The following is a 115,343-nucleotide window of genomic DNA, read 5'->3' on the forward strand; positions in this document are numbered from 1 at the left end:
CATGGTGCGCGGCACCACGCAGCTCAAAGGTCATGTGATGAACGCGCTGGCGGATGGTATCTATGCCCAGGTCGCAGTCTATTCCGACCATTTCGCCCACGTGTCGGTAATGCGTAAAGTACTGCTGCGCATGACCAGTTGGATGCATTACCTTTATTTGGATCATTGAGACCGTCATCACCTGCCATTTTCAGTGACCTGAGCCATACTAAACGGTGCCCCACTATCATTGGGCACCGCTTTTTTGTTGGCAAAAAGGACCCGGCATGAAACTCATTGGCAGCTATACCAGCCCTTTTGTGCGTAAAATTTCGATTCTGTTACTGGAAAAGGGCATCACTTTCGAATTTGTGAATGAACTTCCCTACAACGCGGATAGCGGGGTGGCGCGCTATAACCCGTTAGGTAAAGTACCCGCGTTGGTCACCGATGCGGGCGAGTATTGGTTCGATTCGCCGATCATCGCGGAATATATTGAACTGCTGGATATCGCGCCAGCGATGGTCCCGCGTGACCCGATGGCAGCGCTTAAAGTTCGCCAGCTTGAAGCGTTGGCAGACGGCATTATGGATGCTGCGTTGGTTTCTGTGCGCGAACAGGTGCGTCCGGCGGCGCAACAATCGGAAACGGAACTGCTGCGCCAGCGGGAAAAAATCAACCGCAGCCTGGATATGCTCGAAAGTTATCTGAGCGACGGGACGCTAAAAACGGATACGGTCAATCTGGCGACTATCGCGATTGCCTGTGCGGTAGGCTATCTCAACTTCCGCCGGGTCGCGCCCGGCTGGTGCGTTGGCCGCCCCCACCTGGTCAAACTGGTCGAAACGCTTTTTCAACGCGAAAGCTTTGCCCGCACCGAAGCGCCAAAGGCTTGACGCGCATTATGTCCGCCTGAGCAAACTCACGTTACAATCCCCCTTATGTCGATATCCCTCTCCCGCCAGGAGAGGGCCACCAACAGCCAGGCATTTTCATGACAAGCGAAACGCGTACACTCTACAGCCAGCTTCCTGCTATCGATCGCTTATTGCACGATAGCGCTTTTCTTTCTCTGCGCGATCGGTATGGTCATACCCAGGTGGTTGATCTGCTTAGGCGGATGCTTGACGACGCGCGCGACGTCATCCGGAATACGCAAACGCTTCCCGACTGGTACGCAGACTGGGCGCAAGAGGCGAAACTCCGGCTGGAAAATGCGGCGCAAAGCGCGCTGCGCCCGGTGATTAACCTGACGGGGACGGTGCTGCACACCAATCTTGGCCGCGCATTGCAGGCGCAAGAAGCGATTGAGGCGGTAACGCAGGCGATGCGCGCGCCGGTGACGCTGGAATACGATTTGGATGGCGCCGGGCGGGGGCATCGCGACCGGGCGCTGGCGACGCTGTTATGCCGTATCACCGGGGCGGAGGACGCCTGTATCGTCAATAACAATGCGGCGGCGGTATTGCTGATGCTGGCGGCGACCGCCAGCGGCAAAGAGGTAGTGGTTTCGCGTGGCGAACTGGTCGAAATCGGCGGCGCGTTTCGTATTCCGGATGTTATGCGCCAGGCGGGCTGTACGCTGCATGAAGTGGGCACCACCAACCGGACGCATGCGAAAGATTACCGTCAGGCGGTAAATGAAAATACCGGGCTGTTGATGAAGGTGCATACCAGTAATTACAGCATTGAGGGCTTTACCAAAACGGTAGAGGAAGCGGAACTGACGGAAATCGGGCGAGAGCTGGATATTCCGGTGGTGGCGGATCTGGGCAGCGGTTCGCTGGTGGATTTAAGTCAATATGGCTTACCCAAAGAGCCGATGCCGCAGCAGCTCATTGCCGCAGGCGTCAGCCTGGTAAGCTTCTCCGGCGATAAGTTGCTGGGCGGGCCGCAGGCCGGGATCATCGTCGGCAAAAAAGCGATGATTGCCCAACTGCAAAGCCATCCGCTGAAACGCGCTCTGCGCGCGGATAAAATGACGCTGGCGGCGCTGGAGGCAACGTTACGTCTGTATCTGCACCCGGAAGCGTTGGCGGAGAAATTACCCACGCTGCGTCTGTTAACCCGCAGTGAAGCGTCGATTCGCGAACAAGCGCAGCGGTTACGGGCGCGGCTGGCGGCACGTTACGGCGATGAATTTACGCTGGAGGTTAAGCCCTGCCTGTCGCAAATCGGCAGCGGTTCATTACCGGTAGACCGCCTTCCCAGCGCCGCCATGACCTTTACCCCGCACGACGGGCGCGGTAGTCGGCTGGAGGCGCTGGCGGCCCACTGGCGCACGCTGCCTGTACCGGTCATTGGCCGAATTTATGATGGCCGTTTATGGCTGGATATGCGCTGTCTTGAAGACGAAAGCCGGTTTATGGAGATGATGCTGAAATGATTATTGCAACTGCCGGACACGTAGACCACGGTAAAACGACGTTGCTCCAGGCGATTACCGGCATTAATGCCGACCGTCTGCCGGAAGAGAAAAAACGCGGGATGACTATCGATCTGGGCTACGCCTATTGGCCGCAGCCGGATGGTCGTGTGCTGGGCTTTATCGATGTGCCTGGGCATGAAAAATTCCTCTCTAACATGCTGGCGGGCGTAGGCGGTATCGATCACGCTTTGCTGGTGGTCGCCTGTGATGACGGCGTTATGGCGCAAACGCGCGAGCATTTACAGATCCTGCAACTGACGGGCAATCTCCAGCTCACCGTCGCGCTGACCAAAGCCGATCGCGTGGACGAGGCGCGTATCGGTGAAGTACGAGAAGAGGTACTGGCGGCGCTCGACAACTATGGCTTCGCCGATACCGTTTTATTTGTCACCGCTGCCAATGAAGGACGCGGTATTGCAGAACTTCGCGCTCATTTACAGCAGCTTCCTGCACGTTTGCACGCCGCGCAGCATCGCTTCCGTCTGGCTATCGACCGTGCGTTTACGGTGAAAGGGGCGGGACTGGTGGTGACCGGAACGGCGCTGAGCGGAGAGGTGAAGGTAGGTGATACGCTGTGGTTAACCGGAGTAAATAAACCGATGCGGGTGCGTAGCCTGCACGCACAAAATCAGCCTACCGACCATGCGCACGCCGGGCAACGTATTGCGCTCAATATTGCGGGCGATGCGGAGAAGGAACAGCTTAACCGCGGCGACTGGCTGCTTTCCGATGCGCCGGTGGGGGAAGCTTTTTCCCGGGTGATCGTTTCTCTGGCGCTTCATGCGCCGCTTTCCCAATGGCAGCCGCTACATATTCACCATGCCGCCAGCCATGTGACCGGTCGCGTCTCTTTGTTGGAAGGCGGGCTGGCCGAGCTGATCTTCGATACGCCGTTGTGGCTGGCCGATAATGACAGACTGGTGCTGCGTGATATTTCCGCACGCGCCACCCTTGCCGGCGCACGCGTGGTGACGCTTAAGGCGCCGCGTCGCGGTAAACGTAAGCCTGATTATTTGCACTGGCTTTCAACGCTTGCCGCCGCGCAGGACGATAGCGCGGCGTTGGCCATTCATCTGGAACGCGGCGCCGTCAACCTGCCGGATTTCGGTTGGGCGCGTCAGCTTAATCCTCTCGGTATGCGTCAGCTTATTGAGCAACATGGTTTTATCCGGGCCGGAGACAATCTGTTAAGTGCGCCCGTCGCCGCCCGCTGGCAGCGTAAGATTCTTGATACGCTGGCGACCTACCACGAACAGCACCGCGATGAACCGGGGCCGGGACGCGAGCGTTTACGCCGCATGGCCCTGCCAATGGAAGATGAAGCGCTGGTCCTGATGCTGATCGAGCGGATGCGCGACGACGGCCTGATTCATAGCCATCACGGTTGGTTGCATCTGCCGGATCATAAAGCAGGATTTAGCGATGAGCATCAGGCCGTCTGGCACAAAGTCGAACCGCTATTTGGCGATGAGCCCTGGTGGGTACGCGATCTGGCGAAAGAGACCGGAACGGAAGAACAATTGATGCGGCTGGTGCTGCGGCAGGCGGCACAGCAAGGCATCATTACCGCGATCGTAAAAGATCGGTACTATCGTAACGATCGGATAGTCGCTTTCGCCAATATGATCCGCGAGCTGGATCAAGAGAGAGGATCAACGTGTGCGGCGGATTTTCGCGACAGGTTGAATGTAGGGCGGAAGCTGGCCATTCAGATCCTTGAATATTTTGACCGGATTGGATTTACACGACGTCGTGGGAATGATCATTTATTACGTGATGCGTTATTATTTCCGCAAAAGGAATGAAATGGTTAAATTAAATCAGAAATGAATCAATACAATTATTGAGTTGATTTATAAAAGCACATCAGGAAATTAACCTAATGTGCTTTTTATTTTTCTGACTTCTTAAAATAGTCATCGTGATCATATTATTAGGATAATTTCACCCGTATTCTTCGCACCTTATTCTGGTAATTAAGGACAGTATAATGGCAGCTTCAACGTTTTTTATTCCTTCCGTGAATGTAATTGGTGTCGATTCATTAAAGAACGCAATGAATACGATGGCGGAATATGGTTTTCGCCGTACATTAATTGTTACGGATGCTATGCTGACAAAATTAGGGATGGCGGGTGATATTCAAAAAGCGCTACAGGAACGTGATATTTTTAGCGTGATTTATGATGGTACGCAGCCTAACCCTACCACCAGCAATGTGGCTGCTGGGTTGAAGCTTCTGAAAGAAAATGGCTGCGACAGCGTTATCTCGCTGGGCGGCGGTTCCCCGCACGACTGTGCGAAAGGTATCGCGCTGGTGGCGGCGAATGGCGGCGATATTCGTGACTATGAAGGCGTTGACCGCTCCGCGAAACCGCAGTTGCCGATGATTGCGATTAATACGACCGCCGGCACCGCGTCTGAAATGACCCGTTTTTGTATCATCACCGACGAAGAGCGTCATATTAAAATGGCTATCGTCGATAAACACGTTACGCCGCTGCTCTCCGTCAACGACTCCTCTTTAATGGTTGGTATGCCGAAATCCCTGACGGCGGCAACCGGTATGGATGCGTTAACCCACGCGATTGAAGCTTATGTTTCCGTTGCGGCAACGCCTATTACCGATGCCTGCGCGCTGAAAGCGGTAACGATGATTGCGGAAAATCTGGTTGTTGCGGTTGAAGAGGGGAGCAATGTCCAGGCGCGTGAAGCGATGGCTTATGCTCAGTTCCTGGCGGGAATGGCGTTTAACAATGCGTCGCTGGGCTACGTTCATGCTATGGCGCATCAACTTGGCGGTTTCTACAACCTACCGCACGGCGTATGTAACGCGGTTCTGCTGCCGCATGTGCAGGTATTCAACAGCCAGGTAGCGGCGGCTCGCCTGCGTGATTGCGCAGCGGCGATGGGCGTCGATGTATCAGGCATGAGCGAGGCGGAAGGTGCGCAGGCGTGTGTGGCGGCCATTCGCCAACTGTCGCAGAAAGTCAACATTCCGGCGGGACTGCGCGAGCTAAACGTGAAGGAAGAAGATATCCCGGTTCTGGCGACCAATGCTCTTAAAGATGCCTGTGGTCTGACGAACCCGATTCAGGCGACTCACGACGAGATTGTGGAAATTTATCGCGCGGCGATGTAACGCCTTTGCCCGGTGGCGCGGACGCTTACCGGGCCTGCGTAGACGATGCAGGCCGGATAAGGCGTAACACGTTAGCTTCGATCGAGCTTTTGCTGCGCCAGCCAGACGGCACCCAGCCTGCCCGCCTGATTTCCCAGTTGGCAGGGCTGAATCGGCACCTGGAGCGCCTCCCACATTTCACACGTTTCAAGATGCCGCGTCAGGAGCGGGTAGAGCTTTTCCTGTTCGCTTATTCCTCCGCCGATCAGCACCACGCCCGGATCAAACATAGAGATCACGCTGTAAACGCCGCGTGACAGATAACGCGCCCAGTCATTGACCGCCTCACGCAGATGAACATCGGTCGCCATTCGTTCGAAGATCACATCCGCAGGCGGCATCTCTTCGGCAGGCAGCGCCAGCGCCTGGCGGCACGACGCCATTAATCCGCTGGTTGACGCGATTTTGTGCATACTTTCGCCATTATTCCCGACCGGCATGACGCCGAATTCACCGGCATGGAAATGTGCGCCGCGATACAGTTCTCGTCCGACGATAATACCGCCGCCAATGCCTGTTCCAATGGTGATACAGACCAGATTGTCATAATGCTGCCCGGCGCCTCGCCACATTTCGCCCAGCGCCGCGCAGTTCGCGTCGTTCTCCACGACCAGCGGCAGATCGGTCAGCCCGCTGAACAACTCCATCAGGTTGACGTCATCCAGATAAGCCAGCGCGCCCGCTTTTGCCGCATGACCGTTATGGGGATTAATATGGCCGGGGAAACTGACCCCGATTGCCGCAATGTCATAGTCCTGTTGGCAACGCGCCACCACATCCTGCCATTTGCGGGTAAACGTGGAGGCGTCCTCTGGCGTATCGAATTGATGATGGGTTAATTCTTCGCCGTCACTGTTAATCACGCCATATTTGACGTGAGTTCCTCCCACATCAATACCGATATATTGCTGCATAGTGTTCTCCGTACGTTAAACAGGCACCTGTTTAGTATGGCTAAAACCAGACGGAGAAACGTAAAGGAAAGTAATTCGTGATTGCTGTCGTAAAGCGGAAAACCATTGGCGAAAAATTCACCAGTACCGTCTACCCTTGTGGAGTACCTTTACAATAAGGAGTTGGTCATGACGAACAATCCCCCTTCAACACGTATTCAGCCAGGTGAATACGGGTACCCACTGAAGTTAAAAGCCCGCTATGACAATTTTATTGGCGGTGACTGGGTTGCGCCCGCCGACGGCGAATATTATCAAAACCTGACGCCAGTGACCGGCCAGCCGCTATGTGAAGTCGCTTCCTCCGGTAAAAAAGATATCGATTTAGCGCTCGACGCCGCGCATAAGGCGAAAGATAAGTGGGCGCATACGTCAGTACAAGACCGTGCCGCTATCTTGTTTAAGATCGCCGATCGGATGGAACAAAACCTCGAACTGTTGGCGACAGCGGAAACCTGGGATAACGGTAAACCGATTCGTGAAACCAGCGCCGCCGACGTACCGCTGGCGATCGATCATTTCCGCTATTTCGCCTCCTGTATACGTGCGCAGGAGGGCGGGATCAGCGAAGTTGATAGCGAAACCGTGGCCTACCATTTTCACGAACCGCTTGGCGTCGTGGGGCAGATAATCCCGTGGAACTTTCCGTTGTTGATGGCAAGCTGGAAAATGGCGCCAGCGCTGGCGGCGGGTAACTGCGTGGTGCTTAAACCGGCACGCCTGACGCCGCTTTCCGTTCTGCTGTTAATGGAAGTCATTGGCGATCTGTTACCGCCGGGCGTCGTCAACGTCGTGAACGGCGCGGGCGGCGAGATCGGCGAATATCTGGCGACCTCGAAACGTATCGCGAAGGTGGCGTTTACCGGTTCGACGGAAGTGGGTCAACAGATCATGCAGTACGCCACGCAGAATATTATTCCGGTGACGCTGGAGTTAGGCGGCAAGTCGCCCAATATCTTCTTCGCCGACGTGATGGATGAGGAAGATGCGTTCTTTGATAAAGCGCTGGAGGGATTTGCCCTGTTTGCCTTTAACCAGGGCGAGGTGTGTACCTGTCCAAGCCGTGCGCTGGTCCAGGAGTCCATCTATGAGCGCTTTATGGAGCGCGCTATTCGCCGGGTAGAGAGCATTCGCAGCGGGAACCCGCTAGATAGCGGTACACAGATGGGGGCGCAGGTCTCCCACGGCCAGCTTGAGACTATCCTCAATTATATCGATATCGGTAAAAAAGAGGGGGCCGATATTCTGACCGGTGGGCGACGCAAGGAGCTGGATGGCGAACTTAAAGAGGGCTATTACCTTGAGCCTACCATTCTGTTTGGTAAGAATAATATGCGCGTCTTTCAGGAGGAGATCTTTGGCCCGGTGCTGGCGGTAACCACCTTTAAAACCATGGAGGAGGCGCTGGAAATCGCTAACGATACGCAGTATGGCCTCGGCGCAGGCGTCTGGAGCCGCAACGGCAATCTGGCTTATAAGATGGGTCGCGGCATTCAGGCCGGGCGCGTATGGACCAACTGCTATCACGCTTATCCGGCACATGCGGCGTTCGGCGGCTATAAGCAGTCGGGCATCGGGCGCGAAACTCATAAGATGATGCTGGAACACTACCAGCAAACCAAGTGCCTGCTGGTGAGCTATTCCGATAAGCCGCTGGGGCTGTTCTGACGCAAGAGGTAATGCCCGATGGCGCTGCGCTTATCGGGCCTACCGCGTTGATATTAGCCTGGTGGTAATGTCTGATGGCGCTTCGCTTATCAGGCCTACAAAAATTCATCGCAATTTACTGATATTGCAAATCTTGTAGGCCGGATAAGGCGCAGCCGCCATCCGGCACAGTATTACCGCTCGTTAACCCAAATCCGCATTTCGCCCTCGCCACGGTTGGCCCAGCTAAACCACGGAATGAATGTTAGCGTCTGCGGCTGGCGCGATGACGGCGCGTTATCGTAGTGCCACAACGCCTGATGCTGCGCATCTGGGGCGCTTTGCTTCTCGCCTTCAGCCTGAATCAGCATCTTATGCGCAAAAAGCCCTTTGCCCTCAAAGACCCGGAACTCACTCTCTTTCGGTAGCCACAGATTATGCAGTTCTTCGCCGTTATCGGCCTGCTCAAGGCAATAGACCAGCGGCCCGCGCTGAATGGCGACCTTACCGGCGACGTGACGCGCCAGCGGATTGCCATACACGCGGCGAACCGGCATCGGCAGCGTCAGGGTTATCGTATCGCCCTCCTGCCAGGTTCGACGGATATGCAGATAACCTTTGCGAATATCCTGCTCCACTTCCAGCCCGTTGAGCGTCACTTTGGCCTCAGGGCACCAGTCCGGCAGACGTAGCGCCAGCGTGTGACGTACCGGCTGCACAGAGTCGATGGCGATCTTCACCTGCTCATGCCACGGGTAGTTCCCGCTGATTCGCAGTTTTAGCGCGCCATTTTCAACGGGTACTTCCAGGCTGTTACCCACGTACATATTGATGTACAGCGCATCCGCACGCGGCGTGTAGATGTAGTGACCAAGGGAGGTGAGCACGCGGGCGATATTCGGTGGGCAGCAGGCGCAGCCAAACCAGCGCTGGCGGATGGGCTTAACGTGATCGTAAATATGGTTGAATTTTAACGATTTTGGATGCACTTCCAGCGGGTTGACGTAGAAGAAATGCTTGCCATCCAGCGCCATACCGCCGAGGACGGTGTTGTACAGCGCGCGCTCCATCACGTCGACGTACTGGCTATCGGCTTCCATTTCCAGCATCCGGCGGGCGAACATCATCAGGCCGATTGAAGCGCAGCTTTCCGCATAGACCGAATCATTCGGTAAATCGTAATCGCTGCTAAAGGCTTCGCCGCTGCTCTGCGAGCCAATCCCGCCGGTGATATACAGCTGACGCTGCGCCATATTTTTCCACAGGCGCAGGCAGTCCTGGCGTTTGCCTTCATCGTTGCTCAGGCGAGCGAGATGCGCCACGCCAGTCATCAGATAGACAAAACGTACCGCGTGGCCGATTGCCGTCTGCTGCTGTGAAATTGGCAGATGCGCCTGACTGTAGGCTTTGTCTTTGACCATCCACGCCGGGCCGTAGGTATGCCAGTAAGAGGTTTGGCCGCGTTTTTCGTACTCTTCGTCGTAGAAGTGCGGTTGGGCGCCGCGCTGCCCGATAAAGTAGCTTGCCAGCGTCATATAGCGCGGCTGCTCTGTTACCTCATACAGACGCATCAGCGCCAGCTCAATTTCCGGGTGGCCCGGATAGCCGTGCAACTGATTTTCGCCAGGGCCGAAAGTGCTGTCGATATGATCGGCCAGGCGACAAACGACGTCTAGCAGCCGACGCTTGCCGGTGGCCTGAAAGAAGGCGACGCCCGCTTCAATCAGGTGTCCGGCGCAATAAAGCTCGTGGCACTCCGCCAGGTTGCTCCAGCGTTCTTGCGGGGCTTTTGCCGTAAAGTACGTATTGAGATAGCCATCGTCACACTGTGCGGCGGCCACCAGTTCAATCACCTCATCGGCGGTTTTCTCAAGCGCGGGATCGGGCTTCTGGCACAGTGACCAGGCAACCGCTTCCAGCCATTTGGCAACGTCGCTGTCCTGAAAGACCATGCCGTAAAAGTCGCCCGTCTGCTGACCTGCGGCAATGCGGAAATTTTCAATGGCATGGCTGGGTTCAGCCTCTGGAATACGATCGTTTAACGCATCCCACTGGTAAGGAATAACCACATCGCGAACCAGTTGTTGATACTGTCCGAGGAACGGATCGCTGATCGTCAGTTTATGCAGATCGACTTCCAGTACGTTCATTTCGTGCTCCTTAAGGCTGTAGAGGTCATAGATATTCCTCGCTGACGGGGTATTTTATGGCAGTAATTTTTATTTTCGCGTTATGACCTGATTCATTTTGCCCAGATAGCGGTGAGCGACAAGGCGATAAAAGAGTAAAAAAAGATGACGATTCCGACCCGTATTTAAAAATGTGAGATGGATCGAGTGAAATGACTATTTTTAGTTAATAATCAAAAGGTAATATGAAATACGGTGCTGAATGAGCGGGAAATGATATATTAATGCTCGAATTATCCATAACATTACCGATTAAAGTCCAAAACGGCGGATTATTTATTTCTCGCGGCATTGGGCGTCATCCTGCCAGGCGTCTGCAATCGTGGGAAATTATATTTGTGGAAAAAGGCTGCCTGAAAATTCAGGAAGAAGAATGTATTTTCTGTGTCGAAGCCGGGGAAAGCCTGTTGCTTTGGCCGCATCGCCGCCATATTGGCGTTGAGGAGTTTCCCGCCGATCTTAAATTTTACTGGCTCCATTTTGAGGTCAAAGCGCCGGACAGCGACCCGCGCTGGCTGACGCATCTTTCCGTGCCGCAGCATACCCAGGTTGCCGATCCGCAGGCGCTGATTGCGCTTTTTCGCCAGTTTATGAACGAGCAGGAAAAGCACCAGCGCAGCCCGGCGCTGGAGTTCATCGTGCTGCTGATTTTGCAGCAGCTCACCGTTGACGCCCGGCAGAATGAAAACGCCGAGGCCGCTGGCGTGTCGCTGGCCTGGAAAGTACAGCAGCTGATTCGAACGCACTATCACCAGCCGCTTTCCAGCTCGGTTCTGGCGAAAGAACTGCATTGCAATGTGGATTATCTGGGACGCGTTTATCGGCGGGTATTTCACCTTACGCTAACGGAAGCCATCCACCGCCAGCGGGTGCGCGAGGCGGAAAAGTTGCTGATTAGCGACGCGCGTTCGTTAAAAGAGGTGGCGGAGCGGTGCGGTTTTAATGATGTTGGTTACTTTCGCCAGATCTTCCGCAAGCACACCGGCCTGACGCCTACCGCCTGGAAGCGGCGCTACAGTAAGGAACACGTTAATTCTTGAGTATAATCTTTGGCCCTCTGACAACGCGGTTGCAAACTGAATGCCCGATGGCGCTTTGCTTATCGGGCCTACAAGAGTTCATCGCAACGTATTGATATTGCAAATCTTGTAGGTCGGATAAGGCGCAGCCGCCATCCGACACAGACTGTGACTGCCGGCATTACTGCCCGTAATAGGCATTCGCGCCGTGTTTACGCAGATAATGTTTATCGAGCAGTTCAGGCTGCATATCCGGCAACTGCGGGGCCAGCTGGCGCGAGAACAGCCCCATATAGGCGCACTCCTCAAGCACCACGGCGTTGTGGACGGCATCGACGGCATTTTTACCCCAGGCAAACGGGCCGTGCGAATGAACCAATACCGCCGGGATTTGTGCCGGATCCAGACCGCGCTCTTCAAAGGTTTTAATAATCACCTCGCCGGTCTGATACTCGTACTCGCCATTCGTCGCACCTTGAAGCGCTACATATCGCGACCGGCGAGACCATTAACTTCTCCAGTCGCTGACTCGCAACACCATTACCGGTTTACCCGCAATGTACGATGAGCTGGTGCAAATTCGTGAAACCGCACAGGCTATCTCTAATGAGCTGGGATTTACCGTTCGCGAATAAGACAGCTCGCCAGGTTTTATCAGGCATCTGACAAAATTTGTCCGTTTGCGTAGTGGGATCAACGCGGTGGGGAATGGCTCTCTGGCATTCTGGCGTTTTAACGCAGGGGGAGAACAATGAACCGGTTTATTATGGCGGATGAGTCGGCGTGTATCGGGTGTCGTACCTGCGAGGTCGCCTGCGTGGTGTCGCACCAGGAACAGCAGAATAGCGCGGCGGTGACGACGGCGGACTTTGTGCCGCGTATCCGGGTGATAAAAGAAGATAGTTTCACCACGGCCACGGTCTGCCATCAGTGTGAGGACGCGCCGTGCGCGAATGTCTGCCCGGTACAGGCGATTCGCCGTGATCGGGGGCATATCTTCGTGACGCCATCGCGCTGCATTGGTTGTAAAAGCTGTATGCTGGCTTGCCCGTTTGGTGCGATGACCGTGGTGGCGTCCGCGTCAGGCGCGCAGGCGATTAAATGCGATCTTTGCTGGCATCGGGAAGCGGGGCCGGCGTGCGTGGAAGCCTGCCCGACCAGTGCGTTACAGTGCGTTGACGCAGCACACGTGCAGCGCCAGCGCCTCTATTCTCAACCTTTCTGAACGTCGTTCCGGCCTGCATGATGGCCGGAATAGCCGTCAGCCTTCACGCCAGGCGCGTTCTATCTCTTCTGCCAGAATTTTTACGCCCGCCTCAATTTTGTCCGGCTCAGGCACGTAGTTCATCCGCATACATTGGTGTGTGTGCGGCCAGGGTTTATCCAGTCCGGGAAAGAAATAGTGGCCCGGCACCATCAGCACGCCACGCGCTTTCAAGCGTTGATAGAGTAGCTCGGTGGTAATCGGCAGATCTTTAAACCACAGCCACAGAAATATTGCGCCCTCCGGTTTATGAATCAGGCAGCGTTCTTCGGATAAATAGCGACGAATGATCGCGATCGTCTGTTGAACGCGCTGGTAGTAGAAAGGTTTGATAACCGTTTCCGACAGCCGCAGCAGATCGTTACGCTTAATCATTTCGCACATCATCGCCGGACCCATGCCGCCGGGCGCAAGGCTGATAATGCCGTTCATGTTGGCAATGGCGGAAATCGTCTTATCATTGGCGATGATAATCCCGCAGCGGGAGCCGGGCAGCCCCAGCTTTGAGAGGCTCATGCATAGGATAATATTGGGGTTCCACAGCGGGCGCGCCTCGCTAAAGATAATGCCAGGAAACGGTACGCCGTAAGCGTTATCAATCACCAGTGGGATGTTGTGCTGATTCGCCAGTCTGTCCAGCTTCATCAGCTCTTCATCGGTGATAACGTTACCGGTTGGGTTGGTCGGGCGCGAGACGCAAATCATCCCCGTTTCTTCGCCGATGTGCAGATGCTCAAAATCGACGTGATACTTAAACTGGCCTTCCGGCAGCAGCTCAATATTCGGGCGCGCCGAAACGAAGAGGTCGTCTTCCAGACCGGAATCCGCATAGCCGATGTATTCCGGCGCAAGCGGGAATAGTACCTTTTTCGTACTGCCGTCGGCGCGACGGCCGGCGAAGAGATTAAATAAGTAGAAAAACGCGCTCTGACTGCCATTTGTCAGCGCAATATTCTGTGGTTCGATATCCCATCCCAGCGTTTCACGTAGCAGTACGGCCAGTGCATTCAGTAGCGCCGTTTTTCCCTGGGGACCGTCATAATTACAAAGCGCATCAGCGGCTTTGCCGCTTTCTACCATCTCTGTCAGTAGCGTCTGGAAATAATCCTGCATTGCAGGGATGTGTGCCGGGTTACCGCCGCCAAGCATGATGGCGCCTGGCGTGCGTAAGCCGTCGTTGAGATCCTCCATCAGGCGGGTAATGCCTGAATGGCGGGTAAATTTATCGCCGAAAAGTGAAAATGTCATAACGGGTGATCTATCGAACTGTCTGTCAAAGTGGATAACCATAACGCTACAAATAGCGGGGCGCAAATGGGGGTAAGGCGGTGGTGTTGATGTTTTATGCTACAAATTTTTATCAGGTTAGTTTTTTATTTTGAAGGGGCTACCGGTACGCGAGGGGACCGATAGCGTCACGATTAGCGGCGGCCCGCCCAGACGACCATCACCGTATCGTCGCCGTACTGGCGTACAAAACCATATCCGTGTTTTAGCGTCAGCGTGGTTTGTTGGCCTGCGCCGATGGCGGGATGTCTGGCGCGGAACTGGCCAATACGCTGCCAGTGCGCGACGGCTGCGGCTGATTTTCCGCTCACGTCCTGCCAGTTCATATCTGAACGGGTGCCTTGCAGCGGGTCGGAGCCGGTGGGGCCGAAGGGACGAGCGGATTCATCGCCGTAAAAGATCTGCACCGCGCCTGGCGAAAGCAGCAGCAGTTCCGCCGCCTTATCACCGCCCTCACGGAAAAGGCGCGTATCATGCGAGGAGAGGTAACTTAATACGTTGAAATCCTGCATTTTATCCGCCATCTGCTGCCAGACTGGCCCCATTTCCGCCAGGCAATCGACCGCTTTCGCGGCCTGCTCCTGATAATCAAAATTGATCATCGCGTCGAAACCATAGCGATAATAGTCACTTTTCATGACGCCGTGGCCCCACACTTCGCCAGTCATCCAGAACGGGCTATCATCCAGCGCTTTGTCCGGATTGGCCTGCTTCCATTCACGTAACGCCGCGCTGGCCTGGGTTTTTAGCTGTTGCCAGGCAGGAAGCTCAACGTGTTTGGCAGTATCGACCCGGAACCCGTCAATGCCGTAATCATGTACCCACTGGCTTAACCAGTGAGTCAGATAATCCCGTGGCGTATAGCCCTCAATGAACTTTGCTTTAGTACCGGGTTTGTTGGCATAGAACGCGGGTAGACCGGAAGGCGTGGTAGATTCCGTTTTTATATCCGGCAGGAAGGCCAGCGACAGGGTTAAATCGTCAAATCCCGGACTGTCGTAGTCGCCAATATCGGTACGAATCCACTTTTTCCCCCACCATTTTTCCCAGGTGGCGCTGTCGCTGAAGTTGATGTAGTCGTTAAAGCTGTGCCAGCTTTGTCCGGCGGCGGGTCGCCAGTTTGTCCAGCGATCGCCGAGAATTTTTTGCCGTTCCGCGCCGGATAAATAGAGCGCGCCGAACTGATACTCCTGCATATCCGCCAGCGTGGCGTAACCGGCATGATTCATTACTACGTCAAATAAAATACGGATGCCGCGCTGGTGCGCGCCGTCGACCAGCGCGCGGAGATCGGCTTCGCTGCCCATATTGGCGTCCAGCGTCGTCCAGTCCTGAGTGTAATAGCCGTGATAGGCGTAATGAGGAAAATCGCCTTTTGTTCCGCCGCCGACCCAGCCGTGGATCTGTTCAAACGGCGAGCTTATCCACAAGGCGTTCACGCCTAATTGCTGTAGATAGTCCAGTTGACTCGTCAACCCGCGTAAATCGCCGCCGTGGAAAGTGCCAATCTCTTGCATACCATCCTTATGGCGACCATAGCTGTGGTCGTTGGTTGGCTCGCCATTGCGAAAGCGATCCGTAAGCACAAAATAAACGGTGGCGTTGCGCCAGTTAAAAGGCGCTGATGCATGGGTTTCCGCGCGTTCCAGCAATAAAAGCCCGTGGCTGTCGGCAGGTTGCAGCGTGATTTGCCCGTTTTGGACGGTATCGGTTTGACCACTGTAATAATCGCGCACTACCGTCCCTTCCGGAAAGGTCTGGCGAACATCCAGCGTGAGCGGCGAACCATCCCAGACGGGACACTGGTAGGCGAGCTGCGCGGTGCGTTCAGGTTCAGTTTTTATCGATAACAACAGGGTCGGCGTACCGGAGCGGGTATCTACCGTTATTGTATAGTCGCCATCTTTAAACAAACGCCATTGCGGCGGCGCGCCTTCGCAGGGTTTTAACGACAACATCTGGTTGAGTTTTATGGCGCCGGAGGGCTGCCAGCACTGCTGGTCAATATGGAGCGTTAACGTGCGTGTACCTTTTGTTAATGCAGCATGGCTGGTAAAGCGTCCGGTTTCCTGCGTCGAGAACGTTGGAAAACCGGGCGAGGTCCATGATGAGGCGATCGCGATACCGGGTATCAGCGTCAGAGCGAAGGCGGCAAGTTTCATCACGCTATCCTTTGTGGGCAATATTCATCAGCTTGCCTGGTTTTTAGGCGAATGAACTCCTCCTCAGTAGAGAGTCGCGCAGGAGGAGGCGCGAGGGTGAGCGACGAGGCGCAAAAAAACGCCTCTATTTGCGATAACCACCACATTTTATTGAGATTATTGCTGCCTGTTATCGTTAATGCGTGACATAGTTTCGGATTAAGACTATTCCCTGAGGTGCTTTTTAAGCCTATTTTTGCTAAAATTTGGGGTTAGAACCTTAACTTCGTGAAAAATAGAAGGTGTTGGAATGTATCAATCCGACCAGGAGACCTAATGATATTGACTCCCATGCGACGATATGGGGCAATGATTCTTATGTTACTCACCATCGCATTTTCGGGTGAGGTGCTGGCAAAGACGCACGCAACACAAACGAGTCAAAAGTCCCACATAACCGAGACAAGTTATAAACAGGTTAGCAGTAAACAAGAGTATTCTCGCAATAGTGCAAAGAGTAGTTCACTTCCTGATTTGCGAAAATACCCTTCCGGAACCCCCAGAAAAAAAGCGTTTCTCCGGACCGTTATGCCTTACATCACCAGCCAAAATGCCGCGATTACTGCGGACCGTAATTGGCTGATCTCAAAACAGTACCAGAACCGCTGGTCGCCGTCTGAACGCGCGCGTATGAAAGATATCGCGAAGCGCTATAAAGTGAGCTGGTCCGGCAACACGCGTCGTATTCCGTGGAATACGTTGCTGGAGCGCGTCGACATTATTCCCACCAGCATGGTGGCGACGATGGCGGCGGCGGAAAGCGGCTGGGGAACCTCTAAACTGGCGCGTAGCAACAACAACCTGTTCGGCATGAAGTGTACGAAAGGGCGTTGTACCAATACGCCGGGTAAGGTGAAAGGTTACTCGCAATTCGCGTCGGTTGAGGAGTCGGTGAGCGCGTATGTCGCCAACCTGAACACGCATCCGGCTTATTCTTCTTTCCGCAAGTCGCGCGCCCAACTGCGTAAGGCGGATCAGGAAGTCACCGCCACGGCGATGATTCATAAGCTGAAGGGTTACTCTACCCAGGGGTCGCGCTATAACAACTACTTGTTCGCGATGTACCAGGACAACCAGCGTCTGATCGCCGCGCATATGTAATTCTGTGTGCCGGATGGCGTTACGCTATCCGGCTTACAAGGCGTCTGTAGGCTGGATAAACTACAACAACGCTTCACTATGCTGGTCGCGATACTCCTTAGGCGTAGTGACGTATTCCTTTTTAAACACCGAATAGAAATATTGCAGTGACGGGTAGCCGCACATTTGCGAAATTTCGTTTATCGCCAACGTGGTGGAAATCAACAAACTACGCGCTTTTTCCAGCTTTTCGGCGTGGATCAGCGCATGTATCGTCTCGCCAACTTCTTCCTTAAAACGTTTTTCCAGGTTTGAACGTGAAATCCCAACCGCGTCCAGCACCTGCTCGACTTTAATGCCCTTACAGGCATGGTTACGAATAAAGTGCATCGCCTGGATAACCGCCGGATCGGTCAGGGAGCGATAGTCTGTCGAGCGGCGCGCAATGACGCGCACCGGCGGCACCAGAATGCGCTGTAACGGCATCTCTTCGCGCGCCAGCAAACGGTGCAGCAGTTTCGCCGCCTGATAACCCATTTGCCGCGCCCCCTGCGCGACGGAGGAAAGCGCGACGCGCGACAGGTAACGGGTTAACTCTTCGTTATCAATACCGATAACGCAAAGTTTTTCCGGCACCGGAATATGCAGGTGTTCACAGGCCTGCAATACGTGACGGGCGCGGGCATCCGTTACGGCAATGATGCCGGTTTGCGGCGGCAGCGTCTGAAGCCAGTCGGCGAGGCGATTTTGCGCGTGCTGCCAGTTTTCCGGCGCGGTTTCCAGTCCCTGATAGACTACGCCGCGGTATTTTTCCTCGGCGACCAGCTGGCGAAAGGCGTATTCCCGTTCCGCCGCCCAATGTTTGCGGCTGGAGTCGGGCAAACCGTAAAACGCGAAGCGGTTAACGCCTTTTTCTTTTAAATGCAGGAAAGCGCTTTCAACGAGCGCATGATTATCGGTGGCGATGTAATGAACGGCGGGATAATTTTCAGCAAGATGGTAAGAACCGCCGACCCCGACAATGGGTACGTCGACATCGGCTAATAATTGCGCGATATCGTCATCATCGTAATCGGCAATAACGCCGTCGCCTAACCACTCTTTAATGTTATCGATACGGGCACGGAAATCTTCCTCAATAAATATATCCCATTCGGATTGCGAGGCTTGTAAATATTCACCCACCCCCTCCACTACCTGACGGTCATAGGCTTTATTCGCGTTAAATAACAGAGTGATGCGGTGACGTTTATCAAACATGAGGATATATCCTGCAAAAGTGAACCTGGACTCATGGATACTATCAAAACGGCTGACATAACGGTCTGGCGAATGATGACAAATTATTTTGCGCCTGAAACGTTATGCGAAATTCATCACAGCAAACGGCGGATGACAATTGTCATTTCTTATCTATATATTACGGTTTTTTGTTTATTTGCCAGGATTCGATCGCGATCGCTTTTTTCTTCTGTGGTTTTCAGCGTTTTTTTGAGAGCCAGCGCACATTTGGGGATTCTCTTAATAGCGGTGTGAAATAACGTAATTGAGCAATAAATCAGGAAATTCCAGTATGACGTTATGTCGTTTACTTGCCGTCTTATCTGATTATGGAGCTCACTATGCAGGCTTATTTTGACCAACTCGATCGTGTTCGCTATGAAGGCCCTCAATCGACTAACCCGCTGGCATTTCGTCATTACAATCCCGACGAGCTGGTTTTAGGTAAACGTATGGAAGATCACCTGCGTTTCGCGGCCTGTTACTGGCATACCTTCTGCTGGAACGGCGCGGATATGTTTGGTGTAGGCGCGTTTAATCGTCCGTGGCAGCAACCGGGCGAAGCGCTGGAGCTGGCGAAACGCAAAGCGGACGTGGCGTTTGAATTTTTCCACAAACTGAATGTGCCTTTTTATTGCTTCCATGACGTGGATGTGTCGCCGGAAGGCGCGTCGCTGAAAGAATATAAAAACAACTTCGCGCAGATGGTGGATGTGCTGGCGGCGAAACAGGAGCAGAGCGGCGTAAAACTGCTGTGGGGAACGGCGAACTGCTTTACCAACCCGCGCTATGGCGCAGGCGCCGCCACTAACCCGGATCCGGAAGTCTTTAGCTGGGCAGCGACGCAAGTGGTTACGGCAATGAACGCCACGCATAAACTGGGCGGCGAAAATTACGTCCTGTGGGGCGGGCGCGAAGGTTATGAAACGTTGCTGAATACCGATCTGCGCCAGGAACGCGAACAGATTGGCCGCTTTATGCAAATGGTGGTCGAGCACAAACATAAAATGGGTTTCCAGGGCACGCTGCTGATTGAACCGAAACCGCAGGAACCGACAAAACATCAGTATGATTATGACGTTGCAACGGTCTATGGCTTCCTCAAACAGTTCGGCCTGGAAAAAGAGATCAAAGTGAACATTGAGGCGAACCACGCGACGCTGGCGGGCCATTCGTTCCACCATGAAATCGCGACCGCTATCGCGCTGGGTATTTTTGGCTCCGTTGACGCCAACCGCGGCGATGCGCAACTGGGCTGGGATACCGATCAGTTCCCGATTAGCGTTGAAGAGAACGCGCTGGTGATGTACGAAATCCTGAAAGCGGGCGGATTCACAACGGGCGGTCTCAACTTCGACGCCAAAGTTCGTCGCCAGAGCACCGATAAATACGATCTGTTCTACGGTCATATCGGCGCGATGGATACGATGGCGTTGTCGCTGAAAATCGCCGCGCGTATGGTTGAAGACGGCGAGCTGGATAAACGCGTGGCGAAGCGCTATGCCGGCTGGAATGGCGAGCTGGGGCAGCAGATTCTGAAAGGACAACTCTCCTTAGGCGAACTGGCGCAGTATGCGGAGCAGCATAATCTGGCGCCAGTACATCAAAGCGGTCATCAGGAGCTGTTAGAAAATCTGGTTAACCGTTATCTGTTTGATAAATAACCCTATCTACCGGGCGACTCCGCGTTAGCCCGGCCTGTAGTCGTGATTAGCCCGGTAAGCGTAGCGCTGCCGGGCGCTTTCAGTAAAGGAACCCACACTATGTATATCGGGATCGATCTTGGTACATCGGGTGTAAAAGCTATCCTGTTGAATGAGCAGGGCGATGTGCTGGCTACGCATACTGAAAAACTGACCGTATCGCGTCCGCATCCCTTATGGTCGGAACAGGAACCAGAGCAGTGGTGGCAGGCGACGGATCGTGCGGTTAAAGGTTTAGGTCGGCAACAGTCGTTAAGTGGCGTCCGGGCGTTGGGCATCGCCGGACAAATGCATGGCGCGACATTGCTTGATAGCCGTCAGCAGGTGCTGCGTCCAGCGATTTTATGGAATGACGGACGCTGTAGCGAAGAGTGCGCCTGGCTGGAAAAACAGGTGCCGCAGTCGCGTGCGATAACCGGTAATCTGATGATGCCCGGTTTTACCGCGCCCAAATTAGTCTGGGTGCAGCGCCACGAACCGGATATTTTCCGCCAGATAGACAAAGTTCTGCTGCCGAAAGATTTTCTGCGGCTGCGAATGACGGGCGTCTTTGCCAGCGATATGTCGGATGCGGCGGGAACGATGTGGCTGGACGTGAAAAAGCGCGACTGGAGCGACGTTATGCTCAACGCCTGTCATTTAACCCGACAGCAGATGCCAGCGTTATTTGAAGGTAGTGACATTACCGGAACGTTGCTGCCAGAGGTAGCCAGCGCATGGGGAATGCCATCAGTACCTGTGGTGGCGGGCGGCGGCGACAATGCGGCTGGCGCGGTCGGCGTAGGAATGATCGATGCCGGACAGGCGATGCTCTCACTTGGAACATCGGGCGTCTATTTTGCCGTCAGCGACGGCTTTCTGAGTAAACCGGAGAGCGCAGTACACAGTTTTTGCCATGCGCTGCCGGAACGCTGGCATTTAATGTCTGTAATGTTGAGCGCCGCCTCTTGTCTGGACTGGGCGGCTAAACTCACCGGGCAGAAGAATGTCCCGACGCTGATTGCCGCCGCGCAGCTGGCGGATGAGCATACCGATCCGATCTGGTTTTTGCCGTACCTGTCCGGCGAGCGCACGCCGCACAATAATCCGCAGGCAAAAGGCGTTTTCTTTGGTTTAACCCATCAGCATGGCCCGGCGGAACTGGCGCGGGCGGTACTGGAAGGCGTGGGATATGCTCTGGCGGATGGCATGGATGTGGTTCACGCCTGCGGCGTCAAACCCGCCAGCGTGACGCTTATCGGCGGCGGGGCGCGCAGCGAATACTGGCGTCAGATGCTATCTGATATTAGCGGGCTACAGCTTGATTATCGTACTGGCGGCGATGTGGGGCCAGCGCTGGGCGCGGCGCGTCTGGCGCAAATTGCGGTGAATAAACAGACTCCGCTCGCCGATGTATTGCCGCAGTTGCCGCTGGAACAGGCGCATTATCCCGATGCGCAGCGTCATGCGGTTTATCAACAACGTCGTGAAACCTTCCGTCGACTCTATCAGCAGCTGTTGCCGTTGATGTCCTAAGTCAGAATGCCTTTCGGTTTTGGCTGAAAGGCATTTCCCGTAAATATTAATTCTATTGAATTATATCGAAATAAGTATGTGTGTTTTCTGATTTTTATATTATTGCTGAGCAGGCGCCTTTTTCATCGCTATTTCTTCGCTTAATGTGTCTCACACAACCACAAGGAGAGTGAGATGGACGATCACGTTGCACGCAGGAAACGGATGTTCGGCCTGGGAATGTTAGTTGTCGGTGCAGTGGTATACCTGGTGGGACTGTGGCCAGGCTGTCATACATTAAGCGAAAAGGGATATTTTTTTGCGGCAATCGTCATGTGCGGTTTTCCAGTCTTAATTCGCCAGGAACACACGGGGAATGACCGCTTGCTTTCTCGTTGCAAATCTTTGCTGTTGCTTGGCATCGGCATGGTCGCGGTCGGCGTATTTAACCTGGCGCTGGCGGGCGCGCTGAAAATACTGTGTCTGGTGGCGCTGGGGGTCAGTATATATGGAACCGATCTTTACGCTTCCTACAGTGATGATGAATGATGGCCGGAGCCATCATTATCGTTTAGCTAACCCATTTCCGTTTATCAATACGCTGTAACAGCATGGAAAGTAGCAGGCTTCCTGTCACCGTCGCGGCAAAAACCCACACGATGTCTAACGGCGGCCAACGTTTTAACTCCAGACCATTAGTACGTAGCGCATGGATAATCAGCGCGTGGAAACCATAAATACCCAGCGAGTGGCGGGAGATAAGCCCCAGTCCAGGTAACGTCCGCGCATTCAGCTTATTTTTAACTACCGTGAACAGTGAGACGGCGCAAATAAACACCATGGGACCGCAATACAGATACCAGGTATCGGCAAAATTTCCGCGCCAGCGTAATTCATGCAATGTGCCGCGAGAAATAACAAATACCGCGATGATGAACAGGGCAGTGCAGATAAGCGTCAGCGATGGCTTTTGCGTCTCCATCATGCCAATGGCGCGGCCCAGGATACCGTAGAGAATGTAGTAGAACGTGTCGCCGCTGATATACAGATTGATGGGCAACCATTCAACGCCGCCGATTTTTTGCGGCACAGTATTTGGGTTAGCAATAATACCAATGATTACCATCAGCATCAGGAGCATTTTGCCGCTCACGTTTTTTACCTGGATTAATGGCGATACCAGGTAGATCACCGCAATCGCAAAGAAAAACCACAGGTGGTAAAACACGGGTTTTTGCAGCACATTTTTTAGCGAAAGCTCGACGTTGATCGAAGTAAAAAGTGAAATGTAAGCCAGGGCGACAACGCTGTAAAAGATAAGGCAGAGGGCGATACGTAAAAAATGCCGCGGTTGCGCGCAGCGCTCGCCAAAAAAAAGATAGCCTGAAATCATAAAAAACAGGGGAACGCTAACGCGCGAAGCCGAATTCAGGACATTCGCAATATCCCAGTTTAGCGGGCTGACGCTGTGGGCGTTGGTGATGTACCACGTTGTAGTATGGATCATCACTACCATTAAACAGGCGATCCCTCGCAGGTTATCAATCCAGTTAATTTTAGGCTGCATCAGTTCCTCAGCTTCCGTTTCAATAGAGTTCCAGCGCGGTGGCTCACTGGAAAAATCCGACTTTCTACGCTACATCTTGTGATGGCGTAAGGAGATTCGCACAATGTTTCTGTTACCCACAAACCTTAATAATAAGACTGACCAGCAAACCAGACGGTAATAAAAATGATAATGAAGTATTTCTGTACTGTGATGATAGCCATCGCTCTGGTGGGATGCACAGCGACACCGCCACCGACGCAAAAAGCCCAGCAGAGTAAAGTGAGCCCAACACGCACGCTGGATATGGAAGCATTGTGTAAAGCTCAGGCGGCGCAGCGTTACAACACTGGCGCACAGAAAATTGCTGTTACCGGCTTCGAACAGTTTCAGGGGAGCTATGAGATGCGTGGTAATACCTTCCGTAAAGAGAGTTTTGTCTGCTCTTTTGATGCAGATGGGCAGTTTTTACATCTTTCTATGCGGTAAAAGCCGTGCCTGGTGAGGTGTGATGCCGCGAAATCCGGCAATTTTCGCTAAACAAACCGGTTTCATACTGTATATCTCGCATCCAGCGGGTATACTGGCTCCTTCCTTTAAATCCACACGTATCCAGCACGAAATAATATGCAAAAGTTTGATACCAGGACCTTCCAGGGCTTGATCCTGACCTTACAGGATTACTGGGCTCGCCAGGGCTGTACCATTGTTCAACCATTGGACATGGAAGTCGGCGCGGGAACTTCTCATCCAATGACCTGCCTGCGCGCGCTGGGGCCAGAGCCGATGGCGACTGCCTATGTGCAGCCTTCTCGTCGTCCGACCGATGGCCGCTACGGCGAAAACCCGAACCGCTTACAGCACTACTATCAGTTCCAGGTAGTGATTAAGCCGTCTCCGGACAACATTCAGGAGCTGTACCTCGGTTCTCTGAAAGAGCTGGGTATGGACCCGACCATTCACGACATCCGTTTCGTGGAAGATAACTGGGAGAACCCGACGCTGGGCGCCTGGGGACTCGGCTGGGAAGTGTGGCTGAATGGCATGGAAGTGACGCAGTTCACCTACTTCCAGCAGGTCGGCGGCCTGGAGTGCAAGCCGGTGACCGGTGAAATCACCTACGGTCTGGAACGTCTGGCGATGTATATCCAGGGCGTGGACAGCGTTTACGACCTGGTCTGGAGCGATGGCCCGCTGGGTAAAACCACCTACGGTGACGTGTTCCATCAAAACGAAGTGGAGCAGTCCACCTATAACTTTGAATACGCCGATGTGGATTTCTTATTCAGCTGCTTCGAGCAGTATGAGAAAGAAGCCCAGCAGCTACTAGCACTGGAAAACCCGCTGCCGCTGCCGGCCTACGAGCGTATTCTGAAAGCCGCCCATAGCTTCAACCTGCTGGATGCGCGTAAAGCTATCTCCGTCACCGAACGTCAGCGCTACATTTTGCGTATTCGCACCCTGACCAAAGCAGTGGCAGAGGCTTATTATGCTTCCCGTGAAGCCCTCGGCTTCCCGATGTGCAACAAAGACAAGTAAGAGGCGGCCATGTCTGAGAAAACTTTTCTGGTGGAAATCGGCACTGAAGAGCTGCCACCAAAAGCACTGCGCAGTTTGGCTGAGTCCTTTGCTGCGAACTTCACTGCGGAGCTGGATAACGCCGGCCTCGCGCACGGTAACGTTGAATGGTTTGCCGCCCCGCGCCGTCTGGCGCTGAAAGTGGCGAATCTTGCTGAATCTCAGCCCGATCGCGAAGTCGAAAAACGTGGTCCGGCGATTGCTCAGGCGTTTGACGCCGAAGGCAAACCGAGCAAAGCGGCAGAAGGCTGGGCGCGCGGCTGCGGGATCACCGTTGATCAGGCCGAGCGTCTGAAGACCGACAAAGGCGAATGGCTGCTGTATCGCGCCCACGTGAAGGGCGAAAGTACCGAAGCGCTGGTGCCGAACATGGTAGCCACCTCGCTGGCGAAACTACCGATCCCGAAACTGATGCGCTGGGGCGCGTCTGACGTACACTTCGTGCGTCCGGTGCACACCGTGACCCTGCTGCTGGGCGATAAAGTGATTCCGGCGACCATTCTGGGCATTCAGTCTGACCGCGTCATTCGCGGCCACCGCTTTATGGGTGAGCCGGAGTTTACTATCGACAATGCTGACCAGTACCCGCAAATTCTGCTGGAGCGCGGTAAAGTCATTGCCGATTACGAAGCGCGTAAAGCCAAAATCAAAGCGGACGCCGAAGAAGCAGCACGCAAGATTGGCGGTAATGCCGACCTGAGCGAAAGCCTGCTGGAAGAAGTGGCCTCGCTGGTGGAATGGCCGGTGGTATTGACGGCGAAATTCGAAGAGAAATTCCTCGCCGTGCCTGCCGAAGCGCTGGTGTACACCATGAAGGGCGACCAGAAGTATTTCCCGGTTTATGACAACGCGGGCAAGCTGCTGCCGAACTTTATCTTCGTCGCCAACATCGAGTCGAAGGATCCGCAACAAATTATCTCCGGTAACGAGAAAGTGGTGCGTCCGCGTCTGGCAGATGCTGAATTCTTCTTCAATACCGACCGTAAAAAACGTCTGGAAGACCATCTGCCGCGTCTGCAAACCGTGCTGTTCCAGCAACAACTGGGCACGCTGCGCGACAAGACCGACCGTATTCAGGCGCTGGCGGGCTGGATTGCCGGTCAGATTGGCGCTGACGTCAACCACGCCACTCGTGCGGGCCTGCTCTCCAAGTGCGACCTGATGACCAACATGGTCTTCGAGTTCACCGACACCCAGGGCGTGATGGGGATGCACTACGCGCGTCACGATGGTGAAGCGGAAGATGTGGCCGTGGCGCTGAACGAGCAGTATCAGCCGCGCTTTGCCGGTGATGACCTGCCGTCTAACCCGGTGGCCTGCGCGTTGGCGATCGCTGACAAGATGGACACTCTGGCGGGTATCTTCGGTATCGGTCAGCATCCGAAAGGCGACAAAGACCCGTTTGCGCTGCGTCGTGCCGCGCTGGGCGTGCTGCGTATTATCGTTGAGAAGAACCTGAATCTCGATCTGCAAACGCTGACCGAAGAAGCCGTGCGTCTGTATGGCGACAAGCTGACCAACGCCAACGTGGTTGATGATGTCATCGACTTTATGCTGGGCCGTTTCCGCGCCTGGTATCAGGATGAAGGTTACACCGTCGACACTATCCAGGCGGTACTGGCGCGTCGTCCGACCCGTCCGGCAGATTTTGATGCCCGCATGAAAGCGGTATCGCACTTCCGTACCCTGGAAGAAGCCTCTGCGCTGGCGGCGGCGAACAAGCGCGTCTCCAACATCCTGGCGAAAGCCACTGAGCCGCTGAACGATATCGTCCACGCCTCCGTACTGAAAGAAGCGGCGGAAATTGAGTTGGCCAGACATCTGGTTGTGCTGCGTGATAAGCTTCAGCCGTACTTTGCCGATGGTCGTTATCAGGAAGCGTTGATTGAGCTGGCTGCTCTGCGCGCGCCGGTGGATGAATTCTTCGAAAATGTCATGGTTAACGCGGAAGAGAAAGATATCCGTATCAACCGCCTGACGCTGTTGTCGAAACTTCGCGAACTGTTCCTGCAGGTTGCGGATATTTCGTTACTGCAATAAGCGTTCAGTTAAATAAACAAAACCTGCTTTCGGGCAGGTTTTTTATAACGTAAATAGTATTAGTCGATTCGCTAATAATTCTGTAACTCATAGACGCGGTTATTTCTATTGATTGGCAAGAAATATTTCAGGAATACATTAACGCTGGCGGTACGGATATTGGCGTTAGAATAGCTGCGGGTGCTTGAGACTGTGTGTCTCAGGTATTCACCAAAAGGCAGACAGAGAAAAGCCCCACCTGACTATAAATCAAAAGTGCATTGCACCCATTATTGATCTCTTCAATAACAAAGTGATCTCCTGCAGTATTTCAGAACGTCCAACCATGCCGATGATCGATGACATACTCATGAAGGCATTTGCCAGACTTGATGCGGGTACCAATCCGGTTCTTCATTCAGAACAGATCTGGCAATACCGTCATCGATGGTACCAGTATCAGTTACGAGAGTTTGGCATCATCCAAAGTATGTCCCGCAAAGGCAACTGCCTTGATAATGCCTGTGCAGAATGTTTTTTCGGGACTTTAAAATCAGAAATTTTTTACACCAGTAAATTTAAGGATATTGATGAACTTAAGATAGCTATTGAGGATTACATACGATACTACAATACCCGACGAATTAGCCTTAGATTTAACGGACTCAGCCCGGTTGAATACCGCCTAAAGAGCTATCCAGGCAGAAATTAACAAGGTCTGTACAGGGATGCTATCAGGAAACCTGAACGTTGGTAGATACGCTCACGTAAATGTCTGCTATGAGCGAGGAGTGGACGCCCTATTTCACAAAAATTAGTATTGTTCTACAAGTAACTCTCACAATGAGGTTTTATGAAAATCAGAAGGTTCAGTAATGGGGATGAAATATCGTTATTCAGAGTTTTTTTCTCATCTGTACATACGATCGCATCACACTACTACACACGTGAACAAATTGATGCTTGGGCCCCAGCAGATATCGACCTGGAGCGATGGGCCAATCACATTAAGGAATTACAACCTTTTGTTGTAGAGCTGGATGGTGAAATAGCTGGATATGCAGATGTTCAACCAAATGGATACATTGATCATTTCTTTGTATCAGGAACCTATTCAAGACAGGGGGTAGGGACACTACTGATGAATTGCATTCATGAGGAAGCCAGACAGCGTGGAATTAGTGAACTTACTTCAAATGTAAGTAAGGCTGCGGAAGTGTTCTTTCTACGACACGGCTTTCATATAGTGGAGCGAGGCTTTCCTATTTGCCGTGGAGTGACATTACAAAATGCTCTGATGAGGAAATGTTTGGCGAAATAATAGTCAGCCTGCAGAAAGGCAGCATTGTTCTTTTGCCTTGTTGAACTCAGTAAACCGCTACAATGAGCAATTTCCGCTTCTGGCACAAAGCGAACATCAGTATTCGAAAAATGAAAAACGACGACTTGATGTATACCGTTTGCTATACATGGTGGTTATGCTATGCTTGTAAAGCAAATGCTATACAAAGGGTGTCTCATGAAATCAGATGTTCAACTTAACCTTAGAGCTAAGGAATCGCAGCGGGCGCTCATTGATGCAGCTGCGGAAATCCTTCACAAGTCACGTACAGATTTCATTCTGGAAACGGCCTGCCAGGCTGCCGAGAATGTGATCCTTGACCGCCGTGTATTTAACTTTAACGATGAGCAATATGAGGAGTTCATCAATCTGCTTGATGCACCGGTCGCAGATGATCCCGTTATCGAAAAACTGCTGGCAAGGAAACCTCAGTGGGACGTGTAACAGCACCAGAACCTTTGTCCGCTTTTCATCAGGTAGCTGAGTTCGTCAGCGGTGAAGCTGTGCTCGATGACTGGTTGAAGCAAAAGGGCCTCAAAAACCAGGCTCTCGGAGCGGCCAGAACATTTGTGGTGTGCAAGAAAGACACGAAGCAAGTAGCCGGTTTTTACTCTCTGGCCACCGGTAGCGTCAACCATACAGAAGCGACAGGCAACCTTCGGCGTAACATGCCAGATCCCATCCCTGTCATTATACTTGCCCGTCTTGCTGTCGATCTCTCATTCCATGGAAAAGGGCTTGGTGCTGATTTACTTCATGATGCAGTGCTTCGTTGTTATCGGGTTGCCGAGAATATTGGTGTACGTGCAATCATGGTTCATGCACTTACCGAAGAAGCCAAAAATTTCTACATTCACCATGGTTTCAAATCATCACAAACTCAGCAGCGAACATTGTTCCTTAGGCTCCCTCAATAGAATACAAAGACTGTTATGTTCAAATCGCTATAAGCGATAATTTGATAGAACGTCTAAGGTTAAATTCAGGAAGAATACGACGAACAAAATATTGATGAGACAGGAATCCGCGTGATGCAAGAAAGCAACGGAATGGATAATCCGATTGCGGACAATGTTATTTAGTTATAGCCAGAAACAAAAAAGAGCCCATGTATTAAATGGACTCTTTCGCTGATGCCTCGGTTAATCTGTCCAGGTTTTTGGGGTCAGTACAAAGTGAGCCCACCTCTGCCATTCTTGTGGCGTTATGCATTCTCAAGGCACCCTGTTAATTTTATCTTGTTGGCGCTTTGTAGGCCCGATAACCCATTATGTTATCGGGCATTTTTTTAACGTAATGGTAATTCCGTCAGACAGGTCTGGCTGTCATCACTGGTGGCAATGGCATGTGACGCCGTTTTACCGTTGTAGCTTACTTCGAGCGTCCCTTCCATATTGCGCGGTAGCCAAACACCGATAAATCCGTTTCGATAGCTTTGCATCTCTTTTTGTACGATGACAGCGCCTTTACTGTCTGTCACTTTTACAGTGAACGGTTTATTCGGCATTTCTCCCTGACAGCCGGAAAGGCTGTGGTTAAAACAGGGGTGTGTCCGCCATTCATAGGGCGCAAAAGAGAGATAGAATTTGTCGCCTAACGGCAGCGTATAAATCTGCTCTCCGTCAGATAATTTGAGTTCGGTACTGGTAATCGACGCGGAGTAAGGCAAAGGACGGCTCTGTGGCGTCTGATCAATCGCATCCACGATCTGCTCAACCGTTTTTCCCGCCAGCCCATGTTGCGCCAGAAAAGCGGATTCTGCGGATGCCGCAAGCGCGGAGCCGCTGGCGCATAAACCCAAAAGTAATAACCATGATGATTTCGACATAACTTCAATTCCTTGTGAACAATATCCTTGCCTACTATAGGGGTTCCCCTAAGGGAAAGGTCAAAGGGACGCAGGGTAAAGTAATGCAAAGTTATGCTGGGAGAGAGGGGGGAATTGGAATAAAAAAATCCCCGCCATCAGGCAGGGATTCAAAATTCTGAGCTTTTTAAGCTTACAGGCTGGTTACGTTGCCAGCTGCCGGGCCTTTAGCGCCGCTTTCGATGGTGAAGGAAACTTTCTGACCTTCGTCCAGAGATTTGTAACCATCGTTCTGAATAGCGGAGAAGTGTACGAACACGTCTTTAGAACCGTCATCAGGAGTAATAAAGCCGAAGCCTTTATCAGCGTTGAACCATTTTACGATACCAGTCATTTTACCGGACATAGTGTATTACCTTTTAAAAAATAAGTGTGCCTTTCGGCGTTATGGCGTGCTTTACAGATTTTTTAAGCGTTAAGGAAATGCGCACTACGAGGGGTATCTAATGGATAACTCTTGAAGGGACTTGCCTTACTAAACTGCTTTAATGGTCTGTACGTCAAACCGTTGAGCACATTAACTCATGTAATGCCGGGCGATGCAACTTTTATTTTACTTTATTTCTCCAGGCCAGGAATCGGGTGGGGAAAACGGTCCTTACGCAGGACCGTTAAAACAGAAAGGGGTAAAAATTACTCCATCAATTGCTTACTTAAGCGTGGGTTTGCCTGTATCAGGCGCATCAATTTGAGCTCTGCTGGCGTGGGTTTTTCGCGTTTCGATTCCCATTCCTGAACCATGGCAACCGTTACGCCCAGCGCTCTGGCGAATTCATCTGTTTTTAGTCCCGTCCCTCTCCGTAACTGTTCAAATTCGGTAAAAGGATTGGGTTTTTGCGTCAGGGTGATCTTTCGCGTTTCATCTTTAAAAACAATTTGTTCCAGGCTGCTCAGCAGCTCAAACATCGGATCTTTATATTCCATTGAGAACTCCTGTAAATCACACAGCGGGATCGTGAAGTGCATCGAAGCCTCTTAAGAATAGTCGGGAAACTTGCGGGTGGGGGGCGACGCGCCGCCAGGAAGCGCTATCGATTCGTTTCGATGCCTTACGCTACGCAACTTTTAGGACGCTAACAATTTGATCCAGGAAGGTATATCCGTCTTTCAGAAAATAATTGTAAAGATTAAAAAAATATTACATTCCCCGCTGGAAAGCTTTCTTGCCGCGTTTTTTATCGCATTGCCAGGTCAAAAATTAACAATAAAATAACAAATCAAGCACTGATGCAGATAAACATAATTTTCCGCTACAAGATCGCGTGGAAAGGGTATCCTGCAAGCCTGACCTGGACTATCCTTGTAAGCCGTCAGGCACGCAGGTGTCGTTGTGCGCATTTTTGGGTGAAAGGAGTATTAACAATGGCGACAGGTAAGTCCTGCTCTCGCTGGTTTGCGCCTGTTGTGGCGTTATTAATGGTGTTTAGCCTGAGCGGGTGTTTTGATAAAGAAGGCGATCAGCGCAAAGCGTTTGTCGATTTCCTGCAGAATACAGCAATGCGTAGCGGAGAGCGTTTACCAACGCTGACGGCCGATCAGAAAAAACAGTTTGGTCCGTTCGTGTCTGATTACGCGATACTGTATGGCTACTCGCAGCAGGTAAACCAGGCGATGGATTCCGGTCTGCGCCCGGTGGTCGATAGCGTTAACGCCATCCGCGTTCCGCAGGATTATATGACGCAACGCGAGCCGCTGCGGCAGGCAAATGGTTCGTTAGGCGTGCTGGCGCAACAGTTGCAGAATGCAAAACTGCAGGCTGATGCCGCGCATGGCGCGTTAAAGCAGGCCGATGACCTGAAACCTGTGTTTGATCAGGTCTACAAAAAAGTAGTCACCGTGCCGGCAGATGCTTTGCAGCCGCTGATCCCGGCGGCGCAGATCTTTACGCAGCAGTTGGTACAAGTGGGCGATTATATTGCGCAACAGGGCGAGCAGGTGAGCTTTGTCGCGAACGGCATTCAGTTCCCGACCTCACAGCAGGCCAGCCAATATAATGCGCTGATTGGGCCGTTGGCCTCGCAGCATCAGGCGTTTAATCAGGCCTGGACGGCGGCGGTAAACGCAACCCAGTAATGACAGTCTGCCCGATAAGCGCAAGCCAGCGCTTATCGGGCCTGTAGTGTTATCCCGCCGCCTGCGGATTGACGCAGTTCTTCTCTATTTTTCCCTGCAGCGCATCAATCAAATTATCCACCGCACAGGCCATCATGTTGTAGCGCGTCTCATGCGTTGCTGAGCCAATATGCGGCACTGCGACGACATTAGACATGTTCAGCAGGGGCGAATCCACGGATAGCGGTTCCTGTTCAAAAACATCCAGACCTGCCGCATATATTTCACCGTTTTGTAGCGCGGCAATCAGCGCGTTTTCATCGACCACCGGGCCGCGTCCGGCATTAATAAAAATGGCGGACGATTTCATTCTGGCAAACTGTGTTGCACCAAACAGATGTCGCGTTTCTGCCGTTAGCGGCAGGATCACGCAGACAAAATCAGCCTCCTGCAACAACGTATCCAGATCGCAGTAGCGGGCGTTAAAACGGTCTTCCGCCTCCTGATGCCGCCGACGGGCGTGATAGAGAACCGGCATGGTAAACCCAAAGTGCGCCCGCTGCGCCAGCGCCATCCCGATACGCCCCATCCCAACGATACCGAGTGTTTTGTGATGCACATCGACGCCAAACCATGCCGGGCCAATGCTTTCCGTCCATTCACCCGCTTTAACCCGTTCTGCGACGTCTACCACGCGGCGGGCAGTGGTCAGCATCAACGCCATCACCGTATCGGCAACGGTTTCCGTCAAAACGGCAGGCGTGTGCATCAGGACTATTTTGCGGGCAGTAAGGGCGTCCACTTCGACATTATCGTATCCCACCGAGATGGTCGACGCCGCGCGTAGCGCCGGCATTTTTTCCAGCAGCGCGCGGTTAACGGTTTCGCTGGCGCCCAGAAGGCCTTGCGCGCTGGCAAATGCCTGCGCGTGTCGCGCTACCGTTTCCGGATGCAGGTTCGGTACCTGGGTGACGGTAAAATGCGCCTCCAGGCGATGCAGCAAATCATCAGGCAGGGTTTTGTAGAGAATGATGGACGGCTTCATGCGACTCTCCGTAAATCAAAAGGTAAGCGCGGCATGCGCCAACCGGAACAGGCTTATTATTAACCCGTTTAGCCATCATCGACCAGCCAATTTCCCCGCTGTCGGCAGCCGTGTCGTGGTAAATAATGAATGAATACCGAGTAATGCGACGTGTATCCGGTCTGGAGAAGGAATGGCGAGGGAGTAATGCAGGCCGGGTAAAGCATGCCGCCTTACCCGGTACTGTCGTTTACTGCAATGGACTCAAGGTAATTTCGACGCGGCGGTTTTGCGCCTTACCTTCTGCCGTACTGTTGCTGGCGATCGGGTTCGCCGGACCCATTCCGCTGGTACGGATACGGCTGGCGTCGACGCCCTGGGTGATCAGCGAACTGGCGACGGAGTCAGCACGCTGCTGCGACAGACGCATATTCAGATCGTGGCTACCGGTACTGTCGGTGTAGCCCACCACATTGACGGCGGTCTTGGGATACTCTTTCAGCACCATCGCCACGCCGGTCAGCGTGTTAGCGCCTGCCGGTTTCAGCGTCGCGCTGCTGCTGTCGAAGGTGACATTATTCGGCATATTCAGAATGATATTATCGCCGCTTCGCGTCACGCTAACGCCTGTGCCCCGCATTTTGTCACGCAGTTTCGCTTCTTGTACGTCCATGTAGTAACCCACGCCGCCGCCCAGCGCCGCGCCAGCCGCCGCGCCAATCAGCGCGCCTTTACCGCGATCTTTTTTGGAGGAGGAGAGCGCGCCGATGCCTGCGCCGACCAGCGATCCAATACCCGCGCCAATGCCGGATTTACCTGCTTCGCGTTCGCCGGTGTAAGGGTTTGTTGTGCAGCCAGATACTGCCAGGGCGCCGCTCACGATGGCAGCAATCACAAATACACGTTTTTTCATCTTAAATCCTTATCACTTTTTTATTTTTACCACAGCGACCGTGGCGGTTGATTATGACGTCTGCACATGAAGAAAATTCCAGGGAAAACTCTGAAATTTGTAAGTAACATTGATCGGCAAAATAAATAATCCCAATAATTCAGGAGCGAACCTTGACCCACGCACCATCGCGTCATTCGGTATTGACCGCCGCACACTGGGGGCCAGTCCGCGTTGAAACCGACGGAGAACGCATTTTTGCCTCGTATGGCGAACTCCCGACGGCACACCAAAATTCCCTGCAAACCGTTGTGCATGACCAGGTGCACAGTAAAACGCGGGTTCGCTTCCCGATGGTGCGTAAAGGGTTCCTGGCTTCTCCCGATAAGCCGCAAGGCATACGCGGGCAGGATGAGTTTGTTCGCGTAAGTTGGGATGACGCGCTGGATCTGATCCACGCTCAGCACAAACGTATTCGCGAAAGTTATGGGCCATCGTCCATCTTCGCTGGCTCCTACGGTTGGCGTTCGAACGGCGTATTGCATAAAGCGGCTACGCTATTGCAGCGTTACATGGCGCTGGCGGGAGGGTATACCGGCCATCTTGGCGATTATTCCACCGGCGCGGCGCAGGCTATCATGCCTTATGTGGTGGGTGGCAACGAGGTTTACCAGCAGCAGACTAGCTGGCCGGTGGTGCTGGAACACAGCGAGGTGGTGGTGCTCTGGAGCGCGAACCCGCTGAATACTCTGAAAATTGCCTGGAATGCCTCGGATGAACAGGGGCTCGACTATTTTGCGGCGTTGCGACAAAGCGGCAAGCGCCTGATCTGCATCGATCCAATGCGATCGGAAAGCGTCGACTTTTTTGGCGATAAGATGGAGTGGATCGCCCCACATATGGGCACCGATGTGGCGTTAATGTTGGGAATCGCCCATACGCTGGTGGAAAACGGTTGGCAGGATGAAACGTTCCTTGCCCGCTGCACAACGGGTTATGACCGCTTCGTCGACTATCTTTTGGGCACGACCGACGGTACGGCCAAAACAGCGGAATGGGCGGCGGAAATTTGCGGCGTTTCTGCGGTGAAAATCCGCGAACTGGCGGAAATATTTCATCATAACACCACCATGTTGATGGCTGGTTGGGGAATGCAGCGTCAGCAGTTCGGCGAGCAAAAGCACTGGATGATCGTCACGCTGGCCGCAATGCTGGGGCAAATTGGTACGCCTGGCGGCGGGTTTGGTTTTTCTTATCATTTTGCTAACGGCGGAAACCCGACGCGCCGCGCCGCCGTGTTAGCCTCGATGCAGGGAAGCATCCCTGGCGGGGTCGATGCGGTAGATAAAATACCGGTGGCGCGTATTGTCGAGGCGCTGGAAAACCCCGGTGGGTTTTACCAACACAATGGGATGGATCGCCGCTTCCCGGATATTCGTTTTATCTGGTGGGCGGGCGGCGCGAACTTTACCCATCATCAGGATACCAACCGTCTGATTCGCGCGTGGCAAAAACCGGAACTGGTCGTTATCTCGGAATGTTTCTGGACGGCCGCCGCGAAACACGCGGATATTGTTCTGCCTGCGACCACCAGCTATGAGCGTAACGATTTAACCATGACCGGCGACTATAGCAATCAGCATTTGGCGCCGATGAAGCAGGTCGTGTCGCCCCGGTGGGAGGCGCGGAATGATTTTGACGTTTTTGCTGAACTGAGCGAACGGTGGGAAGTTGGCGGTTACGCTCGGTTCACCGAAGGAAAAAGCGAGCTGGCGTGGCTGGAGACTTTCTACAATATTGCCGCCCAGCGTGGCGCCAGCCAGGGGGTGACGCTGCCGCCGTTTGCCGCATTCTGGCAGGCTAACCGTTTACTGGAAATGCCGGAGAATCCCGCCAACGCGCAGTTTGTGCGCTTTGCGGATTTTCGCCGCGATCCTGATAACCATCCGCTAAAAACGGCCAGCGGCAAAATCGAAATCTATTCTGCGCGCATTGCCAGCTATGGTTACGCGGATTGTCCCGGTCATCCGATGTGGCTGGTGCCGGATGAGTGGCACGGGAACGCCGATGCGGGGCAGGTTCAGCTACTTTCCGCACATCCGGCGCACCGTCTACATAGCCAGCTTAACTACAGTTCGTTACGGGAGCGGTATGCGGTAGCCGGACGCGAACCGGTGACGATTCATCCGCAGGATGCGACAACGCGCGGAATCGTCGATGGCGATACGGTACGCGTCTGGAATCATCGCGGGCAGGTTCTGGCGGGCGCGGTCGTTACCGACGGAATTCGGCCTGGCGTTATCTGTATTCACGAAGGCGCATGGCCGGACCCTGAACCTACCGCAGGCAGCATATGCAAAAACGGCGCGGTAAACGTCCTGACAAAAGATCTTCCCAGTTCCCGGCTGGGGAACGGTTGTGCGGGCAACACCGCGCTGGTCTGGTTTGAGAAATATACCGGCCCGGCGCTACCGCTTACGGCGTTTGATCCGCCTGCCAACTCATAATCCAGGTGGGGTGGGCGGTATCCTCCTGCCAGGCGCTATCTTCAATACGAAAACCAAGCGCATGGTAGAAGTTTACGGCGGATTGATTTTTCTGGTAAACCTCAAGGCTCAGCAGAGGAAAACGTTGCTGGACATATTCCAGAAGCGCTTTGCCAATGCCGTGTCTTAACGCGTCGGGGGCGACAAACAGCGCCCCGACAAAACGGGCTTCCAGTACGCTGACGAAGCCTTTCAGTTGTCCATTTTCCTCCCATACCCAGGTTTGCGCGGCGGGTAAATAGACGTCGCGTACAATTGCTTCGCTCTCGTGCCAGTAACGTTCTTCGATAAAGGGATGGGCATAAATGGTACTTTTCATCCACAGCGCCAGAATAGACGCCATGTCTTCACTCTGGGATTTGCGAATCATGTTTTTCTCCCGGATGGCAAAAACAGCCGGTAATATGGTCGTTGACCAGTCCGCACGCCTGCATAAAGGAGTAACAGATAGTCGTACCGACAAACTTGAAGCCGCGTTTTTTCAATGCCTTAGCAAGCGCATCGGACGCAGGTGTTGAGGTAGGGATCTCATCCAGGCTGGCCGCCTGGGTGATCTGCGGCTGGCCATCAACGAATGACCAGACAAAATCGGCGAAAGACTCGCCGTTTTGCTCCATCGCAAGCCAGGCGCGGGCGTTACTGATAATGGCCTGAATTTTACCGCGATGTCGTATGATGCCCGTATTTTGCAGCAGGTGTTCAACCTCCTCCTCCTGCATAGCTGCGATGCGTACCGGGTCAAACTGATGAAAACAGGCGCGATAGTTCTCTCTCTTTTTAAGCACGGTGATCCAGGATAAACCGGCCTGTTGACCTTCAAGACAGATCATTTCAAACAGCTTTCTGCTATCGGTTTCCGGTACGCCCCACTCGTTATCATGATAGGCAATATAAAGGGGGTCCTGGCTGACCCAGTCGCAACGCTGCATAGACTTCCTCGTTATTGTGGTTACCGCGAAAATTTCCTTCAACCCGCTTGACGGGCTCGCTAAAAGGACAATAGTTAATACAGGGCTGATGCCCGACATCCTTCATTCAATGACAATAATATCGCCGAATTCGGCTCTACTCTGGAGTCGCGTTGATGATTGTAAGAAAACGCCGTGGTCGCCGGACATTGCGTTGTCTGGCGGGCCTTATGGCCTGCTCGTTTTTTATCAATACCACGTATGCCTGGCAACAAGAATATATCGCTGAAGCGGCTCCGGGGCATACGACGGAACGCTATACCTGGGACAGCGATCACCAACCGAATTACAACGACATACTGGCCGAACGTATTCAGTCTACGCAAAATACGGTGGGGCTGGTGCTTAGCCTGGCGGATGAAACCCCGCTTGATGCGACCAGCGGTATCATTATGGGCTGGAATTTTCCGCTTTCCCGACGCGTGACCACTGGGCCGGTCGCGGCGCTGCATTACGACGGTTCGACGTCATCAATGTATAACGAATATGGCGATAGCGCGACGACATTAGCGCTTACCGATCCGTTATGGCATGCCAGCGTCAGTACATTAGGCTGGCGGGTAAACTCGCAGTTCGGCGATGTCCGTCCCTGGGCGCAAATCAGCTATAACCAACAGTTTGGGGAAAATATCTGGAAAGCGCAGTCCGGGTTGAGTCGTATGACCGCAGGAAATCAGGCGGGAAACTGGCTGGATGTCACCGTAGGCGCGGACGTGTTACTTAACCCGCACATGGCGGCGTATGCGGCGTTTTCCCAGGCGGAAAACAGCGCTACGGATAGTGATTATTTGTATACCCTGGGGGTGAGCGCCAGGTTTTAACAGGATAAACCGCCACCTGGACTTATTAGAAGTTCAGCTAATACCCTGTCTATATATTTACAAAAATATATAGGTCAATCACATTCTCTATAGACACTTTTTGCGCTTCCTGTGGTCTACTTAGCCGCGCTGGTAGACTTTCTCACATCTGCGTTAGCCGCATATTTACCTGTTTGATTACAGAATCGTTGTACAGGTCGTTTTTATCCCGATTCCCAGGGTTTGTTTGCATGAGATACATTAAATCGATGACGCAACAGAAACTTAGTTTCTTGCTTGCGCTCTATATCGGTCTGTTTATGAATTGCGCCGTGTTTTACCGCCGTTTCGGCAGTTATGCGCAAGAATTTACCATTTGGAAAGGCCTTTCCGCGGTTGTCGAACTTGGCGCCACGGTGCTGGTCACTTTCTTCTTACTTCGTCTTCTTTCACTGTTTGGCCGACGCGTCTGGCGCGTGCTGGCCACGCTGGTGGTGCTGTTTTCCGCTGGCGCCAGTTATTACATGACCTTCCTGAACGTGGTGATTGGCTACGGCATTATTGCGTCTGTTATGACCACCGATATCGATCTCTCGAAAGAGGTGGTGGGGCTGCACTTCGTATTGTGGCTGATTGCCGTGAGCGTGCTTCCGCTCATCTTTATCTGGAGTAACCACTGTCGCTACACGTTGTTGCGCCAGCTACGTACGCCGGGGCAGCGTTTTCGCAGCGCCGCTGTAGTGGTACTCGCAGGCGTAATGGTGTGGGCGCCTATCCGCCTGCTGGATATACAGCAAAAAAAGGTTGAACGGGCGACAGGTATCGACTTACCCAGCTATGGCGGCGTGGTGGCGAACTCCTATCTGCCTTCAAACTGGTTATCTGCGTTAGGGCTGTATGCCTGGGCGCAGGTAGATGAGTCGTCGGACAATAATTCGTTAATAAACCCGGCCAGGAAATTTACCTATGTTGCGCCGAAGGATGGGGATGACACCTACGTTGTTTTCATTATCGGTGAGACGACCCGTTGGGATCACATGGGGATTTTCGGCTACGAGCGTAATACCACGCCGAAGCTGGCGCAGGAAAAAAATCTGGCGGCGTTCCGCGGCTATTCTTGCGATACCGCGACGAAGCTTTCTTTACGCTGTATGTTTGTACGGGAAGGCGGGGCGGATAATAACCCGCAGCGTACCTTAAAAGAGCAGAATGTTTTTGCCGTACTCAAACAGCTCGGATTCAGTTCCGATCTGTACGCCATGCAGAGCGAGATGTGGTTCTATAGCAATACCATGGCGGATAATATCTCCTACCGCGAGCAGATCGGCGCCGAGCCGCGTAACCGCGGTAAAACGGTTGATGACATGCTGTTGATTGATGAGATGCAGAACTCGCTTGCCCAGAACCCGGAGGGTAAGCATCTGATTATCCTGCATACTAAGGGGTCGCATTTTAACTATACGCAACGTTATCCGCGCAGCTACGCTCAGTGGAAGCCCGAATGTATTGGGGTCGATAGCGGCTGCACGAAAGCGCAGATGATCAACTCTTACGATAACTCCGTGACCTATGTGGATCACTTTATTACCAGTGTGTTCGATCAGCTGCGTGATAAAAAAGCGATTGTGTTCTACGCGGCTGACCACGGCGAGTCGATTAACGAACGCGAACATTTGCACGGTACGCCGCGCAATATGGCGCCGCCGGAGCAATTCCGTGTTCCGATGCTGGTATGGATGTCGGATAAATATCTTGCCAGTCCGCAACATGCGCAGATGTTCGCTCACCTGAAACAACAGGCGGAGATCAAAGTGCCGCGTCGTCATGTGGAGCTGTACGATACGATAATGGGCTGCCTGGGGTATACATCGCCGGATGGCGGCATTAACCAGAACAACAACTGGTGCCATATTCCCGATGCGCAGAAAGTCGCCGCGAAGTAGGTTGTCTGCCGACTTTCTCGCCGATTGAATTGTATTTTGCGACTAAGGGATTGACGGGCGTGCGCCTGAGCAGTAAGATGCGCCCGCATTCGGTGATTGGCGCAGCCTGGTAGCGCACTTCGTTCGGGACGAAGGGGTCGGAGGTTCGAATCCTCTATCACCGACCAAATTCAGAAACCCTGCTCAACGAGCAGGGTTTTTTGCATCTGAAGCCTGACGAGGATGAGAACCTCCGGGGGCAAGAGGTTCGACTCGAGCGCAGCGAGAGAACGTTGCGTCAGCAACGGCCCGCAGGGCGAGCCACGCAGTGGCGAGTCATCCTCTATCACCGACCAAATTCAGAAACCCTGCTCAATGAGCAGGGTTTTTTTGTATCTGAAGTCTGACGAGGATGAGAACCTCCGGAGGCAAGAGGTTCGACCCGAGCGAAGCGAGAGAACGTTGCGTCAGCAACGGCCCGCAGGGCGAGCCACGCAGTGGCGAGTCATCCTCTATCACCGGCAGGTTGACGCTCGCACCACCAGTTCAGGCATGATCCCGTCGCTGTGGCTGACCTTCTTGCCCGCCAGCAAATCAAATAATAGCGTGATTGCCTGTCGCGCCACCTCATCAAGATGCATATTCACTGCCGTCAGCGGCGGCAGCGATTCGCGCGCGCGGATACCGTCATAGCGGGTGACCACGCGCATCCGCTCCGGGATAGCTACTGCCTGTTCCTGAAAAGCGCGTACCGCGCCGCTGGCAAAGGTATCGATCAGCACCAGCACGCCGTCAACGTCGGGATGCGCCTGTAATAGCTGCTGCGCGGCCTGGTAGCCGGCATTTTCCCCCTCGCTTTCATTGAGAGAGTAGACGACGGGGGCCTGGCGCCCCGCGCACCAGCACTGGTAAGCCGCTTCGCTCTCCAGAACTGATGTTCGCCGTGTGTTACCGACAAATAACGCACATTTGCTGGCGCCGGAGGCCTCCAGATGCGTTAGCAGAAGCTGTGCTGTTGCCGCCGAGTGCAGCTCCACCCACGGCACAGGCGTGTCGGTGCCCGGCGTGCGGCCAATGGTGACGCAGGGAATGCCCGCTTGCGCCAGCGCCTGGAGCTGCGGGTCGTTCTCCGCCGGCTCAATCAGGATCGCCGCGTCAAAGCTGACGGCATCCAGTGGATTTGCCCCCGGCGGCACCAGAATCAGCGCATGCTGTTTTTCCAGCGCCATCATCGCGGACGTTAACGCCACCTCCATCATAAATCCCAGTCGTGACGCGCCGGAGGCAATCGCCAGCGGCACCGAAGAGAGCAATGCAATGGTATTGGTTTTGCCGGTTCGTAACTGGCGGGCGCGAATATTCGGCGTGTAGTTGAGCGCAACAATGGCCTCTTCAATACGCCGTCGCGTCTGCGGCTCGACAAAGCGGGTGTTGTGCAATGCATTGGATACTGTCCCTGGCGACACACCTGCATAGCGGGCAACATCAATCAACTTTGCGCGTTTTTTATTTTGAACAGCCATCTGCTTCCTGACCTGCGAAAATTTGCGCACAGGGTAGCATATTTACCAGACGGTAACGTTTGCTTTTTTCAATGATGATCGTAAAAAACTCTTCATTAAAACGTTTTAATGGGGTATTTTGGCGCAAATTTATTCCTCAGGAGGCGATGTGGCACACTTAACTCAGGACTCGACTTTCACCCTTGGACGCCGTCTGGCGGGCCTTATCTACGCTGATAATGCGAAGAGCTTTGGCGGCTATACGCTTTTTGCGCCGCAAACCGCCGAAGGGCGGGTTTACCTGGTGGACGAGCAGGGCGAAGTCGCGCATCAGTGGCAGCTCCCGGTTCGCGCCGGGCGTGATGCGGTGCTGCTGCCGAACGGTAATCTGGGTTATAACGGCAGCCACCGCACTTCAGCGAACCTCTATCCGGCGTGGGATCTCTGGCACGGCGGCGACTTCTACGAAGTGACGCCGGATAACGAAATTGTCTGGCATTACGAAGATATTTACCATCACCATGATGCGCAATGGTTGGCGAACGGTAATCTGCTGTATACCGCCGCGTCGCCGTTACCTGCCGATATCGCCGCCCGTGTTACCGGCGGCGACCCGCGCCGCGATGCGCCGGACGGCGTGATTCAGAGCGACGTCGTCAAAGAGGTCAATCGCGACGGTGAAGTGGTCTGGGAATGGCGTGCCTGGGAGCATTTGAATCCGGAAGATTTCCCGATTCATGATATTTTCGACCGCCGCCACTGGCCGATGATTAACGGCCTGTCCGTCACCCGTGATGGCCTTGTGCTGATGAGCCTGCGTACCACTTCCGGCGTCATTGCCGTGGATAAAGAGAGCGGGAAGGTTATCTGGCATGCAGGGCCGGAAGTCGTAGCGCAGCAGCACACGCCGGTTGAGATGGAGAACGGGTCGATTCTGGTTTTCGATAACGGCAACCTGCGTCCCGGCGTCACCTCGCCGCATTCCACGGTGCTGGAGTTCGATCCGCAGACCAAAGCGATTACCTGGCAGTATCGCGATATCTTCCCGCCGGCGTTTTTCTCGCCGTATATGGGGAGCGCGCAGCGGCTGGCGAACGGCAACACCTTTATCTGTGAATCGGCGTTTGGCCGCCTGTTTGAAGTTACTCCGGAAGGCGAAACGGTATGGGAATATATCATTCCGTTCTTTAATGAATATCCGGAGCACCTCAGTAAAGGCATTATTCCTGGAAAACAGAACAGCGCCTTCCGTGCGCATCGCTATGCCGCTGATGCCATTAGTTGGTTGAAATAATACAGACCGCCAGCCCGCGCTGGCGGTTATTTTTTTGATGTTTTATGGGAGTTAATCATGCCGCAACCTGGCCTTACTACGCCGGATAACGATGCATTACCCTGGCAAACCACCTTACTTTTGGCGCTTCAGCATGTGCTGGTCGTTGCCGCCACCCCCATTACCTCCGTCTTTCTGATCGCCAAAGCGCTCCACTTTACCGATACGGTGACCGCCTCGGTACTTAGCGCGACCTTTCTGATGTGTGGTCTGGGCGCTATTTTGCAAAGCCTGGGTGTGAAAGGGGTGGGCGCGCGTTTGCCGTTTATTATGGTACCGGGGGGCGCGCCGATTGCGATTTTCGTTGCGATCGCTTTACAGACCAATATCCAGACCGCGATTGGCGCCGTAATTCTGACCTCGCTGTTCTACTTTATCGCGTTGCCGATTTTCCGCCGCTGCCTGCACCATTTTCCCCCCTTTATCATTGGCATCATGCTGCTAATGGTGTCGATTAACCTTATTCGCCTGTACGGCGGGTTGATCATTGGCCAGCCAGGGAGCGCCGACTTCGCTCATCCAACCAGTATCATTTTATCGCTGGGGACTATCCTGATAACGCTGATTTTCGCGCTGGCGTTTAGCGGTATTTTGCGCCAGCTGGCGGTGATGTTCGGCCTTTTAGCGGGAACGCTGCTGGGAATGGCGCTGGGCAGCACCGATTTTAGCGGTGTTAGTCACGGGCCGCTGTTTAGTTTCCCACAGCTTTTGCCGTTCGGCTGGCCGATTTTTGATCTCTCCGCCTCGCTGCCGTTGCTGATTTACGCGGTCATCTCTATGGCTGAAGCAACCGGACAAACGATTGCGACCGCGGAAATAGTCAATTCTACGCAAAATGTGCAGCAGGCGATTCCACGCACCATTCGTGGTGATGCGGTAATGTCGCTGCTGGGGGGGATTTTTGGCACCTCCTTAATTATCACCTCCGGCGAAAATATTGGGGTGGTACGCACCACTAATGTGAAATCGCGTTTCGTGACTGCGGCTGCCGGAGGATTGTTAATCCTGATTGCCATATTCGCGCCGCTGGTACGTCTGGCGACCTGTCTGCCAGGTTCGGTGGTGTGCGGTACGGCGGTGATTGTCTTCAGCATTATCGGGGTTATCGGTATTGATATGATTGCGCGTGAGCCACTGCATACGCCGGGTAAAACCTACGCGCTGGCGATGGGGCTGGCCATGGGAATGCTACCTATACTGGTACCCGGCCTGTATCAGAATTTCCCGGCGGGCGTACAGATGGTCTTTGGCAACGGCATGGCAGCGGGGACGTTGACGGCGATTCTGGTGAACTCGTTGTTTAACTGGAGCGAAAAGCGCACGCAGGCCAGGGTCAAAAGTTAGTTTTTGTGATCGCGGTAGGCCGCACGACGGCCTACTTATTTACAATTTTGTGACATATTCGATGGTGTTTTTCAATGTCCGGATAACTCTTTTTTGCACACGGCTTATGGATAACCTCAGCATTTTCGCCTGTGCGTTTTAGCGTTAGTGGTATTAATCGCTCAGATAATCAACATATCGAAAGAAATTTTTCAATTAATGTCTAATTGTTAATCACTAACTGTTGCAAAATATTAAGTGAATAACTCTGCCTTTCTGCCTATAGCACAAATTTCCCTGCTGAAAATACCCTTCTGAACTTTTTTTAATCTTTGTTTGTTAATTCTCACCGTTGTTGTAAAAGCTGGTTACCTGTATTGACGTTTTGACATTCTATTGACAGATTGTAGGGAATGAGGGGCATTTTATGGAGAATCCGCACTGCAACTCAGTCGATTATGCGAACGGAATCCCCACCTCTCACTACTGACCTGACCAGGTAAAAAACAAAAAAGGCCGGGCGGTAAAAGCCTTTGCAAAGGGCAAAACAACATACATCACAATTGGAGCAGAAGAATGAGTATTTCCTTGAAGAAGTCAGGGATGCTGAAGCTTGGTTTGAGCCTGGTGGCCATGACCGTTGCTGCCAGCGTGCAGGCCAAAACCCTGGTTTATTGTTCAGAAGGTTCGCCGGAAGGCTTTAACCCACAGCTCTTTACGTCTGGCACCACCTATGATGCCAGCTCCGTACCTATCTATAACCGTCTGGTGGAATTCAAAATCGGCACCACGGAAGTGATCCCGGGTCTTGCTGAGAAGTGGGATATCAGCGAAGACGGTAAAACCTATACGTTCCACTTACGTAAAGGGGTGAAATGGCAATCCAGCAAGGATTTCAAACCCACGCGCGAGCTGAACGCCGATGATGTCGTGTTTTCTTTTGACCGGCAGAAAAACGAGCAGAACCCGTACCATAAAGTGTCTGGCGGCAGCTATGAATACTTTGAAGGCATGGGGCTGCCGGATCTGATTAGCGAAGTGAAGAAGGTCGACGATCACACGGTGCAGTTTGTGCTGACGCGTCCGGAAGCGCCGTTCCTTGCCGATTTAGCCATGGACTTCGCCTCTATTCTTTCCAAAGAATATGCTGACAACATGCTGAAAGCCGGTACGCCGGAAAAAGTGGATCTGAACCCGGTCGGCACTGGCCCGTTCCAACTGGTGCAATATCAGAAAGATTCCCGCATTCTCTACAAAGCCTTTGACGGCTACTGGGGCACGAAGCCGCAGATCGACCGTCTGGTCTTCTCCATCACGCCTGACGCTTCCGTGCGTTACGCCAAACTGCAGAAGAACGAATGTCAGGTGATGCCGTATCCGAACCCGGCTGACATCGCCCGTATGAAGCAGGATAAAAACATCAATCTGATGGAGCAGGCCGGTCTGAACGTGGGTTATCTCTCCTTTAACGTACAGAAAAAACCGCTGGATGATGTCAAAGTTCGCCAGGCGTTGACCTATGCCGTGAATAAAGAGGCCATCATCAAAGCCGTTTATCAGGGCGCGGGCGTTGCGGCGAAAAACCTGATCCCGCCGACAATGTGGGGCTACAACGACGATATTAAAGACTACGGCTACGATCCGGAAAAAGCGAAGGCGCTGCTGAAAGAAGCCGGTCTGGAAAAAGGCTTCACCATCGATCTGTGGGCGATGCCGGTACAGCGTCCCTATAACCCGAATGCGCGTCGTATGGCGGAAATGATCCAGGCGGACTGGGCGAAGATTGGCGTTCAGGCCAAAATTGTCACCTATGAATGGGGCGAATACCTCAAGCGCGCTAAAGATGGCGAGCACCAGACGGTGATGATGGGCTGGACCGGCGATAATGGCGATCCGGATAACTTCTTCGCCACGCTGTTCAGCTGCGATGCCGCCCAGCAAGGCTCCAACTATTCAAAATGGTGCTACAAGCCGTTTGAAGACCTGATTCAGCCTGCGCGTGCGACCGATGACCACAACAAGCGTATTGAACTCTATAAACAGGCCCAGGTCGTGATGCATGACCAGGCGCCAGCGCTGATCATCGCTCACTCCACGGTTTATGAGCCAGTGCGTAAAGAAGTTAAAGGCTATGTGGTTGATCCATTAGGCAAACATCACTTCGAAAACGTCTCTGTCGAATAATTAAAAGAGCGCTGCGCCCCGGTGTTGTGTAGGCCGGATAAGCGCAGCGCCATCCGGCGTAATGCTTTATCCGCGATGCAGTTTGCGTGGGATAAGATTTGTGAGCAATACAGACTCACGGTTCCAGGCCGTGCGTCATGAGAGAGAATTCGGGTTATGTTGCAGTTCATTCTCCGACGTTTGGGACTCGTTATCCCGACGTTTATCGGTATTACCCTTCTCACCTTTGCCTTTGTCCACATGATCCCCGGCGATCCGGTGATGATCATGGCGGGTGAGCGAGGTATTTCCCCTGAGCGCCATGCTCAACTGCTGGCTGAACTCGGTCTTGATAAACCGATGTGGCAGCAGTACCTCCATTATATCTGGGGGGTGATGCATGGCGATTTAGGCATCTCGCTGAAAAGCCGAATCCCCGTGTGGGACGAGTTCGTGCCTCGCTTTAAAGCGACGCTGGAACTTGGCGTCTGCGCCATGATTTTTGCCGTCGCCGTGGGGATTCCGGTGGGCGTGCTGGCCGCAGTGAAGCGCGGTTCTATCTTCGATCACACTGCCGTTGGCCTGGCGCTGACTGGTTACTCTATGCCTATCTTCTGGTGGGGCATGATGCTGATCATGCTGGTCTCCGTCCACTGGAACCTGACGCCGGTTTCCGGGCGCGTGAGCGATATGGTGTTCCTTGATGATACCAATCCGTTGACGGGCTTTATGCTGATCGACACCGCTATCTGGGGCGAAGAGGGTAACTTTATTGATGCGCTGGCGCATATGATCCTGCCTGCGATGGTGCTCGGCACAATCCCGCTGGCCGTCATTGTGCGTATGACCCGTTCGTCGATGCTGGAAGTGCTGGGGGAGGATTACATCCGTACCGCACGCGCCAAAGGGTTGACCAGGATGCGCGTCATTATCGTCCATGCTCTGCGTAACGCCATGCTGCCAGTCGTCACCGTGATCGGCCTGCAGGTCGGGACGCTGTTGGCGGGCGCGATTCTGACAGAAACTATCTTCTCGTGGCCCGGTCTGGGGCGCTGGCTGATCGATGCGCTGCAACGCCGCGATTATCCGGTAGTGCAGGGCGGCGTGTTACTGGTAGCGACGATGATTATTCTCGTCAACCTGCTGGTAGACCTGCTGTACGGCGTGGTGAACCCGCGTATTCGGCATAAGAAGTAAGGGGCCATCATGTCACAGGTTACTGAAAATAATGTTAATGCCGCACCGGCGCCCATGACGCCATTGCGGGAGTTCTGGCACTATTTCAAACGCAATAAAGGCGCGGTCGTCGGGCTGGCGTATGTTCTCATCGTGATCCTGATTGCGGTGTTTGCCAACTTTATTGCGCCGTACAACCCGGCAGAGCAGTTCCGCGATGCGCTGCTGGCGCCGCCGGTCTGGCAGGAAGGCGGCAGTTGGGCGCATATTCTGGGAACGGATGATGTTGGTCGCGATGTCCTCTCGCGCCTGATGTATGGCGCTCGTTTGTCACTGCTGGTCGGCTGTCTGGTGGTCGTCCTGTCGCTGGTAATGGGGATTATTCTCGGCCTGGTCGCGGGCTACTTCGGCGGTCTGGTCGATAACATTATCATGCGCGTGGTCGATATTATGCTGGCCCTGCCAAGCCTGCTACTGGCGCTGGTGCTGGTGGCGATCTTCGGCCCCTCCATCGGCAACGCTGCGCTGGCGTTGACGTTTGTGGCGCTGCCGCACTATGTCCGCTTAACCCGCGCGGCGGTTCTGGTAGAGGTGAACCGCGATTATGTGACTGCCTCCCGCGTGGCGGGCGCAGGTGCGATGCGTCAAATGTTCGTCAATATTTTCCCGAATTGCCTTGCGCCGCTGATCGTTCAGGCGTCACTGGGCTTCTCTAACGCCATTCTCGATATGGCCGCCCTCGGCTTTCTTGGCATGGGCGCACAGCCGCCAACGCCGGAGTGGGGCACCATGCTCTCTGACGTATTGCAGTTCGCGCAAAGCGCCTGGTGGGTCGTGACCTTCCCGGGGCTGGCGATTCTGCTGACGGTACTGGCATTTAACCTGATGGGTGACGGTCTGCGTGACGCGCTCGATCCCAAACTGAAGCAGTAAGAGGTTCGAGATGGCGTTATTAAATGTAGATCAATTATCGGTGCACTTCGGCGACGAAGGGACACCGTTCAAAGCCGTCGACCGCATTAGCTACAGCGTGAAGCAGGGTGAGGTGGTCGGTATTGTCGGCGAGTCTGGTTCCGGCAAATCCGTCAGCTCGCTGGCGATTATGGGGCTTATCGATTACCCAGGCCGCGTGATGGCGGAAAACCTGCTCTTTAACGGACAGGATCTGAAGCGCATTTCCGAGAAGGAACGTCGCAACCTGGTGGGCGCTGAAGTGGCGATGATTTTCCAGGACCCGATGACCAGCCTCAATCCTTGCTATACCGTTGGCTTTCAGATTATGGAAGCCATCAAGGTACATCAGGGCGGGAACAAGAAAACCCGTCGTCAGCGAGCGATTGACCTGTTGAACCAGGTGGGCATTCCCGATCCGGCCTCTCGTCTGGATGTCTATCCGCACCAGCTTTCTGGCGGCATGAGTCAGCGCGTGATGATTGCGATGGCAATAGCCTGTCGACCAAAGCTGTTAATTGCTGATGAACCGACCACGGCGCTGGATGTGACCATTCAGGCGCAAATCATTGAGCTGCTGCTGGAGTTGCAGCAAAAAGAGAACATGGCGCTGGTGCTGATTACCCATGACCTGGCGCTGGTGGCGGAAGCGGCGCACAAAATTATCGTCATGTACGCCGGGCAGGTCGTCGAAACTGGCGCTGCGCAGGATATTTTCCGCGCGCCGCGTCATCCCTACACCCAGGCACTGCTACGCGCGTTGCCGGAGTTTGCGCAAGATAAAGCGCGTCTGGCGTCGCTGCCGGGCGTGGTGCCGGGGAAATATGACCGACCGACGGGCTGTCTGCTTAACCCGCGCTGCCCCTACGCCACGGACAGATGCCGTGCGGAAGAACCTGCTCTCAACCAACTGGACGATGGACGTCAGTCAAAATGTCATTACCCACTCGATGATGCCGGGAGGCCCACACTATGAGCACGCATGAGGCCACCTTGCAACAGCCGCTGTTGCGGGCTATCGACCTGAAAAAACACTATCCGGTGAAGAAGGGGATCTTTTCTCCGGAACGGCTGGTAAAAGCGCTGGACGGCGTGTCGTTTAATCTCGAACGCGGTAAAACGCTGGCCGTAGTGGGGGAGTCCGGTTGTGGAAAATCCACACTGGGTCGCCTGCTGACGATGATTGAAACGCCAACCGGCGGCGAGCTTTATTACCAGGGGCAGGATCTGCTCAAACACGATCCGCACGCGCAGAAACTGCGGCGGCAGAAAATTCAGATTGTGTTTCAGAACCCCTACGGTTCCCTGAACCCACGCAAGAAAGTGGGGCAAATTCTGGAAGAGCCGTTGCTGATCAATACCAGCCTGAGTAAAGCGCAGCGTCGTGAAAAAGCGCTGGCGATGATGGCGAAGGTGGGGCTGAAAACCGAGCACTACGACCGCTATCCGCATATGTTCTCCGGCGGCCAGCGTCAGCGTATCGCTATCGCCCGCGGTCTGATGCTTGATCCGGACGTAGTGATTGCCGACGAACCGGTCTCCGCGCTCGACGTGTCGGTGCGCGCCCAGGTGCTGAACCTGATGATGGATTTGCAACAGGATATGGGGCTGTCTTATGTCTTTATCTCGCACGACCTGTCAGTGGTGGAACACATCGCCGATGAAGTAATGGTCATGTACTTAGGCCGCTGCGTGGAGAAGGGCACGAAAGACCAGATCTTCAACAACCCGCGTCATCCGTACACCCAGGCGTTGCTCTCCGCCACGCCGCGGCTGAATCCGGACGATCGCCGTGAGCGGATTAAGCTGACCGGCGAGTTGCCGAGCCCGCTGAACCCGCCGCCGGGCTGCGCCTTCAACGCCCGCTGCCGCCGTCGCTTCGGACCCTGCACGCAGTTACAGCCGCAGCTTAAAGAGTACGACGGCCAGTTGGTGGCCTGCTTTGCCGTCGATCAGGATGAAAACCCGCAGAAGCCGCTGAGTTAATTGCGTTTTATGCCGGATGGCGGCTGCGCCTTATTAAGCCTACACCGTACCTGTAGGCCTGGTAAGCGTAGCGCCACGGGGCATGGCTCTCCGGTACGACTTAGAGCCTATCCCATTAGGGCTATTTTACTTGCCATTTTGGACCTGGGCAGTGCTCAAAATCCTCACGTACTACGTGTACGCTCCGGTTTTTGCGCGCTGTCCGTGTCCAAACTGGCTGCGCCAATAACGCCTGGTGGGATAGGCTCTTATTCAATCAATTTTAATAACGGCGACAGGCACAATAATATTCCATATAACAGAATAAGCCAGGTTTTCAGGCCGCGTAATTTTTTCAGTTGCGCTACTTTATAAATCAGGAAAAAGGGAATAATACACGCGACAATGCCATAAAGCGGACTGCCTAACTGGAAAAAGACCAATACTGAGACGCGAAACGAAACCCAAATAACCAGAGTCACCACGATAAAGACACAGATTCCAGATGTCAGTAACAGTGGGTTGACGTTTTTGACATCCATAATACGACTCAATACATTCAGCACAATACCTTTAAGCGCTTCGTGAAAACCTAAATAAATACCAAAGAACGCGGTAAATACGGCAAAAATATTGAGGATGGTAGAGGTAATGTGGATGATCTGGCCAGGGATCACCTGAGCTGCCAGCGCAAGAGCGGAAATATTCTGCTCGAACGCTGATACCGCCTCTTCATGGCTAATCGAAAAGGTAAACGAGAACGAGAAAAAGAGAATAATGGCAATCAGCGTAATATAGCTAATGCGGTGCGTGCGAATCGCCATCCGGGTGGCCAGCACACGGTCAGGCTCGCGCTTACGATAGGCGATGTTCATTGGGTTTAGCACCTGAATGAAGACCGCAGAAAAGAAGCAAAATGGGATAGTGAGCAGTACGTCGCGAAAGAAAACCGATGCGGCGGGAAAGGCGGAAATATTATCAAGATTCCAGTGTGGGATCATCGCAAAACCGAATATCAGAATGATCCCGACTTTTACCACCACCATCGGGCCGGAAATTTTAAATAATAACTTTTCCCCGCCGGAGGCAATCGCCACCAGCACGGCGAAAATCGCGACTTTATAGATAATAGACTGCGAAAGATCGGCCTCAGTAAGGCCGAAGGTTTTGATATAGGAGGCGCTATCAAACACCACCGACAGGGAGTAAATAAACACCCCGTGGATAATCATAAGAAAATAGATTACACCGAGAAAAAAGCCCCAGTTTTTGCCAAGATAGTGACTGATAATATCGGTATAATCGTCACAGGTTTCGCTTTCAGATAACGTTTTTAGATAAATATCCTGCACAATATAGGTAGCGGGATAGGCGATGATAAAAGCGGTAATAAATACCCAGATCCCCTTGAGACCGATTTGCACTGGCATTAAGACGGTACCGGCGCCGATCGCCATACCGATACACAAGAGCACCCAGCCAAAATCATATTTTGTAAACGGTAATCTCGTTGAAAGCGGTGTGGTCGTAGCGTTACTGTTATTTAATGGTAATGTGTCGTCCTGCATAGAGCCCCCTGCCCAAAATATACGCAGCTCTCTCATAAAGAATGCTGCCTATAACCAGGCTATAGTGCCTTGATACCCGATGCGGCAAACCGGTGACAGCGGTTCGCCGAGCAATTGTCAGAATGCTGCTTTTCTGCTGGCGCGTTCAAGGTCATGAATAATATCGTCGGGATCTTCAGGTCCCGCTGAAAGACGGATAAGTTCGTCGGTAATACCTGCTTTTAGCCATTCCTCTGGCGCAACAGGCGAATATGTCATAGACGCAGGATGCTGAACGAGGGTTTCGGTATCACCGGGACTGGCCGCGAGGAGGCATAATTTACAGAATTGAGCGGCTGACTGCCAGCCTCAGAAATGCTGAATGTATTCTGGCAAATAAAAGTAATCGTCTGCGAAGCGTCACGCAGATTGCACGTTAGCGCCGTGCCGGGACGGAGATTTTGCCGTAATATCAGCAGCAAGCCGGGTTTACCCGGTGAGGCGCAATGTTGCGGGGGCTTGATCCCCGGCGGCATAGGTTGCTGGATAGAGAAAACCCCCGCACGTTGACTGGTATAAACCTGGCAACCTGACGGGGGCTAACTTGAACCTCAACACATCAAGGATAGCCGCGAACGGTTGCCATTGCAACAAGGCGGCTATATGACGCTTACGCAGTTGGGCGTGGCCTTCTGGCACGATCTGGCGGCGCCGATCATTGCTGGCATTATCGCCAGTGTGATCGTCAACTGGCTACGTGACAGGAAGTAACGCGTTTTGAGCGTCTGTCCGCCGTAATGGCAACATGCGCCCGAACCAGGCCGCAGGGGAAACCTTGCGGCCTTTTTCGGTTTACTGCGGGTAAGGCACCCAGTCGCCGCCATTCAGACGAACGTAGGGCTTACCCTGATACTGAATCACCACCGCATTAGCGTTTTCTGAAACCGGCGCGGTTTGCGGCAGATTGCTGGTCAGCTTGTTCCAGTTCACACTGTCTTCGGTAAAGAGCTTACCGTCCACGGCGCGTACGACCAGTTCGGAAATAGCCAGGTAGCTGCTCGGCTGGTTAATATCAATCGGCGCGCCCTCATGCGGGGCTTTCATGCCAAAAAATTTCACGCCCGCCGGGACGTTGGTGATGGAGGGGCTGGGAATATCGCGCAGGCCTGAGATCTGCATTCTGTCGCCCTTCAGCGCGCCGCCGTGCTCCGGTACGACCACCACCATCACCTTACGCCCGGATTTCTCCAGTTCGGTAAAGAAAGCGTCCAGTTCATCGAACAGTTTCTGCGCGCGGATTTTATAATCCGCCGTTTTGCTGACGCCGGGAAAATGGTTGCCATCGTGCAGCGGCAGCAAGTTAAAGAAAGTCGCGGAGCGGGAATTGGCTTCACGTTCTTCCCCTGTCAACCAGCGGTTCAGGACCGCCAGATCGTCATATACCGGCGAGCCGTCGAATGACAGCAGGGCGGTTGGCAGGCCGGACTGGTTCATCAGTTCGCTCTGCATACCGCCGTTTTCGCGAACTTCTTTCAGGAAGCCGCCAAATTCACCGTTATGATCCATCATCAGATGCTGAGTAAAGCCCAGCTTCGCAAGATTATCAAACAGATAACATTCGTTATCGGCTGGTTGATAAAGTCGGGTATGCGATGGTTGACCACAACTGGCGCGCAGCAGACGAATGGCCGCCGGGCCGCTGTAAGACGTACCGGAATTAAAGTGTTTAAACAAAATGTCAAAGTGCGACCATAGCGGATGTGACATCAAGCCTGCCGCTTCGACATCCGACCAGGAGAGCGAACAAATATTGATGACCAATAGGTCGAACGGCTGCGCATCAGGCGGAAGTTGTGCCGGGAACGTCGTTTTCCGCTTTTCTTCCGCGGCATAGAAGGTGTTCAACCAGGCGTTCAGATTCGCGGTCGTCGGCGGCGCGGTTTGCGCAGGCATATCGCCGATGACCGGCTTATCGCCCGCTGTCGCGACGGTAGCGGCTGCATTACCGCCAGTCGTCGTCACCGTATCGGTTGGCTGGCCTGCCGGCCACAGCGTAAAAACCGGGCCGGTTAATGTCAGGACATTCAGCCATACCATGATGGCGACCACAAACACCGTGACCCGAATCCACTGTGATAAAAAAAGCCAGGCAACCAGCAGTACGAAGATGGCGCCGATCATTTGCCAGTTAATAAAACGGGCGATCAGATCGAGCAGATAACCGGAGCTGAATTCCGCCACCTGCGTCCCCTGGCTCATAATGCTTTGCGGGCCGGGCAGCCAGGTATCGTGCCAGAACAGCGCGAAGCCGACGGGAATGGCAATCCAGTGGCGCAACCGGTGAAGGCGATATTTTGGTATTGGCATGAGCAGAAACGCCATGAATACCAGATTCAGTAAAGGATGAAAATTCAGATAGCCTGCCCACAGCAGGCCAAACTTGACCAGAAAATAGAAGTTCCAGCCGGAAAGACCGCGCCAGTATTGCCAGAGCGGAGAAGGCATTGAAGGAGTTTGAGTATGCTGAGTCATTTTTTGTCTGCCTTGACTTTCGTAGCGCGGTGCAGAGTTCCGGCTGGTTTTACATAACGAGGTTTGGCAAATAGCAGCCGGGTCGTATCACTGATACGGCGTAGCGAATGACGCGCCAGATACCCCAGCGGAAAGAAAATCAGCGCGCAAAAAAGAATAATTTGCACGATATCGCTGATGGTCATCATGATGCACGCTCCGCGGTGTCGTCGAGCAATCGCAGGGGTTCAGGAATACGACGCCAGATGCGGCCATCGTGTTCGGCATTTATTACCGGGTCGGCGCGTTTTGCCAGCGGTAGCGGCGTTCCCCACAGTTCCGGCGACAATAAGCGCATCTGCACCAGCTCGGCGCTGATTTGTTTATCTTCGAACCAGACCATACGATTAGAGAAAATATCGCCCGTCGGCAAAGGGAAAATATGGTTTAACGCGGTATCCAGATCGTTGACCCGGCAGAATGATAAAAACAGCACCAGACGGTTGCCGCCGATGGTCATAATATCGCCGGTTCGGCTTGGCCGACATAATGTTAACGCCTGCTCAACCCGAATGCCCGGTACCGGGCGCAGCGCGACCAGAACGCCTTTCCCGTCGGCGGGGAGCAGGGTGTTGCTCATCATCGTATGGATGGCATCGCAAAAGGTATCCCACGGCTGAAAACCGCGCAGTTTCAACGGCTGCGTCATCGACAGTAGCGTGGTGATGTCTTCCGGTACGTAACGGCTGAACTGCTGCCCCTGCACGCTTTCAATAAGCGTCAGACAGCGTGAAAGCGGGGCGTTCCAGGGAATGATCATATTCGCGCCGCAGCCCAGCAGCAGGCGCTCATCGGTGGCGCGCAAACTGGCGATATTTTCGCGCACGACAATTTTCAGCGCGCTTCCCCGCTGGCGTCGCAAAGTATGAATGCGACGAGCAAGCGGCTCGATTTGGTTGTTCTGTGTAAGCGAAAAAATAATTGTCGCGGCCTGCGCCGTGCGCGCGTCGTTGAATAGCGCTTCGTTATTGTCGAAAAGCGTCCAGTGTTCCGAGAGCGGCGGCGCGCCTTCAAGGACGGCGACGTGGCTAAGAATGCGTTTTTCGTCGCTACGCGGCTGAATTGCCGTCTCCTCCTGATGGGATAGCGTCCAGCGTTCGTCCTGCTGACACAGCAATAACTGCTGGCGGGCGCTGACGCCTTTTTCGTTACACCAGAAGGCAATATCGAACAAATGTTGGTCGCCCTGAAAACGTAAACTGGCGAGGCCGAAAAGTGAGCGATACTCGCCCATCAACAACGAGGACTGTTTATCGCTATTATTACAAGGGTTAATAACCAACAATGAACAGTGATGAAAACGAGTCCATTTATTCATTTTTTCCAGCCATTTATGCAGGCTTTCTGACGTTATATTCCGCCACGTGTTATTTGCACAAATAAGAATGAAAAAGTAATGCGTCGGGTTAACAGAACAAAGCAAATCGTGGGGCAAAGAGTATAGCCCTTTTTCTGAATCCGGCATGGTAAATAAGCGGATTTTCTCCGGACCGTGAGATTCATCTAATTTGATTACTTTGCCAGGATCGCCTTCCATGCCGATGACGGCGACATTTGCATTCTCCGTTTGTGACGCAATCGTTTGATTCACCAGGCTGATGGCATCTTGCTGGCGATCGGCGTTAACCCACCAGACGCCGCCGGTTGGCATATGGCGCAGTTCATCCCATAATGATGAGATGCCGAGAGAAAATACGGGGTCCACAGTGTCCCTCATGTCACTATTTTAACTGTTTATCAGTTTACTAGCGAAAGCACAGAAATAAACCTAACATTGAAATTAAAACGCATCAGATTTAGCATGTGAATCAATTTGTCCGGCAGGATGCCCTGTAACTCTGCGCTTTGCATTTTTACACATTATAAATGAAGTCACGGAAAGATGAAAAATGCGCGTTCTCCCGTATTGACGACGGGGCGTAATGCTGCCAGTGAGAAATATTTAAAAAGGAGCAACCAGAATGTATAACAATGAACCTGGCGCTCAGTCCGATCCAACGTTGGGCTACACTTTTCAAAATGATTTTCTGGCATTAAGCCAGGCGTTTTCACTACCCGAAATAGATTATACCGATATTTCCCAACGCGAACAGTTGGCGGCGGCGATTAAAAGATGGCCACTCCTGGCTGAATTTGCGCAACCACATTCATTAAGGAAGCCATGAATGGCGATTCTGGGACTGCAGGGCGTGCGCGGCGGGGTGGGAACTACATCTCTCACCGCAGCACTCGCCTGGGCGTTACAAATCTTAGGGGAAAATGTCCTGGTGATTGACGCCAGCCCCGATAACCTGCTGCGCATGTCGTTTAACGTCGACTTCGTCCATCAGGGCGGTTGGGCGCGATCATTGCTGGACGGCCAGGACTGGCGCGATGCCGGGTTACGTTATACCTCGCAGCTTGATCTACTGCCGTTTGGACAGCTCACCGCGCAAGAGCGGGAAAATCCGCAGGCCTGGCAGGAGACGCTGGGAGAGATCGGATCGGCTATCCAGGCGCTGAAAGCGAGCGGGCGTTATAGCTGGATTTTACTGGACTTGCCCTACGGCGCGTCACCGCTGACACGGCAGTTGGTGAGCCTCTGCGACCATACGCTGGCGATAGCCCAGGTTGACGCTAACTGCCATATTCGCCTTCATCAGCAGGCGTTGCCTGCCGGAGCGCATATTCTGATCAATGACTTACGCATTGGCAGTCAGTTACAGGACGATCTGTACCAGGTCTGGCTGCAAAGCCAGCGTCGGTTGTTGCCCATTGTGATCCATCGCGATGAGGCGATGGCGGAGTGTATGGCGTCGAAACAGCCGTTAGGCGAATATCGCAGCGATTCGTTAGCCGCCGAAGAGGTGTTAACGCTGGCGAACTGGTGCCTGCTGCATGATGCGGGCGACAAAACGTCCGCCGGGAGCCTGCGATGAGCGCCCTTTCCCGGTGGCTGCTTATCCCGCCGGTTAGCGCGCGCTTGAGCGAGCGCTATCAGGGTTACCGCCGCCACGGCGCGTCGCCGTTTAGCGCAGCGCTCGGCTGCCTGTGGATGATTCTGGCGTGGATAGTGTTTCCGCTTGAGCATCCGCGCTGGCAGCGTATTCGCGACGGGCATAAAGCGCTTTACCCGCATATTAACGCCGCCCGCCCGCGCCCACTGGACCCGGCCCGCTATCTCATTCAGACCCTCTGGCTGGTGATGATCTCGTCGACTAAAGAACGTCATGAACCGCGCTGGCGGTCATTTGCGCGCCTGAAGGACGTTCGTGGACGTTACCATCAATGGATGGATACCTTACCGGAACGGGTGCGCCAAAAGACAACGCATCTGGAAAAGGAAAAAGAGCTGGGACATCTTAGCAACGGCGCCCGACGTTTTATTCTGGGCGTTATCGTGACTTTTTCACTGATACTGGCGCTGATCTGTATTACGCAGCCATTTAACCCGCTATCGCAATTTATCTTTCTGCTATTGCTGTGGGGCGTTGCGCTGTTGGTACGACGTATGCCGGGACGCTTTTCCGCGCTGATGCTCATCGTGCTGTCGCTAACGGTCTCCTGTCGTTATATCTGGTGGCGCTATACCTCGACGCTAAATTGGGACGACCCGGTCAGTCTGGTGTGCGGGCTGATTCTGCTGTTTGCGGAAACCTACGCCTGGATTGTGCTGGTGCTGGGGTACTTCCAGGTGGTGTGGCCGTTAAATCGTCAACCGGTGCCGTTGCCGAAAGAGATGTCGCAGTGGCCGACGGTGGATATTTTTGTACCGACCTATAACGAAGACCTTAACGTGGTCAAAAATACCATTTACGCTTCGCTTGGCATTGACTGGCCGAAGGACAAGCTGAATATCTGGATCCTTGATGACGGCGGGCGCGAATCATTTCGTCAGTTTGCCCGACATGTTGGCGTGCATTACATTGCCCGCGCTACGCATGAACACGCCAAAGCCGGCAACATCAACAATGCGCTAAAACACGCGAAAGGCGAGTTTGTGGCAATCTTCGATTGCGACCATGTGCCGACACGCTCGTTTCTGCAAATGACAATGGGCTGGTTCCTGAAAGAGAAACAGCTGGCGATGATGCAGACGCCGCATCATTTTTTCTCCCCGGACCCGTTTGAGCGCAACCTGGGACGTTTTCGTAAAACGCCTAACGAAGGCACGCTGTTTTACGGACTGGTGCAGGACGGTAACGATATGTGGGACGCCACTTTCTTTTGCGGATCGTGCGCGGTGATTCGCCGTAAGCCGCTGGATGAGATTGGCGGTATCGCCGTTGAGACGGTGACGGAAGATGCGCATACTTCGCTCCGGCTGCACCGGCGAGGTTATACCTCAGCGTATATGCGCATTCCGCAGGCGGCGGGGCTGGCGACGGAAAGCCTGTCGGCGCATATCGGGCAGCGTATTCGTTGGGCGCGGGGTATGGTGCAAATTTTCCGCCTCGATAACCCTCTGTTTGGTAAAGGATTAAAACTGGCGCAGCGGCTGTGCTACCTCAACGCGATGTTCCATTTCTTGTCCGGCATTCCGCGCCTGATCTTTCTGACCGCGCCGCTGGCTTTTCTGCTGCTGCACGCCTATATCATTTATGCGCCTGCGTTGATGATTGCGCTATTTGTGATACCGCACATGGTCCACGCCAGTCTGACTAACTCGAAGATTCAGGGCAAGTATCGTCACTCTTTCTGGAGTGAAATCTATGAAACGGTACTGGCATGGTATATCGCACCGCCGACTCTGGTCGCGTTGATCAATCCGCACAAAGGGAAATTTAACGTCACGGCGAAAGGCGGGCTGGTGGAAGAGAAGTACGTCGACTGGGTAATCTCGCGTCCGTATATCTTCCTTGTCTTGCTTAACCTGCTCGGCGTGGCGGCGGGCGTATGGCGATACTATTACGGGCCGGAAAATGAAACGCTGACCGTCATCGTTAGCCTGGTGTGGGTCTTCTACAACCTGGTCATTCTCGGCGGCGCGGTTGCGGTTTCGGTAGAGAGTAAACAGGTCAGGCGCGCGCATCGGGTCGAGATTGCCATGCCGGGGGCCATCGCCCGCGAAGATGGACATTTGTTCTCCTGTACCGTACATGACTTCTCCGACGGCGGGTTAGGCATCAAGATCAACGGTCAGGCGCAGGTGCTGGAAGGGCAGAAAGTGAATCTGTTGCTTAAACGCGGGCAGCAGGAATATGTCTTTCCAACGCAGGTGGTGCGCGTAACGGGCAATAAGGTCGGGCTACAACTGATGCCGCTCACCACCAAACAACATATTGATTTTGTGCAGTGTACCTTCGCGCGCGCCGATACGTGGGCGCTTTGGCAAGATAGCTTCCCGGAAGATAAACCGCTGGAAAGCTTGCTGGATATTCTGAAGCTGGGCTTCCGCGGATATCGCCACCTCGCGGAATTCGCGCCGCCTTCAGTAAAAGTAATTTTCCGATCGTTGACGGCGTTAATTGCCTGGATTGTATCGTTTATTCCGCGTCGCCCGGAGCGGCAAGCGGCGATACAGCCGTCGGATCGGGTTATGGCTCAGGCTCAACAATGATGATAATGCGATGAAAAGAAAATTGTCCTGGATTTGTGCGGCGGTAATAGGATTAAGCGCGTTTCCTGCTTTCATGACGGCGGCGGCGCCTGCTACGCCGCCATTGATAAATGCTGAACCCACCGAGCCTGCGCAGTCGCCCGCAATTCAGGCGCCCGTCGTGGCGCAGACCGTGCCTTCGCGCGAGGTCAAGCTGACCTTTGCGCAAATCGCGCCGCCGCCGGGCAGTATGGCGCTGCGTGGCGTTAACCCTAACGGCGGCATTGAATTTGGTATGCGCAGCGATGAAGTGGCGTCGAAAGCGGTGCTGAATCTGGAATATACGCCCTCGCCGTCGCTCCTGCCGGTTCAGTCGCAGCTTAAGGTTTATCTCAATGATGAACTGATGGGCGTACTGCCGGTGACAAAAGAGCAGTTGGGGAAAAAGACGCTGGCGCAGGTACCTATCAATCCGCTATTTATCACCGACTTTAACCGGGTGCGGCTGGAGTTTGTCGGCCACTATCGCGACGTGTGTGAAAACCCGGCCAGCAGTACTCTGTGGTTAGACATCGGGCGAAATAGCGCCCTGGATCTGACCTATAACATGCTGGCGGTGAATAACGATCTGTCCCACTTCCCGGTGCCGTTTTTCGACCCGCGGGATAACCGTCCGGTGACGTTGCCGATAGTGTTTGCTGACATGCCGGATCTGGCGCAGCAGCAGGCGGCTTCTATTGTCGCGTCCTGGTTTGGCTCGCGGGCGGGCTGGCGCGGTCAGCGCTTCCCGGTGTTGTATAATCACCTGCCGGATCGCAATGCGATCGTGTTCGCCACCAACGATCGACGCCCCGATTTCCTGCGCGATCATCCTGCGGTTAACGCGCCGGTTATTGAGATGATGAACCATCCGGATAATCCGTATGTGAAGTTGCTGGTTGTGTTTGGTCGAGATGATAAAGACCTGTTGCAGGCGGCAAAAGGTATCGCGCAAGGGAATATTCTCTTCCGTGGTTCCAGCGTGGTGGTCAACGATGTAAAACCGCTACTGGCGCGCAAACCGTATGATGCGCCGAACTGGGTGCGAACCGATCGTCCGGTCACTTTTGGCGAGCTGAAAACCTACGAAGAGCAGTTCCAGTCGAGTGGGCTGGAGCCGGCACCCATCAACGTTTCTTTGAATCTACCGCCGGACCTCTATTTGCTGCGTAGCAACGGTATTGATATGGATCTCAACTACCGTTATACCTCGCCGCCGACCAAAGACAGTTCGCGGCTGGACATCAGTCTGAATAACCAGTTCCTGCAAGCCTTTAGCCTTAACAGCACGCAGGAAACTAATCGACTCCTGTTGCGCCTGCCGGTACTTCAGGGACTGCTGGATGGTAAAACGGATGTGTCTATTCCGGCGCTCAAACTGGGGGCGATGAACCAACTACGTTTTGACTTCCGCTACATGAACCCGATGCCGGGCGGGTCGGTGGACAACTGTATTACCTTCCAGCCGGTACCGAATCATGTGGTGATAGGGGATGACTCCACTATCGATTTTTCGAAATATTACCACTTTATTGCGATGCCGGATTTACGCGCGTTCGCCAATGCGGGTTTCCCGTTCAGCCGGATGGCCGACCTGTCTGACACGCTGGCGGTGATGCCGAAGACCCCAACCGAAGCGCAAATGGAAACGCTGCTGAATACGGTCGGCGCCATTGGCGGGCAGACCGGTTTCCCGGCAATTAATCTGACAATCACCGATGATAGCGCTCAGATAGCCGACAAAGACGCCGATCTGCTGATTATTGGCGCTATTCCGGACAAGCTAAAAGACGATCAGCGTATCGATCTGTTGGTGCAGGCGACACAAAGCTGGGTAAAAACCCCAATGCGGCAGACCGCTTTCCCGTCGATTATGCCGGATGAGGCCGATCGCGCGGCGGATGCGCAGTCCACCGTCACCGCCAGCGGCCCGATGGCGGCGGTGGTGGGCTTCCAGTCGCCGTTTAATGATCAGCGCAGCGTGATTGCTCTGCTGGCTGACAGCCCGCGCGGTTACCAGCTACTGAACGACGCCGTGAATGACAGCGGTAAACGCGCCGCGATGTTTGGTTCCGTGGCGGTGATCCGCGAGTCCGGCGTTCACAGTCTGCGCGTTGGCGATATCTATTACGTCGGACATCTGCCGTGGTTTGAGCGGCTGTGGTATGCGCTGGCGAATCACCCGGTGCTGCTGGCGGTACTGGCGGCTCTCAGTGTGGTATTACTGGCGTGGGTATTGTGGCGTCTGCTACGTATTCTCAGTCGCCGTCGTCTCGACCCTGACCATGAGTAACGCATGATGACTATGCTGCGCGGATGGATAACGATGATCGTCATGCTGACGGCAATAAATGCGCAGGCGGCCTGTAGCTGGCCTGCGTGGGAACAGTTCAAGAAAGATTACATTAGCCAGCAGGGACGCGTTATCGATCCGGGCGATGCGCGAAAAATTACCACCTCCGAAGGGCAAAGCTACGCCATGTTCTTTGCCCTGGCAGCGAACGATCGACCGGCGTTCGCGCAACTGTTTAACTGGACGCAAAACAATCTGGCGCAGGGATCGCTGCGTGAACATCTGCCCGCCTGGCTGTGGGGGCAAAAAGATCCCGACACCTGGTCGGTGCTGGACAGCAACTCCGCGTCCGACGGCGATATCTGGATGGCATGGTCGCTGTTGGAGGCCGGTCGTCTGTGGAAAGAGACGCGTTATACCGAGGTGGGCACGGCGTTGCTAAAACGCATCGCCCGCGAAGAGATCGTGAATGTGCCGGGGCTGGGCTCAATGCTGCTACCTGGCAAAATCGGCTTTGCCGAGGTGAATAGCTGGCGTTTTAACCCAAGCTATCTGCCGCCGCAGTTGGCGCAATATTTTAGCCGTTTTGGCGCGCCGTGGTCGACGTTACGGGAAACCAATTTGCGGCTTTTGCTGGAAACCGCGCCGAAAGGTTTCTCGCCGGACTGGGTGCGTTATGAAAGCAAGCAAGGCTGGCAGTTGAAAGCGGAAAAGACGCTGATCAGTAGCTACGATGCGATTCGCGTCTATTTATGGGCGGGAATGATGCATGATGGCGATCCGCAAAAAGCGCGTTTACTGGCGCGATTTAAACCGATGGCGACGTTAACGATGAAAAACGGCGTTCCACCGGAGAAAGTGGATGTCGTCAGCGGGAATGCGCAAGGGACGGGGCCGGTCGGGTTTTCCGCCGCCTTACTGCCTTTCCTGCAAAATCGCGACGCCCAGGCCGTGCAGCGACAGCGGGTCGCAGACCATTTTCCTGGCAGCGATGCCTATTACAACTATGTGCTGACTCTCTTTGGACAAGGCTGGGATCAGCACCGTTTTCGCTTCACCGTCAAAGGTGAATTATTACCTGACTGGGGCCAGGAATGCGTAAGTTCACGTTAAGTCTCATGCACGCTTTTTTGCCGGCTGGCGGTCGAAACGCCTTACCTGGCAAAAGGGGCGTTTCTCGGGCATTGTTGGGTTTATCGCTTGGTATGGCGCTAACACCGCTTGCCGGCGCAGCGACCTCCGCGCAGCAACAGTTGCTGGAGCAGGTTCGGCTGGGCGAGGCCACGCACCGTGAGGACTTAGTCCGTCAGTCGCTCTATCGCCTGGAGCTGATCGACCCCAATGATCCACAGGTTATCGCCGCCCGTTTCCGCTATCTGTTGCGCCAGGGGGATAGCGATGGGGCGCAGAAGCTACTTGACCGGCTGGCGCAACTGGCGCCGGAGTCGACGGCGTATCAATCTTCCCGCACCGCGATGCTGCTCTCCACGCCGCAAGGACGTCAGTCTTTGCAGGAGGCGCGTTTACTGGCGACGACCGGCCATACTGAACAAGCGATCGCCAGCTACGACAAGTTGTTTAAAGGTTATCCGCCGGAGGGCGAACTGGCGGTCGAATACTGGACGACCGTGGCGAAATTGCCCGCCCGCCGTCACGAAGCGATTAACCAGCTACAGAAAATCAATGCCGTCAGTCCGGGTAATAACGCTCTGCAAAATGCGCTGGCGCAACTGTTGTTCGCCAGCGGGCGGCGCGATGAGGGATTTGCGGTGCTAAAACAGATGGCGAAATCCAGTACGGGACGCAGCGCGGCCTCCGCCATCTGGTACCAGCAGATAAAAGATCTCCCGGTGAGCGACGCCAGCGTAAAAGCGTTGCAAGACTATCTGACGCAGTTTAGCGAAGGCGATAGCGTGTCTGCCGCCCGCGCCCAGCTTAGCGAGCAGCAAAAACAGTTAGCCGATCCGGCGTTCCGTGCGCGCTCGCAGGGCATCGCGGCGGTTAATGCCGGAGAAGGCGGCAACGCCATTGCGCAATTGCAGCAGGCGGTGAGCGCCCGGCAGGACGACAGCGAGGCGGTCGGCGCGCTGGGGCAGGCATACTCACAGCGTGGCGATCGCGCCCGCGCCGTCGCGCAGTTTGAAAAGGCGCTGGCGATGGCGCCGCACAGCAGCAGCCGCGATAAGTGGGAGAGTCTGCTGAAGGTCAATCGCTACTGGCTGTTAATTCAGCAGGGCGACGCGGCCTTAAAAGCGAATAATCTGGCCCAGGCGGAGCGTTTCTATCAGCAGGCGCGAGCAGTGGATAACACCGACAGCTACGCGGTGCTGGGGCTGGGGGATGTGGCGATGGCGCGCAAAGATAATGCCACCGCCGAACGTTATTATCAGCAGACGCTGCGTATGGACAGCGGTAATACCAATGCTGTACGCGGGCTGGCGAATCTTTATCGCCAGCAGTCGCCGCAAAAAGCCGCCGCGTTTATCGCTTCTCTTTCCGCCAGCCAGCGGCGCAGTATCGACGATATCGAACGCAGTCTGGAAAATGACCGTCTGGCGCAGCAGGCGGAAACGCTGGAAAGCGAGGGCAAATGGGCGCAGGCCGCAGAACTGCACCGTCGTCGGCTGGCATTAGATCCGGGGAGCGTGTGGGTGACGTACCGACTGTCACGCGATCTGTGGCAGGCCGGGCAGCACGCCCAGGCCGATGCGCAAATGCGCTCTCTGGCGCAGCAGAAGCCAAACGATCCGGAACAGGTCTATGCTTATGGGCTTTATCTTTCCGGCAGCGATCGGGACCGGGCGGCGCTGGCGCATCTCAATACCCTGCCGACCAGCCAGTGGAACAGCAATATTCAGGAACTGGCGGGCCGATTGCAAAGTAACCAGGTGCTGGAAAGCGCTAACCGCTTGCGCGATAGCGGCAAAGAACGCGAAGCGGAAGCGTTGTTACGTCAGCAGCCGCCCTCTACGCGCATTGCGTTAACGTTGGCGGACTGGGCGCAGCAGCGTGGCGATAATGCGGCGGCCCGCGCCGCTTATGACGCCGTTCTGGCGCGGGAACCGGGTAATGTCGATGCCATGCTGGGGCGGGTGGAAATCGACATCGCACAGGGCGATAACGCCGCGGCGCGCGCTCAACTGGCGGCGCTGCCTGCGTCGCAAATCACCTCTATTAACATGCAGCGCCGCGTCGCGCTGGCGCAGCTCCAGCTTGGCGATATCACGGCGGCGGCGCGGACCTTCAACCGCATTACGCCGCAGGCAAAAGCACAGCCGCCATCAATGGAAAGCGCGATGGTATTGCGTGACGCCGCCGCTTTTCAGGCGCAAACGGGCGAGCCGCAGCGGGCGCTGGAGACCTACAAAGAGGCAATGGTCGCCGCGGCGATTACGCCGGTTCGTCCCCAGGATAACGATACCTTTACCCGCCTGACGCGCAATGATGAAAAAGATGACTGGCTAAAACGCGGCGTGCGTAGCGATGCGGCGGAGTTGTACCGTCAGCAGGATCTCAATGTCACGTTGGCGCACGATTATTGGGGGTCGAGCGGGACTGGCGGCTACTCCGATCTGAAGGCGCATACCACGATGCTTCAGGTGGATGCGCCCTGGTCGGACGGACGGGCGTTCTTTCGTACTGATATGGTGAATATGGATGTTGGCCGCTTCTCTACGGATGCGGATGGAAAATACGATAATAACTGGGGTACCTGTACGCTGGAGAAATGCAGCGGACATCGTAGCCAGGCCGATACGGGCGCGAGCGTGGCGGTCGGCTGGCAGAATGAGACCTGGCGCTGGGATATCGGCACGACGCCGATGGGCTTTAATGTCGTTGATGTGGTCGGCGGCATCAGCTATAGCGACGATATCGGGCCGTTGGGTTATACCCTGAACGCGCATCGTCGCCCGATCTCCAGCTCGCTGCTGGCGTTTGGCGGGCAAAAGGACGCCAGCAGCAATACCGGCACCAAATGGGGCGGCGTGCGGGCCAACGGCGGCGGCGTCAGTCTCAGCTATGATAAAGGCGAAGCAAACGGTGTCTGGGCGTCGCTTGGCGGCGACCAGTTGAGCGGTAAAAATGTGGAAGATAACTGGCGCGTGCGCTGGATGACCGGTTATTACTATAAGGTGATTAACGAGAATAACCGCCGCGTTACCGTCGGGCTGAATAACATGATCTGGCATTACGACAAAGATCTGAGCGGTTATTCACTGGGTCAGGGCGGTTATTATAGCCCGCAGGAATACCTGTCGTTTGCGGTGCCGGTGATGTGGCGGCAGCGTACGGAAAACTGGTCGTGGGAGTTAGGCGGCTCGGTATCCTGGTCGCACTCCCGCAACCGTACCATGCCGCGTTATCCGCTGATGAATTTGATCCCGGCAGATTATCAGGAGGATGCGCGTGACCAGACCAACGGCGGCGGTAGCAGCCAGGGATTTGGCTATACCGCGCGGGCGCTCATTGAACGCCGGGTCACTGCCAACTGGTTTGTGGGTACGGCTGTCGATATTCAGCAGGCGAAAGATTATACCCCCAGTCATCTGCTGCTGTATGTCCGTTATTCCGCGGCGGGCTGGCAGGGGGATATGGATTTACCGCCGCAGCCTCTGGTGCCTTACGCTGACTGGTAATCATTGCGTCAGGCCTACGAATTGACAGGCATCGTAGGCCTGAGAAGCGCAGCGCCATCAGACGCTATCATTAACCGTTATTCAGAAAAGTCCTTTTCAGATACAGCCTCTCTTAATGCCGCTGCAATCGGGTATACTCAGGCGGCAGTCCGGGATATCCAGGGAGAGTCAATTTGCGCGTCAGCCGCTCGTTAACAATTAAACAGATGGCAATGGTTGCGGCCGTTGTCATGGTGTTTGTTTTTGTCTTTTGCACCGTTTTGTTGTTCCATCTGGTACAGCAGAACCGCTACAACACGGCTACGCAATTGGAAAGCATCGCGCGATCTGTTCGGGAACCTCTTTCTTCCGCGATTTTAAAAGCGGATCTCCCCGGCGCGGAAACCATTCTGGAAAGTATTAAACCTGCGGGCGTGGTGAGTCGCGCCGATGTGGTATTGCCGAATCAGTTCCAGGCGTTGCGTAAGCGCTTCATTCCTGAACGCCCCGTCCCGGTTATGGTGACGCGTCTCTTCGAACTGCCGGTACAAATTTCTTTACCGGTTTATTCGCTGGAGCGTCCCGCCAATCCGCAACCGCTGGCCTACCTTGTATTGCAGGCGGATTCGTACCGTATGTACAAGTTCGTCATGAGCGCGCTCTCTACGTTAGTGACCATTTACTTACTTTTGTCGCTGATCCTGACGGTGGCCATCGCCTGGTGCGTAAACCGCCTGATTGTGCATCCGCTGCGCAAAATTGCCCGCGAGCTGAACGACATTCCGCAGCAGGAGCTGATCGGACATCAGCTGGCGTTGCCGCGTCTGCATCAGGATGATGAAATTGGGATGCTGGTGCGCAGCTATAACCTCAACCAGCAGCTTATGCAGCGTCAACGCGAGGAGCAAACGGACAACGCGATGCGTTTTCCGGTTTCCGAGCTGCCCAATAAAGCCTTTTTAATGGCGCTGCTGGAGCAGGTTGTCACTCGCCAACAGACCACTGCGCTTATCATCGTGACGTGCGAAACGTTGCGTGACACGGCAGGCGTGCTGCAAGAAACGCAGCGGGAGATTCTATTACTGACGTTGGTTGAGAAGCTGAAGTCGGTGCTGGCGCCGCGCATGGTGCTTACGCAGGTCAGCGGGTATGACTTTGCCATTATCGCCCACGGCGTTAAAGAGCCGTGGCACGCCATTACATTAGGTCAGCAAATACTCACTATCATTAATGAACGACTGCCCATCCAGGGTATTCAACTGCGCCCAAGCTGCAGTATTGGCATTGCGATGTATTATGGCGATCTGACCGCCGAAGCGCTCTATGGTCGCGCCGTCTCCGCCGCCTTTACCGCGCGCCGAAAAGGTAAAAATCAGATCCAGTTCTTTGACCCGGCGCAGATGGAGGCCGCTCAACAGCGCCTTACCGAAGAGAGCGATATCCTTACCGCGCTGGATAACCATCAGTTTGCCATTTGGCTGCAGCCGCAGGTCGAGATGCGCAGCGGCAACGTATTAAGCGCCGAAGCCTTGTTACGTATGCAACAGCCGGACGGTAGCTGGGAATTACCAGATGGGCTGATTGAGCGCATTGAATCCTGCGGCCTGATGGTTACGGTGGGCCATTGGGTGCTGGAAGAGTCCTGCCGCCAGCTTGCCGCCTGGCAGGAGCGCGGCGTGACATTGCCGCTCTCCGTCAATCTTTCCGCGTTACAGCTCATGCACCCTGGCATGGTGTCGGAGCTGCTGGAATTGTTAAACCGCTATCGTATTCAACCAGGTACGCTGATTCTTGAGGTCACTGAAAGCCGCCGTATCGACGATCCGCACGCTGCCGTCGCTATCTTACGTCCGTTACGTAATGCTGGCGTGCGTATCGCACTGGATGATTTTGGCATGGGTTACGCGGGGCTGCGCCAGTTACAGCATATGAAGTCGCTACCGGTCGATATCCTTAAAATTGATAAAATGTTTGTCGATGGGTTACCGGATGATCACAGTATGGTGATGGCGATTATCCTGATGGCCCGCAGTCTTAATTTACAATTGATTGCCGAGGGCGTGGAGAACGAGGCGCAACGCGCGTGGCTGGCACAGGCGGGAGTCAACGTCGCGCAAGGCTTCCTGTTTGCTCGGCCCGTTCCCGCGGATATCTTTGAAGAACGGTATCTGTCGCACGAAAATCCTGATTACAAAAGTTAAAAAAGGTCGCGCTTGTGCGAGCCAGCTCAAACTTTTTAACATTTTTGTTTCAATTATGATCCTGGCGCATTTCTGTCATGTTGTGTGGGTGTTATTTTAAGGCCGCAGGTTACTCATAACCTTACAAGACCTGTGGTTTTTACTTTAAGGACACCCTATGAAAACCTCTCTGTTCAAAAGTCTTTATTTTCAGGTCCTGACAGCAATCGCCATTGGTATTCTCCTTGGCCATTACTATCCTGAACTGGGCGCACAAATGAAACCGCTTGGCGACGCGTTCGTTAAGCTCATTAAGATGATCATCGCTCCTGTCATTTTCTGTACTGTCGTGACGGGCATCGCAGGCATGGAAAGCATGAAAGCGGTGGGCCGTACCGGCGCGGTCGCGCTGCTTTACTTTGAAATTGTCAGTACGATTGCGCTGATTATCGGTCTTATCATCGTCAACGTCGTGCAGCCTGGCGCCGGGATGAACGTCGATCCGGCAACGCTGGATGCGCAGGCGGTGGCCGTTTATGCCGCACAAGCCAAGGAGCAGGGTATTATTGCCTTCCTGATGGATGTCATTCCGGGCAGCGTGATCGGCGCGTTTGCCAGCGGCAACATTCTGCAGGTCTTACTGTTTGCGGTGTTGTTTGGTTTTGCGCTGCACCGTTTGGGCAGCAAAGGCCAGCTCATTTTCAATGTGATTGAGAGTTTTTCGCAGGTCATTTTCGGCATCATCAATATGATCATGCGCCTGGCGCCGATTGGCGCATTCGGCGCGATGGCCTTCACCATCGGTAAATACGGCGTCGGTTCTCTGGTGCAACTGGGACAGCTCATTATCTGCTTCTATATCACCTGTATTCTCTTCGTGGTGGTGGTGCTGGGGACGATTGCACGGGTAACGGGCTTTAGCATTTTTAAATTTATTCGCTATATCCGGGAAGAATTACTCATTGTGCTCGGCACCTCCTCTTCCGAGTCAGCGTTGCCGCGTATGCTCGATAAGATGGAAAAACTGGGGTGCCGTAAATCGGTGGTGGGGCTGGTGATCCCGACGGGGTATTCGTTCAACCTCGATGGCACCTCTATCTACCTGACGATGGCGGCGGTGTTTATCGCCCAGGCGACCAACAGCCATATGGATATCTTCCACCAGATAACGCTGCTGGTCGTGCTGCTGCTCTCGTCAAAAGGCGCTGCGGGCGTGACCGGAAGTGGCTTTATCGTGCTGGCGGCCACTATCTCCGCCGTGGGCCATTTACCGGTTGCGGGACTGGCGTTAATCCTCGGTATCGACCGCTTTATGTCCGAAGCGCGCGCGCTGACTAACCTGGTGGGTAACGGCGTGGCGACGGTGGTGGTTGCCAAATGGGTGAAAGAGTTAGATCACCAAAAGCTGGACGATGTGCTTAATAATCGTGCGCCGGATGGCAAAACGCACGAAATTTCCTCCTAATCTCGCCACTTATGCCCGTAGTCCCTTCCAGGACTGCGGGTGTTTGCGCATAATTGACCCCTGCGCCCAAAGCATACAGCATGATGCTTAGGGATTATTTCACTTCTTCCGTGACATTTTTAGGTTCTCGCGGTCTAACACGAAGTGTTTTTACGTCATATTCAGGCATCCCTGCCGGGGCTGTCTTTTTATTACCAGGATTGTTGATCAGGGGTTCACATGCAGGGCACAAAAATTCGACTCTTAGCGGGCAGTCTGTTGATGTTGGCCTCTGCCGGCTATGTGCAGGCAGATGCGCTCCAGCCCGATCCGGCATGGCAACAGGGGACGCTGGCTAATGGGTTACAGTGGCAAGTGTTGGCTACGCCTCAGCGCCCCAGCGATCGTATTGAAGTTCGTCTCCAGGTTAATACCGGTTCGCTCACCGAAAGTACGCAACAGAGCGGGTTCAGCCATGCGATTCCCCGTATCGCGCTGACGCAAAGCGGTGGTCTGGATGCCGCACAGGCACGTTCTTTATGGCAGCAAGGGTTTGATCCGAAACGTCCCATGCCGCCCGTTATTGTTTCTTATGATTCCACGCTCTATAACCTCAGTTTACCCAATAACCGTAACGATCTGCTGAAAGAAGCGCTGACCTATCTGGCTAACGTCTCCGGTAAATTAACCATTACGCCAGAGACGGTGAATCATGCGTTAAGCAGCGAAGATATGGTTGCGACGTGGCCAGCAGATACGAAAGAGGGCTGGTGGCGTTATCGGCTGAAAGGGTCGGCGTTATTGGGGCACGATCCCGCGGAACCGTTAAAGCAGCCGGTAGACGCAGCCAAAATTCAGGCTTTCTATGAAAAATGGTACACCCCGGATGCCATGACGCTGATTGTTGTCGGCAACATTGATGCGCGCTCCGTCGCCGAGCAGATCAATAAAACGTTCGGTACGCTGAAAGGTAAACGCGAAGCGCCCGCCCCGGTGCCGACGCTTTCGCCGCTGCGGGCGGAATCAGTGAGCATTATGACCGATGCGGTGCGCCAGGATCGTCTCTCCATTATGTGGGATACGCCGTGGCAACCGATTCGCGAGTCGGCAGCGCTGTTGCGCTACTGGCAGGCGGATCTGGCGCGCGAAGCGCTGTTCTGGCATATCCAGCAAGAGCTTACTAAAAATAACGCGAAAGATATTGGTCTGGGGTTTGACTGCCGGGTTCTGTTTCTGCGCGCGCAGTGCGCCATCAACATTGAATCACCTAATGATAAGCTCAACACCAATTTGAGCCTGGTGGCGAATGAACTGGCGAAAGTACGCGATAAAGGTTTGTCGGAAGAGGAGTTTACTGCGCTGGTGGCGCAGAAAAATCTCGAATTGCAAAAGCTGTTCGCGACCTACGCGCGTACCGATACTGACATTTTGACTGGACAGCGTATGCGCTCGCTGCAGAATCAGGTGGTGGATATCGCGCCGGAGCAGTATCAGAAGCTGCGTCAGAATTTCCTCAACAGCCTGACCGTCGATATGCTCAATCAGAATCTACGTCAGCAGCTATCGCAGGAGATGGCATTAATTTTGCTGCAACCGCAAGGCGAGCCGGAATTTAATATGAAGGCGTTAAAGGCGACGTGGGATGACATCATGGTCCCGGCAACTGCCGCCGCTGTTGAAGCAGATGAGGCGCATCCGGAAGTGACGGAGACACCGGCGGCACAGTAAGCTGCCGCCTGTCGGCCCGGTAAGCGCAGCGCCACCGGGCAAGAGCGAATGACTTACTGCGGCATCGCGTCGTGCGGAATAATGGCCCCACGGTACTGAATCACCGTGCTGGCCGTCAGGTGTCCGCGCTTCGCGGCATCCGGCGCGCTGCCGCCCGTCAAACGAACGGCCAGATAACCGGCGCTGAAGGAGTCGCCTGCGGCAGTGGTGTCTATCACTTTCTCTTTCGGCAGTTTCACTGCCGGAACGTCAATGAGCGCCTCGCCCTGAATCGAGACCAGGCAAGAGTCCGCCCCGCGTTTTACCACCACTTCCTGCACGCCTGCCGCATGGGTGCGGGCAATGACCTCTTCCACGGGTTGCTGACCCCATAGCGCGTCTTCATCGTCCAGTGTCAGGAAGGCGATATCAGTACATTCCAGCATCTTTTGATAGACCTGCTGCGTTTCTTCGCGACTTGTCCATAAACGTGGGCGATAGTTATTATCAAAAATGACTTTCCCGCCGTTGGCCCGGCATTCACGCAATAAAGATAGCAACTTATCACGGCTGGTTGGGCTTAAAATCGCGAGGCTAATGCCGCTCAGGTAGAGATAATCGAAGGTCGCCAGCGTCTCGCAGATAGCCGCTGACTGCTCGCTCTCCAGCCAGAATTTCGCTGCCGCTTCGTTACGCCAGTAGTAGAAGGTACGCTCGCCAGTGTCATCGGTTTCGATGTAATAGAGGCCTGGCAGGCGATTTTCCATCCGCTGCGTTAGCGAGGTATCCACATTTTCATGCTGCCACGCCTCCAGCATCTGTTGGCTGAAACTGTCGGTACCCAGCGCCGTCACATAGTGAACGGCCAGAGCGGCAGAATCGACCTGACGGGCAATATAAACGGAGGTATTCAGCGTGTCGCCGCCGAAGCCGCGCTGAACATCAGCGCCTTTCTGCGACAGCTCAATCATGCATTCGCCAATCACGGCAATCTTTTTAGACATAGTCGTGAACCTGATCTGTAAAAATTAGCGTTAGTGTGCGCTGTGGATGTTTAGTGGTCAATAATATTAAAACATCGGTCCATTATTTTTTTGAGCAAGTGCGTATTTTTGACAAGTTTCGTGGCCTGTTTTTATTTTGCCAGGGACCGAGGGTAAAGTTCTCTGCCTGAACGCCGATAACCTTTGACAAGTCCGGACAGTCACACTCCCATTAACAGGACAACTGAGATGATAAAGCAGGTTATCCAGCAGCTACGCGTTCCTGATGCAGGTATAGAGAATTTGCAGGAACGGCGCTATTGGCTGCAATGCGAGCGTGCCTATACTTACCAGCCGATATACCAGACGGATGGCCGTCTGATGGCGGTTGAACTTCTCACTGTCGTCACCCATCCTGATAACCCTTCCAGACGTATTGCCCCGGATCGTTATTTCGCGGAGTTAGCGGTTCGACACCGCATTGACGTAGTGAAAGAACAACTTCATCAGCTTGAACAAAAAGCGGATTTTTTCACTCGCCATCACTTATTGGCATCGGTCAATGTCGATGGTCCTACGCTGATTGCCATGCGACGACAGCCGGACATTCTGGCCGCGATGGAGCGCTTACCCTGGCTGCGTTTCGAACTGGTGGAACATATTCGTTTGCCGAAAGACTCCTCTTTCGCCTCGATGTGTGAGTTCGGCCCGCTGTGGCTGGATGATTTTGGTACCGGCATGGCCAATTTTTCAGCGCTGAGCGAAGTGCGTTATGACTACATTAAAGTGGCGCGCGAGCTGTTCGTCATGCTGCGTCAGTCCGCGGAGGGGCGCAACCTGTTCACTCTGCTGCTGCAACTGATGAACCGCTACTGCCGCGGCGTTATTGTCGAGGGCGTGGAGACGCTGGAAGAGTGGCGTGATGTGCAGCGTTCGCCCGCCTTTGCCGCCCAGGGCTATTTTCTTTCTCGACCCGTGCCGCTGATATCGCTCGAAGAGGTGATTCTGACCCTGTAACGCCAGACTGTTCCCGTAATACGTGGTATTACGAGGCGCAGTCATCCTCCTTTTTCGTCTGGCTGAACTATCTTTAGGACAGGCAAGGGAAGAAGTGAGGAAATAACACATGACTAAAGCAGGCAAAATAACCGCCGCCATCACAGGGACTTTCTTGTTGTTGATCGTCATAGTGATTTTGTTGATCGCAACATTTGACTGGAACCGCCTCAAACCGACCATCAACCAGAAAGTCTCTACCGAATTGAACCGGCCTTTCGCTATTCGCGGCGATTTAGGCGTGGTGTGGGAACGCCAAAAACAGGAGACCGGCTGGCGAAGCTGGGTACCGTGGCCGCATGTTCACGCGGAAGACGTCATTCTCGGCAATCCGCCGGATATTCCGGAAGTCACGATGGTGCATCTGCCACGCGTTGAGGCGACGCTTGCCCCGCTGGCGCTCCTGACCAAAACCGTCTGGCTGCCGTGGATCAAACTGGTGAAACCCGACGCGCGTCTTATTCGCCTGTCTGAGAAAACCAATAACTGGACCTTTAACCTCGCGCAAGACAAGAATACGGACCCCAATGCTAAACCTTCCGCCTGGTCCTTCCGGCTGGATAATATTCTCTTCGACCAGGGGCGAATCGCGATCGATGATAAGGTCAGCAAAGCGGATATCACTATTCTGATCGATCCGTTAGGCAAACCGTTGCCGTTCAGCGAAGTGACGGGAACGAAAGGAAAAGAAGACAAATCCAGCGTGGGCGACTATGTCTTCGGCCTGAAGGCGCAGGGGCGTTATAACGGGGAACCGTTGACCGGTACGGGCAAAATAGGCGGTATGCTGGCGCTACGCAGCGAAAGTACGCCTTTTCCTGTGCAGGCCGATTTCCGCTCTGGCAATACGCGGGTGGCTTTTAGCGGCGTGGTGAACGAGCCGATGAAAATGGGCGGCGTCGATCTGCGGCTTAAATTCTCTGGCGATTCACTGGGTGATTTATATGATTTAACCGGCGTGCTGCTGCCGGATACGCCGCCGTTTGAGACCGATGGGCGATTGGTGGCGAAAATTGACGCCGAAAAGTCATCGGTATTTGATTATCGCGGTTTTAATGGGCGCATTGGCGACAGTGATATCCACGGCTCCCTCACTTATACCACCGGTAAACCGCGCCCTAAACTGGAAGGCGATGTCGAATCGCGCCAGTTACGACTGGCCGATCTTGGGCCGCTGATTGGCGTGGATTCCGGGAAAGACGCTGAGCAGTCGAAACGGTCTGAACAGCGCAAAGGCGAGAAGAATGTTCAGCCGGCGGATAAAGTGTTGCCTTACGATCGCTTTGAAACCGACAAATGGGACGTCATGGACGCCGATGTCCGGTTTAAAGGCCGGCGTATTGAGCATGGCGGCAGTCTACCGATTAGCGATCTTTCGACCCATATCATCCTGAAAAACGCCGACTTACGTCTACAGCCGCTGAAGTTTGGTCTGGCAGGCGGCAGTATTGTCTCCAACATCCATCTGGAAGGGGATAAAAAACCAATGCAGGGGCGGGCGGATATACAGGCGCGTCGGCTGAAGCTTAAAGAACTGATGCCGGATGTGGAACTGATGCAGAAAACGCTGGGCGAGCTGAACGGCGATGCGGATGTTCGCGGGACGGGCAACTCGGTCGCCGCGCTGCTTGGCAACAGTAACGGCAATCTGAAATTATTGATGAATGATGGATTGATTAGCCGCAACCTGATGGAAATCGTGGGGCTGAACGTCGGCAACTATATTGTCGGGCAGATTTTTGGCGATGACGAAGTGCGGGTTAACTGCGCGGCGGCGAATCTCAATATTACGAACGGTGTGGCGCGACCGCAAATTTTTGCTTTTGATACAGAAAATGCGTTGATTAACGTGACCGGTACGGCGAGCTTCGCCTCTGAACAGCTCGATTTAACCATTGATCCGGAAAGTAAGGGGATTCGTATTATTACGCTGCGATCGCCGCTGTACGTGCGTGGGACATTTAAAAATCCGCAGGCGGGCGTCAAGCCCGGCCCGCTGATTGCGCGCGGCGCGGTTGCGGCAGCGCTGGCGACGTTGGTAACGCCCGCCGCCGCGCTATTGGCGCTCATTTCGCCCTCTGAAGGCGAAGCCAATCAGTGCCGGACGATTTTAACGCAGATGAAGCAGTAACGTGAAACGTAGCGCCGGATGACGCCATCCGGCGCCCTATTACAACGCCTGATGACGCGTCTCATGGGTTAACAGCAGTGCAATCAGCGTCAGCGCCGCCATTGACGCCAGGTAAACCCCTACCGCCGCCAGCCCGTAGTGGCTTTGCAGCCATGCGGCAATATACGGCGCGACGGAAGCGCCCAGAATCGATGACACATTGTAGGAAAACGATGCGCCGGTATAGCGCACTTCCGTCGGAAATAGCTCCGGCAGCAGCGCCCCCATTGGGCCGAAGGTCAGCCCCATCAGGCTCAGGCCCAACAACAGGAATACGAATACCAGCGCTGGATTGCCTGAACCCAGCAGCGGGGTAAAGGCGAACAACGCGAAGAGAATGATGAGCGTGGTAATGATGACCATGCTTTTCCGACGGCCAAATGCGTCCGCCAGCAGGCCGGCGACGGGCACCATCACGCCGAAACCAATCACCGCCATCATCAGCATCCACAGTATTTCATTGCGCGGCAAGCCAAGCCCCACCGGCGCGGCGGCAGTGCTGTAAGTCATGGAATAGACGGTCATGATATAGAACAGCGTGTAGGTCGCCAGCATGATAAACGTGCCGAGAATGGTTACGCGGACATGCTTCGTCAGCAACGTGCCCAGCGGTATTTTTACCTGCTTTTTCGCTGCGGCGACTTTCGCAAACACCGGCGTTTCATGCAGCGACACGCGCACATACAGGCCGATAATCACCAGCACCGCCGAGAAGATAAACGGCACGCGCCAGCCCCAGCTCATAAACTGCTCGTCGGTCAGCAGCCAGGAGAGCAACAGGAAGGTGCCATTGGCAAAAAAGAAGCCGATCGGCGCGCCCAACTGCGGGAAGGAGCCATACAGCGCGCGTTTGCGCGGCGGCGCATTCTCCGTCGCTAATAACGCCGCGCCGCCCCATTCGCCGCCCAGCCCCAGTCCCTGACCGAAACGCGCCAGCGCCAGCAGCAGCGGCGCGAAAATACCTATCGTCGCGTAGCCCGGTAACAGACCGATAATAACCGTGGAGATCCCCATCGTCAGCAGCGAAGCCACCAGCGTGACTTTGCGGCCTACCCGATCGCCGAAGTGGCCGAATAGCGCAGAGCCGATCGGACGCGCCACAAACGCGATAGCGAAGGTGGCGAGCGATTGTAGCGTTGCCGCAGTGGGATCGCCCTGGGGGAAGAAGATAAGGGGGAACACGATCACCGCTGCGGTGGCGTAAATATAGAAGTCGAAGAACTCAATCGCGGTGCCGATAAGCGAGGCAATAACGACTTTATTGCGTGAGTTTACCGGAACATGTTCCTGCTCATGGTCGAGTGTTGTGGCGGTTGCTTGCATACTATTTTCTTATTTTTAGCGAACGAATAGCCATATTACGCACAGCAAAAGTTATATTTCAATGTGTAACAAAAGCCAAAAATGGTCAAAAAAAGCGCAAAAAGGGGATAATGTTTAAGCCAGCCATTTTGCGTCTATGAAATGCTTCACATAATTTTAGAATTGGTGGATAAAACTGGTTTCTGGTTAAATAAAAGTTAATTACTGGATTTATATGCTGAAACAATGAGATGAGGCGGAAGGACGTGCCTGATTGTACCGCCGGGTACGCTTTGCTTGCCCGGCCTGGGTCTACACATCAGTAGGCCGAATGACGACGCCGTGCGTGCCATTCGGCAGCAAGCCGCAGACTAGTGCTGCGTTTTACCCGGCATTCGCGGGTCGTCCTTGTATTCGGCGGTGGCTATCCAGGCCGCGCAGAATAACGTCAGGCGGGCAAAAAAGTAGAAGAACGCCATCAGACCGAGTACGGAGCCAAACGCCGCGCCGGAAGGCGATTTCACCAGTGACGGCAGCGTATAGGTCATAATGATTTTAATCACCTCAAAACCGATAGCGGCAATAAATGTGCCGCGAATCAACGCTTTTTTACGGGGACGATGGCGAGGCAGTCGCCAGAAAATCCAGAAAAAAAGTAGATAGTTGGCAAAAATAGAGATGGCCAGACCGATCAAATGCCAGGCCGGTTTTAACCATTCGATGCTGTCGAGGTACAAGGCGGAGATGATCATCTGCTGGGCGGAACCGGCGATGGAAGTAATGGACAGCGTAATGATTAAAGCGATTAATAATCCAATCAGCGAGATAAAATCGCGCAGATATTTGAGCCAGATTTTCTCCTGATCCTGCGGCTTGCGCTCCCAGACGTCCCGTGACTGGGCGCGAATCGCTTCCCGCAGGTTGCCCATCCAGTTAACGCCGGAATAGAGCGCGATACCCAGTCCGACCAGCCCTACCGTGGTACGCTGTTGAACCGCCGTATTAATCGTATTTTTAAGCGTGGACGCCAGCGTAGGATCGCTCACATTCATCAATATCTTGCTGAAAATATCTTCCAGTAGATTAGGGTGCGAGGCGAGGATAAAACCTGCCGCGGCAAAGGACACCATCATTATCGGGATCATCGACAGAAACGAAAAGTAGGTGATAGCCGCGCCAAACTGATTACCCAGTCGATCGTTAAAACGTTCGGTCGCGCGAATGAGGTGGGCCACCATCGGTTGACGCTGAATTTTTTGCACCAGGGAGGTGACGGAATGCAACGCCTGATTTGCCTTTTCGTTTTTTTCCGGGGCGTCATGCGGCTGCGTTTCTATTTTTTGTATCGGGTCGTGCTCCAGTTCCTGAATAGGGCGTTTTACGTCATTTTCCTGCGTCATCAGGTCGGTAGTCCTTCATCATTAATAGAATATGTCAGTATAGCTTCTCCCCGGTGGATGCTGAAAATGCGGCTACTCTGCGGCCTCTTTAATGGTTTCAGTCAGCCATACCATAAACAGGTGTACCCGGCGGGAAAGATTACGGCGATGGGGATAATGCAGCGTCACCGGCAGTGGAGCGGCGCGATATTGCGGTAAAATTTCAATGAGCGTTCCGGCGCGTAACGCCTCCCGTACAGCAATGCGCGGCGTCTGAATGATTCCTAATCCTGCCAGACAGGCTGTATGCCAGGTCTCCGTACTGTTTACCGTTAGCATTCCGCCGGTTTTTACCCACTGCATACCGTGGGGAGTTTCAAAGGCAAAACCCGGTGAAGAAACTCCCGGGGTCAATGAATAATGCACCACCGCATGTGAGGCGAGATCGTCAAGGTTTTCTGGATACCCAAAGCGCGCCAGGTATTGTGGGCTGGCGCAGTTCACTCTTCTCAGTTTGCCAAGCGGGCGCGTCAGTATCCCTGGCGCATGTAGCGGCTCTGTGCGCACCACGCAGTCGAAATCTTCCCGTAGTAAATCGACCTGTCGATCGCTACTACAAAGTTCCAGCGCAATGCCGGGATACTGATGCAAAAAAGTGGGCAGGCGCGGCATGATGAGGCTGTTTGCGAGACATGGCGGTATATCTACCCGTATTTTGCCGCTGATACTGGCGGGATCAGGCTGGAAAAGACCCTCCAGTTCATCCAGGTTACTCAACAAATCTTTTGCCCGTTCGTAGTAAACCATTCCGTCCTGAGTAAGCTGTACCCGCCGGGTGGTGCGGTGGAGCAGGCGGATGCCCAGTTGATGTTCTAACGCTTGTATTTGCCGTGAGACGCTGCCTTTGGGAAGGCCGATATCCTCTGCTGCGCGGGAAAAACTTTCCCGTTCCGCCACGCGTACAAACAATTTCATTGCATATATTTTATCCATCATCAGGCTCTATTATTGTTCTTATTGAAACAGTGACGCTGAAGCGGCTGGCTTTATTGATTTTCTAGCACCTAATAAGCCCTTTCGCAATCATTGCTCGCGTGACGAATACGTCTGATCGCGTTGTGCGGCGGATTTATCGCCTTCCGGCCAGGCTTTTTAGCGCCAAAAAGCCGATAAACGGGACGAGAGCGGTAAAACACGCTGATAGCCGCGGGTGTAGTGGGAGAGAGAAATGCATGTACATACACGGTATTGTCATTGACCCATCGTCGCGGTTTTCAGGCGGATTGATTAATTTTTTTAACAAAATGTGCTACTTTATTTTTTGTAACACATCAGGTGAAAAGCAGATATTTCCTTTGTGACGCGCCAGGCGTACTCTTCATTAAATTAATATTCAAATTAGCCTTGGCTGTTCGCGCTAATAAGATATTCCTTACTTTAAAAGGCTAATTTTAGCGAATTCTGTAATCCCGATGTTGAAGCTGTAAATATTCATAACCTTTCCCTTCCTCAACCAATGACTATCGGTAAAATGGCCTATACCAAATGGCGACTTCTTATTTTACCCTACGGGTAATACCCTTCCTCATCTTGAGACTATTATCTTACCCAGGTGGAGAAAAGTAATGCAGGTAATCATGTTTGACAGGCAGTCAATATTTATTCATGGAATGAAAATCAGTTTGCAGCAACACATTCCAGGAATAAGTATCCAGAGTGTCGGTCAGGCAGAAGAACTCTGGCAAAAAATAGAAAGCGCGCCGGATGCGCTGGTCATGCTGGATAGCGGCCTGGATGCTGAATTTTGCCGCGAGGTGTTACAAAGAACCGCGCAGCAATTTCCGGAGGTGAAGATTATTATCACAGCGATGGGTGGCAGTCAAAAGTGGCTGCATGAAGTGATGCAATTTAACGTTCAGGCCGTGGTGCCACGCGATTCTGATGCCGAAACCTTTGTCCTTGCGCTCAATGCTGTCGCTCGCGGGATGATGTTTTTACCGGGGGATTGGTTAAATTCAACGGAGCTGGAGTCCCGTGATATAAAAGCGTTAAGCGCCCGCCAGCGGGAAATTTTACAGATGCTTGCCGCAGGAGAATCAAATAAACAAATTGGGCGGGCGTTAAATATTAGTACCGGGACGGTTAAAGCGCATCTGGAGTCGCTTTACCGGCGGCTGGATGTAAAAAATCGTACCCAGGCCGCCATGATGTTAAATGAATCGAATTAACGACGTTAAATTCGCAGCCCGCTTATTTCTGGCTGTGAAATATCATCCGTATTGATTAATGATAAAAAACGCTGATGTCCGATGCTGAACATCAGCGCAATAAGCGTTTCGCGTTGAAACCGATCATTAAGTTCCGGCAAACAATTCTGTAGCAGCATATCGCAGCTATTGAGGTCATCCAGCAAGAATGCCTCCGCCTGTTCGGGCGTAATGAACGTCAGCGTTTCATCCGGCGTCAACATATGCCCGTAACCAATCACCCAGTTACCCTGCCGATCGCGATACTTTTCCAGCGACAGACCCTGCCACTGTTTAATAAACGCGATGCAGGCGGAGCTAAAGCGAGATGAAATGTGCGGCATGGCATCTTTCTCATAAAAAGCGCGATTATAAAGTGTGCTGCACGCGTGGCTAGCGGTCAGACGGCCAAACGCAGGCAGGGAAAAGGTCTATGCTGTTCAGCGTCACGCCGCGTTGACAGAATGAAAAACTGATGTTTTTGGTTAGTAACCGATCTTCTTATAAATTTGCAATCATTAAGATTAAGTCACTGAAATGTGGCTAAATCTGTTATATCTATGAAAAAACATAATTAAAAGAAAACGAAGATCTCGTCGCGGGATCGTCTTTTTAGGGAAGATAATGACGAATAGCGCTTCGCAGGCGACACGTGCGCCTTTTGAACATAGCCTGGGGATTATCCGCCAGGCATCAATAGAAATCCTGCTGCTGCTGGGTATTCATACCACCGAGGGAAAAGAGCCCCGGTGGTTCATGGAACAACTTGAGCAGGCGCGTCTTAACCTGGGCGGTTGGGGCGCGGTGGCGAAAAAATTGCGGATAAATGACGCGCAGTTGAGCCAGTTTATGCTGCAACTGCGTCACCTTCAGCAGCATGTTCCCCAGTATGACAGCGGGCAAGAGGTGAGCGAAAATCAACTCCTTGCCGCGTTGCGTTTTGTCACCTCGCTGGAACATCTACGTCAGCAGCAGCCGCTACTGACGTATCAAACTGAGCTGGAAGACCCCGACCAGGAGGCGCATCTTGAGGCGCAGCGTCAGCTTCGGGCGATAGAACTGACGTTAAAAGCGCTTATTGCGCGCGCATGGCCGGATCGGGCGTCGCTGAATCACTACCTCAAGCAAAATTTTGGCCCGGACCGTTTGCGCCAGTGGTTAAAACAGGGAGAAGATCAACATGCGCTGGAAGGCATGTTGTTCAGCGAACTGGCGCTTATGGTGGTCGATAAAAAATTATTTGCCCGTCATTACGTCAGAATTTTTAATGACGCCTCAGCGTTAACGCTGTTCGCCGAGTCGCGCACCACCCTGCGTATGTTTCTGGATGATTGCCGCCTCGCGCGAAACGAGGTTATCGCCAGGCAGCCGCTCACCTCAGCGCAGCTTATGCTGCTAAACGTTCAGTATCAGCAAATCGTTCGGCCCATCCAGCGCGCCTATGCCGAAAAACGTACTCGCGTGAATCCCGCTTCGTTTCTGCTGGCGGATGAACGTGAATTGCGCCAGTTCTGGGAAACCGCGCGGCTTAAAGATCGGCAGGCCGGGGGAGATAAGCATGAGATTAGCGAGAGCATAGAACCACCGCGTAAGCGGCCTCCGCGTACGCCTGAAGAGCGTGAGCAACTTATTTCCGGCACTTTGTGGGCCGGGGTTGGCGTCATGACGCTGGCGATACTGGCGGGCGCGTTCTGGCTATTTAGTTCGCCGTCGCCAGGCTCCGATAACGGGCAAACTCCCGCAATGGCGCAGGATGAACCGCCGCGCGAGGCGCCTTCCGCGCGGGAAACGCTCAATCATATGGGGATTACCTGGGATGCGTTTACCATGCGGGCGGCGATAGAGCGCAATGATACGCGGGTGACGGCGCTGTTCCTCCAGGGCGGAATGAACTGGCAGCTCGCGTGGACGGAGCAGGCGTTTGCGGCAGGACATACCGAAGTGCTGCAACTGTTGTTGCGTTATCCCGCGCTGATGGATGAGGTCAAACCCTGCCGACGATTTATCACAACGTTAAGTCATGACATGTCGAGCGGCGCGCCGCTGACCGCGATGCATAAAACCTATTTGCAAACGTTTTGCACCGTTCCGGCTGTTGTGACGCGCCAGCAGCACGATACGGAGCAGGCCCGATTGCGCGCTCAGGCCCGACCCAGCGCAGACAATAAAAAATGGCTGAAAATTCAGTCAGCCATTTATGATGCGATTCACTGAGGCCGGAGCAGGTTAAGGCTCTCCGTAAAGGCCAATCAGGCGGCGCACCACGCCATTGGTCCAGCCGAACCCGTCCTGTAGCGGATACTCGCCCCCGCCGCCTTCGCGGGGCGTACCGCCGGAAATATGGTATTTCTCGATCAGTTTATGGTGCTCCTGATAAAAATGGTTCACCGTTTTTAACCAGTTATGGGCGATTTCATCGCCCAGCATATCGTCGCCATACCGTTTGAAGCCCTGGATCGCCATCCATTGCAGCGGTGCCCAGCCGTTCGGTTTATCCCACTGTTCGCCGGTTTCGTATTCGGTCGCCATAATCCCGCCGGGCGTTAGCAGACGGCTGCGTACCACATTTGCCAGACGGTCGGCCTGCTCATGGTTCGCCATACCGACATACAGCGGCACGATACTGGCAGCGGAAAAGAGCGCCATTTCTTCGCGTCGCCAGTCATAGTCCCGATAACAGCCGTTTTCATCATCCCACAGATAATGGTTTACGGCGGCGCGTCGATCGCTGGCTTTCTGGCGAAATAGCGCCTCGGTGTCACGTTCGCCTTTCAGCGCTGAAATATTGGCGATAGCGCTCTCCAGTTTATACAGAAAAGCGTTCAAATCGATAGGGATAAACTGGGTCGTACGTATGCTGGCAAGCCGGCCCGCATCGCGTAGCCAGCGTGAAGAATAGTCCCAGCCGGACGCCGCCCCGGCGCGCAAATCCCGGTAGACTTCATTGGGCGGACGACCGGAGTGTTTTGCGGTTTCGACATCTTCCAGCCAGGACTCGTCGCGCGGCGTGTCGCGATCGTCCCAGTAGCGGTTCAGCAGGGAACCGTCCGGCATCCGCACAACGTGGCGATAAGCCTGGTTGAGCGCCAGCGATTCGGCGCCGTCCATCCAGAAGGCGTATTCCATTTTGAGATGGTCGAGATAACGCCGCGCGCCGCGTACGCCATCTTCTTCGAACAGTTCAACCATCAGGGCGAAAACCGGCGGCTGCGAGCGGCTCAGATAATAGGTCCGGTTGCCGTTGGGAATATGGCCATAGTTTTCAATCATCCAGGCGAAATTATCCGCCATACATTTAAGTAAATCTTCGCGCCCGCTTTCCGCCAGACCCAGCATGGTAAAATAAGAGTCCCAATAATAGGTTTCGCTAAAGCGGCCTCCCGGCACGATATAGGATTGCGGTAGCGCCAGCAGCGAAGACCACGGAATATGATCCTGCGGTTCGCGCGTCAGTATCGGCCAAAGCTGGTCAATATGTTCTTTGAGCGAGTTTTCGGGGTTAGAGACATACTCGCTGGATAAGGTTTCCGGTAGCCAGAAATGGTTCTCGACGAAGCGGCGTAAGTCAAAATCACGGTGGCGTCTGACCTTACGGTAGCGGATCAGGATATCAAGCGGGTCCATCTTCGGCGCGCAGTCCGGGAACGTTTTACTGTCTGGAAACAGTTTTGTTGACTGTACATGCTCGAACAGTTCGAGATACCGATCGGCAGGGGTCAGGGCGTCAGAGGCGGGAAGCCCCTCGATCATCTCCGGCTCCGGTTCCGCCTCGATCATTTCATCCAGCTTTAACTCGCACGGGTCTGTTTCATAAAGCAGATCGACATCAATAGTCAGATCTTCAGAAGGCGTGGGGTTTAATTTCTGGTTGAGCATAATGACAAGGACCTCCGGCTTGCGTCGTAAAAGATACGGGTGTTGCCCGGCTGTCTATTAAGCGTAGACATTCGCTTCGATACCTGAGTGGCAAAGTGTGCGATAGATCACATTTTGCAATTTGTCTCTCAAGAAAAACACTTCATAACTTACTGAATAGTATTGCGAAAATCCTATTTTCATGACGCCCGCCCCAGACCTAAAATCAGAACATTCGTTTCATAGCGGTATCACTACGTCACCGCATGGCGTGGATTCACAAGCAAAGGTAACGTAAATAGTTATAATACAAGCTATGGCACCATGATAATACAAATGGATACAAATGATCGAGCAACCCGACAGTAAAAGCGCCAAACCGCTTTATAAGCAGCTTGAAGCCGCCTTAAAAGAGGCCATTGCGCGTGGAGAGTATAAACCAGGCCAGCAGATCCCGACGGAAAATGAACTGAGCGCGCGCTGGCAGGTGAGCAGGGTCACGGTCCGTAAGGCGTTGGATGCGCTGACGCGTGAAAATTTGCTGACCCGTGTCTCCGGCAAAGGCACCTTTGTCTCTGGTGAGAAATTTCAGCGCAGTATGACCGGCATCATGAGTTTCAGCGAGTTATGCCAGTCCCAGGGACGTCGCCCGGGGTCACGCACCATCAAATCCGTTTTTGAATCGGTAGACGATGAGACAAAAGCGTTACTGAATATGAACGATGGCGAAAAAGCGGTCGTCATTGAACGTATCCGCTATGCCGACGATGTGGCGGTATCGCTGGAAACCGTACATCTTCCCCCACGTTTTGCGTTTTTGCTGGACGAAGATCTTAATAATCACTCTTTGTATGAATGCTTACGCGAGAAACACCACTTATGGTTTACCCACTCCCGTAAGATGATCGAACTGGTTTATGCCAGCTTTGAAGTCGCCCATTATCTTGGCGTCAACGAGGGTTATCCGCTGATCCTGATAAAAAGTGAAATGATTGATAACAAAGGAGAACTCTCCTGCGTTTCGCAACAGTTGATTGTCGGCGATAAAATACGGTTTACCGTATGATGTCAGCATTACGCTAACGAAGAGCAGGCTGAATCGGGATCCAGATCGCGGATCCCGATTTTTTTTGGTTTCCACCTTGATAAAATGTCTTTAAATGTCATATAAAAATAACAATACATTATGAGTCATTTATGGCGAATCCTCGCCTGTATCTTTATGGAAATGCAATGGATACATTCCGCCTGTATTCATAGCGGTGAGTTTTTCCACGGGCCGTTTGAAATTACCGATGCGAATACGCCTTTCTTCTTCCAGTTTTCCGAGGGCAATACGCGGGCGGTGGATGAACGCGCGTTAAACTTCCTGAAAAAATATGGCCAGCGATATTATCCTGAAACTTTCACAGAAGGTGAATGCGTTATTGGCGCGGGACGATGTTGACGGTGTGGTCATTACTCATGGCACTGACACGCTCGATGAAACCGCCTACTTTCTTAATTTGACCGTGAAAAGCGACAAACCGGTGGTGTTTACCGCTGCAATGCGGCCCGCGTCGGCAATCAGCGCCGATGACGCAAGGGCAGCCAGGGCTGGTGTCTGACTCGCTCAACCCGGCGAAGGCGCGGGTGTTGCTGATGACGGCATTAACTCAGACGCGTAATCCGGAACTGATCCAGAGTTATTTCAGTACGTATTAATCATGCAGGCTTGTGCGCCCACCCTTGAAGATGGGCGCACAAGATATTAACGCATGGTCACAAACTCTTCCGATGCGGTCGGGTGAATAGCGACGGTATTATCGAAGTCTTTCTTGGTAGCGCCCATCTTCAGCGCTACCGCGAAGCCCTGCAACATTTCATCCATGCCGAAGCCGATACCGTGGATACCCACAATTTTTTCTTCCGGCCCGACGCAGACCAGCTTCATACGGCACGGCTGGCGGTGTGTCGTTACCGCGGTATACATAGCGGTAAACGATGATTTATAGACTTTTACTTGCTCGTCGCCGTACTGCTCGCGCGCCTGCGGCTCGCTTAACCCGACGGTGCCGATAGGCGGATGGCTAAAGACCACGGTCGGGATGTTGCTGTAGTCCAGATGCTCATCCGGCTTGTTGTTAAACAGGCGTTCGGAGAGACGGCGACCGGCGGCGACGGCGACTGGCGTTAACTCCACTGCGCCGGTGTTATCGCCAACGGCGTAAATGCCTTCAACGTTGGTATTCTGGAATTTATCGACAATGATGTAACCTTTTTCATTGGTTTTCACGCCCGCTGCCGCCAGATTAATATTGTCGGTCGACGGTTCGCGACCAATGGCCCAGATCAGGCAATCAACGGTTTCAATGCGGCCATCTTCCAGTTCCAGAGTCAGACTGCCGTCGGCGTTTTTTACCACCGCTTTCGGCACGGCGTGAGTATGCAGTTGCGGGCCTTCGGCGTTCATCACCTCAACCAGCGTTTCGCTAATCATTGGGTCAAAACTGCGCAGCGGCGCATGTTTACGGACAAACAGATGCGTTTTCGCCCCCAGCGCGTTGATAACGCCAGCCAGTTCAACGGCGATATAACCTGCGCCTACCACCGCGACGCGTTCCGGCAAGGCAGACAGCGCAAAGAAACCGTCGGAATCAATGCCGTATTCCACGCCTGGAATGCTCGGATGGCTCGGACGGCCGCCGGTAGCGATCAAAATATGGTCGGCGGTGATGGTTTCGCCGTTCACTTCAATGGTTTTGGCATCGACAAAGCGGGCAAAGCCTTTAATCACATCCACGTTATTTTTGCCCAGCACGTTGTCGTATGAAGTATGGATGCGGTCAATATACGCGGTACGGCTGGCAATCAGCTTGCTCCAGTCGAACTGATTAATCGTGGTGTCAAAACCGTAGTCCGGGCCATACAGATGAATCGCTTCACGAATCTGCGCGGCATGCCACATCACTTTCTTCGGCACGCAGCCCACGTTAACACAGGTGCCGCCCAGCTCTTTGGCTTCGATGAGCGCGCATTTCTGGCCGTACATAGCGGCGCGGTTAATCGAGGCGATACCGCCGCTGCCGCCGCCGATAGCGATGTAATCATAGTGTTTGGTCATGACCGCTCCTTTATGTTCGTTGTCGGACGGATAGATTCTGCGCTACCCGCCAAAATATTCGCGATTGTATACCTGAAGGTGAAAGGTTCCACCGATGGCTGTGATTACTCCGGCACGATCCAGCTTACCGAAGTGTGTCCGTGACCGTTTGGCGCCAACCTGCTGTGCAGCCACGGTAGCACGTTGTTCATCTGCTGCTCCAGTTTCCACGGCGGGTTAACCACGATCATACCGGAGGCCGTCATCCCGCGCTGATCGCTGTCCGGGCGGATCGCCAGCTCAATTTGCAGGATTTTACGGATGCCGGTGGCCTCCAGCTCATGAATCATGCGCTTAATTTGCTGGCGGAGCACCACCGGATACCATAGCGCGTATGTCCCGGTGGCGAAACGTTTATAACCCTCGCTGATGCCGCTGACTACCGCCTGGTAGTCGGTTTTCATTTCATAAGGCGGGTCAATGAGGATCAGACCGCGGCGGGAAACCGGCGGCAATTTGGCTTTCAGTTGCTGATAGCCGTCAGCGCGTTCCACACGGGCACGGTTGTCTTTTTGAAACTCCGCGCGCAACAGTGGGAAGTCGCTGGGATGCAATTCCGTGAGTTGCAGACTGTCCTGCTCACGCAGCAACTGGCGGGCGATTAACGGGGAGCCCGGATAGTAGCGTAACTGCCCGCTGCGGTTGAAATGTTTTACGACGCTAATATACGGTTCCAGTTCGGCGGGCAGGTCGTCCTGCTGCCAGATACGGGCAATGCCTTCCAGATACTCTCCGGTACGTTCAGCATGTTCGCTGCCCAACTGATAACGCCCCGCGCCCGCGTGCGTGTCCAGATAGAGAAACGGTTTTTCTTTCTCTTTTAGCGACTCGATGATCAGGCTCTGAACGGTATGTTTAAGGACGTCGGCGTGGTTGCCAGCGTGAAAGCTGTGACGATAACTGAGCATGGATGCAGATATTCCGGGAAGTAAACAAGTTAGCCGATAGTTTACCGCAGATCCGTGCAGATTACCCCAGTACCGCCATGTTGTTTCGCGCGTTGTGAAAGTATTGCAAGACGTGTTCGTATCATCAAACCGTCAACTGCGCAGGCCAGCATCGCCTGTGGGCAAGGTAGTGGTTTTGACCTGGCGTTATTTTTAATGAAAGGAACCATAATGAAACTACACATTACTGTACTGGCGTCATCTCTGGCGCTGGCGATGCCGGCACTGGCGAAAGATATTCCCCTGTCCCAGGCGGAGTCGATAGCGAAAAGCGTGACGCCCGACTCGGCGAGCGTCGCCTTTAATGACCTTGAGGCTCAATGGCTGACACAGTTGCGTAAGGCATTACAAGGCGATACCGCCGCGTTGACTCGCGACGCCCTGGCTCAGATGCGACAGAATTCCATCCAGGCGGATAATGCCTGGTTACAGGCTAGCGGTTATGATTTTCATACTACTGAGAATCAACAGATGGGAATTACCCTACTTTCCGCCTTCAATACATTGCCGGAAGCAGTATTGAAAGACAATCTGGCGACGGTGACGGCGATTAATCACGATGCCGATGTTAATACCCGTCACCAGGCGCTGGCGGATGCGGAAAGCGTGGAGTATCTCTATTTCCTGAGCGACGCAATGGGGCCGCGGCTGGGGCGGGCATTTCTCGCCGCTTATGATAAAGGTGAGTTGGGCAAAGCGGCGGCGTTGATTAAAGCCTCGGAAGTCAGCACCGGCGCGGCGAAAAAATATTTTCATTACCCGCGTCCTTACCAGGTGCCGGGTAATACTATCCATTTGACGCCGGATGATGTGGTGGTAAAAGATGGTCATCCTTATACCGCAGGTGGCGGTGCTTTCCCCAGCGGACACACGAATACCGGTTATACGGATGCGCTGTTGATGGCGGAAATGATCCCGGAACGCTTTGATGCGCTGGTGATTCGTGGCGCGCGTTATGGCTATTCTCGCCTGGTTCTTGGCGTACACTATCCGCTGGATGTAATGGGCGCGCGGATGGTCGCGCAGCGTAATGTCGCGCATTATCTTAACGATCCGTATTACCGTACGTTATTCAACGAAGCTCGCGCCCAACTGCGCGAGGCGCTGGTGAAAGAGTGCGGTACGACGATTGTCGAATGCGCGGCATCGGCCGGAAAAGACGATCCGTACCGCGATCCGGCTATGCATACCTTCTACCGCTTCACCATGACTTATAACCTGCCGCAACAGAAAGGCGAGCATCAGCCGTTGAAAATACCAAAAGGCGCCGATGTTCTGCTACAGACAGCGCTGCCGAACCTGTCGCCAGCGCAGTGTCAGGCGTTAATGGAAGAGACGGCGTTACCGGCAGGATATCCGTTGTCGGGCGAGACCGAGGATCAACAGTTCTGGCAGCGTCTGGATCTGTCCGCTGCTTACGAGATGGCGAGAAAAACGCGCTAACGTTGTCACCCGGCTTATAAAACGTAAGCCGGGATGATGTTAAAGGGGCGGCTTATTGCAGCGATACCCACGTCTGTACGCTGTCCATCATTGAAATTCCCCTTACTATCCCCCATTCTAGATCTCATCGCGAGAGCGCCAAAAGCGCGCTCCACTCACCTTCTTCTACAGGACTGCGCATATGACCAATCCATTACTAACGTCTTTTTCACTGCCGCCTTTTTCTGCAATTAAACCGGAGCATGTGGTGCCTGCGGTCACCAAAGCGTTGGCCGATTGCCGGGCGGCGGTAGAAGGCGTTGTGGCGCATGGCGCGCCGTATAGCTGGGAAAACCTCTGCCAGCCGTTGGCGGAAGCCGACGATGTTCTGGGGCGTATTTTCTCGCCAATTAGCCACTTAAACTCGGTGAAAAATAGTCCGGAGCTGCGTGAAGCCTACGAACAGACGCTGCCGCTGCTGTCTGAATACAGCACCTGGGTTGGGCAACATGAAGGGTTGTACAATGCGTACCGCGACCTGCGCGACGGCGATCATTACGCCACTCTGAATACCGCGCAGAAGAAAGCGGTTGATAACGCGCTGCGTGATTTTGAACTGTCCGGCATCGGTCTGCCGAAAGAGAAACAGCAGCGTTACGGCGAAATCGCCACTCGCCTGTCTGAGCTGGGCAACCAGTACAGCAATAATGTGCTCGATGCCACCATGGGCTGGACGAAGCTCATCACCGACGAAGCCGAGCTGGCGGGAATGCCGGAAAGCGCGCTCGCCGCCGCTAAAGCCCAGGCGGAAGCCAAAGAGCAGGAAGGTTACCTGCTGACCCTGGATATCCCGAGCTATCTGCCGGTCATGACCTACTGCGACAACCAGGCGTTGCGCGAAGAGATGTATCGCGCCTATTCCACTCGCGCCTCCGACCAGGGGCCGAACGCCGGTAAGTGGGATAATAGCCCGGTGATGGAAGAAATTCTTGCGCTGCGCCATGAACTGGCGCAACTGCTGGGCTTCGAAAATTATGCCCATGAATCGCTGGCCACCAAGATGGCGGAAAATCCGCAGCAGGTGCTCGATTTCTTAACCGATCTGGCGAAACGCGCCCGCCCGCAGGGGGAGAAAGAGCTGGCCCAGCTGCGCGCCTTCGCCAAAGCCGAATTTGGCGTTGAGGAGCTACAACCGTGGGATATCGCGTACTACAGTGAAAAGCAAAAACAGCACCTGTACAGCATCAGCGATGAGCAGCTACGTCCGTACTTCCCGGAAAACAAAGCCGTGAATGGCCTGTTTGAAGTGGTGAAACGTATTTACGGCATCACCGCCAAAGAGCGTACTGACGTTGATGTCTGGCACCCGGAAGTGCGTTTCTTTGAACTGTATGACGAAAATAACGAGCTGCGCGGCAGCTTCTACCTTGACCTGTACGCGCGCGAACACAAACGCGGCGGGGCGTGGATGGACGACTGTGTCGGCCAGATGCGTAAGGCGGACGGCACATTGCAAAAGCCGGTCGCTTATCTGACCTGTAATTTCAACCGTCCGGTGAACGGTAAACCCGCTCTGTTTACCCATGACGAAGTGATCACCCTGTTCCACGAGTTTGGTCATGGCCTGCATCATATGCTGACCCGCATTGAGACCGCCGGGGTCTCCGGTATCAGCGGCGTGCCGTGGGACGCGGTCGAACTGCCAAGTCAGTTTATGGAAAACTGGTGCTGGGAGCCGGAAGCGCTGGCGTTTATCTCCGGCCACTATGAAACCGGCGAGCCGTTGCCGAAGGAACTGCTGGATAAAATGCTGGCGGCGAAAAACTATCAGGCGGCGCTGTTTATTCTGCGTCAACTGGAGTTCGGCCTGTTTGATTTCCGTCTGCATGCGGAATTTAATCCGCAGCAAGGAGCGAAAATTCTTGAGACGCTCTTTGAAATCAAAAAACAGGTCGCCGTGGTGCCGTCACCGACATGGGGCCGCTTCCCACATGCGTTCAGCCATATCTTTGCTGGCGGCTATGCGGCAGGCTACTACAGCTATCTGTGGGCCGACGTACTGGCGGCGGACGCTTATTCCCGCTTTGAGGAGGAAGGCATTTTCAACCGTGAGACCGGTCAGTCGTTCCTTGATAACATCCTGACTCGCGGTGGTTCTGAAGAGCCGATGGAACTCTTTAAACGCTTCCGTGGCCGTGAACCACAACTGGACGCGATGCTGGAGCATTACGGGATTAAAGGCTGATTTTACGTGCAAATCTGCTTAATGGATGAAACGGGCGCCACAGACGGCGCCTTATCTGTTCTGGCTGCCCGCTGGGGACTGGAGCATGACGAAGACAATCTAATGGCGCTGGTGATGACGCCGCAACATCTGGAGCTGCGCAAGCGCGACGAACCGAAGCTCGGCGGTATTTTCGTCGATTTTGTTGGCGGCGCGATGGCCCATCGACGTAAGTTCGGCGGCGGGCGCGGCGAAGCGGTGGCGAAAGCCGTTGGTATCAAAGGCGATTATCTGCCGGATGTGGTTGATGCCACGGCCGGACTGGGGCGCGATGCGTTTGTACTGGCGTCCGTCGGTTGCCGCGTGCGGATGCTGGAGCGTAATCCGGTGGTCGCCGCGTTGCTCGATGACGGCCTGGCGCGCGGCTACGCCGATGCGGACATTGGCGGCTGGCTTCAGGAGCGTTTGCAGTTGATTCATGCTTCCAGCCTGACGGCGTTGACTGATATCACGCCGCGCCCGCAGGTGGTCTACCTCGATCCGATGTTTCCTCACCGGCAGAAAAGCGCGCTGGTGAAGAAAGAGATGCGGGTGTTTCAGTCGTTGGTGGGGCCGGATTTAGACGCCGACGGACTGCTGGAACCGGCGCGTCAGTTGGCGACCAAACGCGTGGTGGTCAAACGTCCCGATTATGCGCCGCCGCTGGCGGATGTCGCGACGCCCAACGCCATCGTCACCAAAGGGCATCGGTTTGATATTTATGCCGGAACCCCTCTGACGGAGTAACGGATTGCCCGATGACGTTGCGCTTATCGGGCCTACGATTCTCAATTATTTGTAGGCCGGATAAGGCGTAAGCCGCATCCGGCACTGAGTATTACTGTTCGGTGCCTGGCGTATTAATCATTCGGTTTAACCACGGCACCATAATGGCCATCACCACGGTGACCGCCAACGTTACCAGACCAATTTTGCTAAAGACGCCGGTATAAATGGGCAGCGTCTGTAACGGATCGGTGATGTTTTCCGGTACGGCAGTGAAGGTCGCCACATAACCGCCGAGCAGGAAGGCGGCAGCCTGGGTCAGGAACCACATTCCCAGAATAAAGCCCATCAGATGCTGCGGCACCAGAGCGGCGACCATTGCCAGTCCCAGCGCGCTAATCAGCAACTCGCCCAGACTCTGGAACAGATACACCAGCACGATAAACCACGGCGACGTCAGTCCTTGCGCATCGGCGAACCACATCCCGGCGGCGGCGGCGGTCAGAAAACCCAGCGCGCAGAGGAACATGCCGAGCGTAAATTTCATCGGCATAGTCAGATCTTTGCCTTTGCTACCCAGTCGGGTGTAAATCGCTGCCAGTACCGGACTGGCGACGACCACCCAGAATGGGTTCAGCGCCTGAAAACTCACCGGGTTAATGGCGAATCCAAGAATTTCATGATGCACGTTATTAATCGCAAAGAAGTTCAGCGAGGTAGGCATCTGCGCATACAGAATGTAAAACAGCACGGCTTCAATCATCAGAATAAACGCCACGAACATTTTATTGCGGCCGGTTTTATCCAGACGAAACGCTTCGCGAAAGAAGAAAATAGTGACGACGATAGAAAGGACGATGAGCACCAGATTGGCAATCTTAACGTTGTGCATCAGCCAGGCGCAGAGGAAAATCATGACGACGGTGCCGAGCAGTACCAGCAGCAAATTGCGAAAACGTAGCGGTTTATGATCCGGTTCAGAACCGATATTTTTCACCATGCCACGGCAGGCGAAGTACACCAGAAGCGCAACAATTAAACCAGCGCCGCACAGATTATAGGTCACCGCATAGCCAAATTTATCGGCAATCACCGGCGCCAGCGATAGCGATAACAAAGAACCGATGTTAATTGACATATAAAACAGGGTGAAAGCGCCATCCAGCCGGGGATCTTTAGGCTGATAGCATTTAGAGAGCAGGCTGGCGGGATTGGCTTTAAATAACCCGTTGCCCACGGCAATCGTACCCAGTGCGATAAAAATCAGATCGGGATTTAATAGCGACATGCCGGTCATAAAATAGCCAATCGCCAACACAATCGCGCCCAGGACCAGGGTGCGTTTAGTCCCTAACAGATGGTCGCCAACATAGCCGCCGATGGAGATCAGGCCATAAACCAGCGCTGCAAAAGCGCCAAAGGTAATAAAGGCCTGTTCCTGAGAAAAACCCAATTGTTTAACGAAAAAGACCGCCAGGATGCCCTGGACGCCGTAATAGCCAAATCGTTCCCATAATTCTACAAAAAAGATCATGAAGAATGGACGAGGTTGCTGCAGCAAGCCCGTAGGTGCAGTTGTATTCATATTCCTTCGCCTTTCAATGCCATCCCGAAACGTATGAGCGCGTATATCAAAACGCGCCGAAAAGTCTTACCCTGATATAGACTGCGGTTATTAGCCTGATTAATAGGTTATTATACAAATGATACGCAAACTAATTAGTGGATCACACTAATTATGTTTGGTGTGATGGAATGATGTACTGAGTGCTGCGAAGAGGGGGGGATAAACAAAACGCCCACATAAGCGGGCGTTGTTGTTGATAGCCGGAATTTGCCTGATGGTTCAGGCTAACCTGATTGACTATAGACCAGATAAGGTCTTAGCCGCCAGCCAGCACGGCAAGTATTACTCTTCTTCGTCGCGCAGCGGAACAATCAGCATGTCAACGTGAACGGTGTTGATCAACTGGCGCGCAGAAGACATCAGTTTGCTCCAGAAGTCCTGGTGATGACCGCAAACGACCAGATCCATATCGTATTTCTTGATGGCGTCAACCAGCACCTGGCCCAAATCGCCGCTACCGCTCAGGGTTTCAGTGATAGGGTAGCCAGCGTTGGTAGACAGCTCGGTCAGCGCGTGGTGGGTTTCTTCGGAGATACGTTTCTGCATATCGCCCAGATTGACGTCAATCAGGCCGGTGTACAGGTCTGAATAATTCACGTCAACGTGGATGAGGGAGATTTTCGCGTTGTAGGGGCGCGCCATAGAGACCGCTTTTTCAACCAGAACTTTACTTTCCGGGGAGAGATCAACTGCGATAAGAATGTGTTTATAAGCCATAGTGTTACTCCTTCCATAAGTTGTCGATGACCATTGAGCTACTGGCGTTTCTTATGCCGCCGCGTCACCCGCGTCCTGCGAACTCTATGCGCGGGGCTAGCTCAACAGTTTACCATAACTATCCTTACATTATAGCGACCAGGATAATCCGTCAATCTGCCTTGCTTGCCAGCTAGTTAAACAAAATTTTCAGTGAATTGCATTGATAGTGATTAACCTTCTGGTAAAAAAATTAACTGATCTCCTACAATGTGTATAAGAGCCGTTTGAATGCGGAGCGTTAATATGGACGGCTTTCGTAGTACTCTTTCACTGATTGTCTGGCAGGGTATCGGGGAGCGGTAGTCCCGGAGAGGAACTCCGTGGGCGGGTCGCCGGGGAGGAGATATGATAAGCACCGTCTCACTATTCTGGGCTTTATGTGTCGTTTGCATTGTTAATATGGCGCGCTATTTCTCATCGCTACGCGCACTGTTAGTGGTACTTCGTGGTTGCGATCCTTTGCTCTATCAATATGTCGATGGCGGCGGCTTCTTTACCACGCATGGTCAGCCCAACAAACAGGTGCGCCTGGTATGGTATATCTACGCTCAGCGCTATCGCGATCATCATGATGAAGAATTTATTCGCCGTTGTGAACGCGTGCGCCGCCAGTTTCTGCTGACCAGCGCGTTATGCGGTTTGGTGGTGGTGAGCTTGATTGCGCTCATGATTTGGCACTGAATAAAAAAAGCGGGCCAGTTTCCTGACCCGCTCGTGTTAGATAAGCCATCCCGGATGACGCCGCTTGTAGCGGCCTGTCAGGCCTGTGTTGCTTCATTCTGACAGGCCGGATTAGCGACAGCGCTATCCGGCCCATTTGGCTTAAATAATCTTCAGGGAAAGCCAGTACAGCACGCCGGAAAGAATAATCGCCGCCGGTAACGTAAATACCCAGGCCATCAGAATGCTGGTCACGGTTTTACGCTGCAACCCGCCGCCATCAACGACCATGGTTCCCGCCACTGAAGAGGAGAGTACGTGGGTGGTAGAAACTGGCATACCGGTGTAGCTGGCAAGACCGATAGAGACTGCCGCCGTCATCTGCGCCGACATTCCCTGCGCATACGTCATGCCTTTTTTACCAATTTTCTCGCCGATAGTGGTCGCCACGCGACGCCAGCCGATCATCGTACCAATACCCAGCGCCAACGCCACTGCCATAATGATCCACACCGGCGCATACTCAATGGTGCTTAACATATCGGTCTTCAGCTTTTTCAGCAGGCGCTGGTCATCGCTGCTTACGCCAGGCAATTTCACGACTTTGTCGGTCGTGTCGGAAATGCACAGCATAATGCGACGCAACTGACTACGCTGTTCAACGCTTAACTTGTCGTAGCTTTCCACGTTTGCCAGCATCCCTTTCGCACGGTTAAGCGCGTTAATGGTGTTAGCCGGATGGCAGTGGAATTCAGTCGGTTCAGTCGCGCCCGGCTCCGGAGAGGGAATCAGTTGGTCAACGCCGGTGACGGCTTTCAGCAGGTCAGGACGCTGCTCAAAGTACGTTTCGACATTGTTGATAGCATCGCGCGTACGGGTGATTTCGTAGCTGGAGGCATTCATATTGACCACGAAACCCGCAGGCGCGACGCCAATCAGCACCAGCATGACCAGGCCAATGCCTTTCTGACCATCGTTCGCGCCATGCGAAAACGCCACGCCGATAGCTGAGAGGATCAGCGCGATACGCGTCCAGAACGGCGGCTTTTTCTTGCCGTCTTTCTTTTCACGTTCGGCTGGCGTCAGGTGGATACGGGCGCGTTTCTTAGTACCGCTCCAGTAGCGGCGCAGCAAGAAAATCAGACCGCCGGCGAATACCAGACCGACAATAGGGGAAATAATGAGTGAACCGAAAATATTGATAACTTTCGGGATGTTAAGCGCATCCACCACTGACGTGCCGGTCATCATCGCATTGGTTAAACCGATGCCGATAATGGCGCCAATCAGCGTGTGGGAACTGGACGCCGGCAACCCGAAATACCAGGTACCGAGGTTCCAGATAATCGCCGCCAGCAACATGGAAAAGACCATAGCGAGGCCGTGCGCGGAACCCATGTTGAGCAGGAGATCCGTCGGTAGCATATGCACAATGGCATACGCCACGCTGAGACCCCCCAACAGAACGCCAAAAAAGTTAAACACCGCCGCCATGACAACCGCCAGTTGCGAACGCATCGCACGGGTGTAAATCACGGTTGCGACTGCATTGGCTGTATCATGGAAGCCGTTAATCGCTTCGTAGAACAGCACAAAAGCCAGAGCAAGCAATAATAAAAGCCCGGTATGTAAATCCAGGCCAGCAAACAAATGTAGCATAGGACGTTACGCCATTTTGAGGACATGAACGCGGCGCATTATCAGTGACTTTGGCGGCGCGGGCAAAGTGAAATATAGACTTTTTTTGATGTACTTCGTGCTTTGTTTGATATCACTAAAGAATTATCTTATATATTTCAGATAAATACCATTTTCAGGCGCTTTTCGCGCTGGTGCGACCACTGAGGAAACTTTACAATTCCCGCCCGAATTTGAGAGAGGAAGGCGACGTGGAAAGGTTTGATGCCGTTATTATAGGCGCTGGCGCAGCGGGCATGTTTTGCGCCGCGCAGGCAGGACAGGCGGGTAGCCGCGTGCTGCTCATCGATAATGGCAAGAAGCCAGGACGTAAAATCCTCATGTCCGGTGGTGGACGCTGCAACTTTACTAATCTTTATGTTGAGCCTGCTGCGTATTTGAGCCAGAACCCCCATTTTTGCAAATCAGCATTAGCCCGCTATACCCAGTGGGACTTTATCGATCTGGTCGGCAGGTATGGGATAGCCTGGCATGAGAAAACGCTGGGACAGCTTTTTTGCGATGATTCCGCCCAACGCATTGTCGATATGCTGGTTGCCGAGTGCGACAAAGGCGGCGTAACGATGCGCCTGCGTAGCGAGGTATTGAGCGTCGAGCGTGATGAGTCGGGTTTCATACTGGCGTTGAACGGCGAGACGGTGACTACGCAAAAGTTGGTGATTGCCAGCGGCGGCCTGTCGATGCCGGGGCTTGGCGCATCACCGTTTGGCTATAAAATCGCCGAACAGTTTGGTCTCAAGGTGTTGCCGACGCGCGCCGGGCTGGTGCCCTTTACGCTACATAAGCCGCTGTTAGAACAGCTCCAGACGCTGTCTGGCGTCTCTGTGCCCTGCGTGATTACCGCCCGCAATGGCACGGTATTTCGGGAAAACCTACTTTTTACCCATCGTGGGCTGTCCGGCCCCGCCGTTTTACAGATTTCCAGCTACTGGCAACCGGGCGAGTTAGTGAGCATTAACTTATTGCCGGACCTCTCGCTGGAAGATGTTCTCAATGAACAGCGTAACGCGCACCCGAACCAGAGTCTGAAGAACACGCTGGCGATGCATCTGCCGAAACGGTTGGTGGAGTGTTTACAACAGTTGGGGCACATCCCGGATGTATCGCTCAGACAGTTGAACGTTCGTGACCAGCAGGCGTTGGTTGACACGCTTACGGCCTGGCAAGTGCAGCCTAACGGCACCGAAGGCTATCGGACAGCGGAAGTGACGCTGGGCGGCGTGGATACAAACGAGCTATCATCGCGGACTATGGAAGCGCGCCGCGTGCCGGGCCTCTATTTTATCGGCGAAGTGATGGACGTCACCGGTTGGTTGGGCGGCTATAACTTCCAGTGGGCGTGGTCGAGCGCCTGGGCCTGCGCGCAGGATTTGGCGGCAAAACGCTAAATACCATTACAAACAATAAGCGAATAGACATCCCGGACAGAGGTGTTAGTATCGATTTATAGCAGTTATGAGTATGCGTGTTTCATTTACGGCCAGGAACGCTGATGATGACAACATTACTCCCTCTTTTTCGGGTACCTACATCATTCACTCCCTTTGACGGCGAGCGCTTCATCGGCGTCTGCTCGTCGTCTGGCCCCTTTTCTTTTTTCATTCTTATCCCGGATGGAAACCCCCGCTGAGCGCACGCCCGGCGGACTTTGTGGCACGCATGGTTAGACAACAGGGATTACGGCGGGTCGATTATGGACAAAATGAAGCGTCATCTGGTGTGGTGGGGTGCGGGGATTCTTGTGGCGATGGCCGCGATAGCCTGGTGGATGCTGCGCCCTGCGGGAATACCGGAGGGGTTTGCCGCCAGCAACGGCAGAATTGAAGCCACCGAAGTGGATATTGCCACTAAGATTGCCGGGCGTATTGATACCATCCTCGTTTCGGAAGGGCAGTTCGTTCGTCAGGGCGAGGTGCTGGCGAAAATGGATACCCGCGTATTGCAGGAGCAGCGGCTGGAGGCGATTGCGCAGATTAAAGAGGCCGAGAGCGCAGTTGCCGCCGCCCGTGCCTTGCTGGAGCAACGCCAGAGTGAAATGCGCGCCGCGCAGTCGGTCGTCAAACAGCGGGAAGCTGAGCTGGACTCCGTCTCTAAACGTCACGTGCGTTCCCGTTCGCTGTCGCAGCGTGGCGCGGTATCTGTACAACAGTTAGATGACGATCGCGCGGCGGCGGAAAGCGCGCGCGCCGCCCTGGAGACCGCCAAAGCGCAGGTATCTGCGGCAAAAGCGGCGATTGAGGCTGCGCGTACCAGTATTATCCAGGCGCAAACGCGTGTGGAAGCGGCGCAGGCGACCGAGCGGCGTATTGCCGCCGACATCGACGACAGCGAATTAAAAGCGCCGCGCGATGGACGCGTGCAGTACCGCGTTGCGGAGCCGGGCGAAGTGTTATCGGCTGGCGGCCGGGTGCTGAACATGGTCGATCTCAGCGATGTTTATATGACATTTTTCCTGCCGACCGAACAGGCGGGGTTGTTGAAGATCGGCGGCGAAGCGCGACTGGTGCTGGACGCCGCGCCGGATCTGCGTATTCCGGCGACGATCAGTTTTGTCGCCAGCGTGGCGCAGTTCACGCCCAAAACCGTGGAAACCCACGATGAACGGCTGAAGCTGATGTTCCGAGTGAAGGCGCGTATTCCGCCAGAGCTGCTGCGACAGCATCTGGAATATGTCAAAACCGGTTTGCCGGGAATGGCCTGGGTTCGTCTGGACGAGCGCGTGCCCTGGCCTGACGCTCTAAGCGTGAGGCTGTCGCAATGACGTCGCTGACGCTGGTGCCTGTTCCTCCCGTGGCGCAGCTTGAGGGGGTGAGCCAGCATTACGGAAAAACGGTCGCGCTGAACAATATCACGCTGGACATTCCCGCCCGTAGTATGGTCGGGCTGATTGGTCCGGACGGGGTGGGTAAGTCGAGCCTGCTGTCGCTGATTTCTGGCGCGCGGGTGATTGAGCAAGGGAACGTTATCGTCCTGGGCGGCGATATGCGCGATGCGAAACATCGCCGCGACGTCTGTCCGCGCATCGCCTGGATGCCGCAGGGGCTGGGGAAAAACCTTTATCACACGCTATCGGTTTATGAGAACGTCGATTTTTTCGCTCGTCTCTTTGGTCATGACAAAGCTGAACGCGAAGCGCGTATTACCGAGCTACTGAACAGCACCGGCCTGGCGCCGTTTCGTGACCGTCCTGCCGGGAAGCTGTCCGGTGGGATGAAACAAAAGCTGGGGCTGTGCTGTGCGCTGATTCATGACCCGGAATTGCTGATTCTTGATGAGCCTACCACCGGCGTGGACCCGCTCTCCCGCGCTCAGTTCTGGGACTTAATCGACAGTATCCGCCAACGGCAGACCAATATGAGCGTGTTGGTCGCAACGGCCTATATGGAAGAGGCGGAGCGTTTTGACTGGCTGGTGGCGATGAATGCGGGCGAGATACTGGCAACCGGCAGCGCGCAGCAACTGCGGGCAAAAACCCATAGTGCGACGCTGGAGCAGGCGTTTATCGCCCTGTTGCCAGAAGCGCAGCGTCAGGCGCATAAGCCAGTGGTGATCCCCCCCTATCACGCTGAGCAGGAAGAGATTGCCATTGAGGCGAAAGATCTGACCATGCGCTTCGGTAAGTTTGTCGCGGTTGACCATGTTAATTTCCGCATTCCGCGCGGCGAGATTTTTGGCTTCCTCGGTTCAAACGGTTGCGGCAAATCGACCACCATGAAAATGCTGACCGGTCTGCTTCCCGCCAGCGAAGGCCAGGCCTGGCTATTTGGCCAGCCGGTAGACCCGAACGACATCGATACCCGTCGCCGGGTCGGGTATATGTCGCAGGCTTTTTCGCTCTATAACGAACTCACCGTGCGGCAGAATCTGGAACTTCATGCCCGCCTGTTTCATATTCCGCCAGCGGAGATCCCGGCGCGCGTCGCGCAGATGATCGAACGCTTTATGCTAACGGAGGTGGAAGATACGCTCCCCGCTTCGTTGCCGCTCGGTATCCGCCAGCGTTTATCGCTGGCGGTAGCGGTGATCCATCGCCCGGAAATGCTGATTCTTGATGAGCCAACGTCCGGCGTTGATCCGGTCGCCAGGGATATGTTCTGGCAGCTTATGGTCGATCTTTCGCGTCAGGATAAGGTGACGATTTTTATCTCGACCCATTTTATGAACGAAGCGGAACGTTGCGACCGAATGTCATTGATGCACGCCGGTAAAGTGCTCGCCAGCGGGACGCCGCAGGAATTGGTGCAACAGCGGGGCGCGGCCAATCTGGAAGCGGCGTTTATTTCCTGGCTACAGGAAGCTGCGGGAGCGGCGCCTGAAACCCCAATACCGCCATCCCAGACGCCTGCCGCGTCAGGTAAACCGTCGCGGCAGGGATTGAGCTTCCGGCGTTTGTTCAGCTACAGTCGCCGCGAAGCGCTGGAGCTACGCCGCGATCCGGTACGCTCGACGCTGGCGCTGCTGGGAACGGTAATTCTGATGCTGATTATGGGCTATGGCATCAGTATGGACGTGGAGAACCTGCGTTTTGCCGTACTCGACCGCGATCAAACCGTCAGCAGCCAGGCATGGTCGCTCAATCTGGCGGGATCGCGCTATTTTATCGAACAGCCGCCGCTCGCCAGCTATGACGAGCTTGACCGGCGGATGCGTTCGGGAGAGTTGGCGGTTGCCATTGAGATCCCGCCTAATTTTGGCCGCGATATTGCTCGCGGTACGCCAGCGCAGATTGGCGTCTGGGTGGATGGCGCTATGCCCAGCCGCGCCGAGACGGTGAAGGGGTACGTTCAGGCGATGCACCAAAGCTGGCTGCAGGAGGCGGCGAGTCGTCAGCCGAACCCGGTTAAACAGACCGGGCTGCTCAACATTGAAACGCGCTATCGCTATAATCCGGATGTGAAAAGTCTGCCCGCTATCGTTCCGGCGGTCATTCCGCTGCTGCTCATGATGATCCCGTCAATGCTTAGCGCCCTGAGCGTGGTGCGGGAGAAAGAGCTGGGGTCGATGATTAATCTGTACGTAACGCCGACGACGCGCAGCGAATTTTTGCTGGGTAAACAACTGCCGTATATCGCGCTGGGTATGCTGAACTTTTTGCTACTGTGCGCGCTGTCGGTCTTTGTGTTCGGCGTGCCGCTGAAAGGCAGCTTTCTCACGCTTACCCTCGCGGCGCTGCTTTACGTCATCATCGCCACCGGTCTGGGGCTGCTGATCTCCACGTTTATGAAGAGCCAAATCGCCGCTATTTTTGGGACGTCGATTATTACCCTCATTCCGGCAACACAATTTTCTGGCATGATCGATCCGGTGGCTTCGCTGGAAGGACCGGGAAGATGGATCGGCGAGATCTACCCGACCAGCCATTTTCTGACGATCGCGCGTGGGACGTTTTCCAAAGCGTTGGATCTGTCCGATCTCTGGCCGTTATTTATGCCGTTACTGATTGCCGTCCCGGTGGTGATGGGTCTGAGCATTCTGCTGCTGAAAAAACAGGAGGGGTAATGCGCGGATTACGTAATATTTATAATCTCGGCGTTAAAGAACTGCGCAGTCTGCTGGGCGACAAAGCGATGCTGGCGCTGATCGTCTTCGCCTTTACGATTTCGGTTTACTCCTCCGCTACCGTCCTGCCCGGTTCGTTGCATCTTGCCCCTATCGCCATCGCCGATATGGATCAGTCACAGTTGTCGAACCGTATTGTGAATAGTTTTTACCGCCCGTGGTTTCTGCCGCCGGAGATGATTACGGCAACGGAAATGGATGCCGGACTGGATGCCGGACGCTATACCTTTGCGGTCAATATTCCGCCGAATTTCCAGCGTGATGTGCTGGCCGGACGTCAGCCTGATATTCAGGTTAACGTCGATGCGACGCGCATGAGCCAGGCGTTTACCGGCAACAGTTATATCCAGAATATTATTAGCGGCGAGGTCAACAGCTTTGTGGCGCGCGCGCGGGGAGATAACGTTCAGCCGGTGTCGCTGGAGATTCGGATGCGCTTTAACCCGAATCTGGACCCGGCGTGGTTTGGCGGCGTGATGGCGATTATCAACAACATTACCATGCTGGCGATAGTGCTGACCGGATCGGCGCTGATCCGCGAGCGAGAACACGGCACGGTAGAGCATCTGTTGGTGATGCCGGTCACGCCCTTTGAGATCATGATGGCGAAAGTATGGTCGATGGGGCTGGTTGTGCTGGTGGTTTCCGGTTTGTCTTTGATGCTGATGGTGAAAGGCGTACTTGGCGTACCGATTGAAGGATCGATCCCATTGTTTATGTTGGGCGTGGCGCTGAGCCTGTTCGCTACCACTTCAATTGGGATTTTTATGGGCACCATTGCCCGTTCGATGCCGCAGCTGGGGTTATTAATGATTCTGGTACTGTTGCCGCTACAAATGCTTTCCGGCGGTTCCACGCCGCGCGAAAGTATGCCGCAGGCGGTGCAGGATATTATGCTGACCATGCCGACGACGCATTTTGTCAGTCTTGCCCAGGCGATTCTTTATCGCGGCGCAGGTTTGAGTATCGTCTGGCCGCAGTTCCTGACCCTGCTGGCGATAGGCGGCGTGTTCTTCCTGATAGCGCTGTTACGCTTCAGAAAAACGATTGGCACGATGGCGTAAACATTATTGCCGGAGGGCGGCTGCGCCTTATCTGGCCTACAAACGACAGACGTGCGAACGTAGGCCGGGCAAGCGAAGCCCCCCCCGGCAAGGCGCTGGGGCGTTAGTCTTCTTTCGGCAAGCACTGCAAGTGGCCGTGGCGCACGCCGCGCTGGGCGATAACATCATCGGCAAAATGCTGTACGTCGCCCATATCGCCCTTCAGAACGGCGATCTCCAGACAGTCATCGTGGTTGATATGGACGTGCAGCGTGGCGACGGATAAATCATGATGATGATGCTGGGTGGAGACGATGCGGCTGGCTAAATCCCGTTTCTCATGTTCATAAACATATGAAAGTACCGCGAAACCCTGTGTACCGTGTTCCTGGGTGGCCTCCTGCGCCAGAGCGCCGCGCAGAATATCACGGATCGCTTCGGAGCGATTGTTATAGCCGCGTCGCTGGCTCAGGCTGTCCAGCGTTTCCAGTAAATCGTCATCGAGGGTGATGGTGACACGTTGCATCTGACTTAAACCTTTTGGTATGGCGCGTCGGCGCATGGGAAGCTCCGCATTTTGTAACACACGTCCGCCGCCAGAGGGAAAAATTAATGTGTCATAACGCTTTCGTTACCGTCTGCGGCGTCAGCGTAAACGGTGTGGGGGTACAGACTGCCAGACTGAGCGTATCGAGCTGACACTGGCTGACCGACAAGGCAGAGGGCAACGTGCTGTCCACGCTGACGATTTGCCAGGCGCTGCCGCCGCGTTGTTTTACGATGGCTTCTTTACGCGTCCAGATACGCCAGAAGGCCGCCAGTTGTCGCTCCGGACGTTCCGCTTCCATTTCAGCATGTTCGCCGAGGCTGAATACCGCATTTGCCAGCGAACGCCAGTTATCGCGCGGGCGGATCACTTCAATATCGCAGCCGACTTCACCTTCGTCGCTAAGCAACAGAGCAATAGTGTCGCCGCTATGGCTGAGGTTAAACCACAGCGGCGTTCCGGCGGAAAAAGCCGGTTTACCCTGTTCGCCATACACCATTTCCGGTAGCGGCGAGAGCGCACGGGAAAGCAGCACGCGCCCGGCCAGCCAGCTTGCCCGGCGAACGCCCTGCGGTGCCTGAGCGATTAACGCGTCGGGCAATTGACCTGCGCTTAATGTTGACACTTTTCCCAGAACGATCTGGTACATATCAGGACCAACGTTGCCTATGAAGAAGAGGAGATTGTAGCATCTGTCGCCTCATCCCGGTAAACGGCTTTTCGGTCGGCCTGGCCCCAGTAAGATCGCCAGTTTGCTGCCGCCTTTAGTGGTTTCCATCCAGATTTTGCAGACGCTGGTCAAAGGAACGGACAAGAGCATCCCGACCGGGCCTAATAGCCATCCCCAGACCAATAACGAAAGAAATACCACCAGCGTGGACATTCCCAGACGATGGCCCATCATGCGTGGCTCCATAATGTTGCCAATCACCATATGGACCACCAAAAAGAGCGCGCCGACCAGTACGCACTCGTAAAAGCCGTTAAATAACAGCGCCTGAATCATGGGGGGAACGGCGGAAATCACCGAGCCGATATTAGGAACGTAATTGAGCAAAAAGGCCAGTACGCCCCACATTAGCGCAAACTGAATACCCATTAACGCCAGCCCCAGCCAGATAATCGCGCCCGTCCATAAACTGAGCAGCGTTTTCAGCGCCAGATAATGCGAGACGCCTTTCAGGGCGCGGTGCAGGCCGGCAATATGGATTTGTGGATTGTTTAGCGCGAAACGTAATTTATAAGGCACGTGACGCACCTCAAACAGCATAAAAACCACGGTCATCACCAGCAGCACAATGCTTGCCATCGCGCCCGATACGCCGGTCATTAATGTTGTGGTGAAGAGCATGATTTTATCGGAGTCCATCCCGCGGAGCATACGTTCCGGCGACATATGTAAATTCAGGAAGGGCATTAACTCCTGAAGGTGTAAGACTTTACGCGTCAGTTCCTTGCTGTATTTAGGCAGCATAGCGATAAATTCATTAAGCGATGCGGCAAGCACACCCACCAGCGCGGTAAGCACGATCAGCATGACGACCACCACGATAGTAATCGCCAGCGGTCGCTTCACGCCCCGGCGAATAAACCAGGTCACTAATGGATTAAGAACAATGGCGAAAAAGAGCGCCAGCAAGAGTTGTACAATAATATCCGCCGCGGCATGAATCCCGGCGAGAATAATGACCAGGGAGGCCAGTTTCAGCAGAATATGCATACCCGTTTTGTCAGGTTGAGCGGTTGCCATGAAGTTTTCCTTGTTGTGTTTTTTTCTAAGTGTAGCGGCTGCCCTGATACCGATAATCTGAATCTCACTACTGATTTTCACCGCGCGCCATGATAGAAAAGAAAACATGTTGTAAAAATGCGGTGATACTCATGCCCGAACCCGTCGCTGAACCGGCGCTAAACGGATTGCGCCTCAATCTGCGTATTGTCTCCATTGTGATGTTTAACTTTGCCAGCTACCTGACCATCGGCCTGCCGCTCGCCGTCTTGCCCGGCTATGTGCATGATGCGATGGGATTCAGCGCGTTCTGGGCGGGGCTTATTATCAGCCTGCAATACTTCGCCACTCTGTTAAGCCGTCCCCATGCCGGGCGGTATGCGGATGTATTAGGGCCGAAAAAAATCGTTGTCTTTGGCTTATGCGGCTGTTTTTTAAGCGGACTCGGCTACCTGCTGGCGGATATCGCCAGCGCCTGGCCGCTGATCAGTTTGTTGCTACTGGGGCTGGGTCGCGTGATTTTGGGGATTGGGCAAAGTTTTGCCGGCACCGGTTCGACACTGTGGGGCGTCGGCGTCGTCGGGTCGTTGCATATTGGTCGGGTCATCTCCTGGAACGGTATCGTTACCTACGGCGCAATGGCGATGGGCGCGCCGCTGGGCGTGCTGTGTTATGCCTGGGGCGGGTTGCAGGGACTGGCGCTAACGGTGATGAGCGTGGCGCTGTTGGCGATACTGTTAGCGCTTCCACGTCCGTCGGTGAAGGCGAACAAAGGCAAGCCGCTGCCGTTTCGCGCGGTGCTGGGGCGTGTCTGGCTGTATGGTATGGCGTTGGCGCTGGCCTCGGCAGGGTTTGGCGTCATCGCGACGTTTATTACCTTATTTTATGAGGCTAAAGGCTGGGATGGCGCCGCTTTTGCGCTCACGTTATTTAGCGTCGCGTTTGTCGGCACGCGTTTGCTGTTCCCTAACGGCATCAATCGCTTAGGCGGGTTGAATGTCGCCATGATCTGCTTTGGCGTGGAGATTATTGGTCTGTTGCTGGTGGGGACGGCAGCCATGCCGTGGATGGCAAAAATCGGCGTTTTACTCACGGGGATGGGGTTTTCGCTGGTCTTTCCGGCGCTGGGTGTGGTGGCCGTCAAAGCCGTGCCGCCGCAGAACCAGGGCGCGGCGCTGGCGACCTATACCGTCTTTATGGATATGTCTTTGGGCGTTACCGGGCCGCTGGCGGGACTGGTGATGACCTGGGCGGGCGTGCCGGTGATTTATCTGGCGGCAGCCGGGCTGGTAGCGATGGCGCTATTGCTGACCTGGCGCTTAAAAAAACGGCCTCCGTCTGCACTGCCGGAGGCCGCATCATCATCGTAAAGGTTACTTAATAACTAACGTATTGATGATGTTTTCAGCCGTGGTTTGCGCTTTTTGCTGATTGTCCGCAGGCAACGTAACCTGAATCGTCAGCAATTGGTTATCCACTTTGCCCAGCACGATGGAAGAGTACGCCGTCTGGCCCTTCGCGGAGATAATGCTGTCCAGTTGTTGCAACGTATGGCCTTTGAGCTCAATAGACTTATTGGTGACGACCTGAAGCTGCGGGTCGCGGCTACGCTGTTGCTCAAGCAGGCGGTTCGCCAGCACCGGCAACGCTTCATCGGTATTATCGCCGACGATAACAATCACCGCTTTCTGGCCCGTTGGGTCAGAATAAACGTGCATATTATTCGCCTGGGTGCCCAGCTTACCGCTTTGATCGGTCATATCCGCCGGCAGTGAGAAACTGAGTTTGCCATCCATCAGGCTGATGGGCTGACCGGAGGCCTGGCTTTCTGCGGCGGCGCTTTCTGCCGACGCTTTTGTATCGTTGTTATCACAGGCCGCAAGCCCCATAACCAGCAGGCCAATACCGGCATATTTAACCAAATTGCGCATTGACTTCTTCCTTTCGATAAACGGCCATAACGGCTCATTCGCTCATCTTATCACAACTCGGAAAACGAACCTTTAACTTGCCGGTAATGGGAAAATTTCAGATTTATCTGCCAGCTTTTTTAGCAACATATTCAGTAGAACGCCGTACATCGGCAGGAAGAAAATAATGCTGATGAGCACCTTAAAGCAATAATCCACCAGCGCAATTTCCATCCAGTGCCCGGCCATAAAGGCATCCGGGCTTCGCCAGAACGCAATAAAGAAAAAGGCAAGGGTATCGCTGATATTGCCAAACAGCGTTGACGCGGTCGGCGCCAGCCACCAGCGACGATTTTGGCGCAGGCGGTTAAACACATGGACATCAAGGATCTGTCCCAGCGCGTAGGCCATAAAGCTGGCGGCGGCGATACGGGCGACAAACAGATTAAAGTTCGCCAACGCGGCGAAACCTTGCCAGGCACCCATATAGAACAGCGATGACACCACATACGACACCAGCAGCGCAGGGATCATGACGGCGAAGATAATGCGGCGCGCCAGCGGTGCGCCAAAAATACGCACGGTAAGATCGGTGGCGAGAAAAATAAAAGGAAAACTAAACGCACCCCAGGTCGTGTGGAAACCAAAAATAGTGATGGGGAGCTGCACCAGATAGTTACTGGAAATGATCACCAGTAAATGGAATAGCGATAGCCAGAACAACGCTTTTATGCGCTGTGATTGTGTAAACGGAGTCATATTGTGACCTTTTTGTTGGATGGGGTGAGGGAACCCAATAAAGAACCGCCGCATAATACTGTTTTGCGCTGGCATTGCAATGGCTAATTTTCACGCAATCGTTAACCTGCCTGGCTTACTGACGAAGATGGGCGTAAAATATCGCCGTTTTTCTACCATTGAGACGAAGATGAGCGATCTGTTTTCCTCCCCTGACCATACGCTTGACGCCCTGGGGCTGCGTTGCCCTGAACCGGTAATGATGGTGCGCAAGACGGTGCGCAACATGCAAACTGGCGAAACATTGCTGATTATCGCCGACGATCCGGCGACGACGCGTGATATTCCGGGGTTCTGTACCTTTATGGAACACGATTTGCTGGCGCAAGAGACGGAGGGTCTGCCGTACCGCTATTTATTGCGTAAGGCGCATTAACCGCACGGCAGATAACATTCTGATTAGAAGCTTTCCCAGTTCGCCTGTTCTGTGGCGGGCTGTGGCGTTAAGCCTTTGCTTAACGGCGTCGGCGACGCCTCCCGACGAGGCTGTTTCTGGATGCGGAACGCGGCGACCGCCTGACGAAGTTCGTTAGCCTGATCTTCCAGCGCCGCCGCCGCTGCTGCGGATTCCTCTACCAGCGAGGCGTTTTGCTGCGTCACGCTGTCCATTTCCGATACCGCCTGCGCCACCTGCTCAATGCCTTTGCTTTGCTCATCGGAGGCAGAGGCGATTTCGCCCATAATATCGGTCACGCGGGTCACGGCGTTGACGATCTCTTTCATGGTTTCTCCCGCTTCGCGTACCTGCGTAGAGCCGGTATCAATGCGCGACACGGAGTTTTCAATCAGCACTTTGATCTCTTTGGCGGCCTGCGCGCTACGGCTGGCCAACGTGCGTACCTCTCCGGCCACAACCGCGAATCCTCGCCCCTGTTCGCCGGCGCGGGCGGCTTCTACCGCGGCGTTCAGCGCCAGGATATTAGTCTGGAAGGCGATACCGTCAATCACGCTGGTGATGTCCACGATTTTTTCCGAGCTTTCGGCGATATCGTTCATGGTGCTCACTACGTTATCCACCACGCGTCCTCCTTTACGCGCGGTTTCTGATGCGGTTTTCGCCAGACCCGTCGCTTGGCGTGCGTTATCGGTGTTTTGCCGTACCGTGGCGGTTAACTGTTCCATGCTGGCGGCGGTCTCCTCCAGCGCCGAGGCCTGCTGTTCGGTACGGGAAGAGAGGTCGCTGCTGCCGGCGGAAATTTCACCTGCGCCAGTATAGATAGAGTCTGCGTTATCGCGCACCGCGCTGACGGTACGGATTAACGACTGCTGCATCGTTTTGAGACCGGCAGCCAGTTGGCCCATTTCACTGCGTCCTTCGGCCTCTATCTCATGGGTAAGATCGCCGTCGGCGATAGTTTGAATGTGCGCCATAATCCGTTGCAGCGGGCGGAGTAGAACGCGTTGCAGCCCCAGCCAGATAAACGCCAGTACGATGAGCACGATAAGTAGAATTATCCCCAGCGTCCATTGCATCTGGGTAAAACTGCTCTGATTCTGATCGCTGGCTAATTTTATTAATTGCGCATTTTGAGAGAGCCACTGGTCATATACCTGCTCCATGTCATCCTGCGCTTTTTGCGCGTCAAGGTTGCCATAGGCGGCGTAATTATCGGCTTTAAGATAGTGGATAGACTGCTGCAAAACGTCATACATCTGCTTAAAGCTGGCTTCGGCCTGGGCATCCAACGCCGGATCTTTTCCCGCGATCGCTTCGGAGTTCACGTAGTTGTTGAAATGCTTTTCCGCTTCGTTGAGCGACGCGCCAGCGTTGGTTAACAGTGTGTTCATGGCGTCCAGCGAGGCGGGATCGCGCTGATTTTTTAACATGCGTATCGCCACGCGGTTAATGGTGACGCGGGTTTCGATCAATGTCTGAAAACTGCCGCCCAGTTCCTGTTGTTGGTAACTCAGCGCGCTCGCATTCTGGAAATTCAGCCGATCGCTGCTGACGGCGGAATAAAACAGTATTCCTGTCACCAGCAATAAGGCGCTAAATATGCCCAGCGTCGCGATAACGCCGGTGATGACTTTGATATTTTTCATAGTGCCTAACATTCCTTATTTTGTAGACGGTATGATCAATATCGGTTGGATAAAAATTAACCTTACATCAAATCACGCTATTTCTGATTAATGGTTTGATAAGTAATAGAAAATAAATAATTTTCGCGTGAATAATATGAACAAAGAAAGGAATATCGCGGGATAACCCGGCGACATGCCGCCGGGTGGGAGAAGATTAGTTTTTACGCAGCAAACGTAGCGCGTTGGCGGTCACCAATACCGTGGCTCCCGTATCCGCCAGGATTGCCAGCCATAGCCCGGTAAAACCCAGTAGCGTCGTCACCAGGAAAATGGCTTTCAGCCCCAGCGCAATGGTGATGTTCTGCCGGATATTCGCGTGGGTAGCGCGCGCCAGCGTAATCATCTGCGCTAACCCGCGCAGACGGTTATGAGTAAGGGCGGCGTCAGCCGTTTCCAGCGCGACGTCAGTACCGCTGCCCATCGCAATTCCGATACTGGCGGCTTTCATCGCGGGCGCATCATTAATGCCGTCGCCCACCATTGCCAGCGGCGCTTGTTGGTTAAGGGCGGTGACTGCCCGCACCTTGTCTTCCGGCAGTAGTCCGGCTTTAAACGCCAGATCCAGCTCGCCGGCAATCGCTGCCGCCGCCCGTGGGTTATCGCCGGTCAGAATCACGCCGTTAACGCCTAACTGATGTAGTTCGCGGATGGCGTCGCGCGCATCGTCACGCAACGTATCCTGGAGGGCGAGGACGCCAACAACGGTCTCGTTACGTAGCACCAGAACCACCGTCTGCCCGGCGTTTTCCAGTTCGCTAATTTGCCCGGCAAACGCTGCCGCAGGCTGTTTTCCCGCCGCGCAAATCAGAATACGTTCGCCGTTAACCTGCGCTTCAATCCCGGTGCCGGCCAGCGTTCGTTGCGATTCCGCCGTCGGGATCGCCAGATCGCGTGTCTGCGCTTCGCGGACAATAGCCTGCGCCAGCGGGTGCGTAGCGCCTTGTTCTACGGCTGCCGCCAGCGCCAACAGTTCAGCTTCGCTGATACCGCTTGCCGGATGAATCGCCGTCACCCGTGGTTTACCAATGGTCAACGTACCGGTTTTATCAAAGGCGACCTGCGTGATACGGCCCAGTTGCTCCAGCGCTGCGCCGCCTTTAATCAATGCGCCGCGCCGTGCCGCCGCCGCCAGCCCGGAGGTAATGGCCGCGGGCGTGGAGATCACCAGCGCGCACGGGCAACCGATTAATAGCAGCGTCAGCCCTTTATAAATCCACTCCTGCCAGCCGCCATCGAACATCAGCGGCGGAATAAGCGTCACCAGCAGCGCGATGACCATAATGACTGGCGTATAGATGCGGCTGAAACGGTCAATAAACCGCTCAATGGGCGCACGGCGCTCTTCCGCCTCTTCAATCAGCGTCAGGATACGGTCAATCGCGCTGGCGCCAGGTTCAGATAACACCTCCAGGGTGACGAGACGGTCAACGCTGGTCGCGCCTGCCGGGACTTTGTCGCCCGTTGCGCGCTCCACCGGGATAGACTCGCCGGTGAGCGCGCTTTCATCAAAGCTGGCGAAACCGGAAACCAGTTTACCGTCGGCGGGTAAACGCCCCCCGGCGGCGACTTCGATAATATCGCCCGGTCGCAGGGTATTAATAGCGACCTCTTCCCGCACGCCGTCGCGCAAACGGGTCGCCGTTTCCGGTTTAAGCGCCATTAACGCGCTGACGCCTTTACGGGCGCGGCTGGCGGCCCATCCTTCCAGGCGCTCGCCGATGAGGAACAGCAGCAATACCATTGCCGCCTCCGCCGTCGCGCCAATAAACAACGCGCCAATGGCGGCGACGCTCATCAGCGTTTCAATAGCGAACCAACTGCCGCTTTTCATCAGCCGCAGCGCCTGGCGGGCAATAGGATACAGACCGACCAGAGTGGTGACGATAAAGGCCAGTTGGCCGAACGGGTGGTTAAATTGCTCCAGCCCCCAGCTTATCGCCATCATAATGATCAGCGTAATAAGCGGCAGGTTCTCTTTAAGACGAGATTCAGGCGCGGCGTCGCGCGAATCTTCGCTACGCAAGGTATAACCCGCCTTCTGTACGGCGCGTTCAATTTGCCCGCGGAGGTCGGCGTCGGCATCGACCACTAACTTTTCGGTGGCGAACAGCACTTGCGCCTGGTTGACGCCGCGAATTTGGCGTACCGCATTCTCCACTTTTCGGGCGCAGGCGGCGCAGTCCATGCCGGAGATTTTCCAGGTATAGCGCGTGCCTGCCACGGCAGTAGAAACAGGCGCGCTGGACGCGCAATGTTCTTCGCAGCAGCAGCTATCGGCCTTCTGTATTGCCGGGGCTAATCTGAAGGAGGTAAAGGGCGGGACTTTTTTGCCATCGGTATCAGGGGTCGACATAACGTCCTCCGGTTGATGATAATTTTCTCATTAACCGGAGAATACACTCTGGAGTCGACTCCAGAGTCAAGCGCTATTATTTACAGGTACAGCGAGCGAACAATCAGGAAGTGTCCTGCAAAGTAGCAGGCGGCGGCAATCGCGTTATCCGCCCGGAAACGGCGGCGGTAATGGCTACCCAGCCAGACGATATTGCCGATAAACAGCAGCGTCGCGCCGGTAAAGGCCGAAAGGGCTGGCGCCGTTGGACGGAAGAACCACAGTTCGCCCGCCAGCCAGACCATGACCATCGTCATGGCGATAAAAGTACATACCGGCCAGCGTAGCTCCTCCAGTCGCGTCCAGATAACGGCGATAAGCAACGCGCCGACTATCAGTAACGCCAGCGGCAGCGGCCAGAAGAACGACAACGTCATTTGGCTGGCAAAGTAAATGGTGTAGAGCAGATGCGATAAGAAAAATGCCCCGACGGCGTACAGCAGGCTTTGACGCGG

91 protein-coding genes, 1 tRNA gene, 2 other RNA genes and 7 pseudogenes (1 of these 101 running past the window's edge) are annotated in these 115,343 nt (G+C 54.1%); 61 read left to right on the forward strand and 40 right to left on the reverse strand.

From position 1 onward, the window contains the following. The 5 genes and pseudogenes from ACLD11_RS07545 to yiaY form a co-directional block, all read left to right on the forward strand. Positions 1–169: pseudogene (locus tag ACLD11_RS07545) on the forward strand (hypothetical protein); the annotation flags it as partial. Between the two features lie 97 nt (positions 170–266). Further along, positions 267–875 carry a glutathione S-transferase gene (locus ACLD11_RS07550; RefSeq protein WP_094964404.1) on the forward strand — a complete coding sequence of 203 codons (609 nt, stop codon included), beginning with the start codon at positions 267–269 and terminating at the stop codon, positions 873–875. 98 nt (positions 876–973) lie between these two features. After that, positions 974–2,365, forward strand: coding sequence for an L-seryl-tRNA(Sec) selenium transferase (gene selA / locus ACLD11_RS07555; protein WP_411014744.1), 1,392 nt, complete (start codon positions 974–976; stop codon positions 2,363–2,365). Beyond that, on the forward strand, positions 2,362–4,212 hold the full coding sequence (gene selB, locus ACLD11_RS07560) for a selenocysteine-specific translation elongation factor (RefSeq protein ID WP_411014745.1): 1,851 nt from the start codon (positions 2,362–2,364) through the stop codon (positions 4,210–4,212). Before selA ends, selB begins: the two co-directional genes overlap by 4 nt. Positions 4,213–4,397: 185 nt before the next feature. After that, entirely contained in the window at positions 4,398–5,549 is a 1,152-nt protein-coding gene (gene yiaY, locus ACLD11_RS07565) for an L-threonine dehydrogenase (protein WP_411014746.1), read from the forward strand. 71 nt (positions 5,550–5,620) lie between these two features. Here yiaY and ACLD11_RS07570 read toward each other — a convergent pair whose 3' ends face one another. Beyond that, a complete protein-coding gene (locus ACLD11_RS07570) occupies positions 5,621–6,502 on the reverse strand; it encodes an ROK family protein (RefSeq protein WP_411014747.1) in 882 nt (293 codons plus the stop codon). Positions 6,503–6,670: 168 nt separating this feature from the next. Here ACLD11_RS07570 and aldB point away from each other — a divergent pair, with 168 nt between their 5' ends. Further along, positions 6,671–8,209 carry an aldehyde dehydrogenase AldB gene (gene aldB / locus ACLD11_RS07575; RefSeq protein WP_000183988.1) on the forward strand — a complete coding sequence of 513 codons (1,539 nt, stop codon included), beginning with the start codon at positions 6,671–6,673 and terminating at the stop codon, positions 8,207–8,209. Between the two features lie 173 nt (positions 8,210–8,382). On the opposite strand, the gene ACLD11_RS07580 is transcribed toward aldB, so the two are convergent. Further along, complete coding sequence (locus ACLD11_RS07580) at positions 8,383–10,338, reverse strand: glycoside hydrolase family 127 protein (protein WP_411011567.1); 1,956 nt, start codon at positions 10,336–10,338, stop codon at positions 8,383–8,385. Between the two features lie 263 nt (positions 10,339–10,601). Here ACLD11_RS07580 and ACLD11_RS07585 point away from each other — a divergent pair, with 263 nt between their 5' ends. Continuing rightward, positions 10,602–11,417: a helix-turn-helix domain-containing protein gene (locus ACLD11_RS07585; protein WP_411011568.1), complete on the forward strand. Its 816-nt coding sequence runs from the start codon at positions 10,602–10,604 to the stop codon at positions 11,415–11,417. Between the two features lie 160 nt (positions 11,418–11,577). Here the strand turns inward: ACLD11_RS07585 and ACLD11_RS07590 are convergent. Further along, positions 11,578–11,862 (reverse strand): annotated as a pseudogene (locus tag ACLD11_RS07590) (class II aldolase/adducin family protein); the annotation flags it as partial. Between the two features lie 49 nt (positions 11,863–11,911). Here ACLD11_RS07590 and ACLD11_RS07595 point away from each other — a divergent pair. Next, positions 11,912–12,013: pseudogene (locus ACLD11_RS07595) on the forward strand (IclR family transcriptional regulator); the annotation flags it as partial. Positions 12,014–12,147: 134 nt separating this feature from the next. After that, positions 12,148–12,621 carry a 4Fe-4S dicluster domain-containing protein gene (locus ACLD11_RS07600; RefSeq protein ID WP_411014748.1) on the forward strand — a complete coding sequence of 158 codons (474 nt, stop codon included), beginning with the start codon at positions 12,148–12,150 and terminating at the stop codon, positions 12,619–12,621. A gap of 36 nt (positions 12,622–12,657) precedes the next feature. On the opposite strand, the gene avtA is transcribed toward ACLD11_RS07600, so the two are convergent. Then, positions 12,658–13,908, reverse strand: coding sequence for a valine--pyruvate transaminase (gene avtA, locus ACLD11_RS07605; RefSeq protein ID WP_000144383.1), 1,251 nt, complete (start codon positions 13,906–13,908; stop codon positions 12,658–12,660). A gap of 173 nt (positions 13,909–14,081) precedes the next feature. Then, a complete protein-coding gene (locus tag ACLD11_RS07610) occupies positions 14,082–16,109 on the reverse strand; it encodes an alpha-amylase (RefSeq protein ID WP_411014749.1) in 2,028 nt (675 codons plus the stop codon). A 315-nt stretch (positions 16,110–16,424) separates the two neighbouring features. Here ACLD11_RS07610 and ACLD11_RS07615 point away from each other — a divergent pair, with 315 nt between their 5' ends. After that, positions 16,425–17,249, forward strand: coding sequence for a protein bax (locus tag ACLD11_RS07615; RefSeq protein WP_001575119.1), 825 nt, complete (start codon positions 16,425–16,427; stop codon positions 17,247–17,249). Between the two features lie 60 nt (positions 17,250–17,309). Here ACLD11_RS07615 and xylR read toward each other — a convergent pair whose 3' ends face one another. Further along, a complete protein-coding gene (gene xylR, locus ACLD11_RS07620) occupies positions 17,310–18,488 on the reverse strand; it encodes a D-xylose utilization transcriptional activator XylR (RefSeq protein WP_000459824.1) in 1,179 nt (392 codons plus the stop codon). Between the two features lie 362 nt (positions 18,489–18,850). On the opposite strand from xylR, the gene xylA reads away from it, so the two are divergent. From xylA to ACLD11_RS07635, 3 genes are all read left to right on the forward strand, one after another. Further along, positions 18,851–20,173 carry a xylose isomerase gene (gene xylA, locus ACLD11_RS07625; RefSeq protein ID WP_001149561.1) on the forward strand — a complete coding sequence of 441 codons (1,323 nt, stop codon included), beginning with the start codon at positions 18,851–18,853 and terminating at the stop codon, positions 20,171–20,173. Positions 20,174–20,272: 99 nt separating this feature from the next. Next, entirely contained in the window at positions 20,273–21,727 is a 1,455-nt protein-coding gene (gene xylB, locus ACLD11_RS07630; protein WP_079944119.1) for a xylulokinase, read from the forward strand. Positions 21,728–21,901: 174 nt separating this feature from the next. Beyond that, entirely contained in the window at positions 21,902–22,255 is a 354-nt protein-coding gene (locus ACLD11_RS07635; RefSeq protein ID WP_001635944.1) for a YiaA/YiaB family protein, read from the forward strand. Positions 22,256–22,277: 22 nt separating this feature from the next. Here the strand turns inward: ACLD11_RS07635 and ACLD11_RS07640 are convergent, their stop codons facing one another. Next, positions 22,278–23,273, reverse strand: a complete 996-nt coding sequence (locus ACLD11_RS07640) for an acyltransferase (protein WP_001182582.1) — start codon at positions 23,271–23,273, stop codon at positions 22,278–22,280. 165 nt (positions 23,274–23,438) lie between these two features. On the opposite strand from ACLD11_RS07640, the gene ACLD11_RS07645 reads away from it, so the two are divergent. The 7 genes and pseudogenes from ACLD11_RS07645 to ACLD11_RS07675 all read left to right on the forward strand — a co-directional run bounded on the left by ACLD11_RS07645 (position 23,439) and on the right by ACLD11_RS07675 (position 29,108). Then, complete coding sequence (locus tag ACLD11_RS07645; protein WP_000605592.1) at positions 23,439–23,741, forward strand: YsaB family lipoprotein; 303 nt, start codon at positions 23,439–23,441, stop codon at positions 23,739–23,741. A gap of 138 nt (positions 23,742–23,879) precedes the next feature. Beyond that, the gene (gene glyQ, locus ACLD11_RS07650; RefSeq protein WP_006817708.1) at positions 23,880–24,791 is read left to right on the forward strand and encodes a glycine--tRNA ligase subunit alpha; all 912 of its coding nucleotides are present in this window, start codon (positions 23,880–23,882) and stop codon (positions 24,789–24,791) included. Between the two features lie 9 nt (positions 24,792–24,800). Next, positions 24,801–26,870, forward strand: coding sequence for a glycine--tRNA ligase subunit beta (glyS, locus tag ACLD11_RS07655; RefSeq protein ID WP_001522165.1), 2,070 nt, complete (start codon positions 24,801–24,803; stop codon positions 26,868–26,870). 259 nt (positions 26,871–27,129) lie between these two features. Further along, positions 27,130–27,561 (forward strand): annotated as a pseudogene (locus ACLD11_RS07660) (transposase); the annotation flags it as partial. 141 nt (positions 27,562–27,702) lie between these two features. Next, entirely contained in the window at positions 27,703–28,170 is a 468-nt protein-coding gene (locus ACLD11_RS07665) for a GNAT family N-acetyltransferase (protein ID WP_000702452.1), read from the forward strand. A 177-nt stretch (positions 28,171–28,347) separates the two neighbouring features. Beyond that, positions 28,348–28,635, forward strand: coding sequence for a DUF1778 domain-containing protein (locus tag ACLD11_RS07670; protein WP_074182586.1), 288 nt, complete (start codon positions 28,348–28,350; stop codon positions 28,633–28,635). Beyond that, on the forward strand, positions 28,623–29,108 hold the full coding sequence (locus ACLD11_RS07675; protein WP_000533909.1) for a GNAT family N-acetyltransferase: 486 nt from the start codon (positions 28,623–28,625) through the stop codon (positions 29,106–29,108). The genes ACLD11_RS07670 and ACLD11_RS07675 overlap by 13 nt, the downstream gene beginning before the upstream one ends. Before the next feature lie 371 nt (positions 29,109–29,479). Here ACLD11_RS07675 and cueP read toward each other — a convergent pair whose 3' ends face one another. The 3 genes from cueP to ACLD11_RS07690 form a co-directional block, all read right to left on the reverse strand. Beyond that, positions 29,480–30,019, reverse strand: coding sequence for a copper-binding periplasmic metallochaperone CueP (gene cueP, locus ACLD11_RS07680; RefSeq protein ID WP_411011571.1), 540 nt, complete (start codon positions 30,017–30,019; stop codon positions 29,480–29,482). Between the two features lie 172 nt (positions 30,020–30,191). After that, on the reverse strand, positions 30,192–30,404 hold the full coding sequence (cspA, locus tag ACLD11_RS07685) for an RNA chaperone/antiterminator CspA (protein ID WP_000014594.1): 213 nt from the start codon (positions 30,402–30,404) through the stop codon (positions 30,192–30,194). 287 nt (positions 30,405–30,691) lie between these two features. Next, positions 30,692–30,982, reverse strand: coding sequence for an HTH-type transcriptional regulator (locus tag ACLD11_RS07690; RefSeq protein ID WP_000455790.1), 291 nt, complete (start codon positions 30,980–30,982; stop codon positions 30,692–30,694). Positions 30,983–31,420: 438 nt separating this feature from the next. On the opposite strand from ACLD11_RS07690, the gene ACLD11_RS07695 reads away from it, so the two are divergent. Further along, positions 31,421–32,131, forward strand: a complete 711-nt coding sequence (locus ACLD11_RS07695) for a DUF3053 domain-containing protein (protein ID WP_000190524.1) — start codon at positions 31,421–31,423, stop codon at positions 32,129–32,131. A gap of 49 nt (positions 32,132–32,180) precedes the next feature. On the opposite strand, the gene ghrB is transcribed toward ACLD11_RS07695, so the two are convergent. Then, positions 32,181–33,155, reverse strand: a complete 975-nt coding sequence (gene ghrB / locus ACLD11_RS07700; protein ID WP_001528209.1) for a glyoxylate/hydroxypyruvate reductase GhrB — start codon at positions 33,153–33,155, stop codon at positions 32,181–32,183. 229 nt (positions 33,156–33,384) lie between these two features. Continuing rightward, the gene (locus ACLD11_RS07705; protein ID WP_000747548.1) at positions 33,385–34,047 is read right to left on the reverse strand and encodes an OmpA family lipoprotein; all 663 of its coding nucleotides are present in this window, start codon (positions 34,045–34,047) and stop codon (positions 33,385–33,387) included. 152 nt (positions 34,048–34,199) lie between these two features. Between ACLD11_RS07705 and ACLD11_RS07710 the strand changes: the two genes are divergently transcribed. Beyond that, entirely contained in the window at positions 34,200–36,533 is a 2,334-nt protein-coding gene (locus ACLD11_RS07710) for a molybdopterin guanine dinucleotide-containing S/N-oxide reductase (protein WP_411014750.1), read from the forward strand. Here ACLD11_RS07710 and ACLD11_RS07715 read toward each other — a convergent pair. Together ACLD11_RS07715 and tag are read right to left on the reverse strand one after the other, a co-directional pair. After that, on the reverse strand, positions 36,502–36,942 hold the full coding sequence (locus tag ACLD11_RS07715; RefSeq protein ID WP_000619902.1) for an N-acetyltransferase: 441 nt from the start codon (positions 36,940–36,942) through the stop codon (positions 36,502–36,504). The two genes, ACLD11_RS07710 and ACLD11_RS07715, sit on opposite strands and share 32 nt — an antisense overlap. Next, positions 36,920–37,501 carry a DNA-3-methyladenine glycosylase I gene (gene tag, locus ACLD11_RS07720; RefSeq protein ID WP_024798354.1) on the reverse strand — a complete coding sequence of 194 codons (582 nt, stop codon included), beginning with the start codon at positions 37,499–37,501 and terminating at the stop codon, positions 36,920–36,922. Before tag ends, ACLD11_RS07715 begins: the two co-directional genes overlap by 23 nt. Before the next feature lie 155 nt (positions 37,502–37,656). Between tag and ACLD11_RS07725 the strand changes: the two genes are divergently transcribed. The 5 genes from ACLD11_RS07725 (at position 37,657) to ACLD11_RS07745 (ending at position 40,787) form a co-directional block, all read left to right on the forward strand. Then, positions 37,657–38,361: an autotransporter outer membrane beta-barrel domain-containing protein gene (locus tag ACLD11_RS07725; RefSeq protein ID WP_000637069.1), complete on the forward strand. Its 705-nt coding sequence runs from the start codon at positions 37,657–37,659 to the stop codon at positions 38,359–38,361. Between the two features lie 230 nt (positions 38,362–38,591). Next, positions 38,592–40,283, forward strand: coding sequence for a kdo(2)-lipid A phosphoethanolamine 7''-transferase (eptB, locus tag ACLD11_RS07730; RefSeq protein WP_001269257.1), 1,692 nt, complete (start codon positions 38,592–38,594; stop codon positions 40,281–40,283). Positions 40,284–40,373: 90 nt separating this feature from the next. Beyond that, a tRNA-Pro gene (locus ACLD11_RS07735) sits at positions 40,374–40,450 on the forward strand. Positions 40,451–40,484: 34 nt separating this feature from the next. Further along, a non-coding RNA gene (locus ACLD11_RS07740) (RtT sRNA) lies at positions 40,485–40,618 on the forward strand. 35 nt (positions 40,619–40,653) lie between these two features. Further along, positions 40,654–40,787, forward strand: a non-coding RNA gene (locus ACLD11_RS07745) — RtT sRNA. On the opposite strand, the gene ACLD11_RS07750 is transcribed toward ACLD11_RS07745, so the two are convergent. Both ACLD11_RS07750 and ACLD11_RS07755 read right to left on the reverse strand, forming a co-directional pair. Then, complete coding sequence (locus tag ACLD11_RS07750) at positions 40,778–41,785, reverse strand: substrate-binding domain-containing protein (protein ID WP_350409902.1); 1,008 nt, start codon at positions 41,783–41,785, stop codon at positions 40,778–40,780. The two genes, ACLD11_RS07745 and ACLD11_RS07750, sit on opposite strands and share 10 nt — an antisense overlap. Further along, positions 41,769–41,912 (reverse strand): hypothetical protein, encoded by a 144-nt coding sequence (locus ACLD11_RS07755; protein WP_411014751.1) that lies wholly within the window; start codon positions 41,910–41,912, stop codon positions 41,769–41,771. The genes ACLD11_RS07750 and ACLD11_RS07755 overlap by 17 nt, the downstream gene beginning before the upstream one ends. 21 nt (positions 41,913–41,933) lie before the next feature. On the opposite strand from ACLD11_RS07755, the gene ACLD11_RS07760 reads away from it, so the two are divergent. The 7 genes from ACLD11_RS07760 (at position 41,934) to dppF (ending at position 50,696) form a co-directional block, all read left to right on the forward strand. Further along, positions 41,934–43,058, forward strand: coding sequence for an aryl-sulfate sulfotransferase (locus ACLD11_RS07760; protein ID WP_000940806.1), 1,125 nt, complete (start codon positions 41,934–41,936; stop codon positions 43,056–43,058). Between the two features lie 57 nt (positions 43,059–43,115). Beyond that, the gene (locus ACLD11_RS07765) at positions 43,116–44,441 is read left to right on the forward strand and encodes a uracil-xanthine permease family protein (RefSeq protein WP_001136079.1); all 1,326 of its coding nucleotides are present in this window, start codon (positions 43,116–43,118) and stop codon (positions 44,439–44,441) included. A 555-nt stretch (positions 44,442–44,996) separates the two neighbouring features. Beyond that, positions 44,997–46,604, forward strand: a complete 1,608-nt coding sequence (gene dppA / locus ACLD11_RS07770; protein WP_411014752.1) for a dipeptide ABC transporter periplasmic-binding protein DppA — start codon at positions 44,997–44,999, stop codon at positions 46,602–46,604. 156 nt (positions 46,605–46,760) lie between these two features. After that, positions 46,761–47,780, forward strand: coding sequence for a dipeptide ABC transporter permease DppB (gene dppB, locus ACLD11_RS07775; RefSeq protein WP_000938843.1), 1,020 nt, complete (start codon positions 46,761–46,763; stop codon positions 47,778–47,780). Between the two features lie 9 nt (positions 47,781–47,789). Next, the gene (gene dppC / locus ACLD11_RS07780; protein ID WP_000084690.1) at positions 47,790–48,692 is read left to right on the forward strand and encodes a dipeptide ABC transporter permease DppC; all 903 of its coding nucleotides are present in this window, start codon (positions 47,790–47,792) and stop codon (positions 48,690–48,692) included. 10 nt (positions 48,693–48,702) lie between these two features. Beyond that, positions 48,703–49,686, forward strand: coding sequence for a dipeptide ABC transporter ATP-binding protein (gene dppD, locus ACLD11_RS07785; protein ID WP_001196509.1), 984 nt, complete (start codon positions 48,703–48,705; stop codon positions 49,684–49,686). Next, the gene (dppF, locus tag ACLD11_RS07790) at positions 49,683–50,696 is read left to right on the forward strand and encodes a dipeptide ABC transporter ATP-binding subunit DppF (protein ID WP_058108000.1); all 1,014 of its coding nucleotides are present in this window, start codon (positions 49,683–49,685) and stop codon (positions 50,694–50,696) included. The genes dppD and dppF overlap by 4 nt, the downstream gene beginning before the upstream one ends. A gap of 248 nt (positions 50,697–50,944) precedes the next feature. On the opposite strand, the gene ACLD11_RS07795 is transcribed toward dppF, so the two are convergent. Continuing rightward, the gene (locus tag ACLD11_RS07795; RefSeq protein ID WP_411014753.1) at positions 50,945–52,243 is read right to left on the reverse strand and encodes an aromatic amino acid transport family protein; all 1,299 of its coding nucleotides are present in this window, start codon (positions 52,241–52,243) and stop codon (positions 50,945–50,947) included. Between the two features lie 117 nt (positions 52,244–52,360). Beyond that, positions 52,361–52,513: pseudogene (locus ACLD11_RS07800) on the reverse strand (PLP-dependent transferase); the annotation flags it as partial. 372 nt (positions 52,514–52,885) lie between these two features. Here ACLD11_RS07800 and ACLD11_RS07805 point away from each other — a divergent pair. Continuing rightward, positions 52,886–52,993, forward strand: a complete 108-nt coding sequence (locus ACLD11_RS07805; protein WP_001537650.1) for a type I toxin-antitoxin system toxin Ldr family protein — start codon at positions 52,886–52,888, stop codon at positions 52,991–52,993. 81 nt (positions 52,994–53,074) lie between these two features. Here the strand turns inward: ACLD11_RS07805 and bcsG are convergent, their stop codons facing one another. From bcsG to bcsE, 3 genes are read right to left on the reverse strand one after another with little or no spacing between them, the layout of a single operon-like run. Further along, complete coding sequence (gene bcsG / locus ACLD11_RS07810) at positions 53,075–54,754, reverse strand: cellulose biosynthesis protein BcsG (protein WP_000192022.1); 1,680 nt, start codon at positions 54,752–54,754, stop codon at positions 53,075–53,077. Further along, the gene (gene bcsF, locus ACLD11_RS07815) at positions 54,751–54,942 is read right to left on the reverse strand and encodes a cellulose biosynthesis protein BcsF (protein WP_023219985.1); all 192 of its coding nucleotides are present in this window, start codon (positions 54,940–54,942) and stop codon (positions 54,751–54,753) included. The genes bcsG and bcsF overlap by 4 nt, the downstream gene beginning before the upstream one ends. Then, entirely contained in the window at positions 54,939–56,510 is a 1,572-nt protein-coding gene (bcsE, locus tag ACLD11_RS07820; protein ID WP_023197652.1) for a cellulose biosynthesis c-di-GMP-binding protein BcsE, read from the reverse strand. The genes bcsF and bcsE overlap by 4 nt, the downstream gene beginning before the upstream one ends. Positions 56,511–56,754: 244 nt before the next feature. Between bcsE and bcsR the strand changes: the two genes are divergently transcribed. The 9 genes from bcsR to ACLD11_RS07865 all read left to right on the forward strand — a co-directional run bounded on the left by bcsR (position 56,755) and on the right by ACLD11_RS07865 (position 72,611). Further along, positions 56,755–56,958, forward strand: coding sequence for a cellulose biosynthesis protein BcsR (bcsR, locus tag ACLD11_RS07825; RefSeq protein WP_000282616.1), 204 nt, complete (start codon positions 56,755–56,757; stop codon positions 56,956–56,958). Further along, the gene (bcsQ, locus tag ACLD11_RS07830; protein WP_000996118.1) at positions 56,959–57,711 is read left to right on the forward strand and encodes a cellulose biosynthesis protein BcsQ; all 753 of its coding nucleotides are present in this window, start codon (positions 56,959–56,961) and stop codon (positions 57,709–57,711) included. Then, entirely contained in the window at positions 57,708–60,332 is a 2,625-nt protein-coding gene (gene bcsA / locus ACLD11_RS07835) for a UDP-forming cellulose synthase catalytic subunit (protein ID WP_411014754.1), read from the forward strand. Before bcsQ ends, bcsA begins: the two co-directional genes overlap by 4 nt. A 10-nt stretch (positions 60,333–60,342) precedes the next feature. Next, positions 60,343–62,643 carry a cellulose biosynthesis cyclic di-GMP-binding regulatory protein BcsB gene (gene bcsB, locus ACLD11_RS07840; RefSeq protein WP_411014755.1) on the forward strand — a complete coding sequence of 767 codons (2,301 nt, stop codon included), beginning with the start codon at positions 60,343–60,345 and terminating at the stop codon, positions 62,641–62,643. Positions 62,644–62,646: 3 nt separating this feature from the next. Next, complete coding sequence (gene bcsZ / locus ACLD11_RS07845; protein WP_411014756.1) at positions 62,647–63,756, forward strand: cellulose synthase complex periplasmic endoglucanase BcsZ; 1,110 nt, start codon at positions 62,647–62,649, stop codon at positions 63,754–63,756. Further along, positions 63,738–67,280 carry a cellulose synthase complex outer membrane protein BcsC gene (gene bcsC / locus ACLD11_RS07850; protein WP_411014757.1) on the forward strand — a complete coding sequence of 1,181 codons (3,543 nt, stop codon included), beginning with the start codon at positions 63,738–63,740 and terminating at the stop codon, positions 67,278–67,280. The genes bcsZ and bcsC overlap by 19 nt, the downstream gene beginning before the upstream one ends. A 173-nt stretch (positions 67,281–67,453) precedes the next feature. Then, a complete protein-coding gene (gene hmsP, locus ACLD11_RS07855) occupies positions 67,454–69,460 on the forward strand; it encodes a biofilm formation regulator HmsP (RefSeq protein WP_411014758.1) in 2,007 nt (668 codons plus the stop codon). 157 nt (positions 69,461–69,617) lie between these two features. Next, on the forward strand, positions 69,618–70,904 hold the full coding sequence (gene dctA / locus ACLD11_RS07860; protein WP_000858228.1) for a C4-dicarboxylate transporter DctC: 1,287 nt from the start codon (positions 69,618–69,620) through the stop codon (positions 70,902–70,904). A 219-nt stretch (positions 70,905–71,123) separates the two neighbouring features. Continuing rightward, positions 71,124–72,611: a M16 family metallopeptidase gene (locus ACLD11_RS07865; RefSeq protein WP_411011583.1), complete on the forward strand. Its 1,488-nt coding sequence runs from the start codon at positions 71,124–71,126 to the stop codon at positions 72,609–72,611. A gap of 53 nt (positions 72,612–72,664) precedes the next feature. Here ACLD11_RS07865 and ACLD11_RS07870 read toward each other — a convergent pair whose 3' ends face one another. Beyond that, positions 72,665–73,594, reverse strand: a complete 930-nt coding sequence (locus ACLD11_RS07870; protein WP_183059698.1) for a sugar kinase — start codon at positions 73,592–73,594, stop codon at positions 72,665–72,667. Positions 73,595–73,822: 228 nt separating this feature from the next. Between ACLD11_RS07870 and pdeH the strand changes: the two genes are divergently transcribed. Both pdeH and ACLD11_RS07880 read left to right on the forward strand, forming a co-directional pair. Continuing rightward, positions 73,823–74,590, forward strand: a complete 768-nt coding sequence (gene pdeH, locus ACLD11_RS07875) for a cyclic-guanylate-specific phosphodiesterase (protein WP_000595624.1) — start codon at positions 73,823–73,825, stop codon at positions 74,588–74,590. Between the two features lie 109 nt (positions 74,591–74,699). Then, positions 74,700–76,760 carry an AsmA family protein gene (locus tag ACLD11_RS07880; RefSeq protein WP_411014759.1) on the forward strand — a complete coding sequence of 687 codons (2,061 nt, stop codon included), beginning with the start codon at positions 74,700–74,702 and terminating at the stop codon, positions 76,758–76,760. 39 nt (positions 76,761–76,799) lie between these two features. Here the strand turns inward: ACLD11_RS07880 and ACLD11_RS07885 are convergent, their stop codons facing one another. The 3 genes from ACLD11_RS07885 to ACLD11_RS07895 form a co-directional block, all read right to left on the reverse strand. Then, positions 76,800–78,122, reverse strand: a complete 1,323-nt coding sequence (locus ACLD11_RS07885) for an MFS transporter (protein ID WP_001148981.1) — start codon at positions 78,120–78,122, stop codon at positions 76,800–76,802. Between the two features lie 350 nt (positions 78,123–78,472). Continuing rightward, the gene (gene yhjD / locus ACLD11_RS07890) at positions 78,473–79,501 is read right to left on the reverse strand and encodes a YhjD family protein (RefSeq protein ID WP_411014760.1); all 1,029 of its coding nucleotides are present in this window, start codon (positions 79,499–79,501) and stop codon (positions 78,473–78,475) included. Between the two features lie 72 nt (positions 79,502–79,573). Continuing rightward, the gene (locus ACLD11_RS07895; protein ID WP_000358046.1) at positions 79,574–80,473 is read right to left on the reverse strand and encodes a LysR family transcriptional regulator; all 900 of its coding nucleotides are present in this window, start codon (positions 80,471–80,473) and stop codon (positions 79,574–79,576) included. 632 nt (positions 80,474–81,105) lie between these two features. Between ACLD11_RS07895 and ACLD11_RS07900 the strand changes: the two genes are divergently transcribed. Beyond that, positions 81,106–81,708 carry a helix-turn-helix transcriptional regulator gene (locus tag ACLD11_RS07900; protein WP_023218886.1) on the forward strand — a complete coding sequence of 201 codons (603 nt, stop codon included), beginning with the start codon at positions 81,106–81,108 and terminating at the stop codon, positions 81,706–81,708. A 5-nt stretch (positions 81,709–81,713) separates the two neighbouring features. Here the strand turns inward: ACLD11_RS07900 and ACLD11_RS07905 are convergent, their stop codons facing one another. Further along, a complete protein-coding gene (locus ACLD11_RS07905) occupies positions 81,714–82,070 on the reverse strand; it encodes a glycoside hydrolase family protein (protein WP_023218887.1) in 357 nt (118 codons plus the stop codon). Between the two features lie 280 nt (positions 82,071–82,350). On the opposite strand from ACLD11_RS07905, the gene ACLD11_RS07910 reads away from it, so the two are divergent. Then, positions 82,351–83,940, forward strand: coding sequence for an STY4199 family HEPN domain-containing protein (locus tag ACLD11_RS07910; RefSeq protein ID WP_000185016.1), 1,590 nt, complete (start codon positions 82,351–82,353; stop codon positions 83,938–83,940). A 12-nt stretch (positions 83,941–83,952) separates the two neighbouring features. Here ACLD11_RS07910 and ACLD11_RS07915 read toward each other — a convergent pair whose 3' ends face one another. Continuing rightward, positions 83,953–85,602, reverse strand: coding sequence for an alpha,alpha-trehalase (locus ACLD11_RS07915; RefSeq protein ID WP_000934257.1), 1,650 nt, complete (start codon positions 85,600–85,602; stop codon positions 83,953–83,955). A gap of 325 nt (positions 85,603–85,927) precedes the next feature. Here ACLD11_RS07915 and ACLD11_RS07920 point away from each other — a divergent pair, with 325 nt between their 5' ends. The 3 genes and pseudogenes from ACLD11_RS07920 to ACLD11_RS07930 form a co-directional block, all read left to right on the forward strand. Continuing rightward, positions 85,928–86,647, forward strand: a complete 720-nt coding sequence (locus ACLD11_RS07920) for a GntR family transcriptional regulator (RefSeq protein ID WP_000572565.1) — start codon at positions 85,928–85,930, stop codon at positions 86,645–86,647. 147 nt (positions 86,648–86,794) lie between these two features. Continuing rightward, positions 86,795–87,028 (forward strand): annotated as a pseudogene (locus ACLD11_RS07925) (phosphohistidinoprotein-hexose phosphotransferase); the annotation flags it as partial. After that, positions 86,955–87,285: pseudogene (locus ACLD11_RS07930) on the forward strand (asparaginase domain-containing protein); the annotation flags it as partial. The pseudogenes ACLD11_RS07925 and ACLD11_RS07930, both read left to right, overlap by 74 nt. 46 nt (positions 87,286–87,331) lie before the next feature. On the opposite strand, the gene gorA reads toward ACLD11_RS07930, so the two are convergent. Both gorA and ACLD11_RS07940 read right to left on the reverse strand, forming a co-directional pair. After that, positions 87,332–88,684, reverse strand: coding sequence for a glutathione-disulfide reductase (gene gorA, locus ACLD11_RS07935; RefSeq protein WP_411014761.1), 1,353 nt, complete (start codon positions 88,682–88,684; stop codon positions 87,332–87,334). A 104-nt stretch (positions 88,685–88,788) separates the two neighbouring features. After that, positions 88,789–89,631, reverse strand: a complete 843-nt coding sequence (locus tag ACLD11_RS07940) for a 23S rRNA (adenine(2030)-N(6))-methyltransferase RlmJ (protein ID WP_000954235.1) — start codon at positions 89,629–89,631, stop codon at positions 88,789–88,791. Between the two features lie 210 nt (positions 89,632–89,841). On the opposite strand from ACLD11_RS07940, the gene ACLD11_RS07945 reads away from it, so the two are divergent. From ACLD11_RS07945 to rsmJ, 3 genes are all read left to right on the forward strand, one after another. After that, complete coding sequence (locus tag ACLD11_RS07945; protein ID WP_172496441.1) at positions 89,842–91,113, forward strand: acid phosphatase; 1,272 nt, start codon at positions 89,842–89,844, stop codon at positions 91,111–91,113. A 181-nt stretch (positions 91,114–91,294) separates the two neighbouring features. Further along, positions 91,295–93,337 (forward strand): oligopeptidase A, encoded by a 2,043-nt coding sequence (gene prlC / locus ACLD11_RS07950; protein WP_000184178.1) that lies wholly within the window; start codon positions 91,295–91,297, stop codon positions 93,335–93,337. A gap of 6 nt (positions 93,338–93,343) precedes the next feature. Continuing rightward, positions 93,344–94,102, forward strand: coding sequence for a 16S rRNA (guanine(1516)-N(2))-methyltransferase RsmJ (gene rsmJ, locus ACLD11_RS07955; RefSeq protein ID WP_076727334.1), 759 nt, complete (start codon positions 93,344–93,346; stop codon positions 94,100–94,102). 91 nt (positions 94,103–94,193) lie between these two features. Here the strand turns inward: rsmJ and dtpB are convergent, their stop codons facing one another. Continuing rightward, positions 94,194–95,666, reverse strand: coding sequence for a dipeptide/tripeptide permease DtpB (dtpB, locus tag ACLD11_RS07960; RefSeq protein ID WP_001098275.1), 1,473 nt, complete (start codon positions 95,664–95,666; stop codon positions 94,194–94,196). Between the two features lie 324 nt (positions 95,667–95,990). Beyond that, positions 95,991–96,425 (reverse strand): universal stress protein UspA, encoded by a 435-nt coding sequence (gene uspA / locus ACLD11_RS07965; protein WP_000323565.1) that lies wholly within the window; start codon positions 96,423–96,425, stop codon positions 95,991–95,993. A 387-nt stretch (positions 96,426–96,812) separates the two neighbouring features. On the opposite strand from uspA, the gene uspB reads away from it, so the two are divergent. Further along, positions 96,813–97,148: a universal stress protein UspB gene (uspB, locus tag ACLD11_RS07970; RefSeq protein ID WP_000626193.1), complete on the forward strand. Its 336-nt coding sequence runs from the start codon at positions 96,813–96,815 to the stop codon at positions 97,146–97,148. A gap of 141 nt (positions 97,149–97,289) precedes the next feature. On the opposite strand, the gene pitA is transcribed toward uspB, so the two are convergent. After that, entirely contained in the window at positions 97,290–98,786 is a 1,497-nt protein-coding gene (pitA, locus tag ACLD11_RS07975) for an inorganic phosphate transporter PitA (protein WP_000902764.1), read from the reverse strand. Positions 98,787–99,016: 230 nt separating this feature from the next. On the opposite strand from pitA, the gene ACLD11_RS07980 reads away from it, so the two are divergent. The 4 genes from ACLD11_RS07980 to ACLD11_RS07995 all read left to right on the forward strand — a co-directional run bounded on the left by ACLD11_RS07980 (position 99,017) and on the right by ACLD11_RS07995 (position 105,448). After that, entirely contained in the window at positions 99,017–100,213 is a 1,197-nt protein-coding gene (locus tag ACLD11_RS07980) for an NAD(P)/FAD-dependent oxidoreductase (protein WP_001627041.1), read from the forward strand. A gap of 305 nt (positions 100,214–100,518) precedes the next feature. Then, the gene (locus ACLD11_RS07985; RefSeq protein WP_411014762.1) at positions 100,519–101,586 is read left to right on the forward strand and encodes an HlyD family secretion protein; all 1,068 of its coding nucleotides are present in this window, start codon (positions 100,519–100,521) and stop codon (positions 101,584–101,586) included. Beyond that, entirely contained in the window at positions 101,583–104,324 is a 2,742-nt protein-coding gene (rbbA, locus tag ACLD11_RS07990; RefSeq protein ID WP_000202924.1) for a ribosome-associated ATPase/putative transporter RbbA, read from the forward strand. Before ACLD11_RS07985 ends, rbbA begins: the two co-directional genes overlap by 4 nt. Next, a complete protein-coding gene (locus ACLD11_RS07995) occupies positions 104,324–105,448 on the forward strand; it encodes an ABC transporter permease (RefSeq protein WP_001214750.1) in 1,125 nt (374 codons plus the stop codon). The genes rbbA and ACLD11_RS07995 overlap by 1 nt, the downstream gene beginning before the upstream one ends. A gap of 103 nt (positions 105,449–105,551) precedes the next feature. On the opposite strand, the gene nikR is transcribed toward ACLD11_RS07995, so the two are convergent. From nikR to ACLD11_RS08010, 3 genes are all read right to left on the reverse strand, one after another. Further along, positions 105,552–105,953, reverse strand: a complete 402-nt coding sequence (nikR, locus tag ACLD11_RS08000) for a nickel-responsive transcriptional regulator NikR (RefSeq protein WP_001190057.1) — start codon at positions 105,951–105,953, stop codon at positions 105,552–105,554. A 91-nt stretch (positions 105,954–106,044) separates the two neighbouring features. Continuing rightward, positions 106,045–106,623, reverse strand: a complete 579-nt coding sequence (gene acpT / locus ACLD11_RS08005; protein WP_001649271.1) for a 4'-phosphopantetheinyl transferase AcpT — start codon at positions 106,621–106,623, stop codon at positions 106,045–106,047. Between the two features lie 51 nt (positions 106,624–106,674). Then, entirely contained in the window at positions 106,675–107,724 is a 1,050-nt protein-coding gene (locus ACLD11_RS08010; RefSeq protein WP_000179589.1) for an AI-2E family transporter, read from the reverse strand. An 89-nt stretch (positions 107,725–107,813) separates the two neighbouring features. On the opposite strand from ACLD11_RS08010, the gene ACLD11_RS08015 reads away from it, so the two are divergent. After that, positions 107,814–109,073 (forward strand): MFS transporter, encoded by a 1,260-nt coding sequence (locus ACLD11_RS08015; RefSeq protein ID WP_411014763.1) that lies wholly within the window; start codon positions 107,814–107,816, stop codon positions 109,071–109,073. A 3-nt stretch (positions 109,074–109,076) separates the two neighbouring features. Here the strand turns inward: ACLD11_RS08015 and ACLD11_RS08020 are convergent, their stop codons facing one another. Together ACLD11_RS08020 and ACLD11_RS08025 are read right to left on the reverse strand one after the other, a co-directional pair. Beyond that, positions 109,077–109,634 carry a DcrB family lipoprotein gene (locus ACLD11_RS08020; protein WP_001245277.1) on the reverse strand — a complete coding sequence of 186 codons (558 nt, stop codon included), beginning with the start codon at positions 109,632–109,634 and terminating at the stop codon, positions 109,077–109,079. 72 nt (positions 109,635–109,706) lie between these two features. Then, a complete protein-coding gene (locus ACLD11_RS08025; RefSeq protein WP_094965066.1) occupies positions 109,707–110,372 on the reverse strand; it encodes a 7-cyano-7-deazaguanine/7-aminomethyl-7-deazaguanine transporter in 666 nt (221 codons plus the stop codon). 169 nt (positions 110,373–110,541) lie between these two features. Between ACLD11_RS08025 and tusA the strand changes: the two genes are divergently transcribed. Then, positions 110,542–110,787 (forward strand): sulfurtransferase TusA, encoded by a 246-nt coding sequence (gene tusA, locus ACLD11_RS08030; RefSeq protein WP_001541054.1) that lies wholly within the window; start codon positions 110,542–110,544, stop codon positions 110,785–110,787. A gap of 23 nt (positions 110,788–110,810) precedes the next feature. Here tusA and tcp read toward each other — a convergent pair whose 3' ends face one another. From tcp to ACLD11_RS08045, 3 genes are all read right to left on the reverse strand, one after another. After that, positions 110,811–112,454 carry a methyl-accepting chemotaxis citrate transducer gene (gene tcp, locus ACLD11_RS08035; RefSeq protein ID WP_411014764.1) on the reverse strand — a complete coding sequence of 548 codons (1,644 nt, stop codon included), beginning with the start codon at positions 112,452–112,454 and terminating at the stop codon, positions 110,811–110,813. Positions 112,455–112,650: 196 nt separating this feature from the next. Beyond that, entirely contained in the window at positions 112,651–114,849 is a 2,199-nt protein-coding gene (gene zntA / locus ACLD11_RS08040) for a Zn(II)/Cd(II)/Pb(II) translocating P-type ATPase ZntA (RefSeq protein WP_023181732.1), read from the reverse strand. A gap of 80 nt (positions 114,850–114,929) precedes the next feature. Next, on the reverse strand, positions 114,930–115,343 hold the 3' portion of the coding sequence (locus ACLD11_RS08045; protein WP_411014765.1) for a lysoplasmalogenase. The gene runs 213 nt beyond the window's last position; the window shows 414 of its 627 coding nt (coding positions 214–627); the start codon falls outside the window, past its right edge; it ends in the stop codon at positions 114,930–114,932.

Source organism: Salmonella sp. 741265116_PST (genome assembly GCF_046567715.1).
Classification (GTDB): Bacteria; Pseudomonadota; Gammaproteobacteria; order Enterobacterales; family Enterobacteriaceae; genus Salmonella; species Salmonella enterica.

Bases quoted from the DNA above. Each gene is read 5' to 3' on its own strand.
- ACLD11_RS07550 (WP_094964404.1), top strand. From the start codon at position 267: ATGAAACTCATTGGCAGCTATACCAGCCCTTTTGTGCGTAAAATTTCG.
- selA (WP_411014744.1), top strand. From the start codon at position 974: ATGACAAGCGAAACGCGTACACTCTACAGCCAGCTTCCTGCTATCGAT.
- selB (WP_411014745.1), top strand. From the start codon at position 2,362: ATGATTATTGCAACTGCCGGACACGTAGACCACGGTAAAACGACGTTG.
- yiaY (WP_411014746.1), top strand. From the start codon at position 4,398: ATGGCAGCTTCAACGTTTTTTATTCCTTCCGTGAATGTAATTGGTGTC.
- ACLD11_RS07570 (WP_411014747.1), bottom strand. From the start codon at position 6,502: ATGCAGCAATATATCGGTATTGATGTGGGAGGAACTCACGTCAAATAT.
- aldB (WP_000183988.1), top strand. From the start codon at position 6,671: ATGACGAACAATCCCCCTTCAACACGTATTCAGCCAGGTGAATACGGG.
- ACLD11_RS07580 (WP_411011567.1), bottom strand. From the start codon at position 10,338: ATGAACGTACTGGAAGTCGATCTGCATAAACTGACGATCAGCGATCCG.
- ACLD11_RS07585 (WP_411011568.1), top strand. From the start codon at position 10,602: ATGCTCGAATTATCCATAACATTACCGATTAAAGTCCAAAACGGCGGA.
- ACLD11_RS07600 (WP_411014748.1), top strand. From the start codon at position 12,148: ATGAACCGGTTTATTATGGCGGATGAGTCGGCGTGTATCGGGTGTCGT.
- avtA (WP_000144383.1), bottom strand. From the start codon at position 13,908: ATGACATTTTCACTTTTCGGCGATAAATTTACCCGCCATTCAGGCATT.
- ACLD11_RS07610 (WP_411014749.1), bottom strand. From the start codon at position 16,109: ATGAAACTTGCCGCCTTCGCTCTGACGCTGATACCCGGTATCGCGATC.
- ACLD11_RS07615 (WP_001575119.1), top strand. From the start codon at position 16,425: ATGATATTGACTCCCATGCGACGATATGGGGCAATGATTCTTATGTTA.
- xylR (WP_000459824.1), bottom strand. From the start codon at position 18,488: ATGTTTGATAAACGTCACCGCATCACTCTGTTATTTAACGCGAATAAA.
- xylA (WP_001149561.1), top strand. From the start codon at position 18,851: ATGCAGGCTTATTTTGACCAACTCGATCGTGTTCGCTATGAAGGCCCT.
- xylB (WP_079944119.1), top strand. From the start codon at position 20,273: ATGTATATCGGGATCGATCTTGGTACATCGGGTGTAAAAGCTATCCTG.
- ACLD11_RS07635 (WP_001635944.1), top strand. From the start codon at position 21,902: ATGGACGATCACGTTGCACGCAGGAAACGGATGTTCGGCCTGGGAATG.
- ACLD11_RS07640 (WP_001182582.1), bottom strand. From the start codon at position 23,273: ATGCAGCCTAAAATTAACTGGATTGATAACCTGCGAGGGATCGCCTGT.
- ACLD11_RS07645 (WP_000605592.1), top strand. From the start codon at position 23,439: ATGATAATGAAGTATTTCTGTACTGTGATGATAGCCATCGCTCTGGTG.
- glyQ (WP_006817708.1), top strand. From the start codon at position 23,880: ATGCAAAAGTTTGATACCAGGACCTTCCAGGGCTTGATCCTGACCTTA.
- glyS (WP_001522165.1), top strand. From the start codon at position 24,801: ATGTCTGAGAAAACTTTTCTGGTGGAAATCGGCACTGAAGAGCTGCCA.
- ACLD11_RS07665 (WP_000702452.1), top strand. From the start codon at position 27,703: ATGAAAATCAGAAGGTTCAGTAATGGGGATGAAATATCGTTATTCAGA.
- ACLD11_RS07670 (WP_074182586.1), top strand. From the start codon at position 28,348: ATGCTATACAAAGGGTGTCTCATGAAATCAGATGTTCAACTTAACCTT.
- cueP (WP_411011571.1), bottom strand. From the start codon at position 30,019: ATGTCGAAATCATCATGGTTATTACTTTTGGGTTTATGCGCCAGCGGC.
- cspA (WP_000014594.1), bottom strand. From the start codon at position 30,404: ATGTCCGGTAAAATGACTGGTATCGTAAAATGGTTCAACGCTGATAAA.
- ACLD11_RS07690 (WP_000455790.1), bottom strand. From the start codon at position 30,982: ATGGAATATAAAGATCCGATGTTTGAGCTGCTGAGCAGCCTGGAACAA.
- ACLD11_RS07695 (WP_000190524.1), top strand. From the start codon at position 31,421: ATGGCGACAGGTAAGTCCTGCTCTCGCTGGTTTGCGCCTGTTGTGGCG.
- ghrB (WP_001528209.1), bottom strand. From the start codon at position 33,155: ATGAAGCCGTCCATCATTCTCTACAAAACCCTGCCTGATGATTTGCTG.
- ACLD11_RS07705 (WP_000747548.1), bottom strand. From the start codon at position 34,047: ATGAAAAAACGTGTATTTGTGATTGCTGCCATCGTGAGCGGCGCCCTG.
- ACLD11_RS07715 (WP_000619902.1), bottom strand. From the start codon at position 36,942: ATGATTCGCAAATCCCAGAGTGAAGACATGGCGTCTATTCTGGCGCTG.
- tag (WP_024798354.1), bottom strand. From the start codon at position 37,501: ATGCAGCGTTGCGACTGGGTCAGCCAGGACCCCCTTTATATTGCCTAT.
- ACLD11_RS07725 (WP_000637069.1), top strand. From the start codon at position 37,657: ATGATTGTAAGAAAACGCCGTGGTCGCCGGACATTGCGTTGTCTGGCG.
- eptB (WP_001269257.1), top strand. From the start codon at position 38,592: ATGAGATACATTAAATCGATGACGCAACAGAAACTTAGTTTCTTGCTT.
- ACLD11_RS07750 (WP_350409902.1), bottom strand. From the start codon at position 41,785: ATGGCTGTTCAAAATAAAAAACGCGCAAAGTTGATTGATGTTGCCCGC.
- ACLD11_RS07765 (WP_001136079.1), top strand. From the start codon at position 43,116: ATGCCGCAACCTGGCCTTACTACGCCGGATAACGATGCATTACCCTGG.
- dppA (WP_411014752.1), top strand. From the start codon at position 44,997: ATGAGTATTTCCTTGAAGAAGTCAGGGATGCTGAAGCTTGGTTTGAGC.
- dppB (WP_000938843.1), top strand. From the start codon at position 46,761: ATGTTGCAGTTCATTCTCCGACGTTTGGGACTCGTTATCCCGACGTTT.
- dppC (WP_000084690.1), top strand. From the start codon at position 47,790: ATGTCACAGGTTACTGAAAATAATGTTAATGCCGCACCGGCGCCCATG.
- dppD (WP_001196509.1), top strand. From the start codon at position 48,703: ATGGCGTTATTAAATGTAGATCAATTATCGGTGCACTTCGGCGACGAA.
- dppF (WP_058108000.1), top strand. From the start codon at position 49,683: ATGAGCACGCATGAGGCCACCTTGCAACAGCCGCTGTTGCGGGCTATC.
- ACLD11_RS07795 (WP_411014753.1), bottom strand. From the start codon at position 52,243: ATGCAGGACGACACATTACCATTAAATAACAGTAACGCTACGACCACA.
- ACLD11_RS07805 (WP_001537650.1), top strand. From the start codon at position 52,886: ATGACGCTTACGCAGTTGGGCGTGGCCTTCTGGCACGATCTGGCGGCG.
- bcsG (WP_000192022.1), bottom strand. From the start codon at position 54,754: ATGACTCAGCATACTCAAACTCCTTCAATGCCTTCTCCGCTCTGGCAA.
- bcsF (WP_023219985.1), bottom strand. From the start codon at position 54,942: ATGATGACCATCAGCGATATCGTGCAAATTATTCTTTTTTGCGCGCTG.
- bcsE (WP_023197652.1), bottom strand. From the start codon at position 56,510: ATGAGGGACACTGTGGACCCCGTATTTTCTCTCGGCATCTCATCATTA.
- bcsR (WP_000282616.1), top strand. From the start codon at position 56,755: ATGTATAACAATGAACCTGGCGCTCAGTCCGATCCAACGTTGGGCTAC.
- bcsQ (WP_000996118.1), top strand. From the start codon at position 56,959: ATGGCGATTCTGGGACTGCAGGGCGTGCGCGGCGGGGTGGGAACTACA.
- bcsA (WP_411014754.1), top strand. From the start codon at position 57,708: ATGAGCGCCCTTTCCCGGTGGCTGCTTATCCCGCCGGTTAGCGCGCGC.
- bcsB (WP_411014755.1), top strand. From the start codon at position 60,343: ATGAAAAGAAAATTGTCCTGGATTTGTGCGGCGGTAATAGGATTAAGC.
- bcsZ (WP_411014756.1), top strand. From the start codon at position 62,647: ATGATGACTATGCTGCGCGGATGGATAACGATGATCGTCATGCTGACG.
- bcsC (WP_411014757.1), top strand. From the start codon at position 63,738: ATGCGTAAGTTCACGTTAAGTCTCATGCACGCTTTTTTGCCGGCTGGC.
- dctA (WP_000858228.1), top strand. From the start codon at position 69,618: ATGAAAACCTCTCTGTTCAAAAGTCTTTATTTTCAGGTCCTGACAGCA.
- ACLD11_RS07865 (WP_411011583.1), top strand. From the start codon at position 71,124: ATGCAGGGCACAAAAATTCGACTCTTAGCGGGCAGTCTGTTGATGTTG.
- ACLD11_RS07870 (WP_183059698.1), bottom strand. From the start codon at position 73,594: ATGTCTAAAAAGATTGCCGTGATTGGCGAATGCATGATTGAGCTGTCG.
- pdeH (WP_000595624.1), top strand. From the start codon at position 73,823: ATGATAAAGCAGGTTATCCAGCAGCTACGCGTTCCTGATGCAGGTATA.
- ACLD11_RS07880 (WP_411014759.1), top strand. From the start codon at position 74,700: ATGACTAAAGCAGGCAAAATAACCGCCGCCATCACAGGGACTTTCTTG.
- ACLD11_RS07885 (WP_001148981.1), bottom strand. From the start codon at position 78,122: ATGCAAGCAACCGCCACAACACTCGACCATGAGCAGGAACATGTTCCG.
- yhjD (WP_411014760.1), bottom strand. From the start codon at position 79,501: ATGACGCAGGAAAATGACGTAAAACGCCCTATTCAGGAACTGGAGCAC.
- ACLD11_RS07895 (WP_000358046.1), bottom strand. From the start codon at position 80,473: ATGGATAAAATATATGCAATGAAATTGTTTGTACGCGTGGCGGAACGG.
- ACLD11_RS07900 (WP_023218886.1), top strand. From the start codon at position 81,106: ATGCAGGTAATCATGTTTGACAGGCAGTCAATATTTATTCATGGAATG.
- ACLD11_RS07905 (WP_023218887.1), bottom strand. From the start codon at position 82,070: ATGCCGCACATTTCATCTCGCTTTAGCTCCGCCTGCATCGCGTTTATT.
- ACLD11_RS07910 (WP_000185016.1), top strand. From the start codon at position 82,351: ATGACGAATAGCGCTTCGCAGGCGACACGTGCGCCTTTTGAACATAGC.
- ACLD11_RS07915 (WP_000934257.1), bottom strand. From the start codon at position 85,602: ATGCTCAACCAGAAATTAAACCCCACGCCTTCTGAAGATCTGACTATT.
- ACLD11_RS07920 (WP_000572565.1), top strand. From the start codon at position 85,928: ATGATCGAGCAACCCGACAGTAAAAGCGCCAAACCGCTTTATAAGCAG.
- gorA (WP_411014761.1), bottom strand. From the start codon at position 88,684: ATGACCAAACACTATGATTACATCGCTATCGGCGGCGGCAGCGGCGGT.
- ACLD11_RS07940 (WP_000954235.1), bottom strand. From the start codon at position 89,631: ATGCTCAGTTATCGTCACAGCTTTCACGCTGGCAACCACGCCGACGTC.
- ACLD11_RS07945 (WP_172496441.1), top strand. From the start codon at position 89,842: ATGAAACTACACATTACTGTACTGGCGTCATCTCTGGCGCTGGCGATG.
- prlC (WP_000184178.1), top strand. From the start codon at position 91,295: ATGACCAATCCATTACTAACGTCTTTTTCACTGCCGCCTTTTTCTGCA.
- dtpB (WP_001098275.1), bottom strand. From the start codon at position 95,666: ATGAATACAACTGCACCTACGGGCTTGCTGCAGCAACCTCGTCCATTC.
- uspA (WP_000323565.1), bottom strand. From the start codon at position 96,425: ATGGCTTATAAACACATTCTTATCGCAGTTGATCTCTCCCCGGAAAGT.
- uspB (WP_000626193.1), top strand. From the start codon at position 96,813: ATGATAAGCACCGTCTCACTATTCTGGGCTTTATGTGTCGTTTGCATT.
- pitA (WP_000902764.1), bottom strand. From the start codon at position 98,786: ATGCTACATTTGTTTGCTGGCCTGGATTTACATACCGGGCTTTTATTA.
- ACLD11_RS07985 (WP_411014762.1), top strand. From the start codon at position 100,519: ATGGACAAAATGAAGCGTCATCTGGTGTGGTGGGGTGCGGGGATTCTT.
- rbbA (WP_000202924.1), top strand. From the start codon at position 101,583: ATGACGTCGCTGACGCTGGTGCCTGTTCCTCCCGTGGCGCAGCTTGAG.
- ACLD11_RS07995 (WP_001214750.1), top strand. From the start codon at position 104,324: ATGCGCGGATTACGTAATATTTATAATCTCGGCGTTAAAGAACTGCGC.
- nikR (WP_001190057.1), bottom strand. From the start codon at position 105,953: ATGCAACGTGTCACCATCACCCTCGATGACGATTTACTGGAAACGCTG.
- acpT (WP_001649271.1), bottom strand. From the start codon at position 106,623: ATGTACCAGATCGTTCTGGGAAAAGTGTCAACATTAAGCGCAGGTCAA.
- ACLD11_RS08010 (WP_000179589.1), bottom strand. From the start codon at position 107,724: ATGGCAACCGCTCAACCTGACAAAACGGGTATGCATATTCTGCTGAAA.
- ACLD11_RS08015 (WP_411014763.1), top strand. From the start codon at position 107,814: ATGATAGAAAAGAAAACATGTTGTAAAAATGCGGTGATACTCATGCCC.
- ACLD11_RS08020 (WP_001245277.1), bottom strand. From the start codon at position 109,634: ATGCGCAATTTGGTTAAATATGCCGGTATTGGCCTGCTGGTTATGGGG.
- ACLD11_RS08025 (WP_094965066.1), bottom strand. From the start codon at position 110,372: ATGACTCCGTTTACACAATCACAGCGCATAAAAGCGTTGTTCTGGCTA.
- tusA (WP_001541054.1), top strand. From the start codon at position 110,542: ATGAGCGATCTGTTTTCCTCCCCTGACCATACGCTTGACGCCCTGGGG.
- tcp (WP_411014764.1), bottom strand. From the start codon at position 112,454: ATGAAAAATATCAAAGTCATCACCGGCGTTATCGCGACGCTGGGCATA.
- zntA (WP_023181732.1), bottom strand. From the start codon at position 114,849: ATGTCGACCCCTGATACCGATGGCAAAAAAGTCCCGCCCTTTACCTCC.